Here is a 115,343-nt window from a genome sequence, read left to right on the forward strand (position 1 = left end):
TCAAATACTAATGAAGCCCGTTACCAGCCTGTCGGGGATTGCTTCATTCCTTACAGCAATGACGTGACGCAGATGTCATTTCACCTTCAGAGGCCACGGATTTAAACACTCAGGATGACAAGCCCTCCACACCTATTGTCATTTCACCTTCGGAGGCCTCCGGATTTTACCTACTCGCGGACGAAATAAAGTTACACCGATGTATTGATTTTAATTTGTAGCCAATTGTGGGCTGGCATTCTTGCGTTTCAGGATCAATGCGGCAATCAACGCAATCACGAGGCCAACGGGCAGTATCTCCATGTAAGTAAGCACGATTACGCCGAAGGGGCTTTTGTACATATTAACATAACCGGCCATGCTTGCTTCCTGTTGCTTAAGTTCGGCAGCCGTAGCACCATGGGCTTTGGCTTCCCGTAAAACATGGGCGACGTATTTGGTCATAAAATCGGGGTAAAAGTTATAGAACTCTATTAACCACACAATCACATAAACTGTTGATGTGATCAACACAATGTAAAGGCCGATCATAAAAGCTTTGCCGAAACTAATTATGCCGTCGTTGTATTTGTCACGGTAATTTTTGATGGCTACAAATATCAGCGAAAACGCCAGCAACATGGAGCCATAGCCCACCCACATGTTGCCCTGAAAGTTGGGGTTGTTATAGCAAAGGGCTCCCGAAATCCCCCCGGTAGCAGCAATGATGAGGCCGGAGATTGATCCAAAAACAAATACATTCTTTTTCATATCGTTTTATGTTTTGATAGCACAAATTTGATAGTTCGGTATATTTTGAAGGTCATACTTTAGGGTGATTTTGTAAATACAAAGTGATTTAACCCTAAAGTATGAGTGTGCTCAGCGAATAATGCACAGCCGTTTGGCCATTTCAACAGCCTGGGTGCGGCGCTTAACCTCCATTTTTTCAAACACCTTTGCCGAATGCGTTTTGATAGTATTCAACGATACAAACAACCGCTCAGAAATTTCCTGGTTACTTAACCCCTCGGCCATCAGCTGCAAAACTTCCAGCTCGCGTTTACTGAGCCCGAGCTTATCAAGTTCGGGTTGATTGATGGTAAATTCGGGGCCGTTATTAATGTAAACCTGCTTTTCAACAACTACAGTTTTGGGTTTGGTAAGTTTAAGTGCCAGCCAAATTCCTAATACGGTAAAAAATACTGCTATGGCACCCATGTAAATTTCATAGGCATTGTCAACAATGATCAGTTTAAGCTCAAGCCATTTCAGCAAAAATAACAGCAGAGCGAGTGCTACCGCGTACAGTATGGTATGTTTGTTTTTTGCCAATAAATTTGAAGCCATGTTATGATCACCGATTGATCTTAAAATTAGGATTATTTAAGATAACCAGAAAAGCACACAAAACAAAAAAGCGGAAAAACATCCCGCTTTTAAATTTATAATCTGTCAAGGGCAATCCCTTAATCCTGAAAGCCCTGGCTTCGTTTATTCATCAGCTTTAGCCGCGTCTTTCTTAGCTTTTTTATCGGCTTTTAATTTTGCATAGGCTTTTTGTTGTTCGGGAGTGAAAATCTTGTTTAAGCCGGCGGCAGTACGTTGTTTAATCTTTTGATCGGCCAGGTGGCTGGTCTTTTTATCCTGTTTCAGTTTTTTCAGGCTATCGATACTTGTTGCCTGGGCAAGCAGGATAACGTTCACTTTTTTAGCCTGGTCGGCGGTAAGTTTTAAGTTTTTTTGCAGGTGTTCGGTTTTGTTGGCCGCTTTTTGAGCAGGCGTTTTTTCAACCTTTTGTTGTGCATTGGCTGCGAAATTTAGTCCGCAGGCAAGGGCGAGCAGCATCAGTAGTTTTTTCATGTTTTTTATTTTTTGCAGATAATTAATTTATTGACAATATAGATGAGTTTTAGTTTAAATAGATATGCATATAAGTTTCTTTGACAATTAAATTAAACCAAAGGGCCTTTTCATGGTCATACTAATGCAAAAGTTAAATTTTTAATTTAATAACCCGGATACTATGAAAAAGGCTGTTAAGTACTGGTGTGGCTTTGTTGTGTTGTTGTGTTTGTTTACCGTATTTACTGCCTTTTTGCCGGGCTATCCTATTGCAAGTTTAAAATTTCCCTATAAACAGGCGGGTTTAACACCCGAACAGGCCGCGGCTCATTTACTGAGCCGTTTTACTTATGGGGCAACCCCGGGCGAGGTAGAAGAGGTATCCAAAATCGGCCCTGAAAAGTGGTTTGCCCAACAGTTGGATGCCCAACTTCCGGATGATTCCCTTAATCAACTCTTAAATAAATATGATGCCTTAAAACTGAGCAATACAGAAGTTGTTGCCCAATACCCCAAAGGCGCACAGATTTTGCGAATGGCTATCAGGGATGGGGTAGTTAACAAAGATTCGGTAAAAACAGATCGCAAAGCTTATCGCGATCAGTTGCAAAACTACATGCAGCAAAATGGATTAAAGCCTGAGCAGGAGCTGTTACGCCAATTTATCAACCAAAAAATATTAAGAGCTGCTTACAGCAATAATCAATTACAGGAAGTAATGACCAGTTTCTGGTTCAATCATTTCAATGTATCTATAGTAAAAAACGACTGTTCGCAATATATCCCCGCTTATGAGCGCGATGTGATCCGCCCTAATGCCCTTGGCAAATTTAATGATTTGTTATTGGCCACTGCCAAATCGCCAGCCATGCTATATTACCTGGATAATTTTAGCAGCTCGGGGAATAAGGACAATATGGAGCAAAGTAACAGGCCGATCCGCCGCCGGCTGATGCAGCAAATGCAGGGTGCGGATACAGGTCGTTTTGCCAATATGCCCAAACTAAACAAAGCAAAAAAAGCACAGGGGCTTAATGAAAATTACGCCCGCGAGGTAATGGAACTGCATACCCTTGGCGTTGACGGCGGCTATAGCCAGCAGGATGTTACCCAGGCGGCTAAAGTGCTTACCGGCTGGTCGGTTTATCCAATGGGCAACTACGGACAAGCGGGCCAAAAACTCTTGAACCGTATTGGGGATGAAAAACTGCAAAGCCGTGGTTTTGTACATGAGGGCGATTTTATGTTTAACCCTAACAAGCATGATAATGGCGAAAAGACGGTATTAGGCCATCATTTTGCAGCCGGAGGGGGGTACGAGGAGGGCGTGCAACTGCTTAATATGCTGGCACATCAACAAGCTACGGCGAAATTTATATCAAAGAAAATAGCTGTGCGCTTTGTGAGCGATAACCCGCCGCAGAGCCTTATTGATAAAATGGCCCGCACCTTTATGAATAAGGATGGGGATATTAAACAGGTACTGACCACCATGGTTGATGCGCCTGAATTTTGGAGCGCTGCAGCCGTAAGGGAAAAAACTAAATCGCCTTTTGAACTGGCCATAGGCTCGGTACGTTCATTGCATGCCGATATTACCCAGCCTTACCAGTTGTTTAACTGGATCAATAAAATGGGCGAAAAAATGTACTATTACCAGGCCCCGACCGGCTTCCCCGATAAAGGCCAATACTGGATCAATACCGGCGCGCTGCTTAACCGCATGAACTTTGGTTTGGCGCTGGCATCGGGCCGGATCCCCGGCGTAAAGGTTGATCTTGCAGCACTCAATAACCATCACGAGCCCGAAAGCGCACAGGCCGCACTTATCACCTATAGTAAAATCATTATGCCAGGCCGTAAGCTTGATGAAACCATCAAACGGCTTACCCCCATGCTTAACGATCCGAAACTCATGGAAAAGGTTGGCGAAGCCAGCGCCAAAACTCCTGTTGCAACCTCGGTACAGATGGCTACCAGTGATGAGATGATGGATCAGCAGACGGGTTTAAAAGGTAAACGAAAAAATAATTTTATGGCGATGCAAAGCACCTCCGGCAATAATTCTATGCTGGCGCAGGTGGTTGGCGTTATCATTGGTTCACCCGAATATCAGCGGCGTTAATTGCAGGAGGATTTAAAAATGGTATCAAGAAGAGGCTTTTTAAAATCGGGCGGACTGGCCCTTTTAGGTGTAGGGTTACTCGGCGGCATACCCGGTTTTTTAGCCGAGGCAGCCGCGAGCGAAAAAATATTATCGCCCTATAAAAAGAAAAAAACGCTGGTATGTATCTTTCAGCGGGGAGCTATGGATGGCCTGATGGCTGTTACCCCCTTTACCGACGATTATTTGAAAGCTGCCCGGCCAAACCTGTTCATGTCGGCTGCCAAAAGTGGTACAGGTAATCCGCTGATAGACCTGGACGGGCGTTTTGGTTTACACCCTGCCATGAAGGCCTTTGAACCCATGTTTCGCGAAAAACGTTTGGGCATTGTTCACGGCATAGGCTCGCCTAATAATACCCGCTCGCATTTTGATGCGCAGGATTATATGGAATCGGGCACTCCATTCAATAAAGGTACCTCAAGCGGCTGGCTTAACCGGGCTGTGGGTTTGCTTGGGCATGACGCGCTTACCCCGTTTACGGCCGTAAGCATGACATCGGCCATGCCACGTTCTTTTTATGGCGACAACCCCTCGGTAGCCATCAGCAATTTGCAGGATTTTGCCATTCAAATGCGGGGCAACCCCGCCGGAGCCAATATCGCGGCAAAAAGTTTTGAAGATCTGTATGACCAAACCGCATCAGGCTTGCTGAAACAAACCGGAAAGGAAAGTTTTGAGGCGATGAAAATGCTGCAGAAAACCGATGTTAAAAATTATACACCGGCCAATGGTGCTGTTTACCCCAGCTCGGCATTGGGCAATTCGCTGAAACAAATAGCCCAGCTCATTAAAATGGATGTGGGACTGGAAGTTGCCTTTGCCGAATCGAACGGTTGGGATACCCACTTTAACCAGGGAACCGAAAACGGCATCTTCGCCCGTAATGTGGCCGACCTAAGCAACAGCATAATGGCCCTGTGGACCGACCTGGGCACCTACCAGGACGATGTTACCATAATGACCATGACCGAGTTTGGCCGTACCGTACGTCAAAACGGGACTGGTGGTACCGATCATGGCCGTGCCTCATGTAACTTTGTTTTAGGTAATGATGTAAGCGGCGGGTTAGTGTATGGCGATGTAAAGCCGCTCGCCGTTGAAAACCTTGAAGATGGCCGCGACCTTGCGGTAACTACCGACTTTAGAAGTGTGTTCAGCTCAGTAGCTGATAAGCATCTTGCGATAAATAATGATCATATACTGTTTCCCGATTGGAAAGGGGATAGGGTGAATGTAATGAAGGGATAAAAGCATACAGCCGCGATTTTGGCGATAGCGTAACCCGCGATTGGTATCCCCGAAGTTCCCAACGTCAGCTCTTTAACTTGCCCAAGTTGGGCGATAACGTAAATCGGTCTAAAACCGGGCAAAGCATTTTGCCTGCGAAAGCAGCAACTTTTAGCCATAAAAATGGTGGCGCTGTTTTGTCAGTATTTTTTTTCCAAAACCTTTCAGGTTTATTTTTGCTCAAAAAATATCAAAAAACCGGTAGCATAAAAGCCTTCGAAAAAGCACTGTTGAAACATTAACTTTATATTCTCTAAAGTTTTAATCGTTGATTGCCAGCTATTTGAATATGTTTCACTAAAAATGTTAAAGCATTGATTATCAGTGATAATAGTGTTTTAATGCGTTTCGTGTTTCACTCTTGAAATTTGGAACATGATGTTGTTTCTGAAAAAAGGGCCTGGGTGTTTTTCCAATTTTTTATGGGGAATTAAAATTTTGGGACACCACATTTGTTACAATTAATTGGCATGGAGACAAGATGCTGTGCTAAGCGGTAATATTACAACAAGGCCTGAAATAGGATTCTGCAACTGTACCTGCCTGCAACGTGCGTTAATCAGCCGTAAATGTAAGATTCAATGAAACGGCTATCTCATCGGTAACAACTGTGTTTTTTACGGCCGAAAAGAAGTCCCATGCTTCCCGCCTGGGCTGCATATCGATTTTCCACTTGATGCGGTCAATTGTGGCATTTGCCTTAGCGCTGATGATATTGTTCTTTTTAATAATAGCTGCCATAAATTCAATGGGATTGCTGATCCCTTTTATGGTAAGGATGCCGGTCACTTTAAAGTTGGTTGATTGGCCAACGCGTGTAATTTCTTTAACAACCATGGTTGCTTCCGGGTACCGGTCTACTGCAAAAAAGCCTTCTTTTTTCAACTCTTCATCTACCTTTTTATTCCCGGCTGCATCGGCATGATCGGTACTGTGCATGGTATTCATATTCAGGCTAAAGGTGCCGTTTTTTGGTTCACCGCCAGCCGTATACTCCAGGCTGCCCGATTTAAAAAGCAGATAGCCGTAATGGCCGCCCATAGTTTTGCGGGTATCCCATAAAACTTTACTTTTTTTAATATCTAAATGGTAGGTTTGCTGTGCAGCCGCTGGGATCAAGGCCATGGACAGCCACAGGATAATTGCGTATTTTCTTAACATACATAAGTGATTTATTTGGCAAACCTACTCAGCTTCAGCGCGTTTGTTATTGCCGATATTGTAAATAAAATTGTAAACTTTGTAAATTAAATCTCAGGAATATGGCCGGTTCCAAACTCCCAATGAATAAGACAACCAAACGCTTGCTGGGGCTTGGTTCCCTGCTGCTCATGACCCTTTTATGTGTTGCTTTTAGCTTTACCGGTAAGGATGACTTTGATATGGCCCGGCAGGAAATTCTGCTCCGGAAAATTGGGCATGAGGTGCTATTATATTCGGGTGATAGTACATCGCGGGTGATGCCGGTACAAAAGGTTGCTGAAAATGAGTACCAGTTACGGTTTGAGAATGAATTTTCTTTTCAGCCCGATTCGCTTGTGAAAGCAATCAGCAGCGCGCTGGCAAAGGACAACCTGGCTAACGACTATATTGTGAGCGTTTTGAATTGTACAGGGAAGGATGTGATATTTGGCTATGCTATATTCAAAAATAAAAAAGATAACATAATGCCCTGCTCGGGGCGAAAACAGCCTAAAAGCTGTTACGTGATCAACCTCAAATTTAAAAGCCAGGGATTGAGTATGCCCTCAAAAGGCTATCTAATTGGCGGGATACCTTTATTGGCATTTATCGGGCTTGTAATTTCAATGTCGGGTAAAGGCCGGAAAAACACAGTTGAAAACAGCTCCATCCTGGATAATAGTTTTAAAATGGGTAACATTATATTTAACCCGGCCAGGCGGCAACTGCAAAGTGCCGGAATAGTTACCGAACTTACCTTAAAAGAAAATAAACTGCTGCTCATCTTTGCCCGGTCGCCAAATGAGATCATTGAAAGGAGCAGGCTTCAAAAAGAGATTTGGGAGGATGAGGGCGTAATTGTAGGCCGGAGCCTTGACATGTTCATATCAAAACTGCGCAAAAAACTGGAGCATGATCCGGCCATTAAACTGGTGAATATACACGGCAAGGGATATAAGCTGGAAATCAACGGATAATTACTTTTGTAACTACGAGCTTCGCTGTATATATGTACGATAAGTTACTGTCTAAATGCAATAACGTGGTTTTATAAATGATTTGTGGCGACGATAAACGTCATCAAACTTTCCGTCAAAAAAACAGCCGATTTATCGCATCCAGGTAAATTTCGATACGGTTTTGAAAGGCCCTCCCTTAATTCACTACTTTTGGGTGCCGGCCAGCTTTACTTGCGGATATAATAAACATCCAAAGTAAAACCTAAAGGTGTTACATTTGCTAAAAACGCCCTGCATCTTCAGCGCTTTATTAATCACCATAATTGAAAAACAAAATGAGTAAAATTACAGTAAAAGACGGAACCGAAATTTATTACAAGGACTGGGGGACCGGGCAACCATTAGTTTTCCATCACGGCTGGCCTCTATCTGCCGACGACTGGGATGCCCAGATGTTCTTTTTCCTTGAACAAGGTTATAGGGTGATTGCCCATGATCGCCGCGGCCATGGACGTTCAAGCCAAACCGCAACAGGCAATGAAATGGATACTTATGCAGCTGACGTTGCAGAGCTTGTTGAGGCGCTTGACCTGAAGGGTGCAATCCACATCGGTCACTCTACAGGTGGCGGAGAGGTTATTCATTACGCTGCAAAATATGGAAAAGGACGTATCGCCAAAGCTGTGCTGATCAGCGCGGTTCCTCCGGTTATGGTTCAAAGCGAAAGCAATCCTGATGGTGTTCCGATTGCAGTATTTGACGAGATCCGCGAAAATACTGCAACCCAAAGGAATCAATTTTACCAGGACCTGACTATTCCGTTTTACGGCTACAATCGCGAAGGCGCTAAAGTTTCACAGGGTATCAGGGACAACTGGTGGCGCCAGGGTATGATGGGCGGTATAAAAGCACATTACGACTGTGTTAAAGCTTTTTCGGAAACAGATTTCACAGAAGATCTTAAAAGTGTAGATATTCCCGTACTTATTTTACACGGGGAGGATGACCAGATCGTTCCGTTTGCAAACTCGGCACTAAAGTCTATCAAACACCTGAAAAACGGCAAATTGATCTCCTATCCGGGTTTCCCGCATGGTATGCCTACTACCGAGGCTGCAACCATCAACAAAGATCTTTTAGCTTTTATTAAAGAATAATTTTTTCATCAATTACTGTATTGCATAAGGTCGCCTCTTTTGAGACGGCCTTTTTGTTTGTATTGACATACCAATGATCTATCCGAATCTCATTTTATACACATCTGAAAACTTGCTGTTGAAATGTTTATTATTTTTGGATGATGCATCCGGAATTTGAAACATATCTGCGAAGGAGCGACCTGGCTGAGGAGGCGGTCCGCAAGATCAGTGATCTGGCAGTGGCAAGAAAATTGCGCCGTAATGAGCTCCTTTTAAGCGCAGGCGAAATTTGCCGGCACAAGGTATTTGTTGTAAGCGGGCTGTTGCACACCTTCAATATTTCTGCCGGGGGCACTCAGCATATTCTGCAATTTGCGCCGGAAAACAGCTGGACGCTTGATGTTGAAAGTTATGACCGGCAGATACCCTCGCAAGTAAGCATAGGAGCAGTAGAACCCAGCACAATACTTTGCTGGCAAAAAAAAGATTTCGATATGTTGCTGGCAGAGGTGCCGCAACTAAAAAAATTTGCCGAAGGCCTTATTGCCCGTAATATCCACTACAGCCGGAAGCGGATCCTGATTTCGTTAAGCGCAACGCCCGAAGAAAAGTATGAAGATTTTATCCAAACCTTTCCGGACTACCTGGCTCGTTTGCCCCTGCGTATGATTGCCGCTTATTTGGGCATCTCCATAAAAACCCTTACCCGTATCCGTCACGCGCAGCTTCAGCGCTAATTGAAATTATGGTCAGCTGACCATCTTTAGCGGGATTTTATTGGAGAATTTTGGATCAAATAAAATCATTGACTTATGCGTGTATTTGTAACCGGAGCCTCAGGATTTGTAGGCTCAGCAATAGTAAAACAACTTTTAGGGGCAGGCCATGAGGTGCTTGGCCTTGTCCGTTCAGATAAAGGCGCTGAACAATTGGCATCAACCGGTGCCGAAGTATACCGTGGCGATATCAACGACCTGAAATTTATTCAGCAAGGCGCCGCGGCGTGTGATGCTGTAATCCATACGGCCTTTAATCATGATTTTTCACAGTTTAAGGCCAATTGTGAGGCCGACCGGAAGGTAATTGAAGCTCTGGGCGATGCACTGGCCGGAACAAGTAAACCTTTAGTTATTACCTCCGGAGTAGGGCTTTTGAATTATGGCCGGCTGGTTAACGAAGATGACGCGCCGCCTGCAGGATCAGATGTTATTCCGCGCGTAGCTTCAGAGGAGGCCGCCGCGGTCGCGGCGGCAAAAGGTGTAAAAGTTTATACGGTGCGCCTGCCGCCGAGTGTGCATGGCGAGGGCGACCATGGTTTTGTACCGATGATCATTAATATGGCCCGGGAAAAAGGAGAATCGGCCTTTATAGCTGAAGGGAGCAATCGCTGGCCTGCCGTTCACCGTTCAGATGCCGCGGTTCTATATCGCCTGATCATAGAAAAGCAGCCTGAGCTTCGTGTGTTTCACGCCGTAGCTGAAGAAGGTATCGCATTTCGCGAAATTGCCGAAACAATAGGTCAGGGTCTGCATTTGCCTGTACTGAGCAAAACAGGTGATGAAGCGGCGGCACATTTTGGCTGGTTTTTACACTTTGCATCATTGGGCTGCCCTTCATCCAGCGAAAAAACACGCGCGGTTTTAGGTTGGCAGCCCCAAGCTACCGGTTTAATTGCTGATATCGGAGCCGCTGGTTATTTCAAGAATAACATTGATTAAACTTTTAGTTTGCTCAAAGCACAGAAGCCATCGTATACTTTTACGGCGGCTTCTGTGCGTTTATTTATTGGGTAAACAAATACTCTTATTATTCACCCCTAAGTTGATTGCTTAATCCTGGGTTTGAGGAATAGATTGCCTTTAAAAAATAAAAGCCTCCCAACCTTGCGTCGGGAGACTTTCAACCTAAACCTTATCACAATTAAACCGGTAAGTTTACCAGTTCGCACTTGTTATTACAATCCCTGTGCCAAAATTGGAAACTTTTTAAATTTTTTGTTAATGTATCCTTGTTGATACATTAACAAAAGGTTAAAAGGGAATTTACTTTACAAAAAGTGTGCAATTAAGTGTCAAAAAGACACCATGGGTTTTATTAGCATATAGAAAAGTGAACACTTTATGCCTCTTTTGCAGCTTTTTTTCTACGCAGGTAACTATCGGTTAAAAATAGCGCCAAAATTACATCAAACACGAAAAAACTTTTCATCAAAGCGTTATTAAAAATGGTATTAGCTGCAGGCAATTTTAAATTTGCAGGTAGTTTAATGTTTACAACACTGAACGGATTTCCTGAAATTTGGACATTTGACAAGGTGATAGCCAGCAGTGCCAATATGCTTAGCACAAAAAAGGCCGCAATACCAAGTATAATCTTTTTATTTATTGTTGATTTTAAAGGTGCCAGTGCCCGGTCGGCCCTAATAGCCTCCATTACATTATAGGTAAAGGCCATTGATGGTTCATCAAGTTGCAGGCCGGCAAATTCCTGGTTTAGTACAAGCAGCTCTGTGTACTTTTGTTTGTACAGCTCATCGTCCTCAATAAGCCGGGCAATGGCTTCCTGCTCAGCCGGCGTGCAGGTACCATCAATATAGTTCCAAAGTTTTTCTTCGATGGTGTTCATATCAGTTCTTTCACCTCGTGTTTTAAATTGCGCTCCAGCTTTTCTTTCAAACGCTGGCGTGCCCTAAATAGTTTAACCTTAACGGTATTTGTTTCAATACCCATTGTTTGGGCAATTTCTTCTAACGATTGCTCCCCCTTATAAAACAGGGTAATAATAGTGGCATCATCGGGCAGTAATTGTTCAATTGCCTGGTTTAGGTAATATGACCGCGATTTGTTTTCTGCGTTATTGGTATCATATGCCGATTCATGGCTCTCAACCTGCACAAATGTACCTTCATCATCAATCGAATCGGTATCTACCCGCTTCTTTCTTAAAAATGTCATAGCTGTAGTATAAACTATACTATATAGCCAGGTACTAAATTTTGACTGCCCCTGGAACGAAGCCAGCGAGCGGTATGCTTTTACAAAACAATCCTGCGCAATTTCTTCAGCATCTTCCCGACCCTTTGCAAAACGCAGGGCCAACGTGAAAACAAAACGCTGGTGCCGCTTAACCAAATCTGCGTAGGCAAATTGATTACCCGCCAGGGTTTGCTCAATAAGTTCGATATCTGAAAGCTTGCTTTGCATTATATAACCTCTGTGACTACGCTTTTGCGGGCCAGGTTACACCTTTATGTAAATATAATTTATTTTGATGGTAATAGATATTGGTATCAGGGATTGTGTGTGGGGATTTGATTGCAGTGTAAAGCCCGCAGCGCGTATAAGGGTTGCGGGTAGGAAAGGGCCGTAGGCAACGCCATTGTCTGAACCCGAATTTTAAGAATTTACTTAGCATTCTGTTAATTCTTTAATTCAAAAAAATCGAGTGCAGACAAACGACAATACCTCACGCAAGTTGAAGTTACTAATCTCAAGCGCTCCCTTTATTCGTAACATACGCCCCAACATTCAATCTCATAATTTTGTATTTTTACATTTATAAAAGGGATATTGTACGTTGATGGATGAAAACAGGCTAAATATTTTAAATAGCTCAAACAGGATGCTCAGCAAGCTTCAGTTGCTGTCGGTATTTTTTGAAGATGAACTCATTTATAAGATCTATCTGCGTACCCAGGTTATCCATAAGCTTTTTGAAACCAATCCCGAAATCGATATCAACAAGCTGGAACTTTTTCATGTGCAATTTACCACCAGTTTGGTCGACCTGCTCCGCAAGATCAAAAAGAACAACGAGAACAATGTAAGCCTCGTGCTCGACGAGATCCAGCTTACCCGGGAGATGGTTGATAAGATGGACGACAATGTGCTCACCGAGCAGGATTTCAAGATAGACAGGCAACGGCAGGCGCTGAAAGTAAACCTTTCGTTGCGGAAACTTTACCAGGTACTTTCAGATAACTCGGCTGATTATCCTTTCTCCAAAAATATCAATGCCTTCAGCCTGCGCTATGGTTCCGATTTTTTTTATAACATAACTCCAGATCTGTATAATGAACTTGTGCAACATAACTATAATGATACCTATCATAATAACTACGCTACTATTCAGCGTAAGCTGATGGGGGTATTGTTAAAACGCGAGTTCCGTACAGAGTTTTACTGTGGGTTAAAGGCCGGTAACCTGATACTGGAAGTGTATAAATTTATGGATGAAGACAGGCACTTTTTATTTTCGCCTGCCAATAATTTATTCCTATTTTGCGATGTTACAAAGCTTTCGGGCATCGAGCAGAATAACAATCTGTCAAAAAGGGAAAAACTGATGCATGAGCTGCAGGACAAAATTGATAAGCTGCAAAGCGATGTAGTTACCATGAAAGCTTACATGCCGCCCGAAATAAAAAGCCTATTAGCCGAAAACTACAAAAAAATAGCCGACATCAACTTTTTACAAAGCCTGAGCGACGTGGATGTGCAGGCCAATATTTTAAAAGCAATGCTTAATACCGATATTATATAATTTATGGAGTTTTTACATTACCTGCTTGGCCCCGACCTTAAGGCCGGCCTATTGATTGTCCTAAACCTGATTGTTATTGAGAGCCTGCTCTCCGTTGATAATGCTGCCGTACTGGCTACTATGGTACTTGACCTGCCTCCGCATCAGCGTAAAAAAGCACTACGTTATGGTATTATAGGTGCATATGTTTTACGGGGTGTTTGTTTGTTTTTAGCGGCATGGCTGGTATCTGTTTGGTGGCTGAAACCACTTGGAGGCCTTTATTTGATATACCTGAGCTTCAATTATTTTAAAGGCAAACTGAAAAAGGCCGACGGCGATGCTGAAGAGGAAACGGTTGATAAAAACAAAAATTGGCTTTACCGCTCAACCGTTGGTTTGATAGGTAATTTGTGGGCAACCATAGCTTTAGTGGAGCTGATGGACCTTGCCTTCTCTATTGATAACGTTTTTGCGGCTGTTGCTTTTACCGACCATAAGATGTTAATTTATATTGGCGTGTTTATCGGGATCCTGGCTATGCGATTTGTTGCCCAGGCTTTTGTAAGACTGATGGAGAAATTTACCTTCCTGGAAACTGTAGCTTTTATAGTAATTGGCGTGCTGGGGATTAAACTGGCCTCATCGTTATTCGTTCACCTTTATCCTGAAGCGGGATTTTCAAAAGTGATGGAAGGGGAAAGCGCTGATATTTTCACTTCGGTGTTTACTGTGGCTTTATTTATTATCCCTGTACTTACGTCATTACTGTTCAACTTCCCAAAAAGACATACTATTGAACCAGAAGTTGCAGAAGCGGCAGAGGATGTGCTGGATAAACAGTAGGTCAGTTGGCAGTGGCAGTTAGCAGTAGGCAGCAGTAAAAAGCGCAGAACTCGTGCGATTCCCTCCCTTGGGAGGGTGTAGGGAGGGGTTTCCTGAACTTTGTATGATTTTGCAAAGCGGATAAACCCCTCTCTGCCACAACACAGCTAGTCGCACCCTCCCTGCGGAGGGAATGAAAACATTACTTGAAATAACGATACAAATTAAATGTTCCTAAATAAAACAATAGCGTCTATTTTCGGCATTGGCTTTTTGAAAGGCGGGGGTACTTACGCCTCTATAGTTACCTGCGGCTTTATCTGGCTGCTATGGCAGAGCCCGGCTTTGCAAAATCCCTGGTACCTGTTGGCTATTACCATATTTGTTACCGCGCTTGGCGTATTTGTAGGCAATAAGGTTGAACCCGACTGGGGCGAAGACAGCTCGCGTGTGGTAATTGATGAGGTTGCCGGAATGCTGATAGCTATGCTGTTTATCCCTGCTAACCTGTATTTCCTTTTAGCCGGATTGGTATTGTTCCGCTTTTTTGATATTGTGAAGCCGCTTGGTGTTCGTAAAATGGAAGACCTTGGCGGTGGCTTGGGTGTAATGATGGACGATGTATTGGCCGGCGTTTACTCAAACATCCTACTTTGGGTAGGATATTTTGTGTGGATGAAATTTGGAGTACATTAGTGAAAAGAGCGGGTTTGTGAAGTTCCTCTTCCAGGTTTAATTTAACCCATAAAATCAATATGTTGGTTACATAGCTAACTTGGTTAAGTCCCCTTGAGGCTTATATCACACAAATAATTTTTTCAAAACAAAATTAACCCTGAGTTCAGTTAATCAGCAACTTATACCCTCGTCCGTGTACGTTGATGATCTCCACGTTAGGGTCGTCTTTCAGATACTTACGGATCTTGCTCAAAAATACATCCATGCTCCGACCGTTAAAGTAATTGTCATCATGCCAGATGTTCAGCAGCGCTTCTTCGCGGGTAAGCACTTCGTTTTTATGCACACACAACAGGCGCAGTAATTCAGCCTCTTTGGTAGATAGCTTTTGCTGGTTGTCTGCTGTCATGATCATCTGAGTGGTATAATCAAACGTATATTTCCCAATTTTAAAGGAGGTTTGTTTCTCCTCTTCCTTTTTGCCGATATTATCGGTACGTTTTAGCAGGGCATTTATACGAAGTAATAACTCCTCAATGCGGAAAGGCTTGGTGATATAATCATCTCCACCCAAATTAAAAGCCTGGGTTTTATCTTCAATCATGCCTTTGGCCGTCGCAAAAATAATAGGCACCTGGGCATTGATCTTACGGATATCCTTACCAAGTGTAAAGCCGTCCTTTTTAGGCATCATCACATCCAGTATCAGCAAGTCATATGTTTGTTTGGTAAAGGCGCGTAGGCCTTCTTCGCCATCTTTACATAAAACCACATCAAACTTACCTTTCAATTGCAGGTAGTCTTGCAGTAACAGGCCTAAATTGGCATCATCCTCAACCAGTAGTATTTTCTTCATATATTTTCCAAGTCAGGAAGATTTTTTAGTCCGGAAGTCCGAGGTCGGAAAGTCCGTAAGTCTTTATTTATTAAGTTCTTTATTAAGTGGCGGAGCTTATCTTACGGACTTTCGGACATCCCGACTTTCCGACTCGTAGATCTACGCCACTGCAAACTTTAGCTCAAACTCCGAGCCCTTCTCTTTTTCTGATTTCACGCTTATGGTGCCATTCAGGCGTTTTACTATGGTATTAACATAGCTTAAGCCCAGGCCAAAACCTTTAACGTTGTGTACGTTGCCGGTAGGGATGCGATAAAACTGTTCAAATATTTTTGATTGCTGGTCGCGGCTCATGCCTATACCTTTATCAGCTACTTTAATAACAATCTGTCCGTTTTTAACAAAAGTACTTATCGTTATATCAGGCGCTTCGTTGCTGTATTTAATGGCGTTATCAACCAGGTTGTATAGTACGTTCGAAAAATGCAGCTCATCAGCAATAATATAGGCTTTTTCGGCATCTAGGTGCAGTGTGGTTTTAGCATGGCATTTTTGCAATTTGAGCGCCATGCTATCAAGCACTATGCTTACCATCTCGTTTACATCAACCGGCTTTTTCTCCAGTTTAAAGTCATTGCGTTCAATACGGGCAATGTTTAATACGCGCTCGATATGGCTGCCTAAACGGGCATTCTCTTCAAAAATGATGTTAGCTAAGCGGGTTACCCGGCTTTTATCTTCGGCAATTTCATTATCCCGTAAAGCTTCACTGGCAATCATGATGGTTGACACCGGGGTTTTAAACTCGTGGGTCATGTTGTTGATGAAATCGATCTTCATTTCCGAGATCTTTTTCTGCCTCAATATCGAAAAGATAGTGTAGCCGAAACAAAGGATCAGTACCATGGTAAGGCCGCCGGTTGTAGCCATTGTAGCCGTCATATTGCTTAAGATCAGCGAGTTTTTTTGCGGAAACGAAAGCCTGATCTTTCCGGGGTCGTTGATCACCTCTTTGGTGAAAATAGGGGTTTGATAAGTATTTGCCGCTACAAACACAGGCAGCTTTTCGCCCTGGCTGTCGCTGGCATTTGAAAATATGAGCGAGTCGCTGTTGGCGGTTGTAACTTCGTAGCTGAAAGGCAGAAAAATGCCTTTATTATGAAGCTCAAAACGCAGTAACGAATCTATCCAGAAAGGGTTGATCCTTTTATTCAACGGTTCGCCCGATTTACGGTACTCTTCGGCCAGGTTTTCAATAACAGTAGGTTTGGCACCGGCACTATTCACTTTTTCAAGTGAATCGGTCTCCAGCATTTTTTTGATCTGTTGAACCTGCCGTTCCTTTTGCTTACGGGTTTGTTCCTGTACCCACAACGGATTGATGCGTGGTACCGAGATCATTTGTTTGCCAAACTGGGGGTCGACGTAGACATACCTCAGGGTATCATACTTATGAAGTTTTTTAGGATGACCTACCCTGCGGGTAATACGGGTATGCACTATCTCGGGCGTAAGTTGCTCATGTACTACACCAAACTCATCTGTATATTCTTCAACACGTACTTTAAAATCAACCGTACCTTCTGTTTGTAGTAAGCCGTTAAGCTCATCATCCATTTTTTTACGCTGGATCATGCGCTGCAAACTATCGCGCAGTAAAGCAATCCGTTTTTCGCGGGCAGATGAGTGTTTTTTTGTTTTTGGTATTCCCGCTACTTTTATTGCGCTGATGTCCCGTTCTTCATTATCGGTGCTGATGGCAGTTTGCTGGGTTTTGGTTTTTAAAAAGTTATTCGCATCCTGGCGGGTAACCTTATCTACCACATTGTTCATAGCTTCCCTCACCTGGCGGTCGAACGAATCGGACTGCATCTGGTAAGATTGCCTCAGAAAATAAAATTGCATAGCCATTACGCCCAACAGCGCAAAGCTCATTAAGCCAATAATTAAACCTATGCTCCTTTTCTTCATTTATTAACAAACAAAATTATCCTAAATCCGCACACAAAAATTGCATTTAACAAAATTTAACAAATGTACGTTCAATTTAAAACTCTGCTGCTTAATATTTTATTGTATCAATTACTGAAGATGTCTGTTTAAGGCTGTGGGTTATAACAAGAAGCGTATAAACAACAAAAGGCCCTGTTAAAGGGCCTTTTGAAATATTTTACTCAAGCTTTTCTCTATTTTATTAGAATGGCAGATCGTCATCATCGGCCGATGAGCTGATATCAGCTGACGGTGCTGCGTATTGAGGAGCAGCAGACGCGTTATTAGCAGCAGCCAGCGGGGTAACCCTCCATAACTGTAATGAGTTAAAATAGCTTTTTTTACCGGTTTTATCTGTCCATGGGCGGCCTTTAAGGTTAAAAGAAACCTCTACATCATCCCCAACTTTTACGTTATCAAGCAAATTGCAACGGTCCTGTATAGCTTCAAACTTTAAATATTCAGGGTATTGAGGGTTCTCAATATATTCAAGTATAAGTTCGCGTTTTTTAAGTGAATCGGTTACTTGCTGAGTGGCCGACACTTCATGTACCTTACCTTTAACTTCCATAATTAGTCTTCAAATAATTTAAAATGTAAAGTTAATAGTTAAGAAATTAAAATAGGGGCTTTTTAATTCTTAATTTTGCCGAATTAATATGCAAGTTTTCCACACCGAAAGTAAAATCATAATTACATGTAACAAAAGGCTTTCGCCTTACCTGCAAAGGGAGGTTGAAGCTTTAGGCTATGAGCCGGTCCGCGTTTTCCCTACCGGGGTCGAACTGAAAGGTACTGTTACAGATACCATTCTGCTTAATTTGAACCTGCGCTGCGCAAGCCAGGTACTGTATTCGTTAAAAACATTTACAGCCCGCGATCCGAAAGAGCTTTACGAAGAGCTGGTAACCATTGAGTGGGAAAAGCTGATTGATTTTACCGGTTACTTTTCGGTATCATCAAACGTAAATAACGAACACATCCTTACCCCGCTGTTTGCCAACGTAAAGGTAAAGGATGCTATTGCCGACAGGATCAAATCCATTAAAGGTATCAGGCCCGACTCTGGCCCGGAGGTTAATAAAACCCTGGTACATCTTTACTGGCAGGATGACCGCGCCGAAATTTTCCTGGATACATCGGGCGAAACACTGGCCAAGCACAGTTACCGTAAAATACCGGGTAAAGCACCAATGCTTGAGGCTTTGGCAACATCAACCATTATGGCTACCAAATGGGATATGAAAAGCACATTCATTAACCCCATGTGCGGTTCTGGCACCCTGGCTATTGAAGCAGCATTGCTGGCTACTGATAAATCTCCGGGTTTGTTCAGGATGAATTATGGTTTTATGCACATACTGGGTTACGATGAAACCGTATTTTTTGCCGAACGCCGCAATTTAAAAGATAAAGCAAAAAAGGAAACTGGCTTTAAAATCATTGCCACCGATATCTCTGAAGACGCAGTTGACATCGCCCGTAAAAATGCCAGAACGGCAGGTGTAGAACATTTGATCGATTTTGCCGTTTGTGATTTTGAAGATACTGAGGTTCCGGCAGAGACTGGTGTAGTAATGTTTAATCCCGAATACGGTGAGCGTTTGGGCGTACATACTAAGCTGGAGATCACCTATAAGCGTATAGGAGATTTTCTGAAAAAGAAATGCCTTGGGTATAACGGTTATGTTTTTACGGGCAATCCCGACCTGGCCAAAAAGATAGGCCTGAAGGCAGCCCGCAAAATTGAATTTTATAATGGTAAGCTTGATTGCCGCCTGTTTGAGTATGAATTATACCACGGCAGCAAACGTGAACCGAAAGAAGAAAATTAAATGAAAAAGATCCTGTTATTTATAACACTTATTTTATCATCAGTACTGGTTAAGGCACAAGCGCAATTAGCATTTCCGTTTCAGGGCGGCAGTCCTATTATGAACCGCTTTTTTAAAGACAGTCTTGTTGTATCACCCGAAATCATTAAAAAGAAAGCAAGCGGAACAGCGGTGTTTAAGTTCACTGCTGATGAAAAAGGTGTGATCAAAAAAATAATTGTTTACTATGCGGATGATGCCATATTGGTAGTACCCATCATTGAGGCGCTAAAAAAATCAAACCACAAATGGGTTATCCCCGATCATGAAAAACTGCATGATTTTATCTTGCCGTTTTCCATTAACTTTAATGCGCCGGCAAATACAAGTAATGCTACTATAAAGGAGGCATTTGATTATTACAGCAAACGCAAGCCAATCATATCTTATAACCAGGTACCGCTTGAAGCGGCTACTTTATTGCCCACAGTAATTGTTAGTTACAATTTAGGCGAGTAGTTTTTTTAAATAAAAGTAATTTGAAAGCGACAGACTTTGCGGCCTGTCGCTTTTTTTGTCTTTATTATTAATTAATATGGTTGTTAAAACCTATGTATTTATACCGGCTTTTATAAAGGGTTGTTAATTTTTAATTAAAAAAGTATAAAATATCAGCTTTTCAATTGGTTAGCTATTAAAAAAAATTAAAATTTTGAAATCCATAACCCCTATATTTTCGTTATTTATAAACGAATTAATATGTAAATGGATGAAAGATATGCTAAGTTTCAAGATTAAGGCTATTGCTGCTAACATAAGGCAAACCAGGGAAGGATTAAATTATACCCAGGAATACCTTGCAGCCAAGCTGGGTATATCACAAAACGCTTATAGCAAAATTGAGTTAGGCTATACAAAAATAACAGTCGAAAGGCTTTTTCAGATCGCCGCTATTTTGGAGATTGAAGTTGCCGAACTCATCGATACAGAAAAAATAGCCGCTGCTTAACGTTTTATACACAACCCCGTTGTTCTGTCTTTTGCTTAGTATCTTTGCAAAAGATGGAACATAATAAACTCATTGAAGCCACTGCAAATTTTGTGCGCAATACGCTCAGGGACGCCGAAGGTGGTCACGACTGGTGGCATATTCACCGCGTTTGGACAAACGCGAAACTCATCAACCAAACAGAAAAAACCGATCAGCTGATAGTTGAACTTGCTGCCCTGCTGCATGATATTGCCGATAGTAAGTTTCATAACGGCGATGAAGAGATTGGCCCGCGTACTGCTGGCAATTACCTGCAAAGCATGAATGTTGATACCGGGGTTATTGAGCATGTGCAGCAGATCATCAGGCATATGTCGTTCAAAGCCAGCTTTGATAAACAGTCCTTTCATTCGCCCGAACTGGCTGTAGTACAGGATGCCGACAGGCTGGATGCCATTGGAGCCATTGGCATTGCGCGTGCCTTTACCTATGGAGGTTTTAAAGGCCGGGAATTGTACAATCCCGAAATCCCGCCAAACCTTAACATGACCAGGGAAGAATATAAAAACACCACCGCTCCAACTATTAATCACTTTTACGAAAAGTTATTGTTACTTAAGGATAAAATGAATACTCCCGCCGGTAAAGCAATTGCCGAACAAAGGCATACATTTATGGAGGATTATTTAAAACAGTTTTTTGACGAATGTGGTTCAAGTTAACGCGAAAGCTTACTTTTGCGCCAAAATTGACAGCCCATGAAAAAACTTATATTTACTATAATGCCCGTGTTAATTGCCGCCGTCGCTTTGGGGCAGGATACAGTTAAACGTCAGCGGTTCAACTTCCATTTCCAGCAAACGGTAATTACCCAATACAAACCATCGTTTCATGCCGATTATAATGGCGATAACAGTTTACTTACCAAAGAAGAAACACAAAGCTCAATTACCACTACGCTTTTTGGCGGTGCAAGGCTCTGGAAAGGCGCCGAAGCCTATTTTAACCCCGAGCTTTCGGGTGGATCGGGCCTGAGCAAAACGCTGGGCGCGGCAGGTTTCCCTAATGGCGAAACTTTTCGTGTAGGCGGCGCAGAGCCGAAGATCTACATCGCCCGTTTATATTTTACCCAAAACTTTGAATGGGGCAAGGATAAAGACACTATCAGCGATGATGCCAACCAGTTAGCCGGTTTAAAAAGCAAGCGTTACTTTTCGGTTACCGTAGGTAAATTTGGCATGGCCGATTTTTATGACGGCAATGAATTTAGCCATGATCCGCGTACGCAGTTCATGAACTGGAGCTTAATGGATAACGGTGCATGGGATTATCCCGCCAATACCCGCGGGTATGTTATGGGGATCCATACCGAATTAGGGCAACCAAACTGGACATTGCGCTTTGCTTTTACCATGTCCACCACTACCGCCAACGGCGCTATCTGGGATCAAAAAATTGGTAAAGCAAACACCCAGACCTTAGAATACGAAAAACGCTATACACTTAACGGCCAAAAAGGTACTTTCAGGATCTTAGGTTTCCGTAATAATGGCAAAATGGGAGATTATCGCGTGGCACTCGCGCAAAGCCCTGTTGCCCCCAATGTTGATACCACACAAGCTTATGGCAGGCACAAATATGGTTTCGGCATCAGCGCCGACCAATATCTGACCAAAGATTTTGGGGTATTTGCCAAAGTGAGTTATAATGATGGTAAAACCCAAACATGGTATTTTACCGAGATTGACCGGTCATTGAGTTTTGGCGGCGTACTTAAAGGAAGTTCATGGAACCGCGGCGATGACGAACTGAGCCTGGCTTTTGTAGCCAACGGCATCTCAAACGCCCATCGTGATTACCTCGCAGCCGGCGGCTACGGCTTTATCATAGGTGATGGCAAGCTTAATTATGGCACCGAATTTATTGCCGAACTTGATTATAAAATAAACGCATATCAAAAAAAGTTCTGGCTTACACCCGGTTACCAGTTTTTGCTCAACCCTGCCTATAATAAGGACAGGGGACCGGTAAATGTCCTTTCGCTAAGGGCGCATGTAGAGTTTTAAACATAAAAAGGCCTCGTCATTTATATTATGATGAGGCCTTTTGTCTATATATAATATAAGCTAAAAGCAGCATGAGCAAAACTTATAGCTAATAGCTTGATTAATGTTATCCCAATTGTTAACTGATTGCCTGCCTGATCTTCTCGGCGGTAGTATTAAATTGTTCGGGGGTGAATTTTTGTTTGGGGAGTGAAAAGTTGATGCTGCTCATATCATTCATGGGTATAAGATGGATATGCGCATGGGGCACATCAAGGCCCATAACAGCTACACCAACCCGGGGGCAGGGAACGGCCTTTTTTAAACCGAGAGCTACCTTTTTGGCAAATAGCTGTAAGCCCGTATAAGTATTATCGTCCAAATCAAAAAGATAATCAACCTCCTTCTTTGGGATCACCAGCAGGTGACCTTCCGTAAGCGGAAAAATATCCAAAAAAGCCAGAAATTCATCGTTCTCGGCCACTTTATAAGCGGGGATCTCGCCTGCAACTATTTTTGAAAAGATGGTCATTATTGGTGAGTGGTTGATTATGTTGATTGGGTGAGTAGTTTGTTATGGTATTAATTAAAAGGGTGAGTAGTTAATAATTGATTACGATATCCGGAAAAACCATTCTCTTAATCAACTATTCACTGCTCACCCAATAAATTACCTGCTTATTTCCAGGATCTCGAATTCAATTTTACCTGCAGGTACGGTGATCTCGGTTTTTTCACCAACCTTTTTGCCAAGCAGGCCTTTAGCTATTGGTGATGCTACCGAAATTTTACCGGTTTTAAGATCGGCTTCACTCTCTGATACCAGCTGATAACTCATGGTAGCTCCGTTTTTCAGGTTCTTGATCTTTACTATCGACAATGCAAGTACCTTCGAAACGTCAAGTTTTGATTCATCAAGCAGGCGCGCATTGGCCAGTGTTTCCTGCATCTGGGCTATCTTGGCCTCATGTAAGCCCTGCGCTTCTTTAGCTGCATCGTATTCGGCATTTTCAGACAGATCGCCTTTGTCACGTGCCTCAGCAATAGCTTTTGATATATCGGCACGGCCGGTTGTTTTTAATCTCTGTAGTTCTTCTTTTAATTTCTCTAAACCATCTTTGGTATAGTATGATACCTCTGCCATAACGCAAAAATTAATTAATATTATTACTGTTAATCAACCAAAAAAAACCGCCCTTCCCTGTTTTAAGAAAGGACGCAATGCTTATAAAAGCAAACAAGACTATGTAAGCCCTCTGCTTACATAGTCTTGCGTTTTGGTAATTAACGAAGATAAGTGATTTAAGTTTTATTATCCAAATTTTTAAGAGGGGAATTTTTTGTTACATTATTACACAATGCCTTGTTATTCATTGGTAAAGTTGGAGCTAAGTATACACAAACAGGATTATCGGAATAATATGGTCAATTATACAGTTTCCGCGTATCCTCATTGCAATCAAACCTGATCTCATTTTTTATTCGCTCGCTTAGCACATTATTGTTCTTTAATATTTCAACAACATGTTTCCGGCACATACCGCAGTTGTGTTTATCATAAAGTGCCTCCAATGGCTCCCGGCATTCCGGAGTTTTATTGGCATAATAGATATTAGTAATGTCAATTATCAAACCCTCTAATTCAATGCCTTTATTGCTGTTTGCTATGAGGACAGTCAACAGTTTATGATCTCCCTTTTTATAATTTTCTTTTAAAAGCTCAACAAATAATGTTGGATGTTTACTAATCGCAATTTGTTTTAAAGCGAACTCCCTGATGCTTTTATTTTTAAAAAGGCCAAGCGCTTGAATAGCGAATGTCACAACTCTTCTGTTCCTTGCCGGATGTTTACAAGCCAAATCAAAAAGAAATTCTTTCTCAAGAGGAAATGGATGCTTTGTAAAAATTTTAAGTAATTTTTCCCGGTTACTTTTCTTTCGTTCAATTATTAGTTGCTGACCGATTGATTTAAGTTCGGTGCTTTTCAGTTTCCTATGGTAAAACCAAAGTTGGGTTTGTCTCAACAGCGTTTCTTCAACTATATTTTTATAAACGGGTTCCGGTGGTTTTACCTTTGTGGCACGCTGTGCCATGTTTTCCCTCACCGAATCGATGTATATCTTTATAAAGCGATTTTGTTTGGCACTGATACCCAGTTGCGCCCAGGTGTCGGTTTCCGGGTTTTCTTTTTGAAATTGATTAATGAGGTCCTCGTCCTGCCAGTCTTCCGGATCTGCTTCAAGGCGTTTGCCAAATTCTTCGGCAATAAATTTCAAGCCTTCAATACCATCAAGTTGTATAATGTCTGAGGTACCGGCCCAATCCGATCGCCAAATAGGATTGTGAACAAAGGCATCGTAAATGGTTTTCCGGGCTTCGGCATCATCTTGTCGGGCAAACATTTTAGCCAGGCTGAAAAGCTGTGTCAGTGTCCAGGTATCTTTCTGAGGTTTTAGCAGGGCTTTTAATACTGCTTTCTTTATTTTGTCTTTTTTCCCCGAAAGGCCGATAAGTTCAAAAAGATATTCCCCTCTGCTGCCTTCGCATTGTCCATCGTACGAGAAGTTTTTGACGCAGGCTTTGATGACCTCTCCCGAAAAATCAATACCGGGATAGCGTTGCAGTAGTAAATACGCTTCGCCAGTTCCCCGTCGTATGGCGCTTTTAAATTTTTGTTTGATAAGGTGGGTTTCTTTCATTAAAATATAGGTAGCACTTTAATTAATCTGGAGTTTCGTATACTTTTGTTTTATGGTATCCGCTAACATTTCAAGCCTGGCTGTCTCATCAGTTTCTTAAGCGGGGTGTTTAAGGCTTCCCTACCTGAATGTATCTGGCAGCGTTTATTATCCCGGGGCTTTACCTATGCATTACTTTCCTTTGGCCTTCTTCACCATAAAATCCAAAGCGGCTTTATCCGGCAAAGGTTTTGCGCCCGGCTTCTCAGCCAATATCATTATTTTATGATCACTTGTTGTATAAGCCGGCCATGTAGGTACGCCTTTCCCGTTCGGGTTACCGGTTTTAACAAAATTAGCCCAGTAAGTGCTCATGGTATTGGCCAGTTGCTGATCGACAGGTTCCCATGGGCGGTTCAGGAATTTGAGGTTGTCATAGGCATAAGCAACCTCGCCGGTATGGAAAGCGCCGTATTTAACAAAATCGGCAGTGGCAGGCAGGCGGCGGATAAAGCGGTAAACATAGATTTTCGACTTCGCTTTTTCGCTCTGAATATTGGCCCAGGTATAATTCTGTATCCCGAAGATCTGATCGCGGTTTATCCGCGTTTGGGAGGTCGCGGCTTCCTGGTCCGAACCCGCCGGATATAGTTTTAAAAATGCATCAGCATCGGCACCATATTGGCTTTTTATCATCTTTTTATACTCTTCAGCAGTTTTTGGCGGACCGATAAAAGCGTCGTCTTCGTTCCAGCCGGTAAGTACAGGTACATCGTTTTGTTTATGCTCATTAAAAATATCAGCGATGGTTGCGGGTAAAACATAGCCGTCAATAACCGGGCGGCTTTGGCCTTTGCCAACCAGTTCGGCAGCGGGTTTACTCCTTAGTTCGGCAATGGTGCTTGCACCCAAGGCAGTCGCTGTTTTTACACCGGCTGCCTCTGCTTCCCGCAACCCGCCTGATCCTTGCTGACTGATAAAACTGGCCCCACTCTCGGCAATTGCACCACTGAACAGCCCTTTACCTAATGGCGATGCCACCAAACAATTTACACTCATGGAACCTGCCGATTGCCCCGCTATGGTAACCTTATCCGGGTCTCCACCAAAAGCCGCGATATTCTTCTTCACCCATGTTAATGCAGCCAGCTGATCCATCAAACCATAATTTCCTGATGCATTATGCGGCGATTCCCTGGTTAATTCGGGATGGGCGAAGAAACCAAAAATCCCGACGCGGTAATTAATAACCACAAATATGATCCCTTTTTTAGCCATCGCCTCGCCATCATAAATAGGTACTCCAGCTCCACCACTTACAAATCCACCGCCATAAATATAAACCAGCACAGGGCGTTTTTCTGACGGTGTTTTTGCGGCAGTCCATACATTAAGGTACAGGCAGTCTTCGCTGATGGGCTCATAGGGGATCAGGAATTCGCGCGTGTAAACACCAAAAGGGTCTGGTTTGCCCTGCATAGGGCTGGCTGCAAATTCGTTACACTTTTTAACGCCCTCCCATGGTTTTACCGGCTGTGGTTCCTTCCAGCGCAAATCTCCAACAGGCGGTGCAGCAAAGGGAATGCCTTTATAAATGTGCACATCGCCGCCCTGGTTGGTTAAGCCTGATATTTTACCTGCATCGGTAGCAACAACATCAAGGTTTTTATTTTGCGCGATGACAGAGCAAGCCAGCAGCAAAAGCGGCAATAAAAGGATGCGTTTCATTGATTATAGGTTTAAAGATTGGTTTGCTAAACTTACAAAGTTTTGGGCATTTTGTAAACACGGCCCCACCCAAACCCTCCCCGGAAGGGAGGGCTTTGAAGTCTCCCCGGCCGGGAAAGATTTAGAGGGGGCTACTTTGTAACAATCCCCTATAATTAACAAAAGCATCACATTGCATTTTAAATGCTTTGCTGATATTTGGCGAAATCAAAAATCTTTTTTCGCGATGAAGTTTAAACATCTGCTGCTTATTTCCCTCTCCTTCGCTACCGTTTCGGTATCGGCACAAAAAAAGAAAACTACGACAGCACCCGCTGCGTCTGCATCAATTCCTCGCCCAAAATTAGTTGTGGGTTTAGTGGTTGACCAAATGCGCTGGGATTACCTGTACCGCTATTATGACCGTTACCAAACCGGTGGTTTTAAGCGCATGCTTAATGAAGGCTTCACCTGCGAGAATACCAATATCGATTATATCCCAACGGTAACGGCTGCCGGCCATACCTGTATCTATACAGGTTCGATCCCCGCTATTCACGGTATAGTGGGTAATGATTTTATTATCCAGGCTACGGGCAAATCCATGTACTGTACGGACGACAGCACTGTTGTAGCTGTTGGCAGCACTTCAAAAGCAGGGCAAATGTCGCCCCGCAACTTGCTGGTTAGCACAGTTACTGATGAGTTGAGACTGGCTACAAACTTTCGTTCAAAAGTTATCGGTATAGCATTGAAAGACCGCGGCGGCATCCTGCCTGCGGGGCACTCAGCCAACGCTGCCTACTGGTTTGATGATGCCAGTGGTAACTGGATTACCAGTACTTATTATATGAATGACCTGCCTGCCTGGGTTAAAACTTTTAACAATCAAAAGATTGCTGAAAAATACCTAAAGCAGGACTGGAACCCGTTATATCCTATTAATACGTATGTACAAAGCGCACCCGATAACAGCGATCGTTATGAAGGTAAATTTGCCGGTGCCGCTACACCAACCTTACCGGTCAAAACATCCGAACTTTATAAGGGCCATATTGGCATGATCCGTTCTACTCCGTTCGGCAACACCATGACGCTCGACCTGGCTAAAGCTGCTATTGAGGGCGAAAAATTGGGTAAAAATACCGTAACCGACTTTTTAGCCGTGAGCCTTTCATCAACAGATTATGTTGGTCACCAGTTTGGCCCTAACTCGGTTGAGGTTGAAGATACTTATTTAAGGCTTGACCAGGACCTGGCCGCGTTTTTCAATTATTTAGATGCAACTGTAGGTAAAGGCAATTATTCGGTTTTCCTGAGTGCCGACCATGGCGCTGCCCACAACCCTAACTTTTTGAAAGACCATAACATCCCGGCAGGTGTTTGGGATGAGGGAAAAGCTGCAAAAGAAATGAACACGATGATCAGCGATAAATACAAAGTGGATAACCTGATCATTAGTATGGATAATTATCAGGTTAATTTTAATAACGCGGCCCTTGCAAAAGCAGGCGTTAGCGAAGAGGCGCTAAAGTTAGATTGCATCGCATACCTGAAGAAACAACCAGGCATTGCCTATGCAATCGATCTGCAAAAAGTACAGACAGCTAATATCCCTGACGATTTGCGCAGCATGATCATTAACGGTTACAATGCCGAACACAGCGGTGTTATCCAGATCATCCTGAAACCGGCATGGTATACCGGTCATGGCACTAATGATCGCGGCCCAACCGGTACCACCCACGGTACATGGAACCCTTATGATTCGCATATCCCATTGGTATTTATGGGCTGGGGCATTAAGCATGGTAGTTTGACCCGCCAAACACATATGACAGATATTTCGGCTACTGTAGCATCGCTACTGCATATCCAGGCCCCTGATGGCTGTGTAGGTAAAACTATCAGCGAAGCACTGAAAAACTAAGTCTGAAGTCAGGTAAGTCCGAAAGTTTACAATACAAAACTTTCGGACTTTTCGGTTAATAATTAAAAACTTTCCGACTTTCGGGTTTGACCTAATTCGGACTTAATAAAATGAAAAAATACATTTCTAAATTTCATTATATTACACATGACCTGCCGGATTTTAGCCACGTACAACAGGTGCAGATGGCTTGCGGCGCGGGTGCAAACTGGATACAATACCGTTGTCTTACCAAGCCCGAAGATGAGCTGATTGATGAAATAAACGAGATAGCCGAAATTTGTGACGACTGGGGCGCAACCCTCATCATTGCCAACCATTATGACCTGATTGAACGGGTTGATGCGCAGGGTGTGCATATAGATAATAGTGATGTCGATCCGGCCATTATCCGCAAGATTATCGGCCCGGATAAAACTCTTGGTGTATCAGCCGGAGGTGCTGATGAATTATTGAAATTACAAGACACCGGAGTGGTTGATTATTGCACTTACGGGCCTTTTGCATCCGCATTAAATGATGTGTCCAGCGTACATAAGGTGCTTGGTTTTAATGGGTATCGTGAACTGGAGAAACTGGGCATCAATATCCCGGTGATAGCAGCAGGCGGCATCCAACCGGATGATGTTGAGCCCTTGCTTCAAACGGGAATCTATGGTATTGCGATATCATCAGCCATGGACCTTATTGCTGATCCTGCTGAAAGGGTTAAGGAGTTTTACAGAAAGATGTATTGATTCAGATCCTATCGGTATTTGATCTGCCAATCGACCCTTTTTAATTCATCAAGCGTATAATCGAGTCTTTTTAAATACTTTTTATTTCCAAGCAAATAACTCATATCGGCACCTCCCTTTTGATATTTATTTAAGCTATCGATGTCAAAAAAATAAACGTACAGAGTTTTGGTTTTCCCTTTATTAATATACTCAAGCCAGGCATTTTTTCCCGACTTTGTTATAAAAGAGGTTTCATTAGGCGCTATCACATGCGATTGATAATATGGGATGCCATTTTTTGTTCGCACAGTTGTATCGTTAATTATCTCCACAGCAACGTGAACCGACGATTTATTAATAACAGATAAACGCCGGTCGTAATAATCCATGATGCAGCCTGTAAATAATAAAGGCACTGACAATAAAATTTTTGTTTTCATGATAAGGTTTATTTATCATTAATACCCCGCAAATAAAAAGGTGACCTTTTTATATTATTCTACCGTCATAAAATATTGATTTGGTTTCAGCAATCAATAAAAACCTCATCTTTATATTTTCATTTAATATTCATCTGTTCCATCTACATTAGCAATGTCATCACATCATATTGTTCGCGAAAAACAGGAGCCTGCTTTACTGGTTTTAAGCATGGATACTTTTGATGAGGAAATGCTGGGGCAGTTGCTGGAGTGGAGCCCGACCGTGATCTGCTCTACCGGTACCGCCGAAAAGCTGGATGCATCAGGGATTAAAATCGACTGGATAATAAGTGATGGTGATTCGGGTGATTTACAGTCGGACGTGAAGGTGATGCCTTCGGGAGGCGACAATGCGGCAGGCGCAGCTTTAAAATACCTGGTAACGCATAATTACCCGGCGGTCAATGTAATTACCGATGTGCTGGACCTGAAAGATTTTTTGTTTTATGCCGATAAAATAAACCTGGTGATTTTTAGGGAGCGGCAAAAGATCTACCCGGTTAATTCGGGCTTCAGTAAGTGGAAACCCGCAGGTGAGTTCATTGAAGTACTTTCGCATCCGTCGGGCTTACAAATAAGCGGGCTTGAAACTACAGGCAATAACAGGTATAAAACCACCCATGATGGTTTTTTTACCCTGCAGTTTGAGCAACCTTTTTTGTTTATTGCCGAGGATATAGCGTAGCGAAAACAATAACCGGTACGTATGGATGGTATTGGTTCGCTTTTTGAGTGAAAAATAATTAAAAACGCGTTAAACCGTTTAAACATTTAATAGTCTATATATTTATATCAGCAAAAAATACCATGCTGATCTGTTAAAAAATCTTTCATCATGAAAAGGACATATAAAAATCTATTAACAATTGCATTAGGGGGCTTATTGAGCTTATCCTTGGCATTCAATGCTGATGCACAACGTGGCGGCGGTTCTCGCGGCGGCGGTGGCGGAGGAGGCGGTGGTTCAAGACCGTCAGGCGGTGGTGGCGGAGGCGGTAGTTTTTCCCGTCCTTCTGGTGGTAGTTTTTCCCGCCCCTCAACTTCATTTAATGGTAGCACACGTACCTCAATAGCAGCGCCGCAGCGTAGCTACGGCACCGATTCGCGCAGCAGCTATGGCACTCCTCAACAACGCAGTTATGGTGGTCGTGATTACGCAGTAAGGCCAAATGGCACATCTGTAGCACCCCAGCGTAGCTATGGTAGCGCCGGTCGTACCGTATACAATGGTAACCGCAGCTATACTACTGTAGACAGGCGCGTTTATAACGGCGGTCGCGGTACTTATTACAGAGGCGGTTCATACGCATACGGTGGTCGCAGGGTTTATCCTGGTACTTACCATTACGGTGGCCGCGGGGGGTATTTTGGCAATCACTACTATTATCCATACCGTAACTACTATAATTCATTCTATTATCCGCGGTTAGGTTTTAGCATAGGTTTCTTACCATATGGTTACTATCCTTTCTGGTGGGGCGATTACCAATATTTTTACAGCGATGGTTTGTACTATCGTCAATACAATGACCAGTATACCGTTGTTGAACCGCCAATAGGGGCCGAGATTAAAACCCTGCCTTCAGGTGCTGAATCTATCATGATCAATGGCGAACAGTACTACGAGTTAAATGGTGTTTACTACCAGCCATACACCAAAGATGACGGCTCAACTGTTTACGTGATTGCAGGTAAAGATGGCCAATTAACTACCGACCAGGGCAACGGCGATGGCAGCAGTGTTGATCAGGGCCCGCAAATTGGTGACATTGTAACTCAATTGCCACCGGATTGCCGCAAGATCAAGATCAATGGTGAAAAGCTGTTTGTATCTCCTGATGGTTATTACTACCAGGAAACTCAGGATGACGGCAATAAAGCTTACAAAATTGTAGGCACCCCATCTGATGATCCTGAAAATAACGACAGTGATCAAAACCCGAACCAACAGTAATTAATAAAAATTCAATATATATTATAAAGGCTGTTTCCGTAATTGGAGACAGCCTTTTTGTTTGTATAATATAGCATTTCAAATTAATGCAAACCTTTTTTAACTGCAGCGGGTAGTATATTAAGTAAAACTTAAAATTTACCATTATGCAAAATCATGATCACCGCGCTATAATTCAAAAATTATTGGATTGCGCTTTAGCTTGCGAACATTGTGCTACTGCATGCCTGCACGAAGAGGATGTTAAAATGATGGCCAACTGCATTAGTCTTGACCGGGACTGCGCTGACATATGTGCCCAGGGGGCCCGCTTATTGCAAAGAGATTCGGTTATTGCCCACCAATACCTGGTTTTATGCGAGGAGATCTGCCGTCTTTGCGCTGCGGAGTGCGGTAAACATCAGCACGATCATTGCCAGGAATGTGCCAAAGCCTGTATTGATTGCGCAGAAGCCTGCCACGCACATCATGAACCCATTACACAGGATTGAGGTAATTACATTTAGCTCCTGTTTGAGAATAGTCGTCAAAAAGCGGGAGGGTCGTGCGATTCCCCTCTCGAGAGGGGGGAGGGGTGTGTTTCTGCTTTTGATAAGTCTACCGCAGAAACACACCCCTGCCACCGCTCCTTCTTCCCCGCCCCCTCTCAAGAGGGGATGTTGAAAACCCTGCGTAAGCACAAACACTATTTTACTAATTTTTTTAGGATTTAGCGTTTTCTTTTCTGAATTTTACTTTTATGAACAACCTCCCGCCATTAGCCGAACGTATGCGTCCCAAATCGCTTGATGATTATGTTGGGCAAAAACATCTTGTTGGGCCGGGAGCAGTGCTGCGTAAAGCTATCGAGTCGGGTTCATTGCCGTCGATGATATTTTGGGGACCGCCGGGAGTGGGTAAAACTACTTTGGCTTATATTATTTCGCAGTCATTGTTTCGTCCGTTTTTTGCTTTGAGTGCTATTAATTCGGGCGTGAAAGATGTAAGGGAGGTTATAGAAAAGGCATCACTGTTAAAAAAACAGGGCGAGGTGCTGCCGATATTGTTTATTGATGAAATTCATCGTTTTTCCAAATCGCAACAAGATTCATTGTTAGGCGCTGTAGAGCGGGGCATTGTTACGTTGATAGGCGCTACTACCGAAAACCCATCTTTCGAAGTGATCTCGGCTTTGCTGTCGCGTTGCCAGGTGTATATTTTACAATCGCTGTCTGAGACTGATCTCATCGACCTCCTGAACAAGGCGATGAAAGAGGATGTGGTTTTGCAGGGTAAAAACATCACCATCAAAGATCATGAGGCTTTGCTGCGCCTTTCGGGAGGCGATGCCCGGAAGCTGCTCAATATTTTCGAGTTGCTGGTAAACGCTTTTGACACGCCTGATATAGTACTGACCGATGAAGTTGTGCTGGAGCACGTACAGCAAAACATGGCACTATATGATAAAACCGGCGAGCAGCACTATGATATCATTTCGGCCTTTATCAAATCCATGCGGGGCTCTGATCCTAACGGTGCTGTTTACTGGCTGGCGCGCATGATAGTTGGCGGCGAAGACCCGCTTTTCATAGCCCGGCGCATGCTGATCCTGGCATCCGAAGATATTGGCAACGCCAACCCAAACGCATTACTACTTGCGCAAAGTTGCTTTGAGGCTGTAAATAAAATAGGCATGCCCGAATCGCAACTGATATTATCGCAGACGGCTATTTACCTGGCAACATCGCCCAAAAGTAATTCGGCCACTACGGCTATTGGTGCGGCCATAGCATTGGTGCGTCAAACCGGCGATTTACCGGTGCCGCTGCACCTACGTAACGCCCCAACCAAATTCATGAAAAATATAGGCTACGGTAAGGATTACAAATATGCCCACAGCTATGAGGGTAATTTTACCGATCTTGATTTTCTGCCTGATGCTATCCGCGGAACAAAAATTTACGACCCCGGTAACAATGCGCGTGAAAACGAATCAAAAGAAAAGTTAAGAAAACTTTGGGGCGACAGGTATAAATACTAACTTAAGTTTCGCTTTATAGAGCCTGTTAATTAATATCATATAATGATTTGACCAATATTAATTAATTTATAGCTTTAGGCTTTGCGTATCGTGTCTGTGGCTTTTATATAAAACAAATTATAGCTTTGGGCTTTATGCATTTTGCTTTTATATAAAACCTATACCTTAACTCTTAACTGTCTATACTTATGATCACTACCTTTCTCGGGCACGAACTTAAAGCTTTCTGGCGGTCAAAAAACACAGGTAAAAGTATTGCTATCCGTGTGGTAATGGCCTTACTTATCCTTTATCTTTTTGGATGTATCTTGCTTGCCGGTTTGTTTTTGAATGAAATTTTGGGGCAGGTTTTTCCGCATGATGACATAGTGGTTTCTTTTTGCGGTATCATCCTGCTTTATTTTTTGTTTGACCTCATGATGCGCATGCAATTGCAGGAACTGCCTACGTTAAGAGTGCAACCATATCTTCATTTACCTATAAAAAGGAATACGGTGGTCGGCTATCTGGCCTTTACGGCCATGCTTTCGGTTTTTAACCTGTGGCCCATTATACTTTTTGTACCTTTTATTTTAAAAGTGATCCTTACCGATTCGGGTGCTTTGCCTGCGCTCGCTTTTATATTGGCTATTATCGGCTTCATGCTTTTCAATAATTACATGGCCTTGTTTATTAAACGCAAGGCCAATCTTAACGGCTGGGTCTTCCTGGTTTTCGCAGCGGCTCTCATCCTTATTATTACCGGCGATTTCAGGTTTCATCTGTATTCGGTGCGTAATATTTCCTATCTGTATTTCGGCTATTTGCTCAGTAAACCGGTATTGGTATTATTGCCTGTTGTGCTTGCTGCAACCATGTATTACATCAATTTTGCCTACTTAAAACAAAACCTGTACCTCGAAGAGCTGAGTTCGCGCAAGGCATCGGCTTATAAAAGCAGTACGGAGTTTCCGCTGTTAAACAGGTTTGGTAAGGTTGGCGACCTTGCCGCAAACGAGCTGAAACTGATCTTCCGTAATAAGCGGCCACGATCGGCATTGGTTATGGGGTTGTTCTTTATGTTTTACGGGCTCATATTTTATACCAACAGCCATTACGGACAAACCTGGTACATTTTTGTGGGCATGTTTATGACGGGGATTTTTATTATCAGTTATGGGCAGTTCATGTATAGCTGGCAAGGCGCTCATTTTGATGGCCTGTTGGTAAGCAAGATCAATTTCCGCGATTTTTTAAAGGCAAAATACCTGCTGTTTACCATGGTATCAACCGTGGCTTTTATATTGACTACGCCTTATGCTTATTTTGGCTGGCGCATTGTTTTGGTACATTTTGTAATGTACCTGTGGAACATCGGCATCAACACAACCATTGTGCTGTTTTTTGCTAACCGCAATGCCAAACGGATAGATCTGTCAAAAGGCGCGTCGTTTAATTGGGAAGGGGTGGGGGCAACGCAAATGCTTATTTCGTTTCCCTTGATGATCACGCCGTATATTATTTATCTTCCGTTCTCACTGTTCAAACACGCGGACGTCGGCCTGGCCATGCTGGCCGGTACCGGGATCATATTTATTTTAACCCGTGATTTTTGGGTTAAAAAACTGGAGGAGGATTTTATACAGAAACGTTATACCGTTGCCGAAGGCTTCAGAAATAAATAATTCTATGATTGAAGTAAGAAATTTAAAAAAGGTGTATAACGGGATTACCGTTGTAGATGTACCCGCCCTGCAAATTAACAAAGGCGAAAGCGTTGGCCTTGTAGGTAATAACGGCGCAGGTAAAACCACGCTGTTCCGGATGGTGCTCGACCTCATTCGTGCCGAAAGTGGCGAGATTTTATCCAACGGTGAAATTGTAGCCGGTCATGAAAAATGGAAAGATTATACGGCAGCCTATCTCGACGAAGGTTTCCTGATAGATTACCTTACACCTGAAGAGTATTTTTATTTTATAGGAGGGCTGCATAGTCATAACCGCACGTATGTTGACGAGGTGTTAGTTGGCCTGACCGATTTTTTTAATGGCGAGATCCTGAAGAAAGGGAAGTACATCCGCGACCTGTCAAAAGGCAACCAATGCAAAGTTGGTGTAGCAGCCTGCCTGTTGCAGGAACCTCAATTGCTGATGCTGGACGAGCCGTTTGCCAATATCGACCCAAGCACCCAGTTTAGGCTTAAAAATCTGCTGAAAGACCTGAACAGGAATAAAGGTGTAACTACCATAGTATCCAGCCATGATCTTAACCACATTACCGATGTATGCGACCGGATCCTGCTGATGGAAAAAGGCGTGATCATTAAAGATATTGCAACCAGCTCATCAACGTTAAATGAGTTGGAAGCGTATTTTGGCGTTGAGGTCGCCCCTCCTGCCCATTAAAAGGGTGACTACCTTCAAGCCCCTTTTTAAGCATAAAAAAAAGCATTGCCGACAGCAATGCTTTTTTTGTTTAAAATCTTCTTTTGAAAAGCGTGCGTGCATACAAGCACTTCCTTTAGGGGGCTGGAGGAGCTTGTATTAGATCATCAGTCAGCTTCTCAAACTCGTTGATAAACTCAGTATAATGCTCCCCCGTTCCCGGACCACTAAAACCAGTATGGATTTTTTGTACGTCGCCGTTTTTATCGATAATAATGGTGGTAGGGAAACCAACCACTTTGGATAACATAGGCAGGCTTTGAGCGGTTTGTTTTTTATCGCTGGTATAGCCGGTCACTAACAATGGGTAAGATACTTTAAACCTGTCTTTTACTTGCTGTAGCGCTTTCTTTGATTTTTCAAAATCGGTGGTGCGTTCATAAGCCAGGCCAATTACCTCAACACCTTTATCGTGATATTTGTTATAGTAGTTGACCATATAAGCAGTTTCGTCCATGCAGTTAGGGCACCATGAGCCCAATATCTGTACAATTACCACTTTGTTTCTGAACCTGGCATCATCAAGCGAGATAGTTTTGCCATCAAGGTCCTTAAAGCTGAAAGCTATTTTTTTATACCCCGGTTTTAATGAAGTGAGTGAATATGCATCTGGAAGTTTGGCGTTTTCATCCTTTACAGCGGTCCAGGATTGAACCGCCGAATATCCGGCGTAAAATTTACCGTCGGTAATGGCTTTATCATTGCCGATAGTAGCAGTAAAAGTATAGGCATGACTGCCGTCGAAAGTAGAGAGGTAAAGTTTATTGCCACTTACCGAGCCTTCTAAATAACGGTAATCGCCGGTGGTGGTTAAGAAAGTACCTGTAAGTTTATTACCGTCCTGCTTAAACTCGCCAACGGTGGTATCGCGGCCTTCGCCCTCACCAAACACTGCCGACCAACGGCCTCCGATATTAAATGCCGGTTGTTCAGTATTCTTAAAAAAGCGCCATGAAGTATTAGGCCTGGCGCTGAACGGAACAAGGAGATCATTATCCGCCAGGTGCCTTACCCAGTTGCCGTTAAGGCTATCTCCGTTAAGTTTCAGCTTAAATTCTGAATTGAACAGCGGCATATGGATAAAAACAGAATCGCCTTTGGTGGCAACATCTGTTACCTTGAAATGCTCGGCACCGTTAATGATAGCTAATTGTTGTTTGCTGCCGCTATTGTTGACCTCGAAATTAAAAGGGATTTCGGTGCCTGATTTAGTTTTAAGCGCACCGCGCCACACACCTGTTTTTAGTTTGGTTTGAGCAAAGCCGGTTTGCAGAAATAGTAATCCGCAAATACCGGCTATAATATTTTTGAAAGTCATACTTAAATATATATAGTCTACTTAATCTATATACTTTCAAAGGTATAAAAACAGCGCCGTTATTTCAACAATCCGCGCGAAATGACAATTCTTTGAATTTCAGATGTTCCTTCATAGATCTGGGTTATTTTGGCATCCCGCATCAGGCGTTCAACGTGATATTCTTTCACATAACCATACCCGCCATGGATCTGTACCGCTTCGGTGGTGGTACGCATAGCTACTTCAGATGCATACAGTTTAGCCATTGATGATGCCTGGGCATAGGGTTTTCCATGATCTTTAAACCATGCTGCTTTAAGGCACATCAAACGGGCTGCCTCAATTTCAGTAGCCATATCGGCCAGCTTAAATTGGATAGCCTGATGGTCGGCAAGCGATTTACCAAAAGTTTTGCGCTCCTTAGCATATTGCTTGGCCAGTTCATAAGCGCCGGATGCAATACCCAAAGCCTGCGACGCAATACCTATACGGCCGCCATCCAGTACGTTCATGGCAAACTTAAACCCAAAACCGTCTTCGCCAATGCGGTTCTCTTTAGGCACTTTAACGTCGGCAAACATCAGCGAGTGGGTATCCGACCCGCGTATGCCCATCTTGTTCTCTTTAGGACCAACAGTAAAGCCCGGCATTCCTTTTTCAACAATAAAAGCGTTGATACCATGGTGTTTTTTTTCGGCATCGGTTTGTGCAATTACGATATAGGTAGATGCGCTGCCTCCGCTGGTGATCCAGTTCTTAGTACCATTAAGCAGGTAATGATCGCCCATATCAATGGCTGTAGTGCTTTGTGATGTAGCATCAGAGCCGGCTTCCGGCTCCGAAAGGCAGAAAGCGCCGATGCATTCGCCTTTGGCCAGCGGTACCAGATATTTTTGCTTCTGTTCTTCGCTGCCATATTTCTCCAATCCATAGCATACCAGCGAATTATTCACTGAAACAATTACTGATGTGGATGCGTCAATCTTTGAAAGTTCCTCCATCACCAGCACATATGATATGGCATCCATGCCAGCGCCGCCATATTGCGGAGATACCATCATGCCCAGGAAACCCAGTTCACCAAGTTTCTTAACCTGGGCAGCAGGGAATTTTTGCTGTTCGTCGCGTTCAATAACACCTGGCTTCAATTCTGTTTGCGCAAAATCACGCGCAGCCTGGCGAATCATTTTTTGTTCTTCGGTCAGTTCAAAATACATGGTATAATTAAAAGCATAAATATATAAAAATTACTATGCATGCATAGTAATTTTTATATACAAAAAAAGAGAGCTTTTTTTGAAGCTCCCTTTCCCCTAATTAATTTAAACTATTGATTAAACCCAAAACAAAGAACAAAAAATCTCAACTTGGGCGTCTGAGAATTCAATTTAATTTTTCACAGGTAGATGTTACTAAATCTTTTATTTTTTCACAGATGATACAGGGCGAATATCTATATACAAATCCTTTGCCATAATTATAAAATTGTGGCATTAATATTTCATGTTTAAACGTTAGTTGCTCATTTTTATAAAAGAATAATATCTGTATATAAAATGTAATGGTGTTATTTTATATTTAGCTTGCACAAAAAATACAATGTATCATATTAGCCGATCCAGTCATGCTTTTAACTGATTTTGAATACCTTAACGACACTAATAGCGCATTTAAACGCAAAGTTGCCTTACAGATTAAAACTTTACGCAAGCAAAATCAGGTTACCCAGGAGAAGTTTTTTAACGAAACGCACATAAATATTGCCCGGCTCGAATCTGGTATTATTGATATCAGGTTGGAAACACTTCGTAAAATTTGTTATTATTTTAACGTTTCCTTAGCAGGTTTTTTCCAGGAGATATAATAAATTATCATATTTTAAAAAATAAGCTGTCCTAAATTCTATTTTACCATACAGTTGTTGTATTTTAATTCATACACACACCTAAAAAATGAACAGAAAAACCCAATCCTTATCCATAGTTGCCGCCGCGCTTGGCACCTTACTTAGTGCCTGTAGCCAAACCGACAAAACAAAAGCTTACGAAGCCGGCGACCCAGTGATCCATAATATGGATACCACCGTAAAACCGGGCGATGACTTCTTTAAATATGCCAACGGAACCTGGCTTCGCAAAAATCCTATTCCGGCGGCGTACGCTGCCTGGGGCATCGGCAATGTTGTGCAGGAAGAGTTGCGCGACAAGATGAAAAAGATCAACGAGGATGCGCTTAAAGCTAATGCCCCAAAGGGCAACAACACCCAAAAAATAGGTGATTTTTATTTCAGCGGGATGGACACCGTTAACATCGAAAAACAGGGGCTTGCACCACTGAAAGATGAACTGGATAAAATTGAGAGGATAACAGATATCAAAAGCCTGGTTGAGGAGTTCGCACACTTACAAAGGATTGGCGTTACACAGCCTATCGGCGCTTATGTTGGGCAGGATGCTAAGAACAGTGCAAAGATGGCTTTGGGTTTATACCAAGCGGGCATTGGTATGCCTAACCGCGATTACTACTTTAATAAAGATGCGCATAGCGTAGCCATCCGTACCGACTATCAAAATAATTACCTGCCCGTCATATTTAAACTGGCAGGCCTGCCTGCTGATAGGGCCGCTGCGGCCGCTGAGAAAACTTATTCGCTGGAAACTTTCCTGGCTGATAGCAGCCGGAAACTGGAGGACCTGCGCGATCCTTATCATAACTATAACAAAATGCCACTTGCCGCGCTGAGCAAGCTGGCCCCGGATATTGACTGGAAACCCACCTTTGAAAAGATGGACTACAAAAATGCGGATACCGTAATTGTAGGACAGCCTGAATATTACAGGGCGCTTAATAAAGCACTAAAAACTTTTACTATAGATGACTGGAAGAATTACCTGCGCAAGAGCTTGGTCACTGCTTTTGGGCCATACCTGAGCAAACCGTTTGATCACGAGGTGTTTCGGTTTTATGATAAGGTGATTTATGGCAGTACGGCCCAACTTCCACGCTGGAAAAGGGTGTTGGATACTGAAAACGGTTTGATGGGCGAGGTATTAGGACAAATCTTCGTAAAAGAATATTTCCCCGAGAAAACAAAAGAGCGCTATGTGAAACTGGTTGAAGAAATGCGCGCCAGCTTTAAAGAGCATATTGAAAAGCTGGATTGGATGAGCCCCGAAACCAAGGAGAAAGCTTACTACAAATTATCAAAAGTTGTCCCTAAAGTTGGTTACCCGGATAAATGGAAGGATTTTTCAACTCTGGAAATTAACCGGGGCCCTTACGCCCTCAACGTATTACGGGCAAACGAGTGGTGGCATAATTTCAGCGCGGCTAAATTAGGCAAACCTGTCGACCGTACTGAATGGGACATCACGCCTCAAACCTATAATGCTTACTATAACCCATCAAACAACGAGATTGTATTGCCTGCCGGCATTTTTACCATTCCCGGCTACAAGGATGAGAATATTGATGATGCCGTCATTTACGGTTATGCTGCCGCTTCAACTATTGGCCATGAAATGACCCACGGTTTTGATGACCAGGGCAGGCAGTTTGATGCTGCCGGAAACCTTAAAGCCTGGTGGAAACCGCAGGATTCGGTAAAATTTAGTCAGCGTGCCAAAATGCTTATCGACCAGTTTAATGGTTACAGCATTTATGGTTTGCATGTAAATGGCAAAGCCACTCAGGGGGAAAATATTGCCGATCTCGGCGGAATAGTAATAGGTCTTGACGCGTTCAAAAAAACACAGCAATATAGAGAGGGTAAACTCATTAACGGGTTAACACCCTTACAGCGTTATTTTTTAGGATACTCATTAGGCTGGCTTACGCAAGACAGGAAAGAATCACTTTCGAGCCAGATCCTAACCAATGAACATGCGCCCGGTTTTATGCGTGTTAACGGGCCGTTTACCGATGTGCCTGAATTTTACGAAGCCTTTCATATTAAGAAAGGTGATAAAATGTGGATAGATCCGGATAAACGGGTGAAGATATGGTAGGGTAGCGCGGTAACGATGTGGTTGGCCGTTATATGGTCACCTTTTAGTGTGTTAAAAACAGACACGAAGCAAATCCAAATCATACAGGGCGACTGTAAATCGGGATTGCTTCGTGTCTTATAGTTGCAATGGTTGTAAGTTGTTAATTGTCAAGTATTAAGCATATTAACGCCCTTTTTTCAGGGTTGTCCTGCGGCTGCTCCTCATGACGTCCTAACGGTTCCCTACAATATAAACTTCGTGCTCAGGAAATTGGAATCATTGTCATTTACAATTTCATTGATGATGTTTTTGTTGGTTTCGGTCATTTTAGTGGTAACTAATGAGCGGATTGAGAACGACCTTAAGGCATCATGTACCGAAAGTGTACCCTCGGCGCTGTCCTTGCGCCCGGTGAACGGAAATACATCCGGACCGCGCTGGCACTGACTGTTAATGTTTACGCGGCTTACTAAATTCACAAAGGGATCGATCAGTGACGAAATTTCCTTCGCATCATTACTGAAAATGCTCACCTGCATACCATGTGGCGAATCTATCTGGTAAGTGATCGGCTCCTCAATATCTTCAAACGGAATTACTGGGATCACCGGTCCAAATTGCTCTTCGCGGTACAGTTTCATGTTTTCATTAACCGGGTAAACTATGGCCGGGAAAAAGAACGAAGCCGATGTTTCACCTCCGTTTTCGTTAATCACCTTTGCGCCGTTAGCTAAGGCGTCATTTACAATATCGGTAAGGTAAGCCGGTTTATGAGGTTCGGGGAGCGGGGTAAGTTTTACGTCCTTTTCCCAGGGCAGTCCGAATTTAAGTTTGGCAACAGCTTCGCTTAATAGCTTTAAAAACTCATCGGCAACGGCTTTATGTACAAATATCACTTTAATAGCAGTACAACGCTGGCCATTAAATGACAGCGAGCCTAAAATACACTCGCTCACAGCCTGCTGCAGGTCGGCATGTTTGGTGACTATGGCTGCGTTCTTGGCGTCCAGACTTAAAACAGCTCTTAAGCGATTAATTTTAGGGTGACGCTTTTTCAAATCATTTGCTACTTTGCTTGAGCCAATGAAAGCCAGCACATTCACCTTGCCCGATGACATCAGCCCTGGTGTTACCACTGCGCCCCTGCCATAAATGGTGTTCACCACTCCTTTAGGGAATGATTCCTGGAAGGCTTTTAGCAATGGATAATGCAGCAGTGTACCGTGTTTAGGCGGTTTAAATAAAATGGTGTTCCCCATGATCAGCGCGGGGATCAACGTAGTGAAAGTTTCGTTTAACGGGTAATTAAACGGCCCCATGCAAAGCACTACACCCAGGGGCGAGCGACGGATCTGGGCCACCAGCCCCTCGGCAATTTCAAAGCGTGACGACTGGCGGTCGATATCTTTTAACGCGTCGATGGTGGCATTGATGTATTCAATGGTACGGTCAAATTCTTTAGCCGAATCAGCGTACGATTTACCTATTTCCCACATCAGCAGTTTTACCACCAGGGTACGTTGTTCGCTCATTTTGTAAATAAAGCGCTCCATACATTTAATACGGTCGGCAATGCTCATGGTGGGCCATTCACCGCGGCCATTGTCATAGGCTTCAAGCGCGGCATCCAAGGCTTCAAAAGCTTCTTTTTCGGTGCAAACCGGGTACGTGCCTATCAGCTTCCGGGTAAAAGTACCGTCCTCTGCCCAAAAACCAACAGGTGAGTAAACTTCACTTACTTCGCCGTTCCATGGTTTCATTTCGCCACCGCTCAGGTATTCGCGCTGGTGTACTTCTTCAATCTGAAATTCGGGAGGAATATTATTTTCATCAATAAAAATTGAACTGAGCTGGGTTTTAAAACTCATATTTTTTCAAGGGTTTGATTTCCCTAAGATAAAAAAAGCCTGCTTTAACAAGCAAGCTTTATGTGTTATAATGTTTACTGATTTTTAATAGCCGAAGGCATTATTGATGATCCGCTCCACCTTCTTGAAAGAATTAGCGTTTTGAAGGGCCTTTGATTCCCGGTTTCCTGCTGCTTATCAAAATCCTGGTTTAGGGAAATTAACGCCACCCGCGGCAAGCTCTTTAAGCATTTGTTCCTGAAGGTTTATTTTAGCATTGAGGAAATTGGCCGGATCAACCCAAACATTAATGGTAAACCTTACGCTGTCACTATCCAGACTAATAACGCCCACCCGTGCGGCTGGGTCGTGCAGGATATCCTTATTGGCGTCTACCACAGCTGTCATGATGGTTTTGACCTTTTCCATATCGTTGTTATAGCCTACACGCATTTCAAAGTCAAGGCGGCGGCGGCCTTCGCGGGTTATGTTTACAATAACCTCGTTAAACAGTTTTCCGTTGGGGATAATGACAGTTTTGTTATCAGCAGTAATAAGTACGGTATAAAACATTTGTATAGATACCACGCGGCCGTCCTGACCCTGGGCAACAATACTGTCGTCTATTTCAAAAGGTTTTAACAACAGTATCAGTACGCCACCTGCAAAATTTTGAAAGGTACCCGATAGGGCCAAACCGGCCGCTACCGAAAATGCGCCGATGATGGTAGTGAATATACTCATCTCCAGCCCTATGATGTTCATTACCCAAATAATGAGTAAAACATATAAAGCTGTAATGGTTAGGCTTAAGAAAAATGGCTGCAGTGACGAATGGATGCCGCGTTTCATCATGCGCATGCGAAGTCTTGCACGTAAAAACTTAATAAACCATAAACCAATAAAAAATATGATTAGTCCACCTACATAATTGGGGCCGCGGGTAATAAGCCAATGGTGGAACTGTGTGTAAAATTCGTCCAGTTTCATAACTGGGCGCAAAGTTAATAATTATCTGTTAACTGTACAGAGATACGAAGAGCTCGGGGCCCTTAAACAACATCCAGTCAACCAGGGTGCTTTGTATCTGTTTTGTTTTTTGAGATAGACGTTTCATGACCTGCATTGTTCAAATCCTGTGCCTGATTAGTGCTGTATCAGATTTGTTATGCAACAATTACGTATTACTACACCCTGGGGGAGTGAAATTTAATTAATGATTGATTAATGACTGTTGCTTTACCTTAGGATGACTATAAAAGCCTCTTTTAAAGCATAAAACCCTGTATGCTTTTGCATACAGGGTTTTGAAAGTATATGAGTTTCTATACAAACCCCCTTAAGGGGCTTTGGGCTCTTACATCATGCCGCCCATGCCACCGCCACCCATTGGTGGGCCAGCTGGAGCATCTTCAGGATCATCAGCCAATACAACTTCAGTTGTTAATAACATTGCTGCAATTGAAGCTGCGTTTTCTAAAGCTACACGACCTACTTTAGTTGGGTCGATAACACCGGCAGAAATCAGGTTTTCGTATTTATCGGTACGTGCATTGTAACCAAAGTCGGCAGTGCCTTCTTTAACTTTTTGCACAACGATTGAACCTTCGATACCAGCGTTTTCGCAGATCTGACGTAGAGGCTCTTCGATAGCGCGACGGATGATCTGGATACCAGTGTTTTCGTCTTCGTTATCGCCTTTAAGGTCAGCTAAAGAGGCAACCGCACGGATGAAGGCAACACCACCACCAGCTACGATACCTTCTTCAACAGCGGCACGTGTAGCGTGTAAAGCATCGTCAACACGGTCTTTTTTCTCTTTCATTTCAACTTCGGTAGCAGCACCTACGTAAAGTACAGCAACACCGCCAGATAATTTGGCTAAGCGCTCTTGTAATTTTTCGCGGTCGTAATCAGAAGTTGTTGATTCAATTTGTGATTTGATCTGGCTTACGCGGCCTTTGATCTCTTCTGCAGAACCAGCACCATTGATGATAGTAGTATTATCTTTGTCGATAACGATTTTCTCAGCAGTACCTAAGTAGCTAAGATCAGCGTTTTCTAATTTGTAACCTCTTTCTTCAGAGATCAAAGTACCACCAGTAAGGATAGCGATATCCTCTAACATAGCTTTACGACGGTCGCCGAAACCTGGAGCTTTAACAGCAGCAACTTTCAGTGAACCACGGATTTTGTTAACTACTAAAGTAGCTAAAGCTTCACCGTCAAGATCTTCAGCAATGATCAATAATGGTTTGCCGGTTTGTACTTGTTTTTCAAGGATAGGAAGCAATTCCTTCATCGAAGAGATCTTCTTATCGTAGATCAGGATGTAAGGATTTTCCAGTTCAGCTTCCATTTTGTCAGCATTGGTTACGAAGTAAGGAGAAAGGTAACCACGGTCAAACTGCATACCTTCTACAGTTTTAACTTCAGTTTCAGTGCCTTTTGCTTCTTCAACAGTGATAACGCCGTCTTTACCAACTTTTTCCATTGCTTCAGCAATTAACGAACCGATAACCTCGTCGTTATTTGCAGAGATAGAAGCAACTTGTTTGATTTTGTTGTTGTCTTCACCAACAGTTTGTGACTGGGTTTTCAGGTTTTCAACAACTGCTGCAACCGCTTTATCGATACCGCGTTTCAAATCCATTGGGTTTGCACCGGCAGCCACGTTTTTAATACCTGCAGTTACAATAGCCTGAGCTAAAACAGTAGCAGTAGTAGTACCATCACCTGCAATATCGGCAGTTTTTGAAGCTACTTCTTTAACCATTTGAGCACCCATGTTTTCAAGGGCGTCTTTTAATTCAATTTCTTTAGCAACAGTAACACCGTCTTTAGTGATGGCTGGTGAGCCAAATTTTTTGTCGATGATTACGTTACGACCTTTAGGACCTAAGGTTACTTTTACTGCGTTAGCAAGGATATCAACACCGCGTTTCAGGGCGTCGCGTGCTTCAACATTGTATTTAACTTGTTTTGCCATGATGTTTTAATTATTTAATTATTGAATTAGCGAATGAGTGATTTGATTTCGCTTTCAATAATCTATTTTTTTAATTTCTTTGATTTTAAACCAGCGGTTTGAACAGGAATAAATTCACTAATTCAATAACTCACTAATTCACTAATTGGTTAAAGTACCGCGTATATGTCTGATTCACGCATAATTAAGTACTCTTTGCCTTCATAGGTAATTTCAGTACCTGCATATTTACCATATAAAACCTGGTCACCAACTTGTACGGTTAAAGGCTCATCAACTTTTCCCTGTCCAACTGCAACGATGGTTCCACGTTGAGGTTTTTCTTTGGCAGTATCAGGAATGAAGATACCTGAAGCGGTTTTCTCTTCGGCTGCTGCAGCTTCCACTACAACCCTATCGCCGATCGGTTTAATGTTTAATGACATAGTTATAACTGTTTATTTTTATTTAAGTTTTTCAGCCCGATATGCAACATCAATTATGCCAACCGGGTATTATGGCAAGTATTGACAGGCTAAACTGTTTTAATGTCAGCAAAAGGTTATTTGCGTTTTGCGGCTTAACAATTTTTTAACCCGATGGTGTCAGGTTGTCAGTATGACTTAGGGATGACGGTAGGGGGAAGGCTGCATTCATCTTACTTGTAATCAATAAACAAAAATACCACTCTTAATCGTTAGATTTCATTGCCGTTGACTTTAGTCAACGGGATAATGATGAAAAAACAAAGGGCTTTAGCCAAATGTCGCGAGAAGAGTTGCGCTAAAGCCCGATTATTTATTTCCTTTAATCGTTGACTAAAGTCAACGGCAATGAATAAAATATTTTCAATGGCCTATCATGCCGTTTTCCTCACAGCCGATAACTTCTTCAACTCATCCTTAGCCTTCGCAAACCATACCTTGTTGCTCTTGCGTTCAACAGGGCTTAGATGCGATTGCTCGTTGAGCATATCGGTGAAAATTTGCCAGGCATCGTCATCGCGGCTGGCACGGATAAGGAACATACCGTATTCATAGCGGGGCTCAAAATAGGAGTAACGCCCTTTCATCAGTTTAAATTCATTTTCGGCCAACTCTTCCTGGTAAGTAAGCTCAAGCGATTTGGCATACAGGATGTGCGCTTTTGAGCGGGCAAATTGTGGTAGCTTATACAGCTTTTTAGCAATCGGGATAACCTCATTATACTGGCCTTTTTCAAAGTAAGCCACAATGAGCTGCGCCATTACATGCTCGTTTTCGACAAAGGCGCCGGTGAGACTGTTTTTATATATTTCGAGTGCTTTATCGGTAAGGCCCGCCTCCAGGTAGGCATCTGCCAATTTTATACGGTTGGCAAATGTATCGGTAAACCTGACTTCATCTTCAAGACGTTTAATTTTGGCCCCGGGGTTGATTACCGCCTCAACATTTATTTTAGGTGCACGGATGCCGCGATTAGACAGGATCTCACTGTAGATATAATACAAACATCCGAATACAGGTATTACTATAAGGATCCAAAGCCATTTTTGCTGGGTACCGCGCCGCAGGCTATGAATGATGCAAAATGCCTCTAATGCCAATATAAGATAATAATAGTTGCCGCCGCCGAAGTACATGTCTGTTTATGATATAGGATTTGGTAATATTCAAAAATAACGAAAAAGCAGCTGTAAACAAGGGTGTTTATAGCCGTAAAATAATTTTTTGCTATTGTTTGAATATGCATTAAACCGGATTGATCTGCAGGTAAATAAAAAAGCCACCGGTTATTGTTGCCGGTGGCTTTGCGTTAAAACAGCCCTAATTGTCCCTGATCATCTATGTCGATATCATCGGGGTTGGTGATTTCAAAATCAATCTTTTTAGGCGGCTTGGGTGGTTCTTCCAATTGTTCAGTTGGTTCATCTGAACTTTCTTTCTGTGATGCTACCGGCTCGTCTTCATTTGAATCCGTTGATGTCAAAGTATCCTCTTCGTTAGTGTTGGTGTCAGCAGCTTCAGTTTCCTGGTTAATGCCGTCACTTATCAGCTCAACCGATTTTATAGGATGTTGGGAAAGACGGTTCCCCATAGCTTTCATGCCTTTAACATCGATAACATCTGCTAAGTTCAGTTCAAGCGTTTCCGCAGTCTGATCCTTGCCTTTCAGGTGCGTCATGTTTATTACCGGCGCGGCATGGCCAAGCAATACCATTTTTGATCCGGCTTCTTCACTGATCAGGCCTACCTGCTTACCAATTGCTATGTTTTCGAAAGAGAAACGTTTAACAAGGTAGTTTTTGGATTTACCTTCGATATGCACGATCGAGAACACTGCCTGCGGATCGTACTTTTCGATCAGTACCATCTTATCATCAAAGTGGTTGTTCAGATCAAAGCTGCTCAATTCGTAAACACCGTTGCTGAGCACGGTAAGAATACGATCGTCGCCATCAAATTCGCCCAGGTATTTACCCCTGCCATCGGCGTTCAGGCGTTTCAGGATATCATCGTACCAGATCTTTCGTCCGGCCAGCGTTGACACCCCCTTGGTTTTCAGGATGATCTTTTTTACCGGATATTTGGTAATGATATTCCCCATCGAACCACGGCCTTTAATAGCTATTGAAGCAAAGTCCTCATCAAACTGCAGTTTTTTAAGTTTTGAATGAGGTTTAAGCTGTACATTCACTACCTCGGCCTCACCGTTAGGGTTAGCAGTAAAATATAATACTTTTGAACCTTTGGTGCCTTTGGTGAGGTCATATTCCTTGTCGCGGGTTACACCCACTACGGAGAATCGTTTGATATAACTGATGCCACTTTCGCCGTCTTTATATATCATATTATAAACGGTGCGTTCGTCATTCTTTTTAAACACGGCAACGTGAATGATGTCCTTACCCACAAAAACCTTGTCCTGTACCTTGGTAATCATGCAACGCCCGTCCCCCCTGAAAACAATGATCTCGTCAATATCTGAGCAATCGCCGACATATTCAACCGAGTCATCTTTCTTCAGGCCAGATCCAATAAAGCCGTCGGCCCTGTTAACATATAGCTTGATATTAGCCAATGCTACCTGTGCAGCTTCAACCTTATCAAAGGTGCGCAATTCAGTTTTACGCTCCCGGCCTTTGCCGTATTTGTCTTTCAGTTTCTGGAACCAGGCAATGGTATACTCAGTGAGATGTTTCAGATCATGTTTAACCTGTTTGATCTCATTTTCCAGTGCCTTCATCTGTTCATCCGCTTTTTTAACGTCAAAGCGGGTGATGCTGCTCATAGGTTTATCTATCAGCTTTTTATAATCTTCGGGCTGAATGGTACGATAAAACTGAGGAAAGAAAGGCTCAAACAAGCGGTTCAGCACTTCAAGCACAACCTCAAAATTGCCCGAGTTTTCGTACTCAGGATTTTTATACATCCCCTCCTGGATAAAGATCTTAAGTAATGAACTGAAGAAGATCTTCTCCATTAAATCTTTCAGCCTGATCTCTAACTCCTGTTTAAGCAAATCTTTGGTGAAAAATGTGCTTTCGGTAAGCATATCGTTCACGCTCATGAAGCGCGGCTTATCATCCTGTATTACGCAGGTGTTTGGTGATATGGATACCTCGCAATCGGTAAAGGCATAAAGAGCGTCGATGGTTACATCGGGCGAGATGCCCGGAGCCAAGTGAATAATGATCTCTACATCCTTAGCCGTATTATCTTCAATCTTTTTGATCTTGATCTTACCTTTATCGTTAGCCGAGATCACGCTGTCAATTAAACTGCCGGTAGTAGTAGTAAATGGTATTTCGGTAATGGCAAGTGTTTTTTTATCGCGCTCAACAATTTTAGCCCTTACCCGTACCTTGCCACCGCGCTGCCCTTCATTGTATAAGGAAGCATCGGCCATGCCACCTGTAGGGAAATCAGGCAGCAGGTTCGGGCGCTCGCCTTTTAATACGGCTATGGAAGCGTCAATCAGTTCAATAAAGTTATGCGGCAATATTTTGGTAGCTAAACCTACCGCAATACCTTCGGCTCCCTGTGCAAGCAGCAAGGGGAACTTTACCGGCAGGGTAATAGGCTCTTTATTACGGCCATCATAGCTGGCCTGCCAAACGGTGGTATCCGGGTTAAAAACAACATCGAGCGCAAATTTTGATAACCGCGCTTCAATATAACGCGGTGCCGCCGCCGAATCGCCGGTTACTGGGTCGCCCCAGTTTCCCTGGCAATCAATCAGCAGGTTTTTTTGACCAATCTGCACCATGGCATCACCAATAGAAGCGTCACCATGGGGGTGATATTTCATAGTGTTACCGATAACATTGGCGGCTTTGTTAAAACGCCCGTCGTCCATTTCCTTCAACGAATGCAGGATGCGGCGTTGTACAGGTTTTAAACCATCGTTGATATGGGGAACAGCCCGGTCGAGAATTACATAGGATGCATAATCAAGAAACCAATTTTCATATAACCCATCGAGTGAGGCAACGGTGTGTAGTTTTTCTTCATTAGGGTTTGGTGTATCGTTTTGATGCAGATCTTCACTCATTATTCAATAAAAACTTTTGGATTGGTAAAGATACGGATTATGTACTGATGTGCAGATGAAGTGAAGTACATTTTAATGTCTTGTTAATATTGATTTATAACAAAATTGTTACGTTTGGATAGACTTGCAACAATTACAAATCACAAGCGTAAAAATTATTAATGCAACAAATAATTGATTGATATTGTCGTTAAAGCATAGCGGTTATTTGGATGCGAGAGGGTGTTGATTAATTAATTTGTTTATATATTTACCTATGGTGCTATACCCGGGTTTTTTCCTGGCTGCCCCTTAAATGAAAACTATTTTGAAGTTAAACCGGCCCTTATTGCTTATGGCTTTATCATTGCTGTGCTTTACAAAAAGCATAGCTCAGATAAGTCCAAGGCCGTTATATGCCCAAAACAACAAGAAACATACAACTGCGAAGGTTAAGCCTGGCTACTCAAAGCTCAAAACAGCAGGTACAGATCAGTTTAAAGAATTTACCAAGCTTTTGGCCCAGGCCAATGTAATTTATACCCCACCCAGGGGGTTTAAAGAGATTCCCGCTCCCAATGATGAGGATTTTTCATTTGATTATGCGTTGCAGTTGCCGGGGCAGGATTTTGAAGTATGGTTCCAGGTAAAATCCCAGAAACAGAATTATACCAGTTATGAGCAGGGGCAATATGATATTGACCGGGAAACCGAAAATCCCGATTCGATATATATAAATATGAGCAGGGCGCACGCCATAGCCTTTACCGGCGAAAGGGATAACTTTATGCGGAGCATACCGGTTAACGTTTTAAATAGATATAAAGCTGATGCCGGTAAGTCATACCTGTTAAATCTGCTCGATTTGCCTGCTACCAAGCATTATAAATACGCGCTACTTATCGCATTACAGCGTAACCATACCGGCACTATTATGGCTGTTTGTTTTACTAATGATAAAGGCCCCGAGTTTTTTAAAAATGTAGACAGGGCAAGTAATTGCTTGAAGTTTAAGCCATAGAGGATGTCAGCATGAGATAAAATTCCCCTATTGATGGGCATTACTATATCAAGAGGGGGATCACACACCCTCTCTTTTTTATAAGGATTCCCAATCCCCCAATGTTAATAAGTTGATATTTGCTCTCCGTTAATTCAGGCGGGAAGTTTTATTTTTGCAGTTAGGCGTATTTTACGCTGTTTAATTTTCTACTTTATATACATGGCAGAACCAGTTAATTATAGTGAAGATAGTATCCGCTCCCTCGATTGGAAGGAGCACATCCGTTTACGCCCGGGTATGTATATTGGTAAACTGGGCGATGGCTCTGCTTATGACGATGGTGTATACGTACTGCTTAAAGAGATCATTGATAACTCGATAGACGAGTTTGTAATGGGATCGGGCCGTACCATTGAAGTGAACATGAGCGACCATAAGGTATCGGTGCGCGATTATGGCCGCGGTATCCCTTTGGGTAAAGTGATCGACTGTGTATCCAAAATAAATACAGGCGGTAAATACGATAGCAAGGCCTTTCAAAAATCGGTAGGTTTAAATGGGGTAGGTACCAAAGCGGTTAACGCGCTTTCCAACTCATTTACAGTACAATCATACCGCGACGGCCGCACCAAACTGGCCGAGTTTGCCAAAGGTGAACTGATTCGTGATGAGAGCGAAAAAGATACCACCCAGCGTAATGGTACCGCTATCAATTTTATACCCGACGACACCATTTTCAGGCATTACCGGTTTATCCCGGAGTTTGTAGAAAGTATGATCTGGAACTACGTGTTCCTGAATGCAGGTCTTACCATCAACTTTAACAATCAAAAGTATTTTTCGGAGCGCGGCCTTTATGACCTGCTCACCCGCAATACCGATGCTGAAACCTTACGCTATCCGATTATCCACCTTAAAGGCGAGGACATTGAGATAGCCATGACCCACGGCCAGCAATACGGAGAAGAATATTACTCATTTGTTAACGGTCAAAATACTACCCAGGGCGGTACGCACCAGGCCGCCTTCCGCGAGGCGGTAGTAAAAACCGTGCGCGAGTTTTATAAAAAAGAGTTTGATGCATCAGACATCAGAGCTTCAATTGTTGCCGCTATCGCCATAAAGGTGCAGGAGCCGGTTTTTGAATCGCAAACCAAAACTAAGTTGGGCTCGCAAAATATTGGTCCGGAAGGGCCGTCTGTGCGCGGCTTTATTAACGATTTTGTTAAAAAGGAACTTGATAATTATCTGCATAAAAACACAGAAGCGGCTGATGGCTTGCTAAAAAGAATCCTGCAATCAGAAAGGGAGCGTAAGGATATTGCAGGTATAAAAAAACTGGCCAACGAGCGTGCAAAAAAAGCATCATTGCATAACCGCAAACTGCGCGATTGCAAAGTACATTTTGACGATACACACGAACGTAAACAGGATACCACGTTGTTCATTACCGAGGGTGATTCGGCCAGTGGATCGATCACCAAATCGCGCGATGTGATGACCCAGGCTGTGTTTAGCCTGAAAGGTAAGCCGCTCAACTGTTTTGGTTTAACCAAAAAAGTGGTGTACGAAAACGAAGAATTTAACCTGCTGCAACACGCTTTAAATATCGAAGACGGCCTTGATGCTTTACGTTACAATAATATTGTGATAGCTACAGATGCCGATGTGGATGGAATGCACATTCGCCTGTTGTTAATGACCTTTTTCCTGCAGTTTTTTCCCGACCTGGTGAAGGCCGGTCACGTTTCGATTCTGCAAACGCCGTTATTCCGTGTGCGTAATAAAAAGGAAACCATTTATTGCTACAGCGATGAGGAACGCCGCAACGCGATTGCCAAATTGGGCAACAAACCCGAGATCACGCGCTTTAAAGGTTTAGGTGAAATTTCGCCCGATGAATTTGGTTTGTTTATTGGTAAAGATATGCGCCTCGACCCGGTAATATTAAGGGATGCCAACGTAAAGGCGCTCCTCGAATATTTTATGGGCAAAAATACTCCAGCCCGTCAAATGCATATCGTTAATAACCTGCGGGTTGAAAAGGATGATGAAACTATCAACCCAACAATAGCTAAAGAAACTGAAGCTGAGGAAGAGTTGCCAGTGGCTGTATAAACCTTGATTTGCCTGATTAGGGGATTTTCCTGAGTTGTGTAACTTAAGAAAATCCCCTAATTTGTTTCAAGCCAGTGGTCAGTGTTTTCACCATACCGCACGATGTGGGATACGATTGCAATAATTGAAATAGCCGTAAAGTGGTGCGGTGATAACATATACCACTAGCTCAATTTTTTGTAATGCCCTAATTTTTTGTTTTGATTATGTGCTTTTTATTTAAAGAAGCCGTCGGAGTTGATATTATAGGCGAGGATTTTAATCGAACCATCTTTTTCTTTTACAAGCCTGATCGATTCAACCGCTTTATATTTGCTGTGTTTGGTGTTGTATGCAAAAACATATTCTGCAGATGGGTTAGTCCCCACAACCCTGCGTGTTTCCCATTTGTTTACCGTTGTTGAGTCAAGGTCGCCAAGTTTGTTTTCTGTTGCGGTGTATAACTCAAGTAATTTATCCTTGGTTGTAACCGCCCAAAACTGATTACTGTAAAGCTTAAAGGTGTCGTTGTACTTTTTAGCTTTTATAAGCTCAAAAAGTTTATTCGTTACTTTTTCACCGTCCTTTTTATCCTCTTCCCTGTTTATATAAGTATTGTTAAAGCTGCATCCATTTAAAGTAATGACAGTTGTAAATAAAATTAAGCAGCGAAATTTAAGTGATTTAATAAATTGCATGAGCGTGAGTGAGTTTAGATAATGGAATAAATGTAAATAAATCTTTTCAAAATTTTAATCCTGTTAAAATTTGCTTATCTTGTTTCCCCCGATTTTTCAACAAGGGTTGATAATATATGATAAGTCACGAAATTAAAATAGCCTTTGACGAATATGAGTCGCTGGCCGATCTTGATAAAGCCGACAGGCAGCTGTGCCTTGAAGCACAGAAAGCGTTAAAGAATTCCCATTCTCCATATTCCAAATTCCGTGTTGGGGCTGCACTTCGTTTGCAAAGCGGTAAAATTATTTACGGCAGTAACCAGGAAAATGTAGCCTATCCATCGGGTTTATGTGCCGAGCGGGTGGCATTGTTTAACTGGGGAGCCAATCACCCTAATGATCCTATCGAGGCTATGGCGGTAACTGCACACTCAGATGATTTTCCTATTGTAAAACCAATTACCTCATGCGGATCCTGTTTACAGGTATTAGCTGAATGCGAAAAGCAGCAAAATCAATCAATAAAAATTATATTGCATGCCGAAGATGGACCGGTTTGGATCATCAAAGGCATTGAAAACCAATTGCCGTTTTTATTTTTTGAAGAACGCATAGCTACCCCATAATGAAACTAAAATTGTTTTTACTCTTCATCGGCCTCGCACTTAGCGCCGGTGTATTGGCCCAGCAGGGTTTCCCGTTTGATAATGAGATCAGGGCATTTAAACACCAGGATAGCCTGAGCTTTCCAAAACCAGGTGGTATTTTATTTATCGGCAGTTCATCTATCCGTAAGTGGACAGATCTCGAGCAGCGGTATGCCGGTATGCCTATTATAAGGAGGGGAGTAGGCGGTTGCGAATTATGGCAGATAGCAAATTATTACACGCCTTACATCCTGCTCCCATACAAGCCACGCAAAATTTTTGTTTATGCCGGCGAAAACGATATAGCGGCAGGTAAATCGGCCCAGGCGGTTGCCGCTTCATTTGCAAAGCTGTGGGAACTAATCCATCAGAAATTGCCGGGTGCCGAAGTGTATTTCATGTCGATTAAACCGAGCCCGGTGCGCGCTAAATATTATGATGTGGTTTATGCCGCGAATGAGCTGGTGAAAAGCTATCTGAAAGGTAAACCAAAAAGTTATTATGTCGACCTGGTTCCGGCTATTTACAAGCCGGGTACTACAGCCCCTGATTCAAGTTTGTTTAATAACGATTACCTGCACCTTAATAGCAAAGGTTATGATAAATGGCAAAAGGTACTTGATCCGCTGGTGAAATAAAATAAAAAAGGCCCCGCACCAACGGGGCCTTTACCTACTTACATATTAAACACTAAACTAAAACTTACTTATTTAAAAACGCTGTACACGTTTGTGATTTTCCAGCCGCTGCCGGTGTTGGTAACGGTTACATAGTTGCTACGGGTAAAAGTGCTGTATTTCATATCAACTTTTACTACGGCCAGGTCGTTGTTGCTTTCAACAATTGAGGTGCTGGTAACGCAGTCCTGCTCAGTATTTTTATTGGCTTTTAATAAGTCAACTACTTCGTTTTTGGTAAAACTTAATACTTTAGTACCGCGTAACATGCTGAATTTTGCCGATTGATCTACCACTTCGTTAAAGCCTTGTATTTTGCCGCGGGTCATGGCATCTATATAAGTGTTGATGGCGTAGTTTTTGGTTAAATTGTCGCCTTCTATTTTATCTGTTGCTTTTGCAGCAGTGCCTATTACTAATAAGGCTAAGCCAAGCATGATTGATTTTAAAGTTTTCATATTGTTGTTGTTTTTTAGGTTTTTAACTTTTAAATTGTTTTTATACTCATAAGACATCGGTACCATGCATTACGTTACAGCCGATACAACTAAATATGACGATTTAACAAACATTTAACATTTTCGCATATTTTTTAGGCATGATGGTAACAATATGCCGTTGAATAATACTTATGGTTGATTTTAATACTATTATATTACAGTTTGCCGAACAGGGTGAAAAAACAGGGTGGACATACATTGAGATTCCCGCCGATATAGCGCAGGAAATGAAGCCCGGCAATAAAAAGTCATTTCGTGTAAAAGGTAAACTGGATGAGTTTGAGGTGCGCGGTATGGCCCTGATGCCTATGGGCGAAGGGAATTTTATCATGGCTTTGCGAAAAGAGATCTGTAAAGCTATCCATAAACATCGCGGGGCCACGCTCCGGGTACGCCTTGAACCCGATGATGATTTTAAATACATTGTTCCGGATGATCTGCTGGAGTGTTTTGAATATGAACCTGAAGGCGGCGAGTTTTTCAATAGCCTGACCGGAAGCCACCGGGGATATTTTATAAAATGGATTGAGAGCGCTAAAACGGAAGTTACCCGAGCTAACCGTATAGCACAAACCGTTAACGCCATGGTGCGCCGCATGGATTATGGCCAAATGCTACGCGCTCAAAAAAAAGCAAGGGAGTAACATGAGTTATGTGCCAACATTGATAAATTTGGTGATTAACAATTATTAATGGAAATCCCTTCATTTAAACTTAACGGCCGCATCTGGATAGAAATAGCCGAGGAAAAAGTACTTGGCCATGGCCGGGTTGAGTTACTTGAGCGGATCCATGCCTCGGGCTCCATCAGGCAGGCCGCGCTGCAAATGAAAATGTCATACAAGCAGGCCTGGGATTTAGTTAACCACATGAACGATGGTTTTAAACAGCCGCTGGTAATTTCAAAAAGAGGTGGAAAGGGTGGTGGAGTAGCCTTGCTTACACCATTTGGGCTGGAAATTATCGGGGAGTTTAAAGATTTGCAGCAAAAATTCTTTCAATTTTTAGAAAGGAATAGTAAAAAGTAAAGGTTTTTTCTGGGTTTAGTATTGAAAATTAAAAAACAGTATTCGTGGTGGATTGATTTATCGATCCTATTCTGCATTTTTGCGTTGTGTTTTTTAAAATATAACGAAACCGCCATATGAGATAAGCATTCTGCAGATCTACATCAATCAACAAAAAACTAACATCAACCATGAAAAAATATGCCCTTGTATTGCTTTTACTGATTGCCGGTTTAGCAACCCATGCCCAAACCGTAACCAAAGAGTCAGTAGTAAAAGTAACCGGAGAAGTAACAAATCCACTAACCATTGGCCCTGCCGAGTTGCAGCAATACAAGCAAACCACAGTTACCCGTAAGGACAAGGACGGAAAAGCCCACATCTATTCGGGCGTAATTGTATCCGAAATACTGACTAAAGCAGGTGTTACCCTAGGCGCCGACTTACATGGTAAAAACCTTGTCAAATATCTTTTAGTTGAAGCCAGTGACGGTTACCAGGTACTTTTTGCCCTTGCCGAACTGGACAAAGGTTTTACCGACCGCGTGATCATTCTTGCTGATAAAATCGATGGTCAGCCCTTAGCCCCGGCTGATGGGCCGTTCCGAATCATTGTTCAGGATGAAAAGAAATCTGCGCGTTGTATAAAGCAGGTTACTGAGATGAAGGTGATGTTTGCGAAGTAGGATAGGTATATTTAATTTGAAATGCTATCTTAGAAGCTGTTTAAAGACATCATTGCGAGGTACGAAGCAATCGCGAACTATACAGGGCGGACCTGCTAATCGGGGATTGCTTCGTACCTCGTAATGACGCTTTTTTATTTAAATAGCTTATTAATTTAAACCTTTCATGATTCCATATAGCCAGGCTGTAGAGCAACTCGAAGAAGAGAAACCTAAAATATACACCCTTAACTCAATTAGGGTAGCAACATTTATATTCGGGCCATTAGCCGCGGGGTATTTGGTATCTCAGAACTACAAAGCGTTTAACCAGAAAGATAAATCAACCACAACCTGGATAATTGCCGTTGTCGCATTGATCGCAATCATTGGCCTGGCTGTTATTACTTCAAATACAGAGCGGTTTCCAAGATTTATATTTCCATTGGCTTATGCCTGGGGGACTTTCCTGCTTGTACAAAAGTTTCAGGGCGAACAAATGAAGGAACATTTTGCAACTGGAGGTAAAACTTTTACTATATGGCGTGCATTGCTTGCCGGGCTAATTTGTTTAGCTGTTACACTGGCAGTAATATTTTTGATCCTTTTAATGATACCCGGTGCTCTTGAAGAATAAAACTCGCCATAGGACGGTCAGCACCAGAGGTGCAAAAGGTTTGTAGAAAACAAATAACCAAATTGTTAATGTGTGCCAGAGGTACACAACCTCTACGCCTTGCATTCTCTGGCACAATTAGTTTATTCCACCTCTTCCATCAGGGTATTGAACATCACAAATTTTTCGTTAAATTTTTCCTGGTGGGTAGCCTGAAATTTGTGCAGGTGGTTCATGTAAAACTGCTGAAAATGCTCAATGTTATCAGCATTGTATTGAATACAGTAGGTAACTCCTTCGTTAGGCGAATCAATAACAGTCAGGATGCGGTACGAGCTGAAATGTCCGGTAGCCATGATAGCCGGGATATGGATGGTTTTGATATAGTTAAGCCATTCGTCATGAATGGTTTCGTCAATTATTATGGTGTCGTTGTATACAATCATGTTGTAAAATTAGTTATTTAAGTTGATTGGGTGAATGGTTGATTTAGTGAGTAGTTGATTAGGTGACTGGTTGGCATACTCAGAACAGCAGCAATTTAGACAACCACTCGCCATTTAACCTAATCAACCACTTACCAACTTTAAGACGCATCCGGTTTATCGCCTCTTAAGAGCCTGAAGCGTTTACGGGCTTCGTTGATCCAGAGGCTGCCGGGATAATCGGTTATAATTTTCTGGTAATAGGTTTTGGCGATGGTTTTATCGTTCAACCTGTTTTCGTAAATATCGCCCAACATAAATACGGCATCATCGGCCCAAAGATCGGCGGGGTGCTCTTCAACAATTTTCTTTAATAAAGGTACCGCTCCGGCATAATCCTTCTGCTGGATCAGGATGCGAGATTTTGACATCATGATATCATCATCTAAAGCATTGTTCGGGAACTTTTTGCCAATACTGTCTAATATCATTACTGCCTTTTCGGGATTTTGAGCAAAAATCTGCAAATCAGCCCGGGCGTACACTTTAAGCGCCGCCCCGCTGCTATCGGCAGCAAGATTATCCTGGATCAGCAGCAATAGGTTAAGTGCATCATTTGCTATTAATTGCGATGTAGCAACTTTCAGCACATCCAACTGTCCCTTTGCCCAGGTGAAATCTCCGGTATAATAAGCCATTTTCGCGTTTCTGAATAAGGCATCCTGCCCGATGGCAGTAGCGGGGAAATCTTTCTCAACCTGGCTGTAAAGCAGCGTGGCTTCCCAGGGTTGGTTGTTAAGCAGGTAAATATCGCCTAAATCAAGCTTGCAATCGGCTAACAGGTTTGGCCTGATATCATTTAGCCTGGTAGCTTCTTCCAGCAGTTTTTGGGCGTCCTTAAGTTTGTGAAGCTTAAAGGCTTGCAGGTTGGCCAGCTTTTGCATGGCAAATGCGGTACTGCTGTTACGGCCAAATTCGGTGAGCAGGTCGTTATAATCCTTTTCAAGTCCAAGCAAATCTTCGGGCAGGTATTTGCCCGATGTTACTTTCAGGTTTTTGGTGTTGATCAACTCAATCTTTGAGGGGATGTATAGGGAGGTTGTTTTCCCTTTACTGATAATGTATTCATATCCGCGGATGGCTTCGTCATAAGCCTCATTGGCAATGAAGGTACGGCAGAGATCATAGATGCTGTTACCATCGTCATTTTGTCTGCGGCTCAGGGCCAATGCCTGGTTAAGGGCCAGATCAAATTCCTTTTGCTGCAGGTACTGCCAGGTAAGCAGATCGGCATAAATGGTTTGCTGCGGATCTTTCTGAATGCGTCTCAGTAAAGCTGTTTTAAGCATATCATAATCAGCGCTACCCTCGTATACATTTGAAAAAGCATTCTCGGCCTGGTTTATGAAGTTGGGGTTTTGAGGTAAAAAGTTCAGGTATTCATCGGTTAATGATATTTTGTCGCGCTTAAAACGGTAAAGGTTAATAAGCTCATAAGTAAACATGTTATCATTTTTGAGCAATTTCCGTCCTTGCTGAAAAATTTTGATCGCATAATCAATATTAGCGCTTTGGTAAAACTGGGATGCCAGGGCAGTTATTTCACCCTGATCGGCAGGGAGGCTTTTGATCAGGTCATCATAAATAGCGTCAGCTTTGGCCATATTGCCCTCCTGCGTGTAAATGTTGCCCAGCATTATAGCATACTGGTGGTCATCAGGATGGCGGCGGATCAGTTTTTTGGTGATGCTTTCGGCTTCATCAAATTTTTTAAGGTTGAGCAGTGTATTTACGTATACGCTATAGTAATTCTCGTTGTTTTGCTTGTATAACTTTTGATAAATTTCAAGTGCTTTTTGCGGTTCGCCATTTGCATTATATTGCTTGGCCAGCAGCAGTTCATTGTCCTGTGCAAGCAGCCTGCTGCTAAAGCAAAAAGCAAGAATAATAACAATATATAAAGCCCTCATTTGTTCAAAAATAATCAATTAATAGGATTGCTTAAGCCAGTTTGCCATATTATTTATATAACGGTATATAAGGGTAAAATTGTAGTGACATCTTGATAACATCGAACTTATTTATCTAATTTGAGTACGTGAATAAAATGGGGTATTTGTAGCTATGTTGAGCCGGGTCAGATTTTTTCTTATTGTGAGTTGCATTATTGTCTTCTTTTCCTGCAACAGGAGTAAAGTAAGGCAAATACCCATTATTGACTTTTTTAAGACACCCGAAAGGAGCTTTTACCGAATTTCGCCCGATGGCAAATATGTTTCATACCTTAAGCCATTTAAAGATAAGCAAAACATATTTATACAGTCATTAGCTGATGGTAAGGAACGGATGGTTACTCAATTTGAGGACTATTCAATCAGAGGTGATTATTTCTGGACGTACAATAACCAGCTTGTTTTTTCGCAGGATCTTATCGCTACCGATTCGGTTAAGATGTATGCCTTTGATGTGGCTGCTAATAAAAGCCGCACTATATTATCGCTTGGTAATGTGAGGATAGGGCTGGTTAACCGCAACCGTCAGCAGCCGGATGTCATCACTATTAAAACCAATGAGCGTGATCCGGGTAACTTTGATGTTTACCGCCTCAACGTAAAAACCGGCGAAATGAAGACTTACCTGCTTAACCCGGGTAATATTACTGAGTGGTTTGCAGATGCCGACGGCAGGATCCGGCTGGAAAGGGCATCAGACGGGGTTAACGAAACCATCTTATTTCGCCCCGATGAGGATAAGCCTTTTAAGCCTATTATTGAAAATAATTTTAAGAATGCAGTAAGGCCTATAGCATTTACAGGTATTAAAAATTATTTCTATGCGCTATCAAACGTAAACCGCGACAAGACGGCCCTGGTTGAGATCAATGCGGAGAATGGTAAGGAAGAAAGGACAATTTTTAGTTGCAGCAAAGCGGATATTACCGGCTTTGAGTATTCGAAAAATAAACACCGGATAGAATTTACCGGCTGGGACGAATCAATGCCGCGTAAGCACTTCCTTGCTCCTGATGTTGAGCAGATGTACCAAACCATTCAGCAACAGCTTAAGGGTAATGAGATCAGGGTGGTTGACCGCGACAGCTCTGAGAATAAATTTATCCTCAACACTTATACCGACCGTAATCCCGGTTCATACTATCTTTTTGAAAAAAACAGTGGCAAGTTAACCAAGCTAAGCGATCTTAACTCAAGCCTCGTTCCGGCAGAGTTATGTGCCATGAAACCTATATCGTATCGTGCACGTGACGGCTTGTTGATAAATGGTTATTTAACCCTGCCCAGGGGCGATAAAAGCGAAAATTATCCGGTGGTAGTTATGCCGCACGATGGGCCATGGGGGCGCGACACCTGGGGATATGACGACCAGGTGCAGTTTTTGGCCAATCGTGGGTATGCCGTGTTCCAGGTTAACTACCGGGGATCAACAGGTTATGGTAAAGCTTTTCGCAGTGCGGGATATAAACAGGTAGGCGGCAAAATTCAGGATGATATTACCGATGGGGTACACTGGCTTATCGATACCAAAGTTGCAAACCCTAAAAAGATTGCCATTTTTGGCGGTCGTTTTGGGGGCTTTTCGGCGCTTTACGGCGTGTCATTCCATCCTGAACTATACAGTTGTGCTGTAGTACAATATGGGCTTATTAACTTTTTTACCTATATTAAAGATGCACCACCATTTGTTAAGCCTTATTTAAAAATGACCTACGAAATGGTTGGCAATCCCGAAACAGATGCCGACCAGTTAAGAGCGATATCGCCGGTTTTTCATACCGATAAAATTAAGGTTCCGTTAATTATATTTCAAGGTGCCAAAGATCAGCGGGCCAATATCAGTGAGCTTAACCAGTTTGTGCGTGAGTTGCGCAAACGGAACGTAGATGTAAAATATTTTTTAAAACCCAATGAACGTGCATATTTCAGGAGCGAACATAACCGTATGGAGATGTATGCCGAAATAGAGAAGTTTTTGGATAAGAATATGCGGGTTAAACCATAATCCGATATGGCATTACAGAAAGACGCTTACCGGCAAAACTTTACGCTGATCACTATTTTCCTGGTGTTCATTTCCATAACTTTTGTGGTAGCCCTGTTTATATCTTATAACCTCACCGCCAAGTATGTTGAAAATGAGTTTTCCTCAAAAAAGGTTGAGGTACTGGAACAAACCATTAAGCCGTATTATGAATTTTTTCAGAATAAGATCCCTGAAATAACCTCCTACCAGGGTTTTCTTGATTCGGCATCGGCAGGTAAATATGCGGCCTCTGTTTTTCATGATTATAATTTTGTGCGCCGCGTTATCTTTTATGATGCCCTCATTGGCGGCAAAACTACGATGACCGTGCGCAAAAATAATTTGAACATAGCTGCTAAGGCGGTTTATCAGTATTGGCACGTTAATGACAAGGTGTACGGGGCCGAGCAGCGGAGAACAGTCAATGAAGATGATTTCAGAGAGATGGCTATTAAATTAAGTAATTATATAGCCTTTTCAGATACATCACGCGTATCAAGTCAGGATGAACTTTTTAAAGCATTTTGGGATGTGAAACCCGACAAGATCAGTTATACCAATGTTCTCAGGCGCGAGGATGTACGTATTTATCGTGACATGCAAATGCTCGGTAACAGCAAAGGGGCTTCATACAAGCAAAACATGATGACCTTTTACCTCGACCCGTACCTGATCAAGGTGAAAAATACGCATCCCGAGCTGTACGAAAATGTATCTATTCAACCCGTAGTATATGACCCTATTGACAGTGAGGGCGATAAACTGATAACCGAGGTGTCATTACCAGTAGCTTTTTCTGATTATAAGCTGTTCTTTAGTTCGGCACAGGGTTATTTAACAGCCGAAATTAACCGCCGCTTTATGCCTATCGGAGCTATCGTATTATTAATGACCCTGTTTTTAATGCTGATAGGCTGGCTTATATACCGTAATCTGAACGTGAACATGAAACTGTTCAAGCTTCAGTATGATTTTATTAACAACTTTACCCACGAGTTTAAAACACCGGTAAGCGTAATCAAAATAGCCGGTTCAAATTTGCGCGGCGACGGTGAGCTTACCGAAAGACAACGCCGCCATTACGGTAAGATACTGGACGAGGAAGCCGATAAGCTGAATGAGTTGATGAACAAGCTGCTCTCATTTACACAGATTGAAAATAAATCCATTACGCTAAAAGAGGAAGAAATTGATATAGAGAACTTTATTAGCCGGTATATTGATACCTTTAAAATAAAGTACGCTGATTTTAATATTAAATTTAAAATCAACAGGGTTGAAACTTTTTATACCGATCCGGTATTATTAGGAAGTGTTTTTCAAAACCTTATTGAAAATGCATATAAGTATTCGCACCCTCAGCAAAAGGAGTTGTTCATCAATATTTCACAGGAAAAGCGCAATATTGTGTTTTCGTTTGCTGACAAGGGGATAGGGATACCAAAAAATGAACTGAATAACATTTTTAAGAAGTTTTACAGAATAGAAAACCAATACAATCAAAACGGGAGCGTTGGCCTTGGCTTGGCATTTTGTAAAGAACTGGTTAATTTTATGAACGGTGATATAACCGTTCACAGTAAGGTTAACGAAGGTTCGGAATTTATAGTTACGCTTCCATACGAAAATTAAGATATGAACAAAGAAATTAAAATTGCGCTGGTTGAAGATGACGAGAACCTGCGTTTCCTGGTTTCAGAGCGTTTGCAATCAGAAGGGTACAAAGTACTGGAAGCCGGTAATGGCAATGAAGCTGAAACCATGATATTGGCGGAGCAGCCTGATATTGTACTGTTAGACTGGATGCTGCCTGGCAAACCGGGCTCGGAAGTTTGCGGCAATATCCGCGAAAAAGGATTCGATAAACTCATCATCATGATGACCGCTAAGGCGCAGGATGTTGACAAGATAGAAGCCTATAACTTTGGGGTATCTGACTATATTACCAAACCCTACAACATGGACGTATTGGTGGCGCTGATTGAAAACAAAATCAAGTTTTCTCTTAACAGCGAAAAGCCCGAATCGTACCGTTTTGCTAACATGGAGCACCTGCCTAACACGCACCTCCTCATCCGCGATGGCCGTAAGATAGAGCTAACTATCCTCGAAAACAGGATCCTGCTTTATTTTCTCAAAAACAAAAACAAGGTTATCAACCGCGAGGAGCTGATGATGGAAGTTTGGGGCTACAACGCCGATGTAAATACCCGCACCCTTGACATGCACATCGTTCGCTTGCGTAAAAAGATTGAAACCAATGCCGATTCGCCGCAGTACTTACAAACTGTAAGGGGGATAGGATATAAGTTTGTTTATAACCAGTAATCGAATAATACTCTTAAATACCCGTCATTGCGAGGAACGAAGCAATCCCCATGAAGCAGAGCGGCTATGCAAATCTCTCTGTACAGTAGGGGGGTGCTTCGTTCCTCGCGATGACGTCTTTTACACAATTTATCTTATACAGCCTTCCTATAAACCCTCGCCACAATAAAGTCCCCAAAAAAAGTTTTATCCTCAATCACGCTATATCGCGTAACATCAAAACGCTTTTCGATAGCAGGCAGCTTGCTTGCTTCTATCCCGCAAAGCAACCTGAAAAAAACAAACATGCTTTTGAGCAGCACGTTTTGCCACCAGCGGCCGGTAAGCTGAAAATCGGCATTGAGCCAGAGGCCACCGGGTTTGAGCAGGTTGTGCAAATGGTTAAAAACATTGTCAACCGTTTCTTCCACAAAGTTATCGAACAAAAAAGGGGTGATTACGACATCGAAGTCGGCGGCGAGTTTTACATTTTCAACTGCATCATTAATAAAGATTACCACGTTTTGGCCAATTTGCCTCTTTTGCGAGAGTGCAATCATATTGGCCGAAATTTCAACGTAAGTGATGTTTAAGCCTTCCGGGTATATTATGGCGAGCTCCTCCAGGATCCAGCCTGTTCCGCCGCCGGCGATGAGGATTTTACTTTTTGGTGGAATAAAGCCTAATAAATAAACTTGCGCGTTTATTAATGCCCTGCCATATACCAATTTTGAAAGCCGATCATAAAACCATGCCGAGTTATTATAATTGGCAGCCATGTTTTAATGGAGAAAATATTTAACAGCATTGAATACTACTACAATTACGTACTGTAAGATCAGTACGCCATCCATATAAAAAAAGTAATAATACTCGTTTTTTTCCCAGGCCGATCTGAAGATGAGCCAGCCGGTAAGGAACATAGTAAGTGTGAGTGCAAAGAAATCAAGGCTAAAGCCATTTTGCCTGAACAGGAACATGAGTACAATGTAGCCGGTGAGCAATACCTGGCAAAACAGATAAGCATTTTTTTTGCCCCAAACTACAGGAATGGTTTTAAGGCCTACTTTACGGTCATCAAAAAGATCACGGATGTCAAAAGGTATTGTCAGCGCACCTATAAATAAAAAGCGCTTGGCTATGAGTATTGTAGTATCGCGCATGCTGATATCGGTTAGATGATTATGCATTGATTCCAATACAGGGAACAGTACACAGCTCATTGTCCATACCAGGGTTATTAAAAACGGTTTTAAACCGGGGATATTTCTTAAACCAAATTTATGATCGCCTACACTAAACAAGGGTAAACCGTAGCCAAATGATAAAACACTGAGAAATATGAGCAGGATCTTTGATTCGGTAGTGATGATAAAGAACAGCGGGATCAGAGACAGCAATGAGACTATAGTAAACGTTACCATTAGCCTGTAATGCGCAAAAAACCAGCGTACCCTTCTATAGGGCGACCTTTGGGGCTTGGCCGGCCTGGTGATCAGGATACAAAAATTGTAAATACCCAGTGTTGAAGTGAATAACAAGCCCAAAACAGGGAACACTGGTTTTGATCCTATTAAGTGAAAGGTTAACAAGGCCTGTGCTACAGCACAAAGCGACATGAAAATATTACTGAAGAGCAGAAAATCTAATACAGACTGTAGTAATTTCTTCATCGGTAAAAGGATAGCAGCTTCTGCCTGGATCTTTTAGGAAATTGGTAATGAGGGATCGCGGCCTGCTTTTAATGTAAATATCGTAATCTCCGGCAATATTCCAACCCTGCCGGTTAAACCAACAAAACCAAAACCTACATTTACATATAATTGTTGTTTGTTTTCCTGGTAATGACCAGCCCATTCATTATAAACATATTTTATAGGGCTATATTGAAAATGCGGGGTACGTATGCCAAATTGCATGCCGTGGGTATGCCCGGCAAACATAGCATCAATTTGTGGATATTTAGGTAATACCTCGGCCCGCCAATGCGATGGATCATGCGAGAGCAGGAGCTTTACCGGCAGGTCATCGGTGTTTTTTACGGCCAGGTCCATGCGCCCGTATTTGGGGAAGCGGCTGTATTCGCTCCAGTTTTCAATACCTAAGATCCCTATTTCCTCACCGTCAATTTTAAGGCGGTGGTTCTCGTTCCTGAGCAGGGTCCAGCCCATGTTTTTATGGGTGGTTATCAGGTCATCATGATTTTTCTTTTTAGCCGCCGGGGAGTTCCAGTCGCCATAGTCGCCATAATCATGGTTACCCAGGGTTGAAAAAACACCGAGGGGGGCTTTTACTTTAGTGAAAATGTCTTGGTAGCTGGTCATTTCCGATGCTTCATCGTTAACCAGATCGCCGGTAAAAAATATCAGGTCAGGTTTTTCTTTCAGCAGCATTTCAACCCCCCCGAGCACCGCTTTTTTATTATAAAAGCTGCCTGAATGAATATCTGAGATCTGCCCGATCCTTAAGCCATCAAAGGCCTTTGGCAGATTAGGCAGATACGTAGTTTGATACAGTACATGATAATCATACGAACCTTCGGGCATGGCCTTTTTTATTGCGGCCAGGGGAACGGTTGCGGCAAGCAAGCCTGCTTTTAAAAGAAACTCGGAACGAGGAATGACATCAATATTAGTGGCAGCGGCAGGAGCAGTTGAGAGAGGAATTGGGGTATCAGTTTTTTTCCTTTTCAGCGCAATTTTTCGCCTGATATCATCGGCAAAAATGAATGGTATAAAAGTAAATTTACAGATGAGCAGGATAAATGTTACCAGCAAACAGGCTGCGCGTACACCCGTACCTGCTATGGTAATATAACCGGCAGTTAAAAGCGCGGCCACACACAAGGCCGAAAAGCCCCAATAAAAAATGGCGAATGCTTTTGATTGAAGCAATCGCCATTTTTTGAACGCGCCTCGGATACCGTATAAAACATACCGGTCGGCCAGCAGCTCAATTATTATCCAGACCAATATACTTAGCGCTTTAAAAATCATATAGCGCCATATATTTAGTACCGGTCGTCGTCAATATCAAGGTCATCGTCATCGGGCTGCAAGTTAAATAAACTGTTAAACATATCCGAAAACGCGAAGCCATTATCCAGGAAACCTTTGTTCAATTGTGAAAATTCCGACAGGCCGTGAAGTACAAATTCCATCAGCAGCAATTGCTGGCTTTCACCCAAACGCGGGTGGATCTTTTTTACAAGGTCTTTCAATCCCACAACTTCTTCCAGCGCTTTTTTGTATTCCTGCATGGGCATATCATCAACCAAAGCTACATTGTTGCCATCCCCAAACCAGTTAATGATAGCTGCATATGGGTTAGGGGCTTTGGCTTTCTTAGCCTTTTCCGGGTCAGGGAAAAACGATAGCAGTAAGCTTTTGATGGCTTTACCTATCAGGATATTGGCCACTTTGCCTGGTCCCTCCAGTTCACCCTCATAAACCAGCTCAATTTTACCGGTGATGGCAGGGATCACACCTAAAAAGTCGGTAATACGTACAAAGGTAGTTTTTTCGTGGTTGATGATCATCCTGCGTTCGGCATTACTGATCAGGTTTTCATAGGCCGAAATGGTTAAACGCGCCGATACACCTGATTTTTTGTCGATATACTCGGAGTTACGGGCTTCAAAAGCAATTTGTTCCACCAGGTTTTTAACCAAACCATCAGCCTCAATAGCGATACGCTGATCATCGGTAAGGGACGCTTCCTGTTGCGTGATCTTGCGTGAAATCTCAACCGAACGCGGGTAATGTGTTAAAATCTGGCTCTCAATGCGGTCTTTAAGCGGTGTTACTATCGAACCACGGTTGGTATAATCTTCAGGGTTGGCGGTAAACACAAACTGGATATCCAGTGGTAAGCGTAATTTAAAACCACGGATCTGGATATCTTTTTCCTGCAGGATGTTGAACAGCGATACCTGGATCCGGGCCTGCAGGTCGGGCAGCTCATTGATCACGAAAATGCCGCGGTGCGCACGTGGGATCAAACCGAAGTGGATCACACGTTCGTCCGAATAGGTTAACTTTAAGGTGGCAGCTTTGATTGGGTCAACATCACCAATTAAATCGGCCACGGTAACATCAGGAGTAGCCAGTTTTTCGGTATAGCGCTCAGAGCGGTGGATCCAGCTTATAGGTGTGTCGTCACCTTTTTGGGTGATGATGCTATGACCATACCAGGAGATTGGGTTGTAAGGGTCATCAAACAATTCTGATCCCTCGATGTATGGGATATACTCATCAAGCAGGTTAACCAGCAAGCGTGCAATACGGGTTTTAGCCTGGCCGCGTAAGCCTAACAGTAAAATATTGTGACGTGACAGGATAGCAGTTTGCAGATCGGGGATAACAGTATCTTCAAAGCCTATGATGCCCTCAAAGCCGCCTTCGCGTTTTTTAAGCTGTTCAATAAGGTTAGCACGTAATTCGTCTTTAACCGAACGGCTTTTATAGCCTGTTTGCTTTAACTGGCCGAGGGTTTTTATATCTAATAATTTACTCATTCTGTTTTTGTAGTCCGGAAGTCGGAAAGTCCGCAAGTCCGAATGTTTATTTTTAATTTAAGGACAGTTGTTATTCGTATTTCAGACTTCCAGACGTCGGACTTCCGACTAAAGACTTACCTAACAGTCCTTCTTCTGTTTCTGATATAATCCTCAAAAATGTACTCACCAAGACCGTTCAGGGAACTGTAAAAGGCTTTGCCTCCGTTTGTTTCTGTGAATTTACGAACAAACTGCTGCAAATAAGGGTCTTTAGCTATCATAAATGTGGTAATAGGTATTTTTAACCGTTTACATTGGGCAGCCATATTAAGGGTTTTGTTAACCACTTTCCTGTCCAAACCAATGCTGTTTTTATAATACCTGGTGCCTTCCTTTAAGCAGGTTGGCTTACCATCCGTAATCATGAAAATTTGCTTATTGTGCGTTTTACGGCGGCGGAGCAGATCGGTAGCCAGCTCTAAACCTGCATAAGTATTGGTATGATAAGGGCCAACCTGCAAGTAAGGTAAATCCTGCAAGGTTATTGGCCATGCATCGTTCCCAAATACAACAATATCCAACGTGTCCTTAGGATATTTGGTGCGGATCAGTTCGGCAAGGGCCATCGCTACTTTTTTGGCCGGGGTGATCCTGTCTTCGCCGTAAAGAATCATGGAGTGCGAAATATCGATCATGAGCACAGTTGAAGTAAGGGTTTTGTAGTCCATTTCCTCTACCTCAAGATCGCGTTCGGTCATCATGAAATCGCCTATACCGTGGTTAACCTGAGCGTTGTGGATAGACTGGGTCATGTCTATCTGATCAAGGCTGTCGCCAAACTCAAATTCGCGGCGTTCGGCATTTTTTTCATCGCCCTGGCCTGATTGTGGCGAGCGGTGATTGCCTTTCCCTGATTTTTTTAGCTTACCAAAAATCTCTTCCAGGGCAGATTGCCTGATGCTTTGCTCAGTTTTTGCCGTAATCCGGAACTCGCCATTCTCATTATTTTCGTCAAGATAACCCTTTTGTTTTAGTTCATCGATGAAATCGCCCATGCCATAATCATCGTTGGTAAGGTTATATTGTTTATCGAGTTCGTTGAGCCAGGCTAAGGCTTCGCCTGCATCGCCCGATGTATAGTTGAGCAACTCGAGGAATAATTTTAACAATTCGTCAAATCCGCCTTTAGGGATTTGATTGGGCTTAAATTTGGAAAATCCAAAACCACGCATATTTTGTCCTTTCTGTACATAAAGGAACGGAATATTTTTAGGAAAAGTTTTGCTGCGGAAGTGATAAAATAAATTGTTAGTTAAGTATGACAATTAGATTTTTGATTTCGAATATCCTATTAGCAGCAATAGCCTATTAAACCAAATCCGAAATCCCAATTCCCAAATCCGAAATTAAATATATGCCAAACTATTCAGGAGCTCAGGCGGGTATACCGGGTTGGCGCCTCGCTGGCTGGCTACGTATGAGCCAACGGAGCACGCTTTATCTACCACCTGCTGCATGGGTTTTCCCGAAAGGAGGCCGGATACAAATGTTGCCAGGAAGGCATCGCCGGCGCCTACCGTGTCGGCAACTTTTACCGGGCAGCCGGGACTGTCATAAAATTCATGGTCGTGCCATACCAGTGCACCATGCTCGCCGCGGGTTACGCAAATGGTTTGGCTATGGTATTTGGAACGGAACTCGCCAATTTGATCGCGTAGGGAAGCACTACTTCCACCGATGAGCAGGTTGGCTTCTTCCTCGTTCATTTTCACTACGTCGGCCCGGGCCACCAATGTTTCAATAGTTGACAGGGTGTAATGCGGCGGGCGAAGATTTACATCAAATATTTTTAGCGCCGGGGTTTCATCAAGCAGGTTTAACAATGTTTCTCGGGTAGTAGCGGTACGGCAAGCCAAACTGCCAAACACAATTGCCCTGGCTGCCTTGGCTGCTTTAGTGAGTGCAGCCGATGGTTGTATGTTATCCCATGAAACGGGTTGTGGAATAATATAAGTAGCGGTATTGTTTTCATCAAGCTGTACGGTAACCTCACAGGTTGGAAATTCATCGTCCTGCTGAATCAGGTCCGAATACAGGTCATTGCTTTTTAAAAAGCCTATCAGTCCATCGCCCGAGTTATCCATACCCACAGAGCTCGCAAACGCTGTTTTTACGCCTTGTTGTACCAAATGCCTGGCTACATTCATAGGGGCGCCGCCCGCTTTTTTTCCATCACCAAAAGCATCCCATAAAACTTCGCCAAAACTTAATACCTGATTTCCCATAGTTAAGTTGTTTTTAGTGTCGATGAAATCCAAATATACTGTATTGTCTGAACCGGAATTAATCGAATTGAAGAATTAATTGAATTTTTTCTTTTTAATTCTGTTAATTCGGGCAATTCTTAAAATTCAGGTTCAGACAAAAAGCTATCTTTATTATATGAGAAAAATATTACTGAGTTTAGCGTTGATGCTTGTGGCTGTGTATTGCTTTGCACAGGACAGGCAGGCCATCCTAAAAGTAATGCATACACAGGAAGAAGCCTGGAACCGCGGCGATATTGAAAAGTTTATGACAACCTACTGGAAATCAGATTCGCTGGTTTTTGTAGGGAAAACGGCCCCTGTCTATGGCTGGCAAACAACACTTGATCATTATAAGCAAACATACCCTGATAAGGCCGCCATGGGGCAGCTGGCTTTCAATATTATACAGTTAAAGGTACTTGATAAAACTAACGCTTTTGTTTTAGGCGGATGGAAACTAACCCGCGAAAAAGATACGCCAGGAGGATATTTTACGCTGTGGTTCAGGAAAATTAAGGGCGAGTGGAAGATAGTTTGTGACCACACCTCATAAGGAGATTAGCGGTTGGAAATGAAAGTTAAATGAATAGATATAGGGATTTGGAAGCGTGGGAAATGAGCGATTCCTCTCTCAGGAGCGGAATTTAAAAGATACCGGATCGCAAAAATACTACTGCATGAAAAGAGGTTTAGTAATTGGGAAGTTTTTGCCGCTCCATATTGGGCATATGGCTTTGATTGGTTACGCGCTTGACCATTGTGATGAGCTTGTTGTGGTTATTGGTGCCAGCGATGATGAGCCCATTGATGGAAATATCAGGCTTGACTGGCTCGAAAAAACTTACGCAGGTAATGACAAGGTTAAACCTGTATTATTAAGCTACGATGAAGCTATGCTGCCGGGTGCGGGTGACTCGATAGAAAATATGTCGAGACTTTGGGCCAGCTATCTTAAAAAGAAACTGCCGCCTATTGATGTGATATTTGCTTCCGAAGCTTATGGCGCTTATATGGGGCGGTTCCTGGATTGTGAAAGCGTTATTTACGACGAACCCTGCAAAATTGTACCGGTGCCAGCAGCAAGGATCAGGGAAGAGCCTGATTTATACCTGCATCTTTTGCCCGATGCGGTTAAGGATTACTATAAAAAATCAGGCTGAATAATTCTGTTGGCAATATTTACATACGTTATTCAGATCAATCCTTAGCGAGCCAGTTCCGTTTAAAATCAGAGGGATTTTTTCCAACTGTTTTATTAAAGAGTTTATTAAAATATGATAAGCTTTCAAATCCTACAGCGTAACAGGTTTCAGTAACGTTTTTATCCTGCATGAGCAGGTTTTTGGCTACATCAACACGGTATTGGTTCACGAAATCGGTGAAAGTCATTTTAGTTTGTTTTTTAAAATAGCGGCAAAAGGCCGCTGTAGTAAAGTTCACTTTAGCCGCCACTACATTTACATCGGGTTTAAGATTGTAATTACTGCCGATATATTCATAAATAGCCCCCATCCTGATCTTATCTTTTAAAAAAAACTGCAGGTTCGGCTCGTCATTGTTTAAAATCGTAAACTCTTTTGAACCAGCCAGGATGTTAAAGATCTCCATTAACCCCATTAATTGCTGAAAAGAATCCATCCCCGGTAAAAGTTTCAGTTTTCGCACTGCTGTAGTCCTGGTATCTCCATAAAAAGCAATGCCGTTGGCGGCCTTTTTGAAAAGCTGCCCGATGGTCGAAAATTCGGGAGTGATGCCTATTGCCGTTCCCATGAAATCTTCTTTTAGCTGCACTACTATCTGATGGTATTCGCTCCACAGCCGGTAATCAAAGTTAAGGTGGGGAAGGTTACTGCCAATAAGCACCAGGTCATGCTGGGTGTAACCGGAGATATGTGAACCGACGTGCCTGATCCCAGCATCGGCCTCAACATAAACCAATTCGTATTCGGGGTGATAATGCCACAGAAAAGTGTTGCGAAGCCGGGGCGAAAAGAGTTTGAACGATTTGCCAGGTTCAAAATTAATCTTCTCTAACTGTATCTTATCCATGCTATATTGAGCATTAGGTTTTAGTAAAGATAAATAAAATGATCAATGTAGAGCAAATTTTGGTCATTGTACAGGATAATCCATCTGTCATGCCAACCTAAATTTGAGTTATAAATCAAAAAGAAAATGAAGACCGAAAACGCAGCCATGACCATGGCAACCACGCCGGCTAATGCACATAAAGAGATCCCCGGTAATCCGTCAACCGCTAAATCAAGCCAGATCCGCCTTAATGAACGTAAAAACAATGAACCGCTGAAAGTGCTTAGCGAGGCCGATTGGCAATTTTGGATAGAGAACGGTTACGTGATCATCAAAAATGCAGTGCCTAAAGTGCAAGTTGAAAAATTAGCTAATTATCTGTGGCAATATGAAGATAAGGATGCTAATGATATCAGCACCTGGTATAAAAAGCCCAACGCGCAAATGCAAATGAGCGAGCTGAATAACACGGGTATGGTTGAAATTTATAATCAGCAGTTTATGTGGGATAACCGGCAATATCCTAAAGTACATGCCGCTTTTTCCGATATCTGGGGCACCGAAAAGCTATGGGTAACTATTGACCGGGCCAATCTGAACTTTCCGCTAAGGCCGGGCTTTGAATATAAAGGTTTTATTCACTGGGATTATGACCCGGAAACCAAACCTCAAAATGTGCAGGGCGTACTGGCCCTCGCCGATCAGACTGATGAAAACATGGGTGGTTTTCAATGCATCCCGGAACTATATCGTACATACGATACCTGGAAATTAACTCAACCAGAAGATAGGGATCATTATAAACCTGATATCACCGGTTTTGAAACCGTAAAAGTGAAACTGGAAGCAGGTGATCTGTTGATATTTAATAGTTTGCAACCGCATGGCATAAGACCTAATACCAGTGCAGATAAAGTGCGTATAGCGCAGTATATATCCATGATGCCCGCCCAGGAAGACAATGAAGAGCTAAGACAATGGCGCATTAACAGTTGGCAAAGCCGCGAAGCCATGCAGGGCTACGCTTTTCCGGGCGATCCGCTGGAACGGGAAAAGCAAAATCCGGTAGCTGAGCTTAGCGATCTGGGTAAAAAACTTTTGGGCTTGGAGCGCTGGTAGATTGTATCTCCTATGTACGCGTTCTCTGGATTATTTGATAAACAAGGCGACTGTGGGGACACGGCCTTGGGTATAAAACACAAAGCGATGGATAAAATCCATCGCTACTCCATATCATGACTTAAAACTAAAAACTTAAGACTTCAGACTTTAAAAAGGTTTCCCCGCAGCCAGCTCTCTATTAGCCCATTTAACGGCCAGGCCTTCGCGATATTTAGCATATTTGCCTTTAAACATCATTTTTAAAGCACTGTCAACACCTCCTTTAACGGCCAGGTTGTATAGGCTTGCCGCTTTACGGCTTATGCTGGCATCCCATGCGCGAAGGCTGAGTGAGTATGAGCCATCCACATATTTCATCCAGTGCCAGTAGCCGGTTGGCATAAACAGGGTATCGCCATGTTCAAGGAAAACTTCAATACCTTCTACACCGTCAAGTGCCGGGAATTTTTTGACATCAGGATTTAGTACATCATAGTCCTCCAAGGCATAAGTGGCATTGGGTATACAGTACAGGCGGCGCTTCCACTTGTTTTCAAACAGGATCACATGCTTACGTCCTCCAAAATGGGTATGGAAAATATGCGGAAGATCAATATCGTAGTGTAAAAAAGTAACCGAGTTTGAACCGCCGAAAAACATGGCGGGCATGCTTTCCAAAAAGCCCCCCATCAGGTCCTTGGGTAACACGATATCATCCAAAAGCTGCGGTGCTTGCTTAAATATGTTAAAGAAAAAAATCCTTAATTCGGTTGGTTTACTGCGGATAAGGTCGATATATTCATCAAAGGGCATTTCAGTTGCCGACGAATTGATGGGTTTTGACGGATCGGCCTTTGAGTTATCATATAGTGGCACTACTTTATTGCCAACAACCTGCTTTAAATATTCGGGTGTCCATTTTTCGCGGGCCGGCCAGCTTTTGGTAAGCCCTTTGATAACCAGCGGGCGACGAGGGTCTAAATAATTCTTCTTAAAGTCTTCGGGAGAAATATTTTCAACCGTATCGATCGGGTTAAGAATGAAGCACATAATAGTTTATTACTTTAGGGGGATTACGCTTATTTTAAAATAAAGTTACAATATTGTTTCTTACTCGTTTAAAAGCATTCAAAATAACGAAATAAACCCCAAAGTAGTATAAATATCTTAATATTATGGCTTGCCTGCTACAAGCGCGTTGTTAGCGCGTTTGATAGCCAGGCTCTCTTTCCAGTCCATATAATCCTTTTTAAAGCGGGCTTTCATCAGGTTATCAAACTTGCGCTGTACAGTTAAGTTATACAAGCTTTTGGCTTTAATGGCCCATGATTTATCCCAGGCGCGTAACGATATCGAAAATGAACCGGTGAGGTATTTCATCCAGTGCCAGTAACCGGTTGGCATAAACAGGGTATCGCCATGCTCTAAAATGGCCTCTTGTCCTTCAATGCCGTCAAGGGCCGGAAATTTGGTAAAATCGGGGTTTTCGATATCATAATCTTCCAGAGCGTAGGTAGCAAAGGGGATGCAGTACAGGCGTTCGGTCCATTTCTGGTCGAACAACATTACATGTTTGCGGCCATTAAAATGTGTATGGAAAATGTGCGCAAGGTCGATGTCGTAATGTAAAAATGTTACGGAACCGCCGCCGCCGAAAAACATATTGGGGTATTTATCAAGGAAACCACCCATTAAATCGGATGGCGAACGATAATCTTCCAGCAGTTTTGGGGCATGTTTAATTGGGTCAAACAGGAAAATTCTTAAATCAGTAGGCTGTTTTTGAATAAGATCGATATAATCGCCAAACTTCATTTCCGTTGCAGAGGCATTGATCGCTTTAGCGGGATCGGCTTTTGAACTATCGTACAGCGGAACTGTTTGATCGCCAACGGTTTCTTTGAGGTATTCAAAAGTCCATTTTTGCAAGGCGGGCCAGCTTTCGGTAGCTTTGCGGATAATAAGCGGTTTACGCGGATTTAAGTAATTGTTAACAAAATCCTCTTTGCTTATATTGTCTACACTATCAATAGGTGTAAGCGTTATACTCATTTTCACAAATTAATTAACGAGCAAAATTAATTCTTTGTAAATAATATGTAAACGATTGGTGTCGATTTTGAAATTGTGCTGACAGTTGTATTTTAGTACAGTACGGAGCCGCAGTGGCAGTAGGAAGTTGCAGGAGCAGTCTCATGGAGTGTAATCAAAAAAGTATATTTTGGCTATCTTCCTCTGATCAGTGTACCACTTGTACAACTGCCACTACCAACTGCTTCTGCCACTACAAACTGCAACTAACTTAATTGGGTTTCAAAACCGAATTAACTACCTGGATAACGCCGTTGCTTTGGGCGACATCGGCTATAGTGATGAATGATTTGCCTCCTTTTTCGTCAACAAGGTAAAGTTTTGCACCCTGCAACATCACAGTAAGTGTACCGCCGCTCAACGTATTAAGCTCCAACCTGCCTTTGCCCTCTTTTACTTTGGTTAACAGATCGGCCGAGGTTAATTTGCCGGGCACCACATGATAAGTAAGCAGTTTAATAAGATTAGCCTTGCTTGCGGGTTTCATCAGGTTGTCAACTGTGCCTGCAGGAAGCTGGGCAAAAGCTTCATTAGTAGGGGCAAAAACAGTATACGGACCGGCCGCTGATAGGGTAGGCGCCAAACCAGCAGATTTAATAGCGTTTACCAGCGTGGTATGGTCTTTTGAGCCGGATGCGTTTTGTACAATATTTTTAGCAGGCGACATAACAGTCCCTCCAACAGTTTTTTGGGCGAAAGCTTTCGGGGCTATAATAGCTATAAACGATAAAGCGATAATGAGTACTTTTTTCATAATTGCAGGTATATAACACAATACGATTTGATAAATATAAACAGTTTTTAAAACCATTTTGCTTTGTAATAAAGTACTGACTGTAAAAAACCTCAAAGGTTTAGAAAAATAATCCGGCGGCAATATGATCGGCATACAGTTTACCCGTTGGGCTAAGATAAATAACATTATCTTTTTGTATGATCCATTCCCTGTCGAGATATTCGGCGGCAGCTTTAAGTAATTCGTCTGATGCGCCTTTAGCTATCTGGTTCAGCTTAGTTAGTTCAAGCCCCCACATGGTACGTAGCGACGTCATGATATATTCATTCAGACGGTTCGCTTCAGTAAGTTCCTCTGTTTCGGTCGATAGTTTCCCGCTTTCGAGCGCCTGGATGTATTTGGCATTATTAGCTATGTTCCACTGCCGGGTATCGCCATTATAAGAATGCGCCGAAGGACCGATCCCTAAATATTTTACACCCTTCCAATAGTTGGAGTTATGGCGTGAATATTGGCCAGGCTTGCAAAAGTTAGATATCTCGTAATGTTCAAACCCCTGTGCATTCATCGCCTCCATTAATACCATAAACTGTTCGGCGCTTTGATGCTCGTTCATGGGTGGCTGCTTCTTTTTATTGATGAAAGCTGCCAGGGCAGTTTGCGGTTCAACCGTCATGGAATAGGTAGATATGTGCGGAACGTTAAGTTCAAATACTTTATCCAGGTTTTGCTTCCATTTGGTATCGCTGAGCATAGGATAGCCGTAAATGAGGTCGACCGTAATATTTTCAAAACCGGCGTCCTGGGCGCGTTTTACGGATGATTCGGCTTCCTGGCCGCGGTGTACACGGTTCATCCAAACCAGGTCCTCGTCAAAAAACGACTGGATCCCTATACTGAAGCGGTTAACCGGTGTTTGTTTAAGGGCTTTGAGTTTGTCGGGTTTCAGATCATCGGGGTTGGCCTCCAGGGTTATTTCTGCCACGGAAGATACGGTGTGGAGTTCGGTTAGCGTGTTGATGATCCTGCTGATTTCATCGCCATCCAAAACAGAGGGGGTGCCGCCACCGAAATAAATAGTTTCGATGGTTTCACCGTTGAGGTAACCTTTTTGCAGTTTGATCTCACTGATCAAAGCATGCAGCATTTCATCTTTGTACTTTAACGATGTACTAAAATGGAAATCGCAATAATGGCAAGCTTGCTTGCAAAAGGGGATATGTATGTAAATACCGGCCATATTTTTAAGAGAATGTAGTCCCATAAAGAATGGGAAAGATTAATGATATTAATGCGTTGATTATCAATATTTAAATTGTTTATTAGCTTCACTAATCTTTTGATTTCTATTCTATTTTATGTTACTTTTGTTACTCGAGTGTTACTATTCAGATTTGACGAGTAACAAAAGTAACGAATAAAAGGCAATGATAACTCATGGTAACTATTAGATACAAAAAGCTAAGTACAGGCAAATTTAGTGTTTATTTGGATGTCTACTCCAATACCGGTGAGGGTAAAGGCAAACGCAGTTACGAGTTCCTTAAGATTTATGTGGATAAAGATTATTCTGATTCAGCAAGCCGTGTTAGCGAGACTGATAAAGAAAAAATGAAGATTATTAAAGCGCTTCGTAATAAAAGAGAGGATGAATTGAATTTCTCTGAGCATGGGTATAAGCTACCTGCTAAGATCAATTATTACCTTCAGGACTATCTTGATCAATGCCTTGCAAAGAAGTTTAATTATAAACTGGAATGCCTTATCATTCATCTTGGAAAGTATTGCCCCAAACGAACCATATTATTCCAGGAAGTAGATGAAGAATTTTTAGATAAGTTTCAGAGTTACCTTCTTAATCAGGTTAGCAGAAATACAACTAATGCCTACATGTCCGTGTTTAGGCAGCATTTCAATAAGCTGGTAATTAAAGGGATTATTCAAACTTCCCCTTTTAGTAGTTTTAGGATTATCGAGGAGGAAGACTCGGAGCGGACCACGCTCACTATTGAGGAAGTTAGAACCTTAGCTAATTTCGTTCCCAAAAGAGGAAACAGCCAGATCCGGGAAGCTTTTATATTTTCTTGTTTTACTGGTTTGCGTTTTTCGGATATTAAGAAATTGCGTTACGACGAAATTGTTAACGATCAGCTAATATTTCGACCGGCGAAAACGACAAAAAAAATTGTTACTGTACCCTTGGCCGATGAAGCGAAAATGATTATTGCAAAAGTGGTCAAGCATCCTACAAATAAGAAAGTGTTTTGGGATTTGCCAACAAGTCAGGTGGTAAATGTTTATTTAAAATTCTGGGCATTGGAAGCCGGTCTCAAAAAAAATCTCCATTTCCATGCTGCCCGGCATACTTTTGCAACCATTGGCCTGACTTTTGGAATCGATATATATACCATGAAAGAACTGCTGGGACACAGTAAAATTGAAATGACCCAAGTCTATGCCAAAATTGTTGACGATAAGAAACGAAACGAAATGTTGAAATTTCCTAAACTTTGAATATGAAAAAGGTTTTTTTTGAAATCGGTTTGGTAATAGCCTTTACCCTGGTCTACCTTTTGGTGCCGAGAATACGCTTGCCGCTGATTATTACCTTTGGTGCATTAAGCATTTGGCTATTACCCGTTCAATTATTTTTATCTGTAAGTTTTAAAAACTGGCAGGATGAACTTAGTGGCCGTTTTCATCATTTGCCGACCCAGGAACGTTTATTGCAGGTTAAGGGTACTTTTGATGGCCTTAACCCCATAGAGGTTAACAAGCTTCGCTTGTTTTATATCAATGTAAGTATTTTTCACTACTTGTTAATGATTTTCTATGGCCTGTCATTTTTGTTGATCGGCCTGTTGTTTTTGGGTTTCGGTGTCTATTCTAATGGTACATATTTTGTTGCTATAAGTCTTTTGGGATTTATTATTACCTCTTTTATCGGCTACGTCTTGATCGGTCAGATATTTCCGGCCGGAAACAAGAAAAATATCGACGCTGTTTTCTATCTGTTTTGGAGCAAGGACTGGAAAAAACAACTTTCTGCGCTTGGTCAGATAGAAAAAGTGGATTTTCAATTATTGAGTAGGCCGCAGACATTTTATGATTTTTGGCTGCAAGGTAAAACAGCAAGAGAAAAGGAAATGGCATTTAGAAAATTAATAGATGACCTTAATAGGCACAGTAAAAGCGGGCCACTTTTTAAATATAATGAGCAGGGAAAAATAGAGCTTACCGAAATTATACGTAACGGTGCGCCGGACAAAACGCTGGCAGGTTTCCTTAAATACTGCATTAAAGACCGTAAAACACTTTCGGAGGATATTTTGAAAAAAAGTCATAGAAGATTGTTGCATTCCGTTTTTATGATCGGTCAAAACAAAGGGCTTGTTGTTTTGGAGAATGAAAGATTTAAAACCTTACCCGATGATTATGTCGAGGTATATAAATCAATCCTAAAAGAATAAATGTTTTGGATAGAACTTTATAATGTATCCAAGCGTGACGTAAGTTACGTTCATACGATACCGCCCAATCGGTCGTATAGGTCTGTTTTGTTCTATTTTTTTGCTTCCGTTAACCAAAACGGAGGTTGAATGAATATCAATGAAAACACCAGGGTAATAGATCTCAAAGTATCAGATCTGTTGACCATTTTAAAAGAAGCAGCAACAGTTTTACCAGCGCCATTACCGAGTGACGAAGATGAAATAGGAGGCTATGAGGTTGCAGAGAAAACTACAGGTTATGCACGCCAGACGCTTTACCAGTTAAAATCCGCAGGAAAGATTCCCTGCATAGTTCTTCCTAATGGTGGTGTCAGATTCTCTAAAAAGGAGGTCGTTAGCTGGCTGATGTCCCATAAGAGACTAACCGACGCGGAGATAACCGAGAAAGCAGAAAATTTTATTTTTAAACGCCGTTTGCGTAGAAAATAAGCAGAAATTTGAAACAGGTGGATATTCCCGAACCCTTGATCAATGCGTTCCGGAAAAAAAGTTCAGGACGTTCCGTTACACTTTGACCATGCTGTCTTATTGAATTAGATTGCTAAATTTAAAATTCATTAACACAACCCGTTGCTCTAATGAGCACGAAACAGCATGGTCAAGCGTGCCGGAATATCCAATATATATCAGTATTACCATTTGGATTGGCATAGGCTTTTATTGTAAAAGAGCTTGTGGCGTTTCCATTTGTTACCTGGGGAATAACTATGCCGCCTCGGTTGCCTACATAGTAAGCAGTTACGCCCGTATTATCTGAGCCCCAGCCGCCGCCAAAAACATCTATTTACAATTTAGCAGCATTTGAATCGTTATCAGGCGGAAGACTGCCCAACAAAAATAATACTACTTTAAAAATGTATATTTTATTCATGTGATTTATTTATTTGTGATTCAAGTTTTTCTATCCGTTTATTTTGTTCTATAAGGTACAAAGTCAGTTCTTCTACCTTCTTTAGCAGCAGCTTGTTCATTTCTACCACATTCAAGCCATTTTTCATTATTTCCTGCTCTGATGGAATTTCGGGCAAGTGTTGATTTTGCTCGATGTAGGATTTAACTGCAGTTAAAGACGGGAGCTGATAAGCTGGCTTGAATACATAGTCTGCCCAGCCGTTGAGGTCTATCAAAACTGATTTGGAATGTATTGTACCGTTAACGTCCAGTTTATTGTGTGGGGATGTTATGCCTATGCCTACGTTACCCTGAACAATAGTTAAGTAAGTATTGGCTAAAGATCCCCACGACTGAATATCCTCACTAGGGGATCTTTCCCACCATGTCAGGGTATTTATCTGCGGACTTAAATAAGATACATCAATTGAAATCCCGTCATGTAACCTGGTAGTATACCAGTCTGTTCCGGCAGAATTTCTTACCAGCCACAAGTTATTTTTGAAGTAGTTGGAACCAGAAGTGCCGCCAACTGAACTTATCAGCACTGCGTTTTTAGCGACGCCCCCCAATGGCGTAGGCGAAAATACTGTTAGTTTTGCATCAGGACTTGAATTTCCAATCCCTAAATTCCCTGCAAAATAACCCTGCCCATCAGCTCTTACGCTAAAATTTACCGCTCCGTTGGTCACTCCATCGTAGTAGACGTTGGCTGAACCGGAAGGCTGATCGGTCCAGGCGCGGAAAATCCCGGCACCCGGATAAGAATACGTACTTCCCAATTGATGGCCCACAAAGAACGACTGCCCGATTGAGGTCTGAGCGACGATCTTGGTGTTATTGTTCAATGCGTCGTTGGCATCTACCGTTACTGTTTTTGTTTGCGCAAATCCGCTATAGATCCCTGTCAGACCGGTCATGGCCAGTAATAAAACTCTTTTCATTATTTGTTCAATTTGCTTTTCAGCCGTTTAACCTCTTTTTTCAAAGTCGTTATTTCTTCTTTCGCCTCGATCATATACAGCGTCATTTCCTCCATCTTTCTCAATAAAAGCTTGTTTGCCTCACTCACATCAAGCCCGGTTTTGATCATTTCTGCCTCAGATGGAACTCCCGGCAAATGCTTATTTTCCTGAATGTAGGTTTTAACCAGGCTCAGGGCCGGCAGCTGGTAATTCTTTTCAAACACATAGTCCGACCAGCCGACAAGGTCGATTTTAACTTGTTTGGCATGGAGGGTACCGTTCACATCCAATTTGTTAAGCGGATTAGCAGTACCTATTCCAATGTTCCCTATCTTGTCAATCTTAAAAAAAACCTGTTCAGCGTAGGTTAGCGGCGCAGAGCGGACAATGGTGAAATTATCAACATTGACACCATGTCCCATTTGCAGTTTCCAGGCAGGCATAGCAGCATCGGCAAATCCCCAGACGTTAGTGGTTGAGTTCCTGACAACGTTGGATGTAAGCATGATGCTCGCATAATCCGGGGAATTTTCCGGCATCAGAGCTCCCAAGTTCGGCATCCAGATCGCGCTGAAACCAGCGCCGTGATTACCCGGTTTTGCCGCATTAATTCTAATATCGCCATTCAACGGAAAATCATTTTGTTGCGCATAAAGGTTTGAATAACCGGCGATTGATACAACCATAACGGCCAATAGTCTTCTCATCATAATTCAATGGATTGTTATTTTTTTGTTTCTAAAGACGAAAACCTTAACAGGCTGCACATTGGTACCACAAAGGTTCAACCCCCATATTTCCTGTATGGCAGTAACGGGCGCCCCAGATGTAAATGTTAAAAGCGAGTTCGTTGAGCCCAATGGACCCGAGCCCGAGGTTTGAACTGGCACATTCATCTGTGCAAAACTGCTAAGCGAGTAAAAAACTATCGCTAATAAAAGTAGATTTTTTAAGTTGTTCATATTGTTTGATGAAGGTAAGGTTAATGACAGCCGTTCTTCACAATTTATTTTGAAACAGTTTTTCAAGTTGTGCTACTCTATTCCGGAGTTCTTCCAATTTCTTGTCTTTTGCTTTTTCTCTTTCCTTATCTTTTCGCTCGTCCTCAATCAAGTACAACGTCAATTCCTCGACCTTTTTCATCAACAACTTGTTCATCTCACTCACATCAAGTCCATTCTTGACCATCTCTTGTTCTGAAGGAACGTCCGGCAGATGCTGGTTTTGCTCGATGTACGATTTTATATCGCTCAGTGCAGGCAACTGATAGGTCGGCTTTAATACATAATCCGCCCAGCCATTCAGGTCGATTTGAACCTGCTTGGCATGAACAGTACCATTCACATCCAACTTATTTTGTGGACTCGCTATACCGATGCCAACGTTTCCCGCAATAATAGCCAAAGGGTAAATCCCGCCAGTTGTTGGCGAAGAAGGCATCGTGCCTCCCCAGGAACGAAAATGTACGCCAGTGCCGTCAAAGTGAGCGGTCACGATGTTTCGCCCATTTCTGTTAGCAATATTGAATACTAAATAGATAACAGAATTGTCCGAACTGAAAACATAGCGGAAGTTATCTATCGGGCATATCAACAAAGCCATTGCCGTCCCTTATAGTAAACAGTCATACGCTATTGACCCTGATAATGATAATCGATATGTTTAACGATATTGCCGTCTTTATCCTTGACATTGCTCAGTCGTTGTGCACTGTCGTACTCGTAATACGTCGTTTCCCCTTTCGGATCGGTGGAGGTCGTCAAACCGGTCAGCGGATCATAGGTATTGGACGTGATCAAACTGCCCTTTAGTCCAATATTTGAGCGAAGGGGTAAAAGAAAGCTATTAATCTGGGCATTGGTTGGGTTAGGAATATTCTTAAAGTTTTCTACTGCCGCCGCTCCCCCCAGAGCTGAAACAACGACGGAATATTCCGCATTTTCAACCTTTGCGATCGGGTATAAACCCTTATAACCCCATACATAAGAGATCTTAGGTCCAGACTCCTTGCTGAAGCTGGTTGCATTTCCCATATTATCATAGCTATAATAGCGCAGACGGGTCTCATACGAATTATTTTTCGTTTGATAGTTCACCGTTTGCGGCTCGAAAATATTCCCTCCCCAATTATAGTAATTGGTTTTGATGGCATCCAGGCTGGTTGATCCGTTATATCTTGTTTTCACAACTATTGGCGAAACTATATTTTTAGCCACCATAGCATCATATGGAGCATTTGTAGAAAAATCTGCCGGATAAGCGTAAACCGTTTTCAGCACATCACCATTGCTGGCGATTTTAGTAACTGTTGTCGGCAGTGCGTTCCCCATATTACCGTATTGATAACTTTCAATGTTTTGCGTGTAATTCTGGCCATTCAGGTCATAATTCAAAGTAATAACGGTATCGGCATAAACCCAGGCCCTATGAATAAAATAATAACTGGTGTTATAGTTTCTGCGCTGATAAAATATGGCAGCCGGGGTATTGTTACCGGTGCAGTATAAATGATAGTTCTCAGTGCCGATATAGCCGTTATACAACCCTGCGAACCCAGTGTCTTCCTTATAGTGCGTATAGACTTTTTGTGTGTAAATACGCTGCCCGCCCTGAAGCTTAAACGTCCCCTGGTAAAGTTCCTTTCCATTTTTGTAACTTTCATTTCCACTTGGCACACCGTATATCGACAGTCCCTTGAATACGGCTGCCGGCTTGTCCTGAGAAACCGTAAAGATGTGTTCTATACCACCATTTTCAAAATTCTCTCCGAAGCTCTCCGTAACATTGGCATAGGTGGCAGGGCTGGGGGTTACTGAAAGGCTGTAGGCCGCACTGGAGGTACTCGTATCAAAGTCAAACGGAATCCCGTCATAACATAGACCGCCCCCTGTACATTGTACCCACAATTTGATATGGCGTTCAAAATAAGGGATATTTACGGTCTCAGCAGAGGACTGGGAGGGGTCGGAAAATTTATTATATAAATATTTTTTGATTATCGGACTTGCGGAAACGCCATCATAAGTTAATATTTTTGCAATCCTTACACCGCCAATGTCGACATTCATGAGCTGATTGGTAACAGCCCCCGAAAAGTAACTCAGGTTGACCTTTCCCCTTACATAGTCGCCATATAACACGACAGCGACTTTATAGGTACCGGGATCAAGGATGCGCGTTTTCGTAAAAGAGTTACCCGGCTGAATCGGTGCGTTATCAACCACATTGTTGTTAGCATCCAATATCTGGATAGTTGCCTGCCGCGTGCTGTTGGCCAAGGATGACAGCGCCGTGCAATTACCGTAAAAGGTCACCTGCTGCGAGACCGATATTACCGCGGTAGTCGGCGATATTTGGGTGCCAGGCATTACACTTCCGGTGTTATTTGTTGCTGTATAGCTCAAAGTTTGTTGCGTCGGATATACAGTTTTGACTTGATAGGCCTGATTTCCCTCATAAACAATACTGTCCTTACCGCCGGTCGGATAGGTAACGGCATTTAACAGCCCCTTTGCCGCATAAACCGGGTCCGGATGACGGTTAGCTGTTGCCGAAGGCAATGATTGCTGAAATCCAGGATCTTCCGACCTGGGGACAGCAGTCAGGTTAGATTTTCCATTATAAAAACCCCAATAATCCTGTCCAAACGATAAAGATGCGGGCACTGCATATATATCGTTATACCCGAATTTATACTTCGACAGCAATTGGGAGGCACCGTCATACTCCGAAAGGGCTGTCAGAAATGGTCTCGCTCCGCCATAAGTATAACTAAGCGCGAATTTTTTTAATAATCTCACCCGGCCCGGATCGTATATATTGATTGCGGATATCAGCCGGTCATTATCGTCATCACGCGTGACATAATCAAATTTCACTTTATAACCGTGCGCTGAAGTGATGCTGTCCAGCAATACACCCTTAGTCTCCAGTGTGGTGACACAGCTGCTGTTAGCGGGCTGAGGCCGGGTAACATACCCCTGCGGATTGCATCCCTGATTATAAACAGTTGATGACGAACCGGTAAACGCATAAACGGACTGGCTTATGCCTGTATTATAACTATAAGTTAGCGGTGAGTAATAAAAGGTTGCCACATCTCCGTCCGGATGAATAATTCGCTTCAGGTACCAGGCCGTTGCATTACTGCTGTAAGGAGTGGCGCATGAACTTGACCCCGCCGTCATTTCAATTGCATCTTCTCCAAAAACATATTGTATACCGTCCGGTGCAGTAATAGTGAATCCCGAGCCAGCTCCGGAAAATACAATTTTTAAACCGGAATTGGCAAGCATTACGGGCTGTAAAGTATGATTAGGGCCAATGGTATCCAGAATAAATTTTCCGCTGTACTTATCAAAATTAAAACTGAAAATGTCCGGTTGGCCGTCGACCGCTCCGTTAGGGCCCACACCTTCGAGCGGTAGTGTACTCGACAATTTTTGTTCGAACATGAAAAGATCGGTTTCCGTTGACTCTCCAAGAGAAGGCTTGGGATAGATCCTTGCCGATGTTTCATCCACACTGCCGAATACAGTACGGCTGATCATTCCGCCTGCATTCAAAGACCACTGATTACCTGTTCGGGAAGCGATCTCATCCACCTTAAAACCACTGGTGGCATAATTTATGGCGATTGGAAAACTTACACTTTTTGAAGTATAGGTCAAAAGCGGCACAGAAAAATTTGCAGAACCCGACGAAAGCCCGGTGTTGACGCCTGCATACTTGCTGAGGGAAGCCGCATTTGGTGCCGGCGGAAGTATATTCACCAATTCGTAACTCTGCGCTTTTACCAAATTACAAAACAGGCATCCCAGTAAAAACATTGGAAGCCAACCTGTCCAGGTTTTCATTTTCGGGTGTAGAAACCTCCTGTTTCTAACACCGCGAAACCGGGACAGGAATGATAAGAGTGTTAATACCGTAACCTTCTGCTTTTGCGGGAATACCGACGGTTTACCGCCTTGTAAAAATTGTCGTGATAAGGTGATCATATTACAATTATTCTAAATTCGTTATATCATACATTGCGATCGGAAACTGCTCATACAAAAAACCCTGCTGTTCTGTTTCCGAAGCTGGTCTGCGGGCTCAATGGACTGTTACCGTCGCATCTGAGCAACTCCGCAGACAAGGATATATGTCTCCAGTTTTATTTTTTTCAGTCAGGCCTTCATATAAACAGGCAAAGTCAAGGGTTGCTACGGTACATCTGCTTAAAAACTCTTTGACGGATATCCCCTCACCATTGCTTGCCCGATAGTCGCCCTGAAATTCATGAAGGAAACCAAGGAAATCGTTCCCAGAAAATCCGCTCAGGCGGTAGCTTGTACCCTTTGATTTATTAAGGCAGATCACATAGGACTGACAATTGTCTACGGCAATACTTATATATCCGATTTCTTTGGGCGCCTTATAAACCACGGACCGTTTATAGGGCTCCGCTTTTTTCGTGAAGGATACGGCCAGAAATATATAATCTGCCCCAAAACCATTCATTCTCAGCGTATCAAACTTAAGCGCTAACCCATTTTGAAATAAATCGAACAAAGCAGAATCTTTCACTGCATATTCAGTGGCGTACCTGCTTTTATTATTTTTATGTTCCAAAAATAACCAGGTTTTAAATATAAACCCGGCATCGGTCGTTTGCTGGGCGCTCAAGGGCTTATTGAACGTCAAAAAAAAGACCAGGAAAAACGTAATTCCAATTTTGGTTTTCATAGGCAAAAAATCATCTTATTATCGGCAGGTTCGACAGGATCGTCCTGACTTGGTTTAAGATTCGCAAATTAGAATCATATTGATGCTGCATATCCAATGCCGGTTTTGCAATAGGGCTTTGACTATTCCCCGGCGCCTGACAATCAAAGTTTGGCCCGGCATTCTGCACAGCCCTCAAATATCCAATCGGATCTGCGGCCATTGCAAATCCGTGACCGAGTTCATGGGCAAAAACATTCGCATCCGTAGCTACATTCAGATCAAGAGTAGTTTGCACTGCATCATTGGAGATTATTCCGGTTTCTGTGTTAACACCATATTCGGTCTTCCCTTTATCCACATCGCTTACATTTCCGCTTGAAACCAAGACATCCAGGTTGTGCGTGTTTCCGCCGGCGTCCTTGTAAGTGAGGTTATCTGCTTTGGCAAACCCTGCGGGATCTACTTTTTTAAAGTTATCAATGCTTTCTTTCGTATGGTTATATGCCTTTTCAGCGCTTTTAAAGGCGTTCATCGCTTTTTTCAGATCATGTTTTCCCGTTTTCGGGCCAAAACCTAAAGCACCTAAAGTCTTGGCTGTAACATCCTGCACTGCTTCATCCCTTTTCTTTTCGTCAGCATTAAGCACCTTCATACCGTCCGGATCAATAAACCGGACAGGGTTGTCCATGGCATAATTATAGGGAGACCACCTCCGGTATTGTTCGGATAAAGGATCCGGGCCGTTCCACCTCGCGATCAGTGGGTCATAAAACCTGGCACCATAGTCATACATATTCAGGTTCGCCTGGAGCTCTTTTTTATTATAAAGATACAAGTTTTTTGTTCCCAGTACCGTGCCATTGCTTTCCATACCAAAAGGATAATAGTCGTCGGTTTGCACCTGGCGCACTCCGGAACCCGTCCCGGTATCAAAGTTGACCCTGCTGTTACCAAGATGGTCAGTTAAAGTGTATTCATAATTATAAGCGGTGGTGCCGTTCGGAATCGCCCTGCCCTCTTCCGTTTCAACAAAATCCACTGCGGAACCATTGTACTGAATACCGCCGATGTATTCAACGGTCGTTGCACCCGCTCCGGTTGTAACTTTCCGTAATTTTCGTCCGGAGGCATCATAAGTAAACTGGGTGTTCAGCACTGCAATATTTTCGGGCAGGTTGAGCATATTATAAGTAATTCCGTTCAGCGGTAAACCGCGGCTGTCATCCGAAGTCAGGTTTCCGTTCAGGTCATAGCCATAGGTCGCTTTACCCGTTTTTTGCCCTTGGCCGCTCCCGCTATCGTCAGTCACGCTTCCCAGTTGCTGCGAATTTTGCGGGTAGGTGTAACTCAACCGGTCGATCAATGTCACACTGCTTCCGAAATACCGGTTAAGGGTTATCATATTTCCGGTCAGATCATAGCTGATATTGCTCTCATTATACCCACCTGTTGAAAGTCCCTGTGTCAGCCTGTTCAACTGATCATAACTATAGGTGTATGTAGTCGCCGCGCCACCAGCCGCCTGCCATACCTGATTAACGATATTGCCGTTATATTGCTTACCCAGCGGCGCATCGTTATAATACAGATACATGCTGAACTGGTCAGATAAGCTCGAGCTCAGCCAGCCCCGCTCATTATAACCATAACTGACTGTCTGGCGAAAATTCACACTGTCTGTACTGTGAAGCTTTTTCTTCCATACCTGTCCGATTTCATTATAATCGAGCTTAGATATCAGCGTCTTAGTATCCGGAGCAAGGTTATTTACACCGTCCGCATTCGTAATCTGCTCCCAGGTCTTCGACTTGCGCCCCATATGGTCGTACAGGTAGCTGTTCCATATGGTCAGCTTCAGTTGCGCCGCTGTCTGATTAACATCGTAGATATAATGCTTGCGCGTGCTGGTCGTTACTGCATTTGTAAAATTATAGGTTGTGGTCACAGCATCATAATTCCGGATAGTGTTCTGGCCAGCTTTATAATGCTGGCTGAAAGTACCCGTTTCCCTCCCCTTGTCGTCATACCAATGCACTGTCAGCAGTTGTACTGCAGGTGCGCTCAGCACAGATGTCCGGCTAGCCGTAAGCAACCCCTTGGTTTGACTGCTGTAAATTGCCGGCGTATAGATCCCCGGACGGCCTGGTATAGCGGAATAATCATCATAATAATTGATCACCAACGGTGTCGAACCTGTTTGCGGGTATGCCGAACTCGTGTAATCCGTTGTGCCGTCCGTGCCTGCATACAGGCGGCTTTCCCAAAGTGTTGTTTGGCTGTTCGCGTCCAGCTGCATACTCAGCCGGTAATTCTGACCTGCCACGGTAGTGTTGGTTACATTATAAACACCGGTTAATGCCACCCTGCCATATGCGTCATATTTTGTAAAGGTCGCCTGTTGTAAAGGGATCTTGCTTCGCTGTACTGCGTCCTGTGTCACCACCAGTTGGTCAAGCTTGTTATAAACGAGGTAGTCCCAGCCTTTTCCCGGTATCTTTTTCTCAACCAGTCGGTTGCGCTCATCATATTTATACTGAAAACAAAGACCATCCAGCGTTGCCTTGTTTGAAGCGCTGGTAATACCGGCGTCTGCACCGCTTCCGGGAGGCAGGACATAGCATAGATTGCCCAAATCATCATATACATAATAGGTTGACAATATCTGCAATGTGCCGGAAAAATTAAAAGCACGCTTTAGCACGACACGTCCATCCAGATCTTTATATTCCTCCGTCGTCCCTCCCCTGCTTTTGCCGGCGGAACCTGATTTCCAGTTCTCATCTTTGCTAACCATAACGGATAACCTGCCTGCTGGATAACTGTTCTGCCCGTTATTACCCAATAAAAGGCTTCCATCCGCCCCAACCCGGTACAACATAGCCAGGTAGGTGTTGCTGGTATCGCTTAATGCGATAGCGTTGTTCGTCAGATAAATCATTTTAACGGTATGACCGTTAGTACCAGATGGCTGCCAATCCGAGCCGGTAGCACCCTGTTCTGTTACGCGGTTCAAAGGAGAAGGTTCGAACAAGGTTTGGCTGAAAGCCGAAGACGTTGACCTTACTCCGGGAGCATTCCAAGAGGTGCCCGAAGGATTACTGTAGAACGAGGCCTGGTCCGCAAGTGCCATCGTCTGATACCCTCCGTTACTGCTCGCCGGAGCAGCAACGTAAGTTTGATATTTTATCGCTTCCCTGCCATATGGGTCATAAGCAAATGGCTGGATGATATCCCGGCCCCCTGCACTCCCTTTGACCTGCACAGTTTGAAGAGGCCTCCCCAGACCATCAAAATACTGCACCGTCTGCATCAGTTCACAAGTGCTCCTGTTCGCGAGGTCCCCTGAATTTGGCCCGAACCCGGAGTTTTTCATTCCTCCTGCACGGGGTACAGAGGTCATGATATAGTTACGACCACCGCTGGGTATCGCCGACAGCGTCTGGCAATCCGAATCCGCGATGTATAAATTCAAAATACTGCCCGTTCCTGCCGTAAAAACAAAATCGGGCTTCAATACAATATTGTTATAACTGAAGTAAGAACCCGCTGCCAACGTCCCTGTCACATCTCCCGTTAGCTCACTCTGGCCGAAAGCATTCATGTGTGGCACAACGGACAGCAACACTGACAACGACAGCAAACAGCTGACCCGGTTTGATTTTCTTTTCATGGTAGGGATAAGGTCGATATGGTTTTTAAAATTTCAATAACAGGTATCACAACCTACAAGAGGTCTAAGGAGAAATGGAAAGCGGCATGGTGCGACGAATGGCAATGCCAATTCAAAATCAGTGAATCACAGCGCCGGCGACTGTAGATAATAGGAATAAAGGAAATTTAACTGTGGATCTTTGCTATTCATAAATGTGATGGATTAGGATATATATTGATGCAATATAAGAAAAATTAAATATTTCGCAAAAAAATATAATATTTCCCATAAAAAGTTCAAGCCCAGCTTGACCTGTCCAGTAAATAGATAGCGTTCGGAATAAGGTCAGCCGTTTTTCCTGTCCGGCATTTATCTTTCCCAACCTCGTCTATCTCCTGGCAGATCGTCAATAAAATTTTTCTAAGATCAATTACAGGACAGCTTGTATCAGGGTAAAAATCAGGGACAGGAATTTTTAATAGCCACTTACCTTTCATGCATTTAAGCTATACACCCATAAAATAAATATAAAGTTCATACCCTCATTTTTATACAAATTTCTTTTCGCTTCAAGCCCGTATTAGAACAAGCTTAAACGCCTAATTCTATCTTCCAGTGCCGTCGAGTTATTTTCATTGATCCTGGAGGATGTAAATATTATTACATATAAAACTGACTATTTGAACGGGCGCTCAGTATTATTAACGCAGATAGAGGAACAAAAGCTATTTATAGCTAAAGCAAGAAAGTTGTTTGTATCGGATATGCTTAAATATGATGATTACAGTGAAATAAAAAAGGAACACAGTACAAGTTCAGAATATTTAAAAAAGGAACTAAATACTGTGACTAATAAATTGAAAAGCATTGATGAGCAGTTACTGCTTGGAGATAGATCGATCTCAAATATCTTTCAGGGATTTTCGAATTTAGATATTGCTGATAAAAGCATATTATTAATCAGATTCCGCCATCCAACATTGATTTCAGTACAGGCGATTTCTCTTTGATTTTGAATAAACCTTTGTCGAAAATATTAACACTTAAAAAGTGATCAAACTATTTACCGATGAAAGAAACAATTTATAATGCACCGAACTTTAAAGATAAAAGGATTTCAGCAAAGCGTGCAATTGCTATATTAGCCAAAAACAAGATTGAAGTCATGATAATGAGGCTTCTGTAATATTGGATTTCCTATATCATATTGCTACAGCTTACAACAAAATAAATGATGCTGAAAACGTTATGATCCTTAACGAAAAATCGAATCATAGGAAAAGAACTTCTAAGCACATCTAAACACCCTTTTTGAGGTCCCAAGTCAAAAATCAGAAAAGCTTGCCGTGAAATTATCGAACCGATTTTAGAATTGGATAACTATCTTATTGCCCAAAAGTAACGGGCATAAAAAAAGGAAACGAATGATATTTGCGTTTCCTTATGCTTCCGAGGTTGGGCTCGAACCAGCGATCCTCTGATTAACAGTCAAAAAAGGCCTTTTTTTGATTTTGCAATGTTTTGTTATGTATTGATTATCAGAAATTTATATTTTTTAGGCTGTGCGGAATTTGCGGAAGTTTGTTTGAGTTTGTGTTTATTTCTGCAAAATTCTATACAAAGTTTTCGCATTTTAATTCCAGCTAATCAATTAGAATTGAGATATTTAAGTGTTTTAAAAACTCACTGATTGGTTGTCAAAAACACTTCAAAACCTTGAGAGATTAGTTATGAAAGCTGAAGTTCCACTAACCTGGACACCAGGCGCGCCCTCAAAAACGGCACAGATCCTTTTAAAATTACACGTCTATTTTCCACCAAAAAATAAGACGTGGCTCCCTCTTGACTACAAGTTAAGCAAGGAAGAACTTGCAGCATGTTTTGAATCCAAAAAACCCAAAAAAGAGTCTCAACTTCCAATCGTTTTCCAATTAGGCGAGCATGTTTTAGCCAAGAGTTTCGGTTAAAATTGTTAGTATCATTTGACGGTAGTTGTCAATCTGAAAATCCCTTTCGATTTGACATTCAAAGAATCCAGCGTTTTAATTGCCTTTCCGCCGACGTTATCGTTCGCCACGATGTAATACATATTTGCCGGAACGTTGTATTGGGTATATAACCCAGCCCCTGTCGTAGTACCGCTTAAATACGCATGTTTGGAAAAATCTACGGCGGCGTAGACAGAACTAGTATAAAGCCGAAAAGCAAGATTTGAAATCGGCCGTTTATTGGTATCGTTAAACTGAATACTGATGGCATTATAAAATGTTGGATAGACGCTGATCTGCAAAACGCTGTCTTTATTGGTGCTGGTGATTATCTTTTGACCGAAAAACTCTGTTCCATTGCTTGTGTAACGTACGTAAGCTGTACTCGTGCGATTCTGAATATAATTGAATGAAAAATAGTCTGAAGAATCGGTATTGGTTTGCAAAATATAACTCGATACATCCGTACCCTGGTTTAAATACACCAGCTTGCCCGGCGCGGCAACCGGAAATTTCCCTCGCAGTGTATCATGTAATTTTGTAAAGCCCGTCACTCTCGTTTCTGCCTGTACATCTTTGTATTTATCACAGCCAGTCAATGCTGCAAATCCCGCAATTGTGGCAATCAAATTTAGTGCGTTTCTCATTTGCTTATGTTTAAGAGTTTAAAGAGGTCGGCTACAACAGAAACGTCAGTGGTTAAACCGATATAAGCCCCTGTGCCATAAAGCGTTTTGATTATGGTGTTTTGCCCGTTCGAATACAAATTGTAATTGTATTTATTGAAAACCGCGCCACCATTTAAGCTGACACCAGGCCCTAGATCAAGACCTAAGCCGGTATAAATATTCCTCAGCGGCGAAACGATATCTACTGCTGCATCAAAGTGTAGTCTCGTCAGGACCACACTCTTCCCATAAGCATCGTTACCCAAGAAGAATTTGTTACTTCGGATATCTGTTTTATTAAAGAAGACTTTAAGCCCGATGATAAAATGGGTCTGTTGCTCCTGAGTAACCTTACCTGCCGACGCGCCATCTGAACTGCTCGCCACATCCTGAAATGAGTTAGTTGTATAGGCAATACCTGTCATTGGGAAGATCCTGTAACGTTTGTTAACACGGTATTTAAATGTATCAACCGGTGCCGCATCCTTTGACGAGGTTGTTTTAGCGACCTTAATTTTTCTCATCAAAAAGCTGATGAGGCTTTAGACGCAGTGGTCGGATTTTAAGAACGCATTAGGATAAAAAAAAGGAAGTGACCTCACTGCCTTTTTTTGTTTTTGAGCGTCTCAAAAGGTCCGTATATAAAATCCTCCAAATACTCCATTATCGAGATTGTATCATATAAAATATTCTTATGGTCGGGCTGGCTGAACCGGATGCGTCCCTCGGCCTGCAATTTTCTGTAATGTCGTTTTACTCTTGATCCGCAACATCCGCATCGCTTCGGGGCCGGAAATCCATTTGTCCGGGGGTAATCTTTCGATGGCTTGAAACGTTCGATTACCGCTGCAATCAAATTAAAAATGCGTCGCTTTCAAAGCAAATGCCCTCTATCTTATTCATCATCGCTCATTTCCGTTTTCAGATAAATACTACTGGGTTGATTTCTTTTGTAAGAAGGTTCATAAAAGATATATCCGAAATCATGAAGATCCCGGATACATCTGTGGTAGGTTGTGCTGGCAGCTATTTTAGCCAATGGCATAATCTCATGGGCATATGCCCGCATTGGTACAGGAAAGCCATTGACTTGCCAGTAATTCAAAATGGCTGCGAACAAACCTATATGGGTACTGCATATCCGCGCATCACGACTGATCGCTTCGAAGAATATCGCCAAAGGTTTGCAGCTTTCCATTTCTTAAACGCGAACACCCTGTCTGCGGCGCTGCTCTTGTTTTTGTTCCGTAGCGCCTTCACTTTGCTTTCGTTCCGCCGCACTGGCAATAGCCGCCTTCTGCACTTCCTGCGGCGTCATCTCCTTTTGCCGGGTTTGTTCAACCGCCTGCTTTTCTATTTTGCGGACGATCAGGACCTGCCCGTTGCTGTCGTAAAAATCCAGACGCCCCATTTTAGGATTGGCTACCATTTTAGCAGGCGTCTCATGCCCGTCCCTTAACAGGGTCACATCTACCTTGTTACCCCTTTCCAGTTTTCCGATCAGCCTTTGCTTATCATAGTTCTCTTCGATCCCCTTGATCGGATATTTGCCTATTTCCTTCTGATGGTTCCAGAACATCGTTTTAGGCAAAAAATTACCGTACTTATCCGCATTCTTGAAATCCAGCGCGCGCCAGCCGAAATAAGTTTCACCGGTCGGCTTCATCTTCGTCTCGCCGTTTTCCTCTTTTGGGGCTACTTTAGGCTGCTCCCGGTAAGCAGCCCGGCCATTCATCATGTTATAGCGCTCCTGCAGCGTGTAGTTATAGTCTTTGCCATAGAAGAATGTCTGCGTCAGATCTTCCCGGCCGGGTTGTTTCAGTGTCACATCGGCACGGTTAAAAAAGGTCATGTCCTTATCCTTTTGATCCCCTTTAGAGAAATGCAATACCGAATGGGTTTCATCCTGTCCGAACTTGCGCACATGCGTCAGTTCAAATTCCGTCAGGTTCTTTTCCATTTTCTCGCGCAGCGGTTTGGCGATCTCTTCGCCGAAGCCCAGGTAAAACAATTGGTTTTTTACATAATCAAAACTTTGCTCATTCATAATGCTTGAATTTTTAATGGTTAAATAATCGTGTTTATAATAAGCGGGGTAAAATGGCTGCTGGGGCTGGCCGATTGCCGTAGGCTCCAGTTTGTCATTGAAAAGCGCCGGCCTGCCATCACGTAACCCCGCGAAGAAATATTGTGTGACCGTAGCGGGTTTAAATAAAGACTGCACTTCGTGGTAATCGTGGCCGTGTTCATGGTTATGTACCGCGGTTAAAAGCGTCAGACCGGCATGCGGCAGGACATGACCTTCCACATCCACCTGCAACTGCCGGTTATGGAAATGCCCGACCAGCACATAATCCAAACCTTTATCGGATAATTCACTATCGTGTACCGAACGCTCCAAAAAGGTTTGCGCGTCCTTGTAACTGCCAAATGTTTTCATTATAGCCACGGCGTGGCCGATCTCGTAAACCTGTCCGCCGGTATGCTTATGGCCGAGAACGGTATAATCGGCGATTGCCATTAACGGGTTGATCTGTCGCTGACGACAAACGGGATGGTGGAGACCAGCAGCTAAAGCACCTTCCAGGTCGCCGATAGTTTTACCAGCCAGCAGGTGCAGGTTTTGCGCGGCCAGCTCATGAACGATGGCTTCGATATTGACCTGCTTATCCAAACGCGAACCAAGTTCAGCCCGCAAGCCCGCGACGGACAGATAGTGGTAATTCTTAAAATTGAACATCTGCTCCACAAAGTCCCATTCGCCATTAGCGTCATCGCAGAACTTTTCGGCTGCACTTGCTGAAGCGAAGAAATGCAGGTCATTTATATGCAGTTCCTTTTCCGGCTGTTTATCAAAAGCAACCCAGGGTGTGCCTTTGGCCAAAGCTGCGTCTAAAGCTTCTTTCAGTTGTTCTTTCACTGTGAGGTCCATAGCTGACAGTTTAGTGCATCGTTTTAACTTCCAGGTTATCACGGAGCAGCAGCGGGTGACCGTCCCTGATCTTTCCTTTCACCCGTTTGACCTTTTTGCTGAAAAGCCCTTTGGCCGTATTGATCCCGGCCGTCGTTAATTGTGCCGTCATCGAGGGATCGAAGCTCATCATGTCCACATTCTGCGCCCCGCTTGTCGCACCATCGCGTAAAGCATCGCCGGTTACCGCCTCCGGCACGCTGATACCTTCCTGACCATCTGTCTGGTCAAATACCGTCAGGTCAACGGGGTAGAAGTTATAGCCCACATGGATGCTTTTGATAATGAGCGTATAGCGCTGGTGGGAAAGATTACCACTACCATAGATGCGCTGGCCTTTGGCATACAACTGCCCGCCGAGCGTCACCGTATCCGTTAACTTTAGACAGACCACTGTCCCCTGCACGATCTTTTGCGTACCGTCCACCACCGCCGGTATCGCCCGGAACTTTTTAACTGCCGGTACAGCACCCGTTTTCTCCTCCGAAGCCTTTAACCGTTCCGGGTGCTGGATTTCCAGTATCTTTTCCAGCAGCCCGTTCATCTGCTTCAGTTCAGGATCTTCCGCAGCTGCGGTTGGTTTCAGCAAGGAGTCCGGGATAGCGTTCACCGGCTTTTTGACTGGTCGTGTAAGGGGTGATGGCTGCGGCTTATTGATCACGGCCTGTAATTGGCTTAACCTTTGGCTGATCTTCGCTTCGTTAGCAGCCGGATCACTATTGCTATTGCTGCTGCCATAATCGTTCCCGACAAGGGCGGGCTGATGAGGGGAAAAAACACCGCCGGTGTAAGCCCCGGGAAGGCGGTTCATGCTGTCGGTTTTGCTTTGCGCGAAAGGGTCGGCCCTGCGGAGTTGCTGCTTTTTTAAGGAGTCCGCATGGGCCTGATCGTAAAAGTTCATTTTGTCGCCGGTTCGATCTTCCGCGATAATGGCCGATGGCAGTTTCATGCTCAGCCCTTTATTAGGTGCGGCTTTGGCCTGTTCGCCCTGGCCGCCGCCAAAAGCCATGAATAAGATCGTGGTAAAGCAAAAGACGATGGGCGGCATGGCCAGCAGGATCTTCCTTTTGCGCTGGTCTTGTAAACTGATGTTGTTTGTCTTCATATGAATTCCTGGTTAGTGATTGCTCACGGTTAATACTTTGTTTTCGATGGTGTTCCAATGCTCGATCAGGAAACCGAGCAGGTTGTTGTCGCTGCGGCTCACTTCCCGCAGGTCTCCTTCGGTGATCAGGCTTTGGCGGACATTGCTGGTGGAGCGGATCAGGTGCAGCGTGGCATAGCAGCGGAAATGATAGGGCGTGGCGCGGGTATCGACCTGCACGCTGTCCACGTTGATGCGCTGGCTGATATTTCCGGCGATGATGCCGGAATAATAGCCGCTGACGGATAAGCTGTCATACACCTTTTTAGCGGAGCCATCGGCGAGGTAAAGCGCTTTGGCCAGGTTTTGCCTGATCACCTTTTCATCCGGGTCCAGCGAAAAAAAAGCTTCATGGAAGGCGCGTACATGGCCGCGGATCTCCATCGGCAGGTAAGCGCTTTTATCGACCGCAACAGCAGACCAGGCGGTGTTGCCTGAGATGATGTAAACCTTGCTTTGCAGGGCGATGGATCTTTGTTTTTCCTGCCAGGCCATAAAGCCGATGGTCAGGAATGAACCGATCACTATGGCGATGGTAAAACCGCGCACATGCTGAAAGGCCGTTTCTAAATTTTTCATTTTCTTAAACATGGTTCGCTATTTTTTGGGCGGGCTGCCGCTGAGCTTACTTTTATGATAACTCTGCGTATGGCCCGATTGGTTATGGTTGGTTTGCTGATTGTGCTGCGCGTTGCTGCCACGGCTAAAACTTTGCATGACCGGGCCGCTGAAGTAGCTGACCGCCATCGAAGCCAGCGCGCTGGTTTTGTTGAAAAGGGCATGCCCCCCGACGTTCATGATATAGTTGGCTACGCTCGGTACGGTGAAGTAGCCGACAATGCCGATCAGTAAAAAGATCAGGTAAGCCGTGTTTTGGTCACCGGGATCCGGCGCACCGTTTTGGATACCGATGATCATGTTTTCCTGGATCTTGGCAATGACCGCCCCGAAGATGTTGGCGACGGGCAGCCACATGAATACATTGACATAGCGCGCCAGCCATTGCTTCAGGCTATGCTGGAAACCTTCAAATATGCTCAGGCCGAAACAGAGCGGGCCGAGGATCGCCAGTACGATCAGCTTGAAGGTGCGGATGGTGTCCAAACAAAGCGCCGCTGCCTGAAAGAGCACGTTCAGGACTTCGGCGATAAACTTTCTGGCCCAGTTCTTGATGCTCCAGCCGGAAAAGGCATCGGAGATCGGATTGCTGCTGCCGGCATCGGTAGCCGTACCGTCCGGGTGACTGTATTGATACCATTTGTCAGGATCTGAATTGGCATCGTTCGGCGAAACATCGGCGGCATCAGGTTTACCATCCGCCAGCAGGCGGGCGATGGCCTGGTTGGTATTGGTCACCATGCCTTCGGTAGCGGTAACCACCGGTTGCAGCACGCCATTGATGAGGGATAGCACCAGCGGGAAAGCAGCGATACAAAAACCAATGGCGAAAGGCCGCAACAAGGGATAAACATCGATCGGTTCAGCCGCTGCCAGGTGTTTCCAGATCCGGGCACCGATATACCAAAGCGCCGCGAAACCGGCAATGCCGCGGGAGACGCCGATCATGCCCTGGCACAAAGGCATCATTTGATCATACAGCCGGGCGAGTACCCCCTGCAAGCCGTGCAGGTCATCGGCTATGCCTTCCGCGTGGGAAAATAAAGGCATAAGTATCGCCAGGATAGCGGCTAAAGCCATCTTTAAGATTTTACTTTTCATGGGTTATTGATTTATACCGTATACAGATTTGACGCTTTGCTTGTCTGCAGCACCCTGCGAACGCTGCCAGCTGATGCGCGAAGCCTGATCGTTAAATTTCCGCAGGTAACTGAGCTGGTTATGGCTTTCGAGATATATACCGTCGATGGCCGCTAGCCGCTCCGCATCGCTCATGCGCAGTTTGCTGTCCGTGACGATTAACGACAGATCATCCAAATTTTTCAGGCTTTGGCTGACGAGGTTGTGATAGACCGTCATCATGCAGGCCAGTTCGTCAGGGTCAAATTTCCCGCTGCTGTTAAAACTTCCCGAGGCGGTTTTATACTCGCCGACCAACTGCGACTGGTCATCGATGATATCGGTAACGCGCGGGTATTTGCGCACGGCCGGGCTGACGAGATACAAGCCATCGAGGAAAACTTCATGCAGGCTGAAGTTGCTCTCCGCCACATTTTTGACCGCCCCGTAACCTTTGCTCAGCACGGTGTAGCCGGTGTACATCCGGCCGAGGATGCTTTTGAGACTGGCCAGCTTTTGATAATCCAGCACCAGTTGCCGGATCACGTCCGCAACGGACTGCGCCCGGCTGCTGAGCGGCGTAGCCGCCGCCAGCCCGAGGCTTAATAAAAGGGTTATTGCTACTTTCTTCATCACTGATCTCCTTCACATTTTTTAAGAATTACCGGATGCCGTACAGCTTTTTGAGCTGCGTATGATCCTGTTTGTTTTGCTGCCGCCTTGCCGCCAGCTTATGGCATTTACCGGTAAATGAACACGCAAAAGCAAACTTGTCCTTCATGCGCGCGTAGACCTTATCCAGCCGGTCCAGCCGCTGCGCATCGGTCAATTGCAGTTTGCCGGGTGTCAGCACCTCCGTTAACTCATCCATATCCAGCTTGCATTTGGCAGCGATATTGGCCTGCACTTTTTGGAAATAAGAGAGTTCGGCGGTGCTCAACTGCAGCTGTTGCTGCTGCCAGGTCCATTCATCCGAAAAGAGCTTTAACGTTTGCCTGTTCAGATCAGCGATCGCTTTGCCTTTGGGATTATTTTGGATCAGCGGGTTCACTTGTGCCAGTAAATTGAAATAAGCACCGTGCAGGTTAAAAGTGCCGTTTTTTAACTCGTGTGCGGTGTTCAACCCGGTCTCAGCAACGTGGTAACCGGTTTTGAGCGCGTTTAAATAGCGCTCATATTGGACGATCTGTTCAGCCATAAGCTTGCGCTGCCGGCTTTGCTGGCTGAAAAAGCCGCCCGGGAATTGTGCTTGTGCCCCGCTAAAACATAGGCTGGCGAGGGAAAAAAATAAGAGGGTAACCCGGATTGATGTTTTCATAAGGCTATTGTTTTTGTTGTGTACCTTTTAGCTTTCGCCTTTTACCTTTCTGCTTACTGGAGGCCATAAAGCCGTTTGACCTGCTGCCGGTCCTGCGCATTTTTAGCGCGCAGCAGGCTTAGGCCGGCGTTCTGCCGGTTAAACTGGCGGAGGTGGTCAAGATTGGTTTGCATGGCCCCGGCTGCCTGCCCGATCTTTTGCAGGCGTTCAGCATCATCCATTTGCGTACCGAGGTCGCTGACGACCATCAGCAGCTGATCGAGGTTTTGCAGGCTTTCCTGTAAAATGCCGTTATAGATCGTACCCATGTAGCCGAGTTCAGCCGCCGAGAAATACGCGTCCCGTTTGAACAGGGCGCTGGCCTGCTGGTATTCGCTCACCAGCTGCTTTTGCTTACTGATCACACTTTTGACCGCATCGTAATCGGCGATCAGGCCGCGCACTTGATTGAGTTCCTGGTAATAGCCGGCATACAGGTCTTTTTCCTTACCCAGCCAGCCGGAGATATTGTTCAGGCTGCTCAGGTGCAAAGAATTCTCCAGTTGCTGTTCGGCGTTTTGCAGGGCGAGCGTCTGGTTCTGCAATTGCTGCACCTTCAGGTCGATGGCCACAATCACTTTTTTGATCACGCCGGTGACGAGGCTAACGCCGGGGATCTGCGCTTTCACGGTTGTTCCGGTGAGGGAAGAAATAAGGGCAGCCGTGATGATGGCGAGTATTTTTGTTTTTCTTTCCATAGTTAAGCAGCTTCTGTGTTTTGCTTTTCTGCGACCAGGGCTTTGATGCCTGCTTCGATGCTGCCGTGTTTTTCGGCATATTCGAGTACTTTCACCCGTTCGCGGCCCTCCGTGGTAAAAGCGTAATATTCTTCAGGACAGAGTTCGTTTTTATAGACTTTCATGACCTGTCCGCCGATGTCGATAAAGATCTCCCGGTTGTCCCTGTTGACCGACAGCAGGATGGTCTTGCCTTTATCGGAAAGCCCCAGCGCATCCTGCAGCTTGCCGAACTTGCCCTGGAACTTGCGCATGTCCATCAGGATCTTGATATCGGCATTGTTGATAATGGCGTCCTTGATCACCGGGGAATTAATAAGGTCATCCAGTTCCTGCGTGCTCACGATAGGGATGCCGTTAAACTTGCGGATGGTCTTAAAAGCATAGCGCAGGAATTCGGCCATCCCGGATTTGGCAATGGCTTTCCAGGCTTCGTCAATGGTCAGCACTTTACGCAAGCCCGGCAACTTGCGCATTTTGGAAATAAATAACTCGGTGATGATCAGCGTACAGACCGGGAAGAGGATCGGATGGTCTTTGATCTGATCCAGTTCAAATACGACGAAAGGCTGACTCAGTAGCTCCAGGTTTTCCGTGGCGTTCAACAGGAAATCAAATTCGCCGCCCTTATAGTAAGGCCGCAGTACATACAGAAAATTATCCATATCAAAATCACGCTCCTTGACGCGTTGGTCTTGCAGCACTTTGCGGTAGTCCGTTTCAAGGTAGTCGTAGAAAGAATTGAAGCCGGGGAATAAATGACCATTTTTTGCCAGGTGCTCATAATAACCCTGGAGGGCATTGGATAAGGCGACATATTCAGCCCGGTTAAAGGTTTCATTTTCGCCTTTCCATAAGGACACCAGCAGGGCTTTTAAACTTTCCTTTTTCTCGGTATCCGGCACATCACCTTTACCTAAATAAAAAGGGTTGAATCTGATCGGGTTATGCTCTTCATAGGTAAAGTAATAGCCACCCACCAATTCGCAAAGGCCCTTGTAACTGCCGCCGATATCTACGGTCACGCAATGCGCGCCCTGGTCGTAAAGCGAGCGCAGGATATGGTTGACGGTCATGGACTTGCCGCCGCCGGAAGTACCGCAAACGAGCGTGCCCATATTGCTGGTGATCCCCTTGTGGCGCGGTGCATCATAGAGGTCCGCATAAACGGGTCTCGCATGCAGCCGGTCACAAAAACGGATGCCCCCGGCCGGCGGGTCGCTGCGGTAATTGCTTTCGAGGTTGAAGAAGCAGGCCGCCTGTTCGGCGAACGTATCAAAGGTATCATTGAGCGGAAAATCGCCGCCGTTGCCGGGGATGCCTGCCCACCAGATCTGCGCTGCCCCATCGGTTTCCGTTTTGCCGGCGGCATCCATGGCGGCCAGGGCCGATACCACCTTATTGCCATTTTCTTTGAGTCTGTTTTCATCCGCCGACCAGATCATCAAATTGCAGTGGGCTTTGACGGGCAAGCGCTGCTGGCTGATGGCTTCGTTCAGGAAATCATTGGTCGCCTCCAGCGAGATGGCATTCTCGCGTGAATAGGCCGACAGCGATTGCAGGCGCAGCCGCTTTTTCTCCAGCTGGCGCAGGGTAGCCTGCGCATCGCCGATGAGCACATACTGGTTATAAATATGGCTGCAATCCAGCAATAAGCCTAAGCCTGCTGCGAAACTTACGGGAAAGCGGGTTTGATCCGTGGAATAAGTATCATAGGTCAGCCGGGAACCGCATTGGGAAGGCAATTGCTCAGCGTCACCCAAAGTATAAACCGCCATTTGCTGGCTGCCAATATGGATCTTATCGGACAGGCTGATATCCTTGATGAGCAATTGGCGGTCATCTTCAGAAAGGAAACAATAGCGTTCGATCAGCCCGGCCTTTTTCAGCTGGCTTTGCAGGCCGGCGGACGTTAACCGGGTCAAGATCATCAAACGCGTATCTTCCAGCAGCCGCTTGAATTGGGTACAGGTATCCAAAAACTCCTGGCGGGCCTGGGCCTGCAGGGTTTCTTTCGGCACTAAGGTTGGCCGCAGTAAGGTCGAAAACAGCGAACTGCTTTTTGAGCGGCCAGCCGGTTTTTTGGTCAGGTACAGCAGACAATCGTGGTTCAGATAGGCCCGCCCTTCAAAATGACTTTGCGCAGCCGCCGACAAAAAGTTTTGTTTTTTTTCCTCGCCAGCTACCACGGTTCTTTGCGTAAACCAGTCCTGTTTATGCAGTACGCTGTCTTTAGGCAAGATCCGGATGGCTTTCACCCAGGCCTGGTGCATATTTTCATAATCCTCGTCGGACAGCGTAAATATCTCGGGGAGCTGTACCCGGTAGGCCACCGTATATTCGCCCTGTTTGGACAAAATACAGTCATGCTCGATGCCCATGATGGGCAATATGTTTTTTAATTCTTTTTCCATTTGCACTTTTCTCTTTCACGTTGATCTTGTTGGAAAATAAGGCGCTTAAAACCTTGGCCGGTGCCGCGGTTTTACCTTTTGCGCGTTTTCTTGGTGCGCCTGCCGGAGGGCTTCTTTGTTTCGCCGGATCAGGGCCGGAATATGGGTTTCGCTGAGCGGGACGATTTCGGCTTTCAGTTCCTTCCGGATCGGGTAACGGCGCAAAACTTCCCGTTCATCCATGCCATAGATACGGGCGGTGGCCACCGGGTCCAAACCCAGCTCATTGGGGATCTTGATTTTGATCACGCCCTCGGGGAATTCCAGCAGCTTGGGATCAAGATCGATCACCTGTTTCATGACGGGATGGTAATAGGCTTCGTAGTTCCGGCCGTCGTTGGTCAGCTCAAAACTTTTCAGGCTGATGACCGGAAAGAAGTATCTGGCGTGCCTCAACTCGTGAAGCTGCAGGTCGACCATAAACTTTTCACCGGCCAGGTCGATCTGCGGCAGGATACCCTCCCGGCTATGCTTTAAAGCCTCCTGGTCCACCATGACCTCAAAATCGCCCATGGTTTGCAGCTTCTCAATTGGGACGCCGTATTTCCCCGACATGCCTTCCGGGTCAAGCCGGACGAGCTGATCGAGTATGAGCGGCTCCGATCTTTCCGGATCCGAGCTGACCGTTTGTTTTTCCTTGTCCCAGGCCAGCAAATAATGGTCGCCCATATCCGTCATGTCCCGGATAAAAGAGATCTCATGTTCGGGTTTATTGGTTTGCCGCAGCACCTGCTGATCGATATCGATCACAAAGCTGATCTGCTCAAAATGGATGATCTTTGGCTCCGGGTTATTTTTCATGGCGTTGATTGTTAAAGGTGAATTGCTGGAAGAAGCGGCGGCTGTAGGATTTCAATACCCTGGGCAGGCGCTTTTTTGCGGCCGCTTTCATTAAACCGTGTTCGCCGTATTGGCGGCTCAGGCTAAATATTTTAATACTGCCGTAAACAGCAGCGCTGCCAGTAACCGCCAGGCAGATGGTCGTTCCGGCACCAAGGATGTAAAGCGTGGCAAAAACAATCAGCAGGCCCATGACCAGCGCGGCGAAATACCAGATGTATTGCGCCCGCAGGCCGCGAAACTCGATGCTTTTGTTAATGCCTTTATTGATGATATAGATGCTGTTGTTCATGGCTTTTGATATTTAAAATGACTGGTGAGGAAAAAAAGGCGCCAGTTTAGGGCGGTGTGAACCGCTCCGCGCTGGCGATGGTATCATGGATCGCGCCGCCGTGGCTGAACAAACCAGGTGCTCCCGGCAGGAGCCGCGCTTGCGGCCCATGATGATGGAATGGTAGCCGAACTTAATGACCAGTCCTCCCGGTGTGAGACAATGAGGTATGGCGTCTTTCAATTGCCGGAAAGGGCTGCACACCAGGCCGCCGAATCCGGCGTAGGCGCGCAGGGTATCCGCCTGCTTTTCGTCCAGTTGGTCACCGGGACGAAAAGCGAGTGCGATGCGGATCGCTTCGATATTGGTGCGGAGTTGCTGTAACGCGTTAAATACCATGTGGGTTTTTTTTGATCTTTCCTTCCTCTTTTTCCTTTCAGCTGCTTACCGGTCCAGGTATTCGGCGATCATGCCCATGACCGCGTGTTTCAGCTCAGCGCTGTCTTCGTTTTCCTCGCCAAAGGCGAAGACCTCGAAAATGGGTTCGCAAGCGCCGATCAGGTTGATCAATTCATAGGTCAGGATGCCGCTGTTGAGCATCCGTTTATAGTCCATTTCAAATTCGGCCTCCAGCAGTTCGCGCATATAGTTGAAGCGCGAGGGCCGCAGGTCGCGGGTCAGTTCTTCGAGGCAGAGCGCTTCGATGACGTAGGCCGGGCGCTTTACTTCCAGTAGCTGCGCCAACAGGTCGCTGACAGACTCCACCTTTTGTTTCAGGTAATGTTCCAGCCGGTGCTCTTCCTGCAAAGCGATGAGCAGATCTGTATGGTTATGCAGCAGGTAGTTATGCAGTTGTTTGATCAATTGAGTTTTCATGGTTGACGCGTTTAAATACCGAAGAATGATTTGATAATGGTGGCCACCACGACGAGGAAGATGCAGGAGCCGAACCAGGCTGCGGCGACTTTGGAGGTATCCTGGTCACCGGAGTTCCATTTCTGGTAAACTTTGACGGCACCGATCAGGCCGACGATGGCCCCGATGGCGTACATCAGGTTAGTGCCGCTTTCAAAATAGCTCCTGACCTGGGTGTTGGCCTGCTGGATGCCGGCGTTGCCGTCCTGGGCGCTGGCCTGTAGGAATTGTATAATCAGCAGGGACGCAATGGCCCCTGCCTTAACGATGTTCTTGCTGCACGTTTTCATCTTCACTTATCGTTTGTTTTTAATTTCTTTTCGCTTTTGCCTTGTGCTTTCAGCTTTTCAGGCATGGCTTTCCCGGTCCCGCTCCCGACGTTACCGGGAGGGGTTGGAAAAGGTGCTGCCGCCGTTTCCCCTTTTTCGGATCACCCCCGCGGGCGCTTACGCCGGGACGTGCGGTCAGCAAATACTTTGTTGGTAATTTCTTCCGTTACCCGGCCCCGGTTAAGGGACGCGGGACGGAAGCGGCAGGCCTGCTAACTTTCCCACCACTGATCCACTTCTTCTTCGGTCAGCAGGGCGGTGCCGGTATTTTCGCATTCGGCGACGATGAGGTGGCTGATGGCCGCTTTTTCAGCAGCGCTGAATGTCTGGGGTTCCTGTAATAGCTTTTGGAGCTGGGGTATCAATAGGGCCGGGGCAAAAGGCTGTTCGGCGGCGCGTTCGATGACGGCTTTGAGTTTCAGGCTGATAAGATCGAGCGGTGTGGGTAGCTGTTGTGCCCCGCGTTCGTCCGGTAGTTCCTGATACTGCTGACGGGCGGCTAAGTCGTTTTTGCCTTCCGCTGCTAAAACGGTATCGCTATCCGCTTCGGCGTTGTAATCGTGCAGGGCTTGTAGGCCGTCCTCTTTGGCCTTACCGCTGAACCGGTCTTTGAGTTGTTGGAGTTCGGGCTGGTACCAGCGAAGTATAATTACTCCGTAATAAACAATGACGGCGGCTAGCGCGGCTGTTAAATACTGGTGCCAGGTAATTGGATGAAGTAAATGGTTCATTGCTTTGTGCTTTATTATTCCGTTTTGTTGAGACAAAGTTGCCGGAATAGGCAAAGCGCATAAACTTCAACTTTGCGTTGCAGCCTTATTGCAGCTTTCGAAGCCTATTGGTTACCAGTTAGATAGGGTCGTGAATGTTATTTTTCTTAGCATGCGGAAAATGTAATAGTTCGATTTGCCCGTTAAACCGGATTGAAAACGGCAGGTCATTTTTGGATAAGATAATTGAGCGTACACGATGGTCAAGCGCACCAGGGCGTTTATAGAGTCCATCGCTACAATTACAGGGTATGCGTGATGCTTGGGGACTGATGCTATTACGGACGCGCCCGATCAATTTTTGATATCATCGTATGCAACGGTATGTGCTGTAGGGAGTAATTTAAATGCCTTGTTATAATATTCGGATATCAAGTATTTCTCTGTTTTCTATCGAGCACTTTCGTTTCCTATGCGAGCTTCTTAAGTTATTATGATAATTATCATTTAGGCAATTTTTTTTGCAAAGTATTTGCCGGTGAGCTACCAAACTGTGTCTTTTATGCTACGTATCAAATTATGAAACACGTCCAATTTCGTTCGTTTAGCTAAAATTTTATCGGTTTATAATGACCTATTAATTAGGCGAATATAACTTGTTGTCAACCCTCTGTTTTGTACTAAAAACGTGAAATATTTAATTATTGATCTTATTAAATAATATTATTGGAATCTTAAAGAACAACAATTAACTTTAGCGCAATAATCTAAGCCGACATGTTTAACACCTCCGCCACAATTAGCATGAAAATCACAAAGTGTTGCGCTCTCTACTTACCCTCATTGGGACAAGCTTTCGCATTCAAAACAAGTAATACCTTTCATAACATATCTTAGAATAGAGCCAACCCTGCAATGGCTCTAATTTTTGCACTTAAGCCAATCAAAAATGAATGTATAAAATTTTCTCATGAGCTCAAATGCTATATAATCCATAGAAATTGCCGCCTATGTTGTGCTGATTGATAGCATATTTTTGTTCTTTATATCACTAATCCAAAATGCGAACTCGAATCGTCCAACAATCTTTTCATAATTAAACTAAATGCCTATGACCTCATTTGCACAGATCAATAAGTATCTATTGATCTTTTTCTTTTTATGCATTGTTTTTGCAGCTTCAGCACAACAAGATGTTAAACTACCCGATATCCTGCCGCCATCGCCAACGGCATTTGCCCTTACCCGGTACGGGGGCATTAATCTGGGGATGCAAACGGGCACTGCTCAGTACAATCTCCCAATCTACACGCTTGCTTCGCGAAAGCTCTCGTTGCGGGTCAGTCTATCGTATTCTTCAAACGGGATAAAAGTAGACGAAATAGCATCTAGGGTTGGCATGAGTTTTTCTATCATATCCGGAGGAGCGATTACTAGGACGGTCTATGACCAACCTGATGAGCTCTCGACACGCCTTACGCCGCCCTCGAGTTTTGCACATACGACCGAGCTGTACAACTTTCTCGATCAGGCCGTGAACACCGATTTGAACGGCACAGATACAAGCCCGGACATATTCTCGTTCAATTTTAATGGTTATTCCGGTCAATTCATTTTGAATGGCAGCCAGGTTGTACAACTGACAAAAACGAATCTTAAGATAGAATTTAATGCCTCAAAGCAAGTCAGTTTCGGCGGACGATTCCGTATTACTACGCCGGAAGGTGTGGTTTATTATTTCGCGGGAGGCGCAAATTCGACAGAATCGTCATATAATTCGACCATTGGTGAAAACTGTGGCAAAACGCATGCTATTGCGATTGACAATGCATGGTACCTCACTAAGGTTACCGATCCGAGCGGAGACAATATCATCCTGGAATATGCCGCATTGCAGCCGTATTCCTATCCGGCAAGCGTTTCGCAGTCCCAAACCAAGTCAGTTGTTGGGCTTCAACATTGTCCATATAGTGATGCCGCGCCCTATATAACAATCGATGACACGAATTGTGAGAATCTGATTACAACAAACGCCGTATACCTTACCAAAATTACGGCATCTAATGGCAACTACCTTACCTTTACTTATGTTGGCAGACAGGACCTTACCTACGACCAATTGTTGAGCGCCGTAAATATTTTCCAGTATGGCAATACCACCGCTATAAAGTCATTCACCTTTAATTACATTTACGGATCAGGAACAACATTTAAAAATCAATACAGTACCGGCAATGCCCAGTTAAAGTTCAGGCCATTTCTAACTTCGATAAGTGAAACAGCACCGGGCACTACGGAACAGCATTTATTTTCGTTTGATTATAACAATATCAACGGACTTCCACCACGATTAAGCTATGCCCAGGATGATTATGGCTATTTCAATGGCGCAAACAATATCGAGCTGATTCCGAGACCTGTTTTAGCGTATCAGCAGTTTTTCCCTGATGCGCAAGCTGATCGCACCTCCAATTTTAACTATGGACAATATGGTCTGCTGACTAAGATAAAATATCCGACGGGCGGATATGATTCAATCGCTTATAAAGCCCCGACGTATACCGTCACTGAATTGCCTGATCCGGTTTCTCAATCGCTCTATGTTTCAGGAGTAGGAGCCGATCTAAGCACCGCTGTGACGACCAATTCAAGTCCGGTCACCATGACGAGCGGCCAGACAACTACGTTGAATTCATCCTATACTTTTAATGGACCTCAAGGGGAAGAGGATTTTCATGCCCAAGTATATATCTACCTCATCAATACTACAACGGGGCAAACCATTTATACAGGCTTTTTAAATTCCTCGAACCGGCAGCTTCACGATATCGTCACGCTTGAGGCCGGGAAAACTTATGTATTAAGATGTACTTCATACGGACAGTATTCTTTGGGCGCGGCTAATCTCTCCTATTATACTCAGGGGGCGGTACCAGTGACAAAAAACAAGACCGCAGCCGGTGCAGTGGTGGATTTTGTCAAGACATACGACCCGGTTCAGAAGATCAGTAGCTTCAAAAAATACTATTATTCAAAGTTAACCGATCTAACAGCATCCTCCGGTTCGGTAGTGGCAACGCCGGCATACATGGCAGATTATTCAATAGCCGTGGACTGCACAAACCACCAATCTCAGAATAATCCAATCATTGATTGCGGGACGATATTCCAGTTTGTAGCTATGTCCTCAAATTCGCTGAATAATTTATATGCTTATTCTCAGCACCATATTAATTTCCAGACAGTTGTGGAAAGCAGCGGTCTCAATTTTGAGAACGGAGGGGTTGAACACACCTATACCGTTGAACCGAATACCCCGGGAGAGGTCGTTATGGGAAATGACATCCTTACGAGCCCCCTTTCTAACAGGGGAGTGGGAAAAAGCGGACTGGAAACTTTTACAAACACCTTTATTAAAAAAGGATCGTCATTTCAATCGGTGAAAACGGTCAAAACCACGTACAAGGATGACAGTCGTTTAAGTGAGTTGTTTTACGGGTATTCGGTGCGAAAACGCTACACGCTATTCTGTGCACCAACCACGCCGCCTACTGAAATGTTCTTTAGTCCTTTTGACGTAAAGAAAAACTACATCTATTCACGCTGGGTATACCCGGACACTGTAACCACTACAACCTTTGCTTCTTCGGGGTCGAATAGCTTTGCCGAAACAGAGGTAATACAATATGACAACACTTTTCATTTGTTGCCAACACAAAAAACAATTGGCAGAAGTAATGGTAAAAGCACAATAGTCAAGTTAAAATACCCCGCAGACTATGCAACGACAGCACCGTACGACCTGATGTATAACACGCTGCATATTTGGAGCCCTGTGATTGAACAACAGGAATATCTTTTCGACCCGGCGACAAGCACTTCAACCTTCCTGCAGTCAACCAAGACAGACTACCAGGTATGGAACGGCAACAACTCCCTGATCTACCCGATCACCATATCAACAAAAACCGGAACAGCCAATTACGAGCCAAGAATACAGTTCCTGGCATACGACAATTTGGGCAATGTACAGAGTGTTTCAAAAGCGAATGGGCCGAAAATCTCTTATATCTATGGCTATGGTGGCATCTACCCAATTGCGCAGGTAACCAATGCTGATTATTCCACTGTAGCAACTGCCCTTGGCGGCGATGCGGCAGTGCAATCTTTCCGCGACAACTTGACCCCTTCGGACGCTACGGTAAACAGCTTCTTGGCGCCGCTGCGGACAAATACAAATCTAACCCGGGCACAAGTCGTTACCTATACTCATAAACCATTGGTGGGCGTAACCAGCAGTAAGGACGCAAAAGGAGAGAATACCACATTTGAATATGATAATTTTCAACGTCTCATAAATGTTAAAGACAAAGACGGATCTATTACCAAACATATCGACTACCACTACAGCGGACAATAACACCTAAACAATATCAATATGAAAAGACTAACGCTAATCACAATTCTGTTCGTTTCCATATCGAACTATCTTTTTGCTCAATGGACGCCGAGTGGAAATGATATTTATAACAGCAATACCGGTAATGTGGGGATCGGAACGTCGACCCCGAAAGCCATTTTGGATATGGGCAAACCATTGAACCCTGGGCAGGTAAGTACCATTTTGGCCCGACTCTCTGAAGGCTATAGTGCTGGCGGAGGGACGTATCTCGGTACCGTAGGCTATAACACACAACCGAGCGTAACAATTACAGATGTGACAGACGTGAAAAGCTTTGCGATTGAACACAGCTTTTATGGCGCGACCAACAGCTCCATCAATTTTTTGCGGGGTGGCGGTACGACCGGGGGTAGCATTTCATTTAACACCAATGACAATACTGAAAAAATGCGCATTCTGTATAACGGGAATGTGGGCATTGGTATAGCACATCCGAAAAACAAGTTGGACGTGAACGGCACTGTTCATGCCAGGCAGGTTCAGATAGACCTCAATGGCTGGGCGGACTACGTGTTTAAGCCAACGTACCAGTTGCCTGCATTGAGCGATGTAAAATCCTACATCGACCAAAACCAGCATCTGCCCGAAATCCCTTCAGAGCAGGAGATTTTGAAAGATGGATTGAATGTGGGAGAAATGAACAAGCTACTGATGAAGAAAGTGGAAGAACTGACTTTGTATCTGATCGAGAATGAACGAAAAGACGAGGAAAAGGACAAGTTGCTGGAAGGCATGCAGAAACGCATAACCCAGTTGGAAAATAATACTTCAAAGCAAAAAAGACGTCAAAAATGAAAAAGACCTTATTATCACTAACATTTATATTCTTTTCTACAGTTATCGCACATGCCCAATGGAACACCAACGGGGTGAACATTTACAACAGCAATGCCGGGAACGTCGGGATTGGAACAACAACCCTGCTGCAATTTTGTCCGTCAAAGGAAGTGCTTTACCCTCCCCTCAATGGTCGGGCTACACATCGTCTATGCAGGTGGGAGAGTTAATGATCCAGGACTACAATGTAATTCCCCAGGTTGGTATTATGCAAAATGTATATTGGGACGGAAGTGCTAATAAGTATATCTTAAATGGCTATGCTTCACAAATGTACATGGGCGCTAATGGAAGTATTGCGTTTTCTGTTTACAACAGCGGAACGAGCGGAAATGCGGTTTCTGGTACCGGTGTTGCTATGACTATAGCAAACAATGGAAATGTTGGCATTGGCACACCTTCCCCTGATACCAAGTTAGCTGTTAACGGCACCATACATTCCAAATCTGTTGTGATTGACCTGAATGGCTGGGCGGACTACGTTTTCAAGCCAGCCTACCAGCTCCCGCCTTTAATGGCAGTAAAAAACTACATCGACCAAAACCAGCATCTGCCCGAGATTCCATCGGAGCAGGAGATTGCCAAAAACGGACTGAACCTCGGCGAGATGAACAAATTGCTGATGAAGAAAGTGGAAGAGTTGACTCTGTACGCAATCGAGAACGAACGGAAGGATAAAGAAAGAGAAACAACAAAGGATAAGCTTTTGGCTTCACTTCAGGAGCAGATTAATCTGTTGAAGGAGCAGCTTACCGCTATCCAAAAAGGGAATAAAACTAACCAAACCAATCACAATTAATATTTGAAGCATGAAAAGAAATGCTCATTACCCAGGCCGTTTTACGGTAGCAATCGTATTGCTGCTGTTTGCGATAGCTATGCGGGCCTCGGCACAGACCTATATCGCGCCACCGGCAACGCTAACTACCGCACCGGCAGCGGGCTCCTATTACAGCAATAGCAGCATCACCCTA

General features: G+C 43.7%; 107 protein-coding genes (1 of these 107 running past the window's edge). 47 read left to right on the forward strand and 60 right to left on the reverse strand.

The window, feature by feature from the left end:
- Window positions 1–210 precede the first annotated feature (210 nt).
- The 3 genes from ABIC84_RS19870 to ABIC84_RS19880 all read right to left on the reverse strand — a co-directional run bounded on the left by ABIC84_RS19870 (window position 211) and on the right by ABIC84_RS19880 (window position 1,842).
- Window positions 211–750 carry a DUF4199 domain-containing protein gene (locus ABIC84_RS19870; RefSeq protein ID WP_429264672.1) on the reverse strand — a complete coding sequence of 180 codons (540 nt, stop codon included), beginning with the start codon at window positions 748–750 and terminating at the stop codon, window positions 211–213.
- Between the two features lie 111 nt (window positions 751–861).
- Entirely contained in the window at window positions 862–1,329 is a 468-nt protein-coding gene (locus tag ABIC84_RS19875; protein ID WP_429264673.1) for a response regulator transcription factor, read from the reverse strand.
- A gap of 144 nt (window positions 1,330–1,473) precedes the next feature.
- A complete protein-coding gene (locus tag ABIC84_RS19880; protein WP_426583976.1) occupies window positions 1,474–1,842 on the reverse strand; it encodes a hypothetical protein in 369 nt (122 codons plus the stop codon).
- 163 nt (window positions 1,843–2,005) lie between these two features.
- On the opposite strand from ABIC84_RS19880, the gene ABIC84_RS19885 reads away from it, so the two are divergent.
- Entirely contained in the window at window positions 2,006–3,949 is a 1,944-nt protein-coding gene (locus tag ABIC84_RS19885) for a DUF1800 domain-containing protein (protein WP_429264674.1), read from the forward strand.
- An 18-nt stretch (window positions 3,950–3,967) separates the two neighbouring features.
- Window positions 3,968–5,239 (forward strand): DUF1501 domain-containing protein, encoded by a 1,272-nt coding sequence (locus ABIC84_RS19890; protein ID WP_429264675.1) that lies wholly within the window; start codon window positions 3,968–3,970, stop codon window positions 5,237–5,239.
- Between the two features lie 594 nt (window positions 5,240–5,833).
- Here ABIC84_RS19890 and ABIC84_RS19895 read toward each other — a convergent pair.
- Window positions 5,834–6,439, reverse strand: a complete 606-nt coding sequence (locus ABIC84_RS19895; RefSeq protein WP_429264676.1) for a YceI family protein — start codon at window positions 6,437–6,439, stop codon at window positions 5,834–5,836.
- Between the two features lie 122 nt (window positions 6,440–6,561).
- Between ABIC84_RS19895 and ABIC84_RS19900 the strand changes: the two genes are divergently transcribed.
- The 4 genes from ABIC84_RS19900 (at window position 6,562) to ABIC84_RS19915 (ending at window position 10,276) form a co-directional block, all read left to right on the forward strand.
- A complete protein-coding gene (locus ABIC84_RS19900) occupies window positions 6,562–7,437 on the forward strand; it encodes a winged helix-turn-helix domain-containing protein (protein WP_429264677.1) in 876 nt (291 codons plus the stop codon).
- 317 nt (window positions 7,438–7,754) lie between these two features.
- Window positions 7,755–8,576, forward strand: coding sequence for an alpha/beta fold hydrolase (locus ABIC84_RS19905; protein ID WP_090531330.1), 822 nt, complete (start codon window positions 7,755–7,757; stop codon window positions 8,574–8,576).
- A gap of 140 nt (window positions 8,577–8,716) precedes the next feature.
- Window positions 8,717–9,295 (forward strand): Crp/Fnr family transcriptional regulator, encoded by a 579-nt coding sequence (locus tag ABIC84_RS19910; RefSeq protein WP_429264678.1) that lies wholly within the window; start codon window positions 8,717–8,719, stop codon window positions 9,293–9,295.
- Between the two features lie 75 nt (window positions 9,296–9,370).
- Complete coding sequence (locus tag ABIC84_RS19915) at window positions 9,371–10,276, forward strand: SDR family oxidoreductase (protein WP_429264679.1); 906 nt, start codon at window positions 9,371–9,373, stop codon at window positions 10,274–10,276.
- Window positions 10,277–10,676: 400 nt separating this feature from the next.
- Here ABIC84_RS19915 and ABIC84_RS19920 read toward each other — a convergent pair whose 3' ends face one another.
- Window positions 10,677–11,183: a hypothetical protein gene (locus tag ABIC84_RS19920; RefSeq protein ID WP_426583992.1), complete on the reverse strand. Its 507-nt coding sequence runs from the start codon at window positions 11,181–11,183 to the stop codon at window positions 10,677–10,679.
- A complete protein-coding gene (locus tag ABIC84_RS19925; RefSeq protein ID WP_091171604.1) occupies window positions 11,180–11,761 on the reverse strand; it encodes an RNA polymerase sigma factor in 582 nt (193 codons plus the stop codon). Before ABIC84_RS19925 ends, ABIC84_RS19920 begins: the two co-directional genes overlap by 4 nt.
- Before the next feature lie 376 nt (window positions 11,762–12,137).
- On the opposite strand from ABIC84_RS19925, the gene ABIC84_RS19930 reads away from it, so the two are divergent.
- The 3 genes from ABIC84_RS19930 (at window position 12,138) to ABIC84_RS19940 (ending at window position 14,600) form a co-directional block, all read left to right on the forward strand.
- Window positions 12,138–13,100 (forward strand): hypothetical protein, encoded by a 963-nt coding sequence (locus tag ABIC84_RS19930; protein ID WP_429264680.1) that lies wholly within the window; start codon window positions 12,138–12,140, stop codon window positions 13,098–13,100.
- A 3-nt stretch (window positions 13,101–13,103) separates the two neighbouring features.
- Window positions 13,104–13,925, forward strand: coding sequence for a TerC family protein (locus tag ABIC84_RS19935; protein WP_426583998.1), 822 nt, complete (start codon window positions 13,104–13,106; stop codon window positions 13,923–13,925).
- Between the two features lie 207 nt (window positions 13,926–14,132).
- The gene (locus ABIC84_RS19940; RefSeq protein WP_426584000.1) at window positions 14,133–14,600 is read left to right on the forward strand and encodes a phosphatidylglycerophosphatase A family protein; all 468 of its coding nucleotides are present in this window, start codon (window positions 14,133–14,135) and stop codon (window positions 14,598–14,600) included.
- 145 nt (window positions 14,601–14,745) lie between these two features.
- Here the strand turns inward: ABIC84_RS19940 and ABIC84_RS19945 are convergent, their stop codons facing one another.
- From ABIC84_RS19945 to ABIC84_RS19955, 3 genes are all read right to left on the reverse strand, one after another.
- Window positions 14,746–15,438, reverse strand: a complete 693-nt coding sequence (locus ABIC84_RS19945; protein WP_090531325.1) for a response regulator transcription factor — start codon at window positions 15,436–15,438, stop codon at window positions 14,746–14,748.
- A 141-nt stretch (window positions 15,439–15,579) separates the two neighbouring features.
- Window positions 15,580–17,391, reverse strand: coding sequence for a sensor histidine kinase (locus ABIC84_RS19950; protein ID WP_429264681.1), 1,812 nt, complete (start codon window positions 17,389–17,391; stop codon window positions 15,580–15,582).
- Between the two features lie 223 nt (window positions 17,392–17,614).
- A complete protein-coding gene (locus ABIC84_RS19955; protein WP_426584004.1) occupies window positions 17,615–17,983 on the reverse strand; it encodes a DUF3127 domain-containing protein in 369 nt (122 codons plus the stop codon).
- Window positions 17,984–18,071: 88 nt separating this feature from the next.
- On the opposite strand from ABIC84_RS19955, the gene ABIC84_RS19960 reads away from it, so the two are divergent.
- From ABIC84_RS19960 to ABIC84_RS19980, 5 genes are all read left to right on the forward strand, one after another.
- Entirely contained in the window at window positions 18,072–19,247 is a 1,176-nt protein-coding gene (locus tag ABIC84_RS19960; RefSeq protein ID WP_429264682.1) for a THUMP domain-containing class I SAM-dependent RNA methyltransferase, read from the forward strand.
- Complete coding sequence (locus tag ABIC84_RS19965; RefSeq protein WP_426584008.1) at window positions 19,248–19,745, forward strand: hypothetical protein; 498 nt, start codon at window positions 19,248–19,250, stop codon at window positions 19,743–19,745.
- Window positions 19,746–19,995: 250 nt separating this feature from the next.
- Window positions 19,996–20,235, forward strand: coding sequence for a helix-turn-helix domain-containing protein (locus tag ABIC84_RS19970; protein ID WP_426584010.1), 240 nt, complete (start codon window positions 19,996–19,998; stop codon window positions 20,233–20,235).
- Between the two features lie 53 nt (window positions 20,236–20,288).
- Window positions 20,289–20,939: an HD domain-containing protein gene (locus tag ABIC84_RS19975; protein WP_426584012.1), complete on the forward strand. Its 651-nt coding sequence runs from the start codon at window positions 20,289–20,291 to the stop codon at window positions 20,937–20,939.
- A 36-nt stretch (window positions 20,940–20,975) separates the two neighbouring features.
- A complete protein-coding gene (locus ABIC84_RS19980; protein WP_429264683.1) occupies window positions 20,976–22,283 on the forward strand; it encodes a carbohydrate porin in 1,308 nt (435 codons plus the stop codon).
- A 118-nt stretch (window positions 22,284–22,401) separates the two neighbouring features.
- Here the strand turns inward: ABIC84_RS19980 and ABIC84_RS19985 are convergent, their stop codons facing one another.
- From ABIC84_RS19985 to ABIC84_RS20000, 4 genes are all read right to left on the reverse strand, one after another.
- Window positions 22,402–22,797 carry an HIT family protein gene (locus ABIC84_RS19985; protein WP_426589762.1) on the reverse strand — a complete coding sequence of 132 codons (396 nt, stop codon included), beginning with the start codon at window positions 22,795–22,797 and terminating at the stop codon, window positions 22,402–22,404.
- Window positions 22,798–22,932: 135 nt separating this feature from the next.
- Window positions 22,933–23,406: a transcription elongation factor GreA gene (gene greA / locus ABIC84_RS19990; protein WP_090530524.1), complete on the reverse strand. Its 474-nt coding sequence runs from the start codon at window positions 23,404–23,406 to the stop codon at window positions 22,933–22,935.
- 281 nt (window positions 23,407–23,687) lie between these two features.
- Window positions 23,688–24,962: a hypothetical protein gene (locus ABIC84_RS19995; protein WP_426584016.1), complete on the reverse strand. Its 1,275-nt coding sequence runs from the start codon at window positions 24,960–24,962 to the stop codon at window positions 23,688–23,690.
- A gap of 171 nt (window positions 24,963–25,133) precedes the next feature.
- Window positions 25,134–26,669: a carboxylesterase/lipase family protein gene (locus ABIC84_RS20000; RefSeq protein ID WP_429264684.1), complete on the reverse strand. Its 1,536-nt coding sequence runs from the start codon at window positions 26,667–26,669 to the stop codon at window positions 25,134–25,136.
- 226 nt (window positions 26,670–26,895) lie between these two features.
- On the opposite strand from ABIC84_RS20000, the gene pafA reads away from it, so the two are divergent.
- Together pafA and ABIC84_RS20010 are read left to right on the forward strand one after the other, a co-directional pair.
- A complete protein-coding gene (pafA, locus tag ABIC84_RS20005; RefSeq protein WP_429264685.1) occupies window positions 26,896–28,578 on the forward strand; it encodes an alkaline phosphatase PafA in 1,683 nt (560 codons plus the stop codon).
- A gap of 110 nt (window positions 28,579–28,688) precedes the next feature.
- Entirely contained in the window at window positions 28,689–29,315 is a 627-nt protein-coding gene (locus tag ABIC84_RS20010; RefSeq protein ID WP_429264686.1) for a thiamine phosphate synthase, read from the forward strand.
- An 8-nt stretch (window positions 29,316–29,323) separates the two neighbouring features.
- On the opposite strand, the gene ABIC84_RS20015 is transcribed toward ABIC84_RS20010, so the two are convergent.
- Complete coding sequence (locus ABIC84_RS20015) at window positions 29,324–29,737, reverse strand: hypothetical protein (protein ID WP_429264687.1); 414 nt, start codon at window positions 29,735–29,737, stop codon at window positions 29,324–29,326.
- 154 nt (window positions 29,738–29,891) lie between these two features.
- Between ABIC84_RS20015 and ABIC84_RS20020 the strand changes: the two genes are divergently transcribed.
- The 6 genes from ABIC84_RS20020 to ABIC84_RS20045 all read left to right on the forward strand — a co-directional run bounded on the left by ABIC84_RS20020 (window position 29,892) and on the right by ABIC84_RS20045 (window position 36,138).
- On the forward strand, window positions 29,892–30,464 hold the full coding sequence (locus tag ABIC84_RS20020) for a thiamine diphosphokinase (RefSeq protein ID WP_429264688.1): 573 nt from the start codon (window positions 29,892–29,894) through the stop codon (window positions 30,462–30,464).
- A gap of 150 nt (window positions 30,465–30,614) precedes the next feature.
- On the forward strand, window positions 30,615–31,733 hold the full coding sequence (locus ABIC84_RS20025) for a DUF6515 family protein (protein WP_429264689.1): 1,119 nt from the start codon (window positions 30,615–30,617) through the stop codon (window positions 31,731–31,733).
- A 146-nt stretch (window positions 31,734–31,879) separates the two neighbouring features.
- A complete protein-coding gene (locus tag ABIC84_RS20030) occupies window positions 31,880–32,224 on the forward strand; it encodes a four-helix bundle copper-binding protein (RefSeq protein WP_429264690.1) in 345 nt (114 codons plus the stop codon).
- Window positions 32,225–32,472: 248 nt separating this feature from the next.
- Window positions 32,473–33,753: a replication-associated recombination protein A gene (locus tag ABIC84_RS20035; protein WP_429264691.1), complete on the forward strand. Its 1,281-nt coding sequence runs from the start codon at window positions 32,473–32,475 to the stop codon at window positions 33,751–33,753.
- Between the two features lie 188 nt (window positions 33,754–33,941).
- A complete protein-coding gene (locus ABIC84_RS20040) occupies window positions 33,942–35,417 on the forward strand; it encodes a DUF5687 family protein (protein WP_429264692.1) in 1,476 nt (491 codons plus the stop codon).
- A gap of 4 nt (window positions 35,418–35,421) precedes the next feature.
- Window positions 35,422–36,138: an ABC transporter ATP-binding protein gene (locus ABIC84_RS20045; protein WP_429264693.1), complete on the forward strand. Its 717-nt coding sequence runs from the start codon at window positions 35,422–35,424 to the stop codon at window positions 36,136–36,138.
- A gap of 115 nt (window positions 36,139–36,253) precedes the next feature.
- Here the strand turns inward: ABIC84_RS20045 and ABIC84_RS20050 are convergent, their stop codons facing one another.
- Together ABIC84_RS20050 and ABIC84_RS20055 are read right to left on the reverse strand one after the other, a co-directional pair.
- Complete coding sequence (locus ABIC84_RS20050; protein ID WP_429264694.1) at window positions 36,254–37,495, reverse strand: peroxiredoxin family protein; 1,242 nt, start codon at window positions 37,493–37,495, stop codon at window positions 36,254–36,256.
- Between the two features lie 59 nt (window positions 37,496–37,554).
- A complete protein-coding gene (locus tag ABIC84_RS20055; RefSeq protein WP_429264695.1) occupies window positions 37,555–38,694 on the reverse strand; it encodes an acyl-CoA dehydrogenase in 1,140 nt (379 codons plus the stop codon).
- A gap of 407 nt (window positions 38,695–39,101) precedes the next feature.
- On the opposite strand from ABIC84_RS20055, the gene ABIC84_RS20060 reads away from it, so the two are divergent.
- Both ABIC84_RS20060 and ABIC84_RS20065 read left to right on the forward strand, forming a co-directional pair.
- Window positions 39,102–39,341 carry a helix-turn-helix domain-containing protein gene (locus ABIC84_RS20060; protein ID WP_090530481.1) on the forward strand — a complete coding sequence of 80 codons (240 nt, stop codon included), beginning with the start codon at window positions 39,102–39,104 and terminating at the stop codon, window positions 39,339–39,341.
- Window positions 39,342–39,429: 88 nt separating this feature from the next.
- Window positions 39,430–41,484 carry a M13 family metallopeptidase gene (locus tag ABIC84_RS20065; RefSeq protein WP_429264696.1) on the forward strand — a complete coding sequence of 685 codons (2,055 nt, stop codon included), beginning with the start codon at window positions 39,430–39,432 and terminating at the stop codon, window positions 41,482–41,484.
- 224 nt (window positions 41,485–41,708) lie between these two features.
- Here ABIC84_RS20065 and ABIC84_RS20070 read toward each other — a convergent pair whose 3' ends face one another.
- The 6 genes from ABIC84_RS20070 to ABIC84_RS20095 all read right to left on the reverse strand — a co-directional run bounded on the left by ABIC84_RS20070 (window position 41,709) and on the right by ABIC84_RS20095 (window position 50,814).
- Window positions 41,709–43,334 carry an NADP-dependent glyceraldehyde-3-phosphate dehydrogenase gene (locus ABIC84_RS20070; RefSeq protein WP_429264697.1) on the reverse strand — a complete coding sequence of 542 codons (1,626 nt, stop codon included), beginning with the start codon at window positions 43,332–43,334 and terminating at the stop codon, window positions 41,709–41,711.
- A 177-nt stretch (window positions 43,335–43,511) separates the two neighbouring features.
- A complete protein-coding gene (locus ABIC84_RS20075; RefSeq protein ID WP_426584040.1) occupies window positions 43,512–44,303 on the reverse strand; it encodes a mechanosensitive ion channel family protein in 792 nt (263 codons plus the stop codon).
- Between the two features lie 367 nt (window positions 44,304–44,670).
- Window positions 44,671–46,302 (reverse strand): chaperonin GroEL, encoded by a 1,632-nt coding sequence (gene groL / locus ABIC84_RS20080; protein WP_426584042.1) that lies wholly within the window; start codon window positions 46,300–46,302, stop codon window positions 44,671–44,673.
- A gap of 149 nt (window positions 46,303–46,451) precedes the next feature.
- Window positions 46,452–46,727, reverse strand: a complete 276-nt coding sequence (groES, locus tag ABIC84_RS20085; RefSeq protein WP_090530466.1) for a co-chaperone GroES — start codon at window positions 46,725–46,727, stop codon at window positions 46,452–46,454.
- A gap of 413 nt (window positions 46,728–47,140) precedes the next feature.
- Complete coding sequence (locus ABIC84_RS20090; RefSeq protein WP_429264698.1) at window positions 47,141–47,902, reverse strand: PLDc N-terminal domain-containing protein; 762 nt, start codon at window positions 47,900–47,902, stop codon at window positions 47,141–47,143.
- A 173-nt stretch (window positions 47,903–48,075) separates the two neighbouring features.
- Window positions 48,076–50,814 (reverse strand): DNA gyrase/topoisomerase IV subunit A, encoded by a 2,739-nt coding sequence (locus ABIC84_RS20095; RefSeq protein ID WP_426584047.1) that lies wholly within the window; start codon window positions 50,812–50,814, stop codon window positions 48,076–48,078.
- Window positions 50,815–51,148: 334 nt separating this feature from the next.
- Between ABIC84_RS20095 and ABIC84_RS20100 the strand changes: the two genes are divergently transcribed.
- Together ABIC84_RS20100 and ABIC84_RS20105 are read left to right on the forward strand one after the other, a co-directional pair.
- Entirely contained in the window at window positions 51,149–51,814 is a 666-nt protein-coding gene (locus ABIC84_RS20100; protein WP_426584049.1) for a hypothetical protein, read from the forward strand.
- Between the two features lie 201 nt (window positions 51,815–52,015).
- Complete coding sequence (locus ABIC84_RS20105) at window positions 52,016–53,914, forward strand: DNA topoisomerase IV subunit B (RefSeq protein WP_429264699.1); 1,899 nt, start codon at window positions 52,016–52,018, stop codon at window positions 53,912–53,914.
- 215 nt (window positions 53,915–54,129) lie between these two features.
- Here ABIC84_RS20105 and ABIC84_RS20110 read toward each other — a convergent pair whose 3' ends face one another.
- Window positions 54,130–54,591: a DUF4019 domain-containing protein gene (locus ABIC84_RS20110; RefSeq protein ID WP_176625316.1), complete on the reverse strand. Its 462-nt coding sequence runs from the start codon at window positions 54,589–54,591 to the stop codon at window positions 54,130–54,132.
- 116 nt (window positions 54,592–54,707) lie between these two features.
- Here ABIC84_RS20110 and ABIC84_RS20115 point away from each other — a divergent pair, with 116 nt between their 5' ends.
- Complete coding sequence (locus tag ABIC84_RS20115) at window positions 54,708–55,199, forward strand: cytidine deaminase (protein WP_429264700.1); 492 nt, start codon at window positions 54,708–54,710, stop codon at window positions 55,197–55,199.
- Complete coding sequence (locus ABIC84_RS20120) at window positions 55,199–55,858, forward strand: GDSL-type esterase/lipase family protein (RefSeq protein WP_429264701.1); 660 nt, start codon at window positions 55,199–55,201, stop codon at window positions 55,856–55,858. The genes ABIC84_RS20115 and ABIC84_RS20120 overlap by 1 nt, the downstream gene beginning before the upstream one ends.
- Window positions 55,859–55,926: 68 nt before the next feature.
- Here ABIC84_RS20120 and ABIC84_RS20125 read toward each other — a convergent pair whose 3' ends face one another.
- Entirely contained in the window at window positions 55,927–56,355 is a 429-nt protein-coding gene (locus tag ABIC84_RS20125) for a nuclear transport factor 2 family protein (protein WP_176625312.1), read from the reverse strand.
- 173 nt (window positions 56,356–56,528) lie between these two features.
- Here ABIC84_RS20125 and ABIC84_RS20130 point away from each other — a divergent pair, with 173 nt between their 5' ends.
- From ABIC84_RS20130 to ABIC84_RS20145, 4 genes are all read left to right on the forward strand, one after another.
- Window positions 56,529–57,041: a YdeI/OmpD-associated family protein gene (locus tag ABIC84_RS20130; protein WP_429264702.1), complete on the forward strand. Its 513-nt coding sequence runs from the start codon at window positions 56,529–56,531 to the stop codon at window positions 57,039–57,041.
- 48 nt (window positions 57,042–57,089) lie between these two features.
- Entirely contained in the window at window positions 57,090–57,425 is a 336-nt protein-coding gene (locus tag ABIC84_RS20135) for a winged helix-turn-helix domain-containing protein (protein ID WP_426584059.1), read from the forward strand.
- A gap of 170 nt (window positions 57,426–57,595) precedes the next feature.
- A complete protein-coding gene (locus ABIC84_RS20140) occupies window positions 57,596–58,090 on the forward strand; it encodes a molybdopterin-dependent oxidoreductase (protein WP_429264703.1) in 495 nt (164 codons plus the stop codon).
- 166 nt (window positions 58,091–58,256) lie between these two features.
- Window positions 58,257–58,706: a hypothetical protein gene (locus ABIC84_RS20145; RefSeq protein ID WP_429264704.1), complete on the forward strand. Its 450-nt coding sequence runs from the start codon at window positions 58,257–58,259 to the stop codon at window positions 58,704–58,706.
- Window positions 58,707–58,828: 122 nt separating this feature from the next.
- On the opposite strand, the gene ABIC84_RS20150 is transcribed toward ABIC84_RS20145, so the two are convergent.
- Window positions 58,829–59,131: a DUF4286 family protein gene (locus ABIC84_RS20150; protein WP_429264705.1), complete on the reverse strand. Its 303-nt coding sequence runs from the start codon at window positions 59,129–59,131 to the stop codon at window positions 58,829–58,831.
- A 140-nt stretch (window positions 59,132–59,271) separates the two neighbouring features.
- Complete coding sequence (locus tag ABIC84_RS20155; protein WP_429264706.1) at window positions 59,272–61,080, reverse strand: tetratricopeptide repeat protein; 1,809 nt, start codon at window positions 61,078–61,080, stop codon at window positions 59,272–59,274.
- Window positions 61,081–61,264: 184 nt separating this feature from the next.
- On the opposite strand from ABIC84_RS20155, the gene ABIC84_RS20160 reads away from it, so the two are divergent.
- From ABIC84_RS20160 to ABIC84_RS20170, 3 genes are read left to right on the forward strand one after another with little or no spacing between them, the layout of a single operon-like run.
- On the forward strand, window positions 61,265–63,127 hold the full coding sequence (locus tag ABIC84_RS20160; RefSeq protein ID WP_426584067.1) for a prolyl oligopeptidase family serine peptidase: 1,863 nt from the start codon (window positions 61,265–61,267) through the stop codon (window positions 63,125–63,127).
- Window positions 63,128–63,133: 6 nt separating this feature from the next.
- Window positions 63,134–64,780, forward strand: a complete 1,647-nt coding sequence (locus ABIC84_RS20165; protein WP_429264707.1) for a sensor histidine kinase — start codon at window positions 63,134–63,136, stop codon at window positions 64,778–64,780.
- Window positions 64,781–64,783: 3 nt separating this feature from the next.
- Complete coding sequence (locus ABIC84_RS20170; RefSeq protein WP_090530416.1) at window positions 64,784–65,476, forward strand: response regulator transcription factor; 693 nt, start codon at window positions 64,784–64,786, stop codon at window positions 65,474–65,476.
- A gap of 134 nt (window positions 65,477–65,610) precedes the next feature.
- Here ABIC84_RS20170 and ABIC84_RS20175 read toward each other — a convergent pair whose 3' ends face one another.
- The 6 genes from ABIC84_RS20175 to ABIC84_RS20200 form a co-directional block, all read right to left on the reverse strand.
- The gene (locus ABIC84_RS20175) at window positions 65,611–66,234 is read right to left on the reverse strand and encodes a class I SAM-dependent methyltransferase (RefSeq protein ID WP_429264708.1); all 624 of its coding nucleotides are present in this window, start codon (window positions 66,232–66,234) and stop codon (window positions 65,611–65,613) included.
- A 3-nt stretch (window positions 66,235–66,237) separates the two neighbouring features.
- A complete protein-coding gene (locus ABIC84_RS20180; RefSeq protein WP_426584074.1) occupies window positions 66,238–67,128 on the reverse strand; it encodes a hypothetical protein in 891 nt (296 codons plus the stop codon).
- A gap of 33 nt (window positions 67,129–67,161) precedes the next feature.
- Window positions 67,162–68,427, reverse strand: coding sequence for a metallophosphoesterase (locus tag ABIC84_RS20185; protein ID WP_429264709.1), 1,266 nt, complete (start codon window positions 68,425–68,427; stop codon window positions 67,162–67,164).
- Window positions 68,428–68,465: 38 nt separating this feature from the next.
- A complete protein-coding gene (locus ABIC84_RS20190) occupies window positions 68,466–69,971 on the reverse strand; it encodes a sigma 54-interacting transcriptional regulator (RefSeq protein ID WP_429264710.1) in 1,506 nt (501 codons plus the stop codon).
- 116 nt (window positions 69,972–70,087) lie between these two features.
- Window positions 70,088–71,185, reverse strand: coding sequence for a vWA domain-containing protein (locus tag ABIC84_RS20195; RefSeq protein ID WP_090531322.1), 1,098 nt, complete (start codon window positions 71,183–71,185; stop codon window positions 70,088–70,090).
- Between the two features lie 174 nt (window positions 71,186–71,359).
- Window positions 71,360–72,238 carry a carbohydrate kinase family protein gene (locus tag ABIC84_RS20200; RefSeq protein WP_426584078.1) on the reverse strand — a complete coding sequence of 293 codons (879 nt, stop codon included), beginning with the start codon at window positions 72,236–72,238 and terminating at the stop codon, window positions 71,360–71,362.
- 157 nt (window positions 72,239–72,395) lie between these two features.
- Between ABIC84_RS20200 and ABIC84_RS20205 the strand changes: the two genes are divergently transcribed.
- Together ABIC84_RS20205 and ABIC84_RS20210 are read left to right on the forward strand one after the other, a co-directional pair.
- The gene (locus ABIC84_RS20205) at window positions 72,396–72,815 is read left to right on the forward strand and encodes a YybH family protein (protein ID WP_429264711.1); all 420 of its coding nucleotides are present in this window, start codon (window positions 72,396–72,398) and stop codon (window positions 72,813–72,815) included.
- Between the two features lie 124 nt (window positions 72,816–72,939).
- Complete coding sequence (locus ABIC84_RS20210) at window positions 72,940–73,422, forward strand: adenylyltransferase/cytidyltransferase family protein (protein WP_429264712.1); 483 nt, start codon at window positions 72,940–72,942, stop codon at window positions 73,420–73,422.
- Window positions 73,423–73,459: 37 nt separating this feature from the next.
- Here ABIC84_RS20210 and ABIC84_RS20215 read toward each other — a convergent pair whose 3' ends face one another.
- A complete protein-coding gene (locus ABIC84_RS20215) occupies window positions 73,460–74,311 on the reverse strand; it encodes a helix-turn-helix domain-containing protein (RefSeq protein WP_429264713.1) in 852 nt (283 codons plus the stop codon).
- A gap of 126 nt (window positions 74,312–74,437) precedes the next feature.
- Between ABIC84_RS20215 and ABIC84_RS20220 the strand changes: the two genes are divergently transcribed.
- Window positions 74,438–75,412, forward strand: a complete 975-nt coding sequence (locus tag ABIC84_RS20220) for a phytanoyl-CoA dioxygenase family protein (protein ID WP_429264714.1) — start codon at window positions 74,438–74,440, stop codon at window positions 75,410–75,412.
- 150 nt (window positions 75,413–75,562) lie between these two features.
- Here the strand turns inward: ABIC84_RS20220 and ABIC84_RS20225 are convergent, their stop codons facing one another.
- From ABIC84_RS20225 to hemW, 4 genes are all read right to left on the reverse strand, one after another.
- Window positions 75,563–76,444, reverse strand: coding sequence for a cupin-like domain-containing protein (locus ABIC84_RS20225; protein ID WP_091215547.1), 882 nt, complete (start codon window positions 76,442–76,444; stop codon window positions 75,563–75,565).
- A 123-nt stretch (window positions 76,445–76,567) separates the two neighbouring features.
- Window positions 76,568–77,446: a cupin-like domain-containing protein gene (locus ABIC84_RS20230; RefSeq protein WP_429264715.1), complete on the reverse strand. Its 879-nt coding sequence runs from the start codon at window positions 77,444–77,446 to the stop codon at window positions 76,568–76,570.
- Between the two features lie 250 nt (window positions 77,447–77,696).
- Complete coding sequence (locus tag ABIC84_RS20235) at window positions 77,697–78,239, reverse strand: fasciclin domain-containing protein (protein WP_429264716.1); 543 nt, start codon at window positions 78,237–78,239, stop codon at window positions 77,697–77,699.
- 100 nt (window positions 78,240–78,339) lie between these two features.
- Window positions 78,340–79,485, reverse strand: a complete 1,146-nt coding sequence (gene hemW, locus ABIC84_RS20240) for a radical SAM family heme chaperone HemW (RefSeq protein ID WP_429264717.1) — start codon at window positions 79,483–79,485, stop codon at window positions 78,340–78,342.
- 173 nt (window positions 79,486–79,658) lie between these two features.
- On the opposite strand from hemW, the gene ABIC84_RS20245 reads away from it, so the two are divergent.
- The 3 genes from ABIC84_RS20245 (at window position 79,659) to ABIC84_RS20255 (ending at window position 82,162) form a co-directional block, all read left to right on the forward strand.
- Window positions 79,659–80,735 carry a site-specific integrase gene (locus ABIC84_RS20245; protein WP_429264718.1) on the forward strand — a complete coding sequence of 359 codons (1,077 nt, stop codon included), beginning with the start codon at window positions 79,659–79,661 and terminating at the stop codon, window positions 80,733–80,735.
- A gap of 2 nt (window positions 80,736–80,737) precedes the next feature.
- The gene (locus ABIC84_RS20250; RefSeq protein ID WP_429264719.1) at window positions 80,738–81,691 is read left to right on the forward strand and encodes a hypothetical protein; all 954 of its coding nucleotides are present in this window, start codon (window positions 80,738–80,740) and stop codon (window positions 81,689–81,691) included.
- Window positions 81,692–81,820: 129 nt separating this feature from the next.
- Window positions 81,821–82,162, forward strand: a complete 342-nt coding sequence (locus tag ABIC84_RS20255; RefSeq protein ID WP_429264720.1) for a helix-turn-helix transcriptional regulator — start codon at window positions 81,821–81,823, stop codon at window positions 82,160–82,162.
- Window positions 82,163–82,596: 434 nt separating this feature from the next.
- Here the strand turns inward: ABIC84_RS20255 and ABIC84_RS20260 are convergent, their stop codons facing one another.
- From ABIC84_RS20260 to ABIC84_RS20285, 6 genes are all read right to left on the reverse strand, one after another.
- Window positions 82,597–83,568: a hypothetical protein gene (locus tag ABIC84_RS20260; RefSeq protein WP_429264721.1), complete on the reverse strand. Its 972-nt coding sequence runs from the start codon at window positions 83,566–83,568 to the stop codon at window positions 82,597–82,599.
- Window positions 83,568–84,299 carry a hypothetical protein gene (locus tag ABIC84_RS20265; RefSeq protein ID WP_429264722.1) on the reverse strand — a complete coding sequence of 244 codons (732 nt, stop codon included), beginning with the start codon at window positions 84,297–84,299 and terminating at the stop codon, window positions 83,568–83,570. The genes ABIC84_RS20260 and ABIC84_RS20265 overlap by 1 nt, the downstream gene beginning before the upstream one ends.
- Window positions 84,300–84,588: 289 nt before the next feature.
- On the reverse strand, window positions 84,589–85,191 hold the full coding sequence (locus ABIC84_RS20270) for a hypothetical protein (protein WP_429264723.1): 603 nt from the start codon (window positions 85,189–85,191) through the stop codon (window positions 84,589–84,591).
- 29 nt (window positions 85,192–85,220) lie between these two features.
- The gene (locus ABIC84_RS20275) at window positions 85,221–88,586 is read right to left on the reverse strand and encodes a hypothetical protein (protein ID WP_429264724.1); all 3,366 of its coding nucleotides are present in this window, start codon (window positions 88,584–88,586) and stop codon (window positions 85,221–85,223) included.
- Window positions 88,587–88,683: 97 nt separating this feature from the next.
- Window positions 88,684–89,316 carry a hypothetical protein gene (locus tag ABIC84_RS20280; protein WP_429264725.1) on the reverse strand — a complete coding sequence of 211 codons (633 nt, stop codon included), beginning with the start codon at window positions 89,314–89,316 and terminating at the stop codon, window positions 88,684–88,686.
- Window positions 89,317–89,326: 10 nt separating this feature from the next.
- Window positions 89,327–92,968 (reverse strand): DUF6443 domain-containing protein, encoded by a 3,642-nt coding sequence (locus ABIC84_RS20285; protein WP_429264726.1) that lies wholly within the window; start codon window positions 92,966–92,968, stop codon window positions 89,327–89,329.
- 662 nt (window positions 92,969–93,630) lie between these two features.
- Here ABIC84_RS20285 and ABIC84_RS20290 point away from each other — a divergent pair.
- Complete coding sequence (locus ABIC84_RS20290) at window positions 93,631–93,960, forward strand: hypothetical protein (protein WP_429264727.1); 330 nt, start codon at window positions 93,631–93,633, stop codon at window positions 93,958–93,960.
- A 720-nt stretch (window positions 93,961–94,680) separates the two neighbouring features.
- Window positions 94,681–94,917: a hypothetical protein gene (locus tag ABIC84_RS20295; protein WP_429264728.1), complete on the forward strand. Its 237-nt coding sequence runs from the start codon at window positions 94,681–94,683 to the stop codon at window positions 94,915–94,917.
- 11 nt (window positions 94,918–94,928) lie between these two features.
- Here the strand turns inward: ABIC84_RS20295 and ABIC84_RS20300 are convergent, their stop codons facing one another.
- The 17 genes from ABIC84_RS20300 to ABIC84_RS20380 form a co-directional block, all read right to left on the reverse strand.
- On the reverse strand, window positions 94,929–95,585 hold the full coding sequence (locus ABIC84_RS20300) for a hypothetical protein (RefSeq protein ID WP_429264729.1): 657 nt from the start codon (window positions 95,583–95,585) through the stop codon (window positions 94,929–94,931).
- Window positions 95,582–96,130, reverse strand: coding sequence for a hypothetical protein (locus tag ABIC84_RS20305; RefSeq protein ID WP_429264730.1), 549 nt, complete (start codon window positions 96,128–96,130; stop codon window positions 95,582–95,584). The genes ABIC84_RS20300 and ABIC84_RS20305 overlap by 4 nt, the downstream gene beginning before the upstream one ends.
- 371 nt (window positions 96,131–96,501) lie before the next feature.
- On the reverse strand, window positions 96,502–96,804 hold the full coding sequence (locus tag ABIC84_RS20310; RefSeq protein ID WP_429264731.1) for a hypothetical protein: 303 nt from the start codon (window positions 96,802–96,804) through the stop codon (window positions 96,502–96,504).
- Between the two features lie 3 nt (window positions 96,805–96,807).
- Window positions 96,808–98,538, reverse strand: coding sequence for a hypothetical protein (locus ABIC84_RS20315; RefSeq protein WP_429264732.1), 1,731 nt, complete (start codon window positions 98,536–98,538; stop codon window positions 96,808–96,810).
- 10 nt (window positions 98,539–98,548) lie between these two features.
- Window positions 98,549–99,682 carry a conjugative transposon protein TraM gene (gene traM, locus ABIC84_RS20320; protein WP_429264733.1) on the reverse strand — a complete coding sequence of 378 codons (1,134 nt, stop codon included), beginning with the start codon at window positions 99,680–99,682 and terminating at the stop codon, window positions 98,549–98,551.
- Window positions 99,683–99,694: 12 nt separating this feature from the next.
- Entirely contained in the window at window positions 99,695–100,300 is a 606-nt protein-coding gene (gene traK, locus ABIC84_RS20325) for a conjugative transposon protein TraK (protein WP_429264734.1), read from the reverse strand.
- Between the two features lie 18 nt (window positions 100,301–100,318).
- Entirely contained in the window at window positions 100,319–101,440 is a 1,122-nt protein-coding gene (gene traJ, locus ABIC84_RS20330; RefSeq protein WP_429264735.1) for a conjugative transposon protein TraJ, read from the reverse strand.
- A 3-nt stretch (window positions 101,441–101,443) separates the two neighbouring features.
- Window positions 101,444–102,091 (reverse strand): TerB family tellurite resistance protein, encoded by a 648-nt coding sequence (locus ABIC84_RS20335; protein WP_429264736.1) that lies wholly within the window; start codon window positions 102,089–102,091, stop codon window positions 101,444–101,446.
- A 28-nt stretch (window positions 102,092–102,119) separates the two neighbouring features.
- Window positions 102,120–102,776: a hypothetical protein gene (locus tag ABIC84_RS20340; protein WP_429264737.1), complete on the reverse strand. Its 657-nt coding sequence runs from the start codon at window positions 102,774–102,776 to the stop codon at window positions 102,120–102,122.
- Between the two features lie 53 nt (window positions 102,777–102,829).
- Window positions 102,830–103,513 carry a conjugal transfer protein TraI gene (locus ABIC84_RS20345; RefSeq protein WP_429264738.1) on the reverse strand — a complete coding sequence of 228 codons (684 nt, stop codon included), beginning with the start codon at window positions 103,511–103,513 and terminating at the stop codon, window positions 102,830–102,832.
- 2 nt (window positions 103,514–103,515) lie between these two features.
- Window positions 103,516–105,966 (reverse strand): TraG family conjugative transposon ATPase, encoded by a 2,451-nt coding sequence (locus ABIC84_RS20350; protein WP_429264739.1) that lies wholly within the window; start codon window positions 105,964–105,966, stop codon window positions 103,516–103,518.
- Between the two features lie 45 nt (window positions 105,967–106,011).
- On the reverse strand, window positions 106,012–106,806 hold the full coding sequence (locus ABIC84_RS20355) for a hypothetical protein (protein WP_429264740.1): 795 nt from the start codon (window positions 106,804–106,806) through the stop codon (window positions 106,012–106,014).
- The gene (locus ABIC84_RS20360; protein ID WP_429264741.1) at window positions 106,796–107,137 is read right to left on the reverse strand and encodes a DUF4133 domain-containing protein; all 342 of its coding nucleotides are present in this window, start codon (window positions 107,135–107,137) and stop codon (window positions 106,796–106,798) included. Before ABIC84_RS20360 ends, ABIC84_RS20355 begins: the two co-directional genes overlap by 11 nt.
- 12 nt (window positions 107,138–107,149) lie before the next feature.
- Window positions 107,150–107,515, reverse strand: coding sequence for a hypothetical protein (locus ABIC84_RS20365; RefSeq protein WP_429264742.1), 366 nt, complete (start codon window positions 107,513–107,515; stop codon window positions 107,150–107,152).
- A gap of 45 nt (window positions 107,516–107,560) precedes the next feature.
- Window positions 107,561–107,992, reverse strand: coding sequence for a hypothetical protein (locus ABIC84_RS20370; RefSeq protein WP_429264743.1), 432 nt, complete (start codon window positions 107,990–107,992; stop codon window positions 107,561–107,563).
- Window positions 107,993–108,003: 11 nt separating this feature from the next.
- Window positions 108,004–108,321: a DUF4134 domain-containing protein gene (locus ABIC84_RS20375; protein WP_429264744.1), complete on the reverse strand. Its 318-nt coding sequence runs from the start codon at window positions 108,319–108,321 to the stop codon at window positions 108,004–108,006.
- Window positions 108,322–108,572: 251 nt separating this feature from the next.
- A complete protein-coding gene (locus ABIC84_RS20380; RefSeq protein WP_429264745.1) occupies window positions 108,573–109,091 on the reverse strand; it encodes a hypothetical protein in 519 nt (172 codons plus the stop codon).
- Window positions 109,092–110,181: 1,090 nt separating this feature from the next.
- On the opposite strand from ABIC84_RS20380, the gene ABIC84_RS20385 reads away from it, so the two are divergent.
- The 4 genes in view from ABIC84_RS20385 to ABIC84_RS20400 are tightly spaced (at most 58 nt apart) and all read left to right on the forward strand, a layout consistent with a single transcriptional unit that may run on beyond the window.
- Window positions 110,182–113,490, forward strand: coding sequence for a hypothetical protein (locus tag ABIC84_RS20385; protein WP_429264746.1), 3,309 nt, complete (start codon window positions 110,182–110,184; stop codon window positions 113,488–113,490).
- An 18-nt stretch (window positions 113,491–113,508) separates the two neighbouring features.
- Complete coding sequence (locus ABIC84_RS20390; RefSeq protein WP_429264747.1) at window positions 113,509–114,327, forward strand: hypothetical protein; 819 nt, start codon at window positions 113,509–113,511, stop codon at window positions 114,325–114,327.
- A gap of 58 nt (window positions 114,328–114,385) precedes the next feature.
- Window positions 114,386–115,168 carry a hypothetical protein gene (locus ABIC84_RS20395; RefSeq protein ID WP_429264748.1) on the forward strand — a complete coding sequence of 261 codons (783 nt, stop codon included), beginning with the start codon at window positions 114,386–114,388 and terminating at the stop codon, window positions 115,166–115,168.
- A 10-nt stretch (window positions 115,169–115,178) separates the two neighbouring features.
- Window positions 115,179–115,343 carry the start of a DUF6443 domain-containing protein gene (locus ABIC84_RS20400; protein ID WP_429264749.1) on the forward strand. The gene runs 3,780 nt beyond the window's last position, so the window shows 165 of its 3,945 coding nt (coding positions 1–165); its start codon is at window positions 115,179–115,181; its stop codon lies off the right edge, out of view.

This window comes from Mucilaginibacter sp. 3215, assembly GCF_050433785.1.
Taxonomy (GTDB): domain Bacteria; phylum Bacteroidota; class Bacteroidia; order Sphingobacteriales; family Sphingobacteriaceae; genus Mucilaginibacter.

Coding starts and splice junctions, on each gene's coding strand:
- ABIC84_RS20285 (WP_429264726.1), bottom strand. CDS start 92,968: ATGAAAAGAAAATCAAACCGGGTCAGCTGTTTGCTGTCGTTGTCAGTG.
- ABIC84_RS20075 (WP_426584040.1), bottom strand. CDS start 44,303: ATGAAACTGGACGAATTTTACACACAGTTCCACCATTGGCTTATTACC.
- groES (WP_090530466.1), bottom strand. CDS start 46,727: ATGTCATTAAACATTAAACCGATCGGCGATAGGGTTGTAGTGGAAGCT.
- ABIC84_RS19950 (WP_429264681.1), bottom strand. CDS start 17,391: ATGAAGAAAAGGAGCATAGGTTTAATTATTGGCTTAATGAGCTTTGCG.
- ABIC84_RS20150 (WP_429264705.1), bottom strand. CDS start 59,131: ATGATTGTATACAACGACACCATAATAATTGACGAAACCATTCATGAC.
- ABIC84_RS20145 (WP_429264704.1), top strand. CDS start 58,257: ATGATTCCATATAGCCAGGCTGTAGAGCAACTCGAAGAAGAGAAACCT.
- ABIC84_RS19905 (WP_090531330.1), top strand. CDS start 7,755: ATGAGTAAAATTACAGTAAAAGACGGAACCGAAATTTATTACAAGGAC.
- ABIC84_RS19930 (WP_429264680.1), top strand. CDS start 12,138: ATGGATGAAAACAGGCTAAATATTTTAAATAGCTCAAACAGGATGCTC.
- ABIC84_RS19940 (WP_426584000.1), top strand. CDS start 14,133: ATGTTCCTAAATAAAACAATAGCGTCTATTTTCGGCATTGGCTTTTTG.
- ABIC84_RS20365 (WP_429264742.1), bottom strand. CDS start 107,515: ATGGTATTTAACGCGTTACAGCAACTCCGCACCAATATCGAAGCGATC.
- ABIC84_RS20265 (WP_429264722.1), bottom strand. CDS start 84,299: ATGATGAGAAGACTATTGGCCGTTATGGTTGTATCAATCGCCGGTTAT.
- ABIC84_RS20250 (WP_429264719.1), top strand. CDS start 80,738: ATGAAAAAGGTTTTTTTTGAAATCGGTTTGGTAATAGCCTTTACCCTG.
- ABIC84_RS20175 (WP_429264708.1), bottom strand. CDS start 66,234: ATGGCTGCCAATTATAATAACTCGGCATGGTTTTATGATCGGCTTTCA.
- ABIC84_RS20220 (WP_429264714.1), top strand. CDS start 74,438: ATGAAGACCGAAAACGCAGCCATGACCATGGCAACCACGCCGGCTAAT.
- ABIC84_RS20130 (WP_429264702.1), top strand. CDS start 56,529: ATGGTTGATTTTAATACTATTATATTACAGTTTGCCGAACAGGGTGAA.
- ABIC84_RS20270 (WP_429264723.1), bottom strand. CDS start 85,191: ATGGCTTTGTTGATATGCCCGATAGATAACTTCCGCTATGTTTTCAGT.
- ABIC84_RS20195 (WP_090531322.1), bottom strand. CDS start 71,185: ATGCGTGGTTTTGGATTTTCCAAATTTAAGCCCAATCAAATCCCTAAA.
- ABIC84_RS20055 (WP_429264695.1), bottom strand. CDS start 38,694: ATGTATTTTGAACTGACCGAAGAACAAAAAATGATTCGCCAGGCTGCG.
- ABIC84_RS19875 (WP_429264673.1), bottom strand. CDS start 1,329: ATGGCTTCAAATTTATTGGCAAAAAACAAACATACCATACTGTACGCG.
- ABIC84_RS20050 (WP_429264694.1), bottom strand. CDS start 37,495: ATGACTTTCAAAAATATTATAGCCGGTATTTGCGGATTACTATTTCTG.
- ABIC84_RS19870 (WP_429264672.1), bottom strand. CDS start 750: ATGAAAAAGAATGTATTTGTTTTTGGATCAATCTCCGGCCTCATCATT.
- ABIC84_RS20170 (WP_090530416.1), top strand. CDS start 64,784: ATGAACAAAGAAATTAAAATTGCGCTGGTTGAAGATGACGAGAACCTG.
- ABIC84_RS20180 (WP_426584074.1), bottom strand. CDS start 67,128: ATGAAGAAATTACTACAGTCTGTATTAGATTTTCTGCTCTTCAGTAAT.
- ABIC84_RS20205 (WP_429264711.1), top strand. CDS start 72,396: ATGAGAAAAATATTACTGAGTTTAGCGTTGATGCTTGTGGCTGTGTAT.
- ABIC84_RS20375 (WP_429264744.1), bottom strand. CDS start 108,321: ATGAAAACGTGCAGCAAGAACATCGTTAAGGCAGGGGCCATTGCGTCC.
- ABIC84_RS19895 (WP_429264676.1), bottom strand. CDS start 6,439: ATGTTAAGAAAATACGCAATTATCCTGTGGCTGTCCATGGCCTTGATC.
- ABIC84_RS20060 (WP_090530481.1), top strand. CDS start 39,102: ATGCTTTTAACTGATTTTGAATACCTTAACGACACTAATAGCGCATTT.
- ABIC84_RS20030 (WP_429264690.1), top strand. CDS start 31,880: ATGCAAAATCATGATCACCGCGCTATAATTCAAAAATTATTGGATTGC.
- ABIC84_RS20300 (WP_429264729.1), bottom strand. CDS start 95,585: ATGAGAAACGCACTAAATTTGATTGCCACAATTGCGGGATTTGCAGCA.
- ABIC84_RS20335 (WP_429264736.1), bottom strand. CDS start 102,091: ATGAAGAAAGTAGCAATAACCCTTTTATTAAGCCTCGGGCTGGCGGCG.
- ABIC84_RS19945 (WP_090531325.1), bottom strand. CDS start 15,438: ATGAAGAAAATACTACTGGTTGAGGATGATGCCAATTTAGGCCTGTTA.
- ABIC84_RS19900 (WP_429264677.1), top strand. CDS start 6,562: ATGAATAAGACAACCAAACGCTTGCTGGGGCTTGGTTCCCTGCTGCTC.
- ABIC84_RS20045 (WP_429264693.1), top strand. CDS start 35,422: ATGATTGAAGTAAGAAATTTAAAAAAGGTGTATAACGGGATTACCGTT.
- ABIC84_RS20315 (WP_429264732.1), bottom strand. CDS start 98,538: ATGGACCTCACAGTGAAAGAACAACTGAAAGAAGCTTTAGACGCAGCT.
- ABIC84_RS19955 (WP_426584004.1), bottom strand. CDS start 17,983: ATGGAAGTTAAAGGTAAGGTACATGAAGTGTCGGCCACTCAGCAAGTA.
- ABIC84_RS19995 (WP_426584016.1), bottom strand. CDS start 24,962: ATGAAAGAAACCCACCTTATCAAACAAAAATTTAAAAGCGCCATACGA.
- ABIC84_RS19925 (WP_091171604.1), bottom strand. CDS start 11,761: ATGCAAAGCAAGCTTTCAGATATCGAACTTATTGAGCAAACCCTGGCG.
- ABIC84_RS20020 (WP_429264688.1), top strand. CDS start 29,892: ATGTCATCACATCATATTGTTCGCGAAAAACAGGAGCCTGCTTTACTG.
- ABIC84_RS20065 (WP_429264696.1), top strand. CDS start 39,430: ATGAACAGAAAAACCCAATCCTTATCCATAGTTGCCGCCGCGCTTGGC.
- ABIC84_RS20295 (WP_429264728.1), top strand. CDS start 94,681: ATGAAAGCTGAAGTTCCACTAACCTGGACACCAGGCGCGCCCTCAAAA.
- traJ (WP_429264735.1), bottom strand. CDS start 101,440: ATGAAAAGTAAAATCTTAAAGATGGCTTTAGCCGCTATCCTGGCGATA.
- ABIC84_RS20360 (WP_429264741.1), bottom strand. CDS start 107,137: ATGAACAACAGCATCTATATCATCAATAAAGGCATTAACAAAAGCATC.
- ABIC84_RS20000 (WP_429264684.1), bottom strand. CDS start 26,669: ATGAAACGCATCCTTTTATTGCCGCTTTTGCTGCTGGCTTGCTCTGTC.
- ABIC84_RS20025 (WP_429264689.1), top strand. CDS start 30,615: ATGAAAAGGACATATAAAAATCTATTAACAATTGCATTAGGGGGCTTA.
- ABIC84_RS20090 (WP_429264698.1), bottom strand. CDS start 47,902: ATGTACTTCGGCGGCGGCAACTATTATTATCTTATATTGGCATTAGAG.
- ABIC84_RS20275 (WP_429264724.1), bottom strand. CDS start 88,586: ATGATCACCTTATCACGACAATTTTTACAAGGCGGTAAACCGTCGGTA.
- ABIC84_RS19910 (WP_429264678.1), top strand. CDS start 8,717: ATGATGCATCCGGAATTTGAAACATATCTGCGAAGGAGCGACCTGGCT.
- ABIC84_RS20035 (WP_429264691.1), top strand. CDS start 32,473: ATGAACAACCTCCCGCCATTAGCCGAACGTATGCGTCCCAAATCGCTT.
- ABIC84_RS20225 (WP_091215547.1), bottom strand. CDS start 76,444: ATGTGCTTCATTCTTAACCCGATCGATACGGTTGAAAATATTTCTCCC.
- ABIC84_RS20395 (WP_429264748.1), top strand. CDS start 114,386: ATGGAACACCAACGGGGTGAACATTTACAACAGCAATGCCGGGAACGT.
- ABIC84_RS19915 (WP_429264679.1), top strand. CDS start 9,371: ATGCGTGTATTTGTAACCGGAGCCTCAGGATTTGTAGGCTCAGCAATA.
- ABIC84_RS20230 (WP_429264715.1), bottom strand. CDS start 77,446: ATGAGTATAACGCTTACACCTATTGATAGTGTAGACAATATAAGCAAA.
- ABIC84_RS20010 (WP_429264686.1), top strand. CDS start 28,689: ATGAAAAAATACATTTCTAAATTTCATTATATTACACATGACCTGCCG.
- ABIC84_RS19885 (WP_429264674.1), top strand. CDS start 2,006: ATGAAAAAGGCTGTTAAGTACTGGTGTGGCTTTGTTGTGTTGTTGTGT.
- ABIC84_RS20340 (WP_429264737.1), bottom strand. CDS start 102,776: ATGAAAACATCAATCCGGGTTACCCTCTTATTTTTTTCCCTCGCCAGC.
- ABIC84_RS20310 (WP_429264731.1), bottom strand. CDS start 96,804: ATGGAAAGCTGCAAACCTTTGGCGATATTCTTCGAAGCGATCAGTCGT.
- ABIC84_RS20280 (WP_429264725.1), bottom strand. CDS start 89,316: ATGAAAACCAAAATTGGAATTACGTTTTTCCTGGTCTTTTTTTTGACG.
- ABIC84_RS20245 (WP_429264718.1), top strand. CDS start 79,659: ATGGTAACTATTAGATACAAAAAGCTAAGTACAGGCAAATTTAGTGTT.
- ABIC84_RS20370 (WP_429264743.1), bottom strand. CDS start 107,992: ATGAAAACTCAATTGATCAAACAACTGCATAACTACCTGCTGCATAAC.
- ABIC84_RS20015 (WP_429264687.1), bottom strand. CDS start 29,737: ATGAAAACAAAAATTTTATTGTCAGTGCCTTTATTATTTACAGGCTGC.
- greA (WP_090530524.1), bottom strand. CDS start 23,406: ATGGCAGAGGTATCATACTATACCAAAGATGGTTTAGAGAAATTAAAA.
- ABIC84_RS20200 (WP_426584078.1), bottom strand. CDS start 72,238: ATGGGAAATCAGGTATTAAGTTTTGGCGAAGTTTTATGGGATGCTTTT.
- ABIC84_RS20120 (WP_429264701.1), top strand. CDS start 55,199: ATGAAACTAAAATTGTTTTTACTCTTCATCGGCCTCGCACTTAGCGCC.
- ABIC84_RS20190 (WP_429264710.1), bottom strand. CDS start 69,971: ATGAGTAAATTATTAGATATAAAAACCCTCGGCCAGTTAAAGCAAACA.
- pafA (WP_429264685.1), top strand. CDS start 26,896: ATGAAGTTTAAACATCTGCTGCTTATTTCCCTCTCCTTCGCTACCGTT.
- ABIC84_RS20125 (WP_176625312.1), bottom strand. CDS start 56,355: ATGAAAACTTTAAAATCAATCATGCTTGGCTTAGCCTTATTAGTAATA.
- ABIC84_RS19920 (WP_426583992.1), bottom strand. CDS start 11,183: ATGAACACCATCGAAGAAAAACTTTGGAACTATATTGATGGTACCTGC.
- ABIC84_RS20165 (WP_429264707.1), top strand. CDS start 63,134: ATGGCATTACAGAAAGACGCTTACCGGCAAAACTTTACGCTGATCACT.
- ABIC84_RS20040 (WP_429264692.1), top strand. CDS start 33,942: ATGATCACTACCTTTCTCGGGCACGAACTTAAAGCTTTCTGGCGGTCA.
- ABIC84_RS20095 (WP_426584047.1), bottom strand. CDS start 50,814: ATGAGTGAAGATCTGCATCAAAACGATACACCAAACCCTAATGAAGAA.
- ABIC84_RS19980 (WP_429264683.1), top strand. CDS start 20,976: ATGAAAAAACTTATATTTACTATAATGCCCGTGTTAATTGCCGCCGTC.
- ABIC84_RS20380 (WP_429264745.1), bottom strand. CDS start 109,091: ATGAACCATTTACTTCATCCAATTACCTGGCACCAGTATTTAACAGCC.
- ABIC84_RS19880 (WP_426583976.1), bottom strand. CDS start 1,842: ATGAAAAAACTACTGATGCTGCTCGCCCTTGCCTGCGGACTAAATTTC.
- ABIC84_RS20390 (WP_429264747.1), top strand. CDS start 113,509: ATGAAAAGACTAACGCTAATCACAATTCTGTTCGTTTCCATATCGAAC.
- ABIC84_RS20355 (WP_429264740.1), bottom strand. CDS start 106,806: ATGAAAAATAACCCGGAGCCAAAGATCATCCATTTTGAGCAGATCAGC.
- traK (WP_429264734.1), bottom strand. CDS start 100,300: ATGAAAAATTTAGAAACGGCCTTTCAGCATGTGCGCGGTTTTACCATC.
- ABIC84_RS20260 (WP_429264721.1), bottom strand. CDS start 83,568: ATGAAAAGAGTTTTATTACTGGCCATGACCGGTCTGACAGGGATCTAT.
- ABIC84_RS20100 (WP_426584049.1), top strand. CDS start 51,149: ATGGCTTTATCATTGCTGTGCTTTACAAAAAGCATAGCTCAGATAAGT.
- ABIC84_RS19970 (WP_426584010.1), top strand. CDS start 19,996: ATGAAAGATATGCTAAGTTTCAAGATTAAGGCTATTGCTGCTAACATA.
- ABIC84_RS20140 (WP_429264703.1), top strand. CDS start 57,596: ATGAAAAAATATGCCCTTGTATTGCTTTTACTGATTGCCGGTTTAGCA.
- hemW (WP_429264717.1), bottom strand. CDS start 79,485: ATGGGACTACATTCTCTTAAAAATATGGCCGGTATTTACATACATATC.
- ABIC84_RS19890 (WP_429264675.1), top strand. CDS start 3,968: ATGGTATCAAGAAGAGGCTTTTTAAAATCGGGCGGACTGGCCCTTTTA.
- ABIC84_RS20345 (WP_429264738.1), bottom strand. CDS start 103,513: ATGGAAAGAAAAACAAAAATACTCGCCATCATCACGGCTGCCCTTATT.
- ABIC84_RS20210 (WP_429264712.1), top strand. CDS start 72,940: ATGAAAAGAGGTTTAGTAATTGGGAAGTTTTTGCCGCTCCATATTGGG.
- ABIC84_RS20105 (WP_429264699.1), top strand. CDS start 52,016: ATGGCAGAACCAGTTAATTATAGTGAAGATAGTATCCGCTCCCTCGAT.
- ABIC84_RS20155 (WP_429264706.1), bottom strand. CDS start 61,080: ATGAGGGCTTTATATATTGTTATTATTCTTGCTTTTTGCTTTAGCAGC.
- ABIC84_RS20115 (WP_429264700.1), top strand. CDS start 54,708: ATGATAAGTCACGAAATTAAAATAGCCTTTGACGAATATGAGTCGCTG.
- ABIC84_RS20215 (WP_429264713.1), bottom strand. CDS start 74,311: ATGGATAAGATACAGTTAGAGAAGATTAATTTTGAACCTGGCAAATCG.
- ABIC84_RS19975 (WP_426584012.1), top strand. CDS start 20,289: ATGGAACATAATAAACTCATTGAAGCCACTGCAAATTTTGTGCGCAAT.
- ABIC84_RS19935 (WP_426583998.1), top strand. CDS start 13,104: ATGGAGTTTTTACATTACCTGCTTGGCCCCGACCTTAAGGCCGGCCTA.
- groL (WP_426584042.1), bottom strand. CDS start 46,302: ATGGCAAAACAAGTTAAATACAATGTTGAAGCACGCGACGCCCTGAAA.
- ABIC84_RS19965 (WP_426584008.1), top strand. CDS start 19,248: ATGAAAAAGATCCTGTTATTTATAACACTTATTTTATCATCAGTACTG.
- ABIC84_RS20235 (WP_429264716.1), bottom strand. CDS start 78,239: ATGAAAAAAGTACTCATTATCGCTTTATCGTTTATAGCTATTATAGCC.
- ABIC84_RS20305 (WP_429264730.1), bottom strand. CDS start 96,130: ATGAGAAAAATTAAGGTCGCTAAAACAACCTCGTCAAAGGATGCGGCA.
- traM (WP_429264733.1), bottom strand. CDS start 99,682: ATGAAGACAAACAACATCAGTTTACAAGACCAGCGCAAAAGGAAGATC.
- ABIC84_RS20110 (WP_176625316.1), bottom strand. CDS start 54,591: ATGCAATTTATTAAATCACTTAAATTTCGCTGCTTAATTTTATTTACA.
- ABIC84_RS19960 (WP_429264682.1), top strand. CDS start 18,072: ATGCAAGTTTTCCACACCGAAAGTAAAATCATAATTACATGTAACAAA.
- ABIC84_RS20070 (WP_429264697.1), bottom strand. CDS start 43,334: ATGAGTTTTAAAACCCAGCTCAGTTCAATTTTTATTGATGAAAATAAT.
- ABIC84_RS20385 (WP_429264746.1), top strand. CDS start 110,182: ATGACCTCATTTGCACAGATCAATAAGTATCTATTGATCTTTTTCTTT.
- ABIC84_RS20255 (WP_429264720.1), top strand. CDS start 81,821: ATGAATATCAATGAAAACACCAGGGTAATAGATCTCAAAGTATCAGAT.
- ABIC84_RS20350 (WP_429264739.1), bottom strand. CDS start 105,966: ATGGAAAAAGAATTAAAAAACATATTGCCCATCATGGGCATCGAGCAT.
- ABIC84_RS20135 (WP_426584059.1), top strand. CDS start 57,090: ATGGAAATCCCTTCATTTAAACTTAACGGCCGCATCTGGATAGAAATA.